This is a genomic window from Micromonospora profundi (genome assembly GCF_011927785.1).
GTDB lineage: Bacteria > Actinomycetota > Actinomycetes > Mycobacteriales > Micromonosporaceae > Micromonospora > Micromonospora profundi.
This window is the reverse complement of record NZ_JAATJK010000001.1, coordinates 343939-458188: the sequence shown is the minus strand read 5'-3', so window position 1 is coordinate 458188 and position 114250 is coordinate 343939. Positions and strand designations below refer to the sequence as shown.

At 69.7% G+C, this 114250-nt stretch carries 102 protein-coding genes, 2 tRNA genes and 3 rRNA genes (2 of these 107 running past the window's edge); 46 read left to right on the top strand and 61 right to left on the bottom strand.

Annotation, left to right across the window (positions count from 1 at the left end; all coding sequences use genetic code 11):
- A protein-coding gene (locus F4558_RS31355; protein ID WP_245241254.1) for a glycosyltransferase family 2 protein crosses the window boundary here: on the top strand, window positions 1-150 show its 3' end. Its footprint begins 363 nt before the window's first position; 150 of the gene's 513 nt are visible here — the last part of the coding sequence; its start codon lies off the left edge, out of view; the stop codon is at window positions 148-150.
- 206 nt (window positions 151-356) lie between these two features.
- Here F4558_RS31355 and F4558_RS02100 read toward each other — a convergent pair whose 3' ends face one another.
- The 3 genes from F4558_RS02100 to F4558_RS02090 are packed head-to-tail and all read right to left on the bottom strand — an operon-like array spanning window position 357 to window position 2399.
- Window positions 357-998, bottom strand: coding sequence for a DUF3618 domain-containing protein (locus tag F4558_RS02100; RefSeq protein WP_167943025.1), 642 nt, complete (start codon window positions 996-998; stop codon window positions 357-359).
- Window positions 995-1462, bottom strand: coding sequence for a phage holin family protein (locus F4558_RS02095; RefSeq protein WP_053656040.1), 468 nt, complete (start codon window positions 1460-1462; stop codon window positions 995-997). The genes F4558_RS02100 and F4558_RS02095 overlap by 4 nt, the downstream gene beginning before the upstream one ends.
- A gap of 31 nt (window positions 1463-1493) precedes the next feature.
- The gene (locus F4558_RS02090; RefSeq protein WP_167943024.1) at window positions 1494-2399 is read right to left on the bottom strand and encodes a hypothetical protein; all 906 of its coding nucleotides are present in this window, start codon (window positions 2397-2399) and stop codon (window positions 1494-1496) included.
- A gap of 228 nt (window positions 2400-2627) precedes the next feature.
- On the opposite strand from F4558_RS02090, the gene F4558_RS02085 reads away from it, so the two are divergent.
- Entirely contained in the window at window positions 2628-3119 is a 492-nt protein-coding gene (locus tag F4558_RS02085; RefSeq protein ID WP_167943023.1) for a DUF4383 domain-containing protein, read from the top strand.
- Between the two features lie 71 nt (window positions 3120-3190).
- Window positions 3191-3853, top strand: a complete 663-nt coding sequence (locus F4558_RS02080) for a DUF6766 family protein (protein WP_209273155.1) — start codon at window positions 3191-3193, stop codon at window positions 3851-3853.
- 13 nt (window positions 3854-3866) lie between these two features.
- Here the strand turns inward: F4558_RS02080 and F4558_RS02075 are convergent, their stop codons facing one another.
- The 8 genes from F4558_RS02075 to F4558_RS02040 form a co-directional block, all read right to left on the bottom strand.
- On the bottom strand, window positions 3867-4316 hold the full coding sequence (locus F4558_RS02075) for a GNAT family N-acetyltransferase (RefSeq protein WP_053656034.1): 450 nt from the start codon (window positions 4314-4316) through the stop codon (window positions 3867-3869).
- Window positions 4317-4386: 70 nt separating this feature from the next.
- Window positions 4387-5850 carry a GTPase ObgE gene (gene obgE / locus F4558_RS02070; protein ID WP_053656033.1) on the bottom strand — a complete coding sequence of 488 codons (1464 nt, stop codon included), beginning with the start codon at window positions 5848-5850 and terminating at the stop codon, window positions 4387-4389.
- 91 nt (window positions 5851-5941) lie between these two features.
- Window positions 5942-6196 (bottom strand): 50S ribosomal protein L27, encoded by a 255-nt coding sequence (gene rpmA, locus F4558_RS02065; RefSeq protein ID WP_043966727.1) that lies wholly within the window; start codon window positions 6194-6196, stop codon window positions 5942-5944.
- 11 nt (window positions 6197-6207) lie between these two features.
- A complete protein-coding gene (rplU, locus tag F4558_RS02060) occupies window positions 6208-6522 on the bottom strand; it encodes a 50S ribosomal protein L21 (RefSeq protein ID WP_007464063.1) in 315 nt (104 codons plus the stop codon).
- 166 nt (window positions 6523-6688) lie between these two features.
- On the bottom strand, window positions 6689-7165 hold the full coding sequence (locus F4558_RS02055; protein ID WP_167943022.1) for a hypothetical protein: 477 nt from the start codon (window positions 7163-7165) through the stop codon (window positions 6689-6691).
- 106 nt (window positions 7166-7271) lie between these two features.
- Complete coding sequence (locus F4558_RS02050; protein ID WP_167943021.1) at window positions 7272-10415, bottom strand: Rne/Rng family ribonuclease; 3144 nt, start codon at window positions 10413-10415, stop codon at window positions 7272-7274.
- A gap of 131 nt (window positions 10416-10546) precedes the next feature.
- Window positions 10547-11266 (bottom strand): TIGR03936 family radical SAM-associated protein, encoded by a 720-nt coding sequence (locus tag F4558_RS02045; protein WP_167947184.1) that lies wholly within the window; start codon window positions 11264-11266, stop codon window positions 10547-10549.
- Between the two features lie 173 nt (window positions 11267-11439).
- Entirely contained in the window at window positions 11440-13416 is a 1977-nt protein-coding gene (locus F4558_RS02040) for a TIGR03960 family B12-binding radical SAM protein (protein WP_053656143.1), read from the bottom strand.
- Window positions 13417-13601: 185 nt separating this feature from the next.
- On the opposite strand from F4558_RS02040, the gene F4558_RS31350 reads away from it, so the two are divergent.
- The gene (locus F4558_RS31350) at window positions 13602-14888 is read left to right on the top strand and encodes a hypothetical protein (RefSeq protein ID WP_245241253.1); all 1287 of its coding nucleotides are present in this window, start codon (window positions 13602-13604) and stop codon (window positions 14886-14888) included.
- Window positions 14889-15135: 247 nt separating this feature from the next.
- On the opposite strand, the gene F4558_RS02030 is transcribed toward F4558_RS31350, so the two are convergent.
- The 3 genes from F4558_RS02030 to F4558_RS02020 form a co-directional block, all read right to left on the bottom strand.
- On the bottom strand, window positions 15136-15825 hold the full coding sequence (locus tag F4558_RS02030; RefSeq protein WP_053656023.1) for a lysophospholipid acyltransferase family protein: 690 nt from the start codon (window positions 15823-15825) through the stop codon (window positions 15136-15138).
- A 154-nt stretch (window positions 15826-15979) separates the two neighbouring features.
- Window positions 15980-19126, bottom strand: a complete 3147-nt coding sequence (gene ileS, locus F4558_RS02025) for an isoleucine--tRNA ligase (protein ID WP_167943020.1) — start codon at window positions 19124-19126, stop codon at window positions 15980-15982.
- Between the two features lie 393 nt (window positions 19127-19519).
- Entirely contained in the window at window positions 19520-21088 is a 1569-nt protein-coding gene (locus tag F4558_RS02020) for an alkaline phosphatase D family protein (RefSeq protein WP_167943019.1), read from the bottom strand.
- A 187-nt stretch (window positions 21089-21275) separates the two neighbouring features.
- Between F4558_RS02020 and F4558_RS02015 the strand changes: the two genes are divergently transcribed.
- Together F4558_RS02015 and sigJ are read left to right on the top strand one after the other, a co-directional pair.
- Window positions 21276-21716 (top strand): carboxymuconolactone decarboxylase family protein, encoded by a 441-nt coding sequence (locus F4558_RS02015; protein WP_053656141.1) that lies wholly within the window; start codon window positions 21276-21278, stop codon window positions 21714-21716.
- A complete protein-coding gene (gene sigJ / locus F4558_RS02010) occupies window positions 21713-22585 on the top strand; it encodes an RNA polymerase sigma factor SigJ (protein WP_167943018.1) in 873 nt (290 codons plus the stop codon). The genes F4558_RS02015 and sigJ overlap by 4 nt, the downstream gene beginning before the upstream one ends.
- 120 nt (window positions 22586-22705) lie before the next feature.
- Here the strand turns inward: sigJ and ndk are convergent, their stop codons facing one another.
- Window positions 22706-23131, bottom strand: a complete 426-nt coding sequence (ndk, locus tag F4558_RS02005; RefSeq protein ID WP_053656016.1) for a nucleoside-diphosphate kinase — start codon at window positions 23129-23131, stop codon at window positions 22706-22708.
- 142 nt (window positions 23132-23273) lie between these two features.
- On the opposite strand from ndk, the gene F4558_RS02000 reads away from it, so the two are divergent.
- The gene (locus F4558_RS02000) at window positions 23274-24773 is read left to right on the top strand and encodes a VOC family protein (protein ID WP_167943017.1); all 1500 of its coding nucleotides are present in this window, start codon (window positions 23274-23276) and stop codon (window positions 24771-24773) included.
- Window positions 24774-24929: 156 nt separating this feature from the next.
- Here the strand turns inward: F4558_RS02000 and F4558_RS01995 are convergent, their stop codons facing one another.
- From F4558_RS01995 to F4558_RS01985, 3 genes are read right to left on the bottom strand one after another with little or no spacing between them, the layout of a single operon-like run.
- On the bottom strand, window positions 24930-25400 hold the full coding sequence (locus F4558_RS01995) for a DUF4233 domain-containing protein (RefSeq protein ID WP_167943016.1): 471 nt from the start codon (window positions 25398-25400) through the stop codon (window positions 24930-24932).
- Window positions 25397-26731, bottom strand: coding sequence for a bifunctional folylpolyglutamate synthase/dihydrofolate synthase (locus F4558_RS01990; protein WP_053656013.1), 1335 nt, complete (start codon window positions 26729-26731; stop codon window positions 25397-25399). Before F4558_RS01990 ends, F4558_RS01995 begins: the two co-directional genes overlap by 4 nt.
- A complete protein-coding gene (locus F4558_RS01985; protein WP_167943015.1) occupies window positions 26728-29346 on the bottom strand; it encodes a valine--tRNA ligase in 2619 nt (872 codons plus the stop codon). Before F4558_RS01985 ends, F4558_RS01990 begins: the two co-directional genes overlap by 4 nt.
- Before the next feature lie 69 nt (window positions 29347-29415).
- Between F4558_RS01985 and F4558_RS01980 the strand changes: the two genes are divergently transcribed.
- Window positions 29416-30102, top strand: a complete 687-nt coding sequence (locus F4558_RS01980; RefSeq protein WP_053656009.1) for a hypothetical protein — start codon at window positions 29416-29418, stop codon at window positions 30100-30102.
- 328 nt (window positions 30103-30430) lie between these two features.
- Here the strand turns inward: F4558_RS01980 and rrf are convergent.
- The 3 genes from rrf to F4558_RS01965 form a co-directional block, all read right to left on the bottom strand.
- Window positions 30431-30547: ribosomal RNA gene (gene rrf, locus F4558_RS01975) — 5S ribosomal RNA — on the bottom strand.
- 85 nt (window positions 30548-30632) lie between these two features.
- A 23S ribosomal RNA gene (locus F4558_RS01970) occupies window positions 30633-33743 on the bottom strand.
- Between the two features lie 382 nt (window positions 33744-34125).
- Window positions 34126-35640 (bottom strand): 16S ribosomal RNA (locus F4558_RS01965).
- Together the 16S, 23S and 5S rRNA genes form the textbook arrangement of a ribosomal RNA operon.
- Window positions 35641-36333: 693 nt before the next feature.
- Here F4558_RS01965 and F4558_RS01960 point away from each other — a divergent pair.
- On the top strand, window positions 36334-36558 hold the full coding sequence (locus F4558_RS01960; RefSeq protein ID WP_053652973.1) for a hypothetical protein: 225 nt from the start codon (window positions 36334-36336) through the stop codon (window positions 36556-36558).
- Window positions 36559-36562: 4 nt separating this feature from the next.
- Here F4558_RS01960 and F4558_RS01955 read toward each other — a convergent pair whose 3' ends face one another.
- Window positions 36563-37360, bottom strand: coding sequence for a carbon-nitrogen hydrolase family protein (locus tag F4558_RS01955; RefSeq protein WP_053652974.1), 798 nt, complete (start codon window positions 37358-37360; stop codon window positions 36563-36565).
- A 39-nt stretch (window positions 37361-37399) separates the two neighbouring features.
- The gene (locus tag F4558_RS01950; protein ID WP_053652975.1) at window positions 37400-38233 is read right to left on the bottom strand and encodes a DMT family transporter; all 834 of its coding nucleotides are present in this window, start codon (window positions 38231-38233) and stop codon (window positions 37400-37402) included.
- 41 nt (window positions 38234-38274) lie between these two features.
- On the opposite strand from F4558_RS01950, the gene F4558_RS01945 reads away from it, so the two are divergent.
- Window positions 38275-38898, top strand: coding sequence for a cupin domain-containing protein (locus F4558_RS01945; RefSeq protein ID WP_053652976.1), 624 nt, complete (start codon window positions 38275-38277; stop codon window positions 38896-38898).
- Between the two features lie 24 nt (window positions 38899-38922).
- Here F4558_RS01945 and clpX read toward each other — a convergent pair whose 3' ends face one another.
- From clpX to F4558_RS01920, 5 genes are all read right to left on the bottom strand, one after another.
- Window positions 38923-40218 (bottom strand): ATP-dependent Clp protease ATP-binding subunit ClpX, encoded by a 1296-nt coding sequence (gene clpX / locus F4558_RS01940; RefSeq protein WP_053652977.1) that lies wholly within the window; start codon window positions 40216-40218, stop codon window positions 38923-38925.
- Window positions 40219-40429: 211 nt separating this feature from the next.
- Window positions 40430-41092, bottom strand: coding sequence for an ATP-dependent Clp protease proteolytic subunit (locus F4558_RS01935; RefSeq protein ID WP_053652978.1), 663 nt, complete (start codon window positions 41090-41092; stop codon window positions 40430-40432).
- Between the two features lie 10 nt (window positions 41093-41102).
- Window positions 41103-41744: an ATP-dependent Clp protease proteolytic subunit gene (locus F4558_RS01930; RefSeq protein ID WP_053652979.1), complete on the bottom strand. Its 642-nt coding sequence runs from the start codon at window positions 41742-41744 to the stop codon at window positions 41103-41105.
- A 195-nt stretch (window positions 41745-41939) separates the two neighbouring features.
- On the bottom strand, window positions 41940-43286 hold the full coding sequence (gene tig / locus F4558_RS01925; RefSeq protein ID WP_053652980.1) for a trigger factor: 1347 nt from the start codon (window positions 43284-43286) through the stop codon (window positions 41940-41942).
- Window positions 43287-43404: 118 nt separating this feature from the next.
- A tRNA-Pro gene (locus F4558_RS01920) sits at window positions 43405-43478 on the bottom strand.
- A 334-nt stretch (window positions 43479-43812) separates the two neighbouring features.
- Between F4558_RS01920 and F4558_RS01915 the strand changes: the two genes are divergently transcribed.
- Window positions 43813-43886, top strand: a tRNA-Gly gene (locus F4558_RS01915).
- Window positions 43887-44021: 135 nt separating this feature from the next.
- Here the strand turns inward: F4558_RS01915 and F4558_RS01910 are convergent.
- Entirely contained in the window at window positions 44022-44957 is a 936-nt protein-coding gene (locus F4558_RS01910; protein ID WP_167943014.1) for a hypothetical protein, read from the bottom strand.
- A 143-nt stretch (window positions 44958-45100) separates the two neighbouring features.
- Here F4558_RS01910 and F4558_RS01905 point away from each other — a divergent pair, with 143 nt between their 5' ends.
- The gene (locus F4558_RS01905) at window positions 45101-45793 is read left to right on the top strand and encodes an SIMPL domain-containing protein (RefSeq protein WP_197281439.1); all 693 of its coding nucleotides are present in this window, start codon (window positions 45101-45103) and stop codon (window positions 45791-45793) included.
- Between the two features lie 191 nt (window positions 45794-45984).
- Window positions 45985-46428 (top strand): hypothetical protein, encoded by a 444-nt coding sequence (locus F4558_RS01900; protein WP_167943013.1) that lies wholly within the window; start codon window positions 45985-45987, stop codon window positions 46426-46428.
- On the opposite strand, the gene F4558_RS01895 is transcribed toward F4558_RS01900, so the two are convergent.
- The gene (locus F4558_RS01895; RefSeq protein WP_167943012.1) at window positions 46403-47977 is read right to left on the bottom strand and encodes a hypothetical protein; all 1575 of its coding nucleotides are present in this window, start codon (window positions 47975-47977) and stop codon (window positions 46403-46405) included. The two genes, F4558_RS01900 and F4558_RS01895, sit on opposite strands and share 26 nt — an antisense overlap.
- An 84-nt stretch (window positions 47978-48061) precedes the next feature.
- Here F4558_RS01895 and F4558_RS01890 point away from each other — a divergent pair, with 84 nt between their 5' ends.
- The 3 genes from F4558_RS01890 to F4558_RS01880 all read left to right on the top strand — a co-directional run bounded on the left by F4558_RS01890 (window position 48062) and on the right by F4558_RS01880 (window position 51257).
- Window positions 48062-48664, top strand: coding sequence for a hypothetical protein (locus tag F4558_RS01890; RefSeq protein WP_167943011.1), 603 nt, complete (start codon window positions 48062-48064; stop codon window positions 48662-48664).
- Window positions 48665-48753: 89 nt separating this feature from the next.
- A complete protein-coding gene (locus F4558_RS01885; protein WP_167943010.1) occupies window positions 48754-50895 on the top strand; it encodes a M14 family zinc carboxypeptidase in 2142 nt (713 codons plus the stop codon).
- Between the two features lie 95 nt (window positions 50896-50990).
- Window positions 50991-51257: a hypothetical protein gene (locus F4558_RS01880; protein WP_053652986.1), complete on the top strand. Its 267-nt coding sequence runs from the start codon at window positions 50991-50993 to the stop codon at window positions 51255-51257.
- Window positions 51258-51401: 144 nt separating this feature from the next.
- Here F4558_RS01880 and F4558_RS01875 read toward each other — a convergent pair whose 3' ends face one another.
- Complete coding sequence (locus tag F4558_RS01875; protein ID WP_053652987.1) at window positions 51402-51950, bottom strand: hypothetical protein; 549 nt, start codon at window positions 51948-51950, stop codon at window positions 51402-51404.
- Between the two features lie 138 nt (window positions 51951-52088).
- Between F4558_RS01875 and F4558_RS01870 the strand changes: the two genes are divergently transcribed.
- The gene (locus F4558_RS01870) at window positions 52089-52442 is read left to right on the top strand and encodes a hypothetical protein (RefSeq protein WP_167943009.1); all 354 of its coding nucleotides are present in this window, start codon (window positions 52089-52091) and stop codon (window positions 52440-52442) included.
- 52 nt (window positions 52443-52494) lie between these two features.
- On the opposite strand, the gene F4558_RS01865 is transcribed toward F4558_RS01870, so the two are convergent.
- The 4 genes from F4558_RS01865 to F4558_RS01850 all read right to left on the bottom strand — a co-directional run bounded on the left by F4558_RS01865 (window position 52495) and on the right by F4558_RS01850 (window position 55784).
- The gene (locus F4558_RS01865) at window positions 52495-52962 is read right to left on the bottom strand and encodes a ribose-5-phosphate isomerase (protein ID WP_053652989.1); all 468 of its coding nucleotides are present in this window, start codon (window positions 52960-52962) and stop codon (window positions 52495-52497) included.
- A gap of 86 nt (window positions 52963-53048) precedes the next feature.
- Window positions 53049-54248, bottom strand: coding sequence for a DUF1015 family protein (locus F4558_RS01860; protein ID WP_167943008.1), 1200 nt, complete (start codon window positions 54246-54248; stop codon window positions 53049-53051).
- A gap of 89 nt (window positions 54249-54337) precedes the next feature.
- Window positions 54338-54976, bottom strand: a complete 639-nt coding sequence (locus F4558_RS01855; RefSeq protein WP_167943007.1) for a hypothetical protein — start codon at window positions 54974-54976, stop codon at window positions 54338-54340.
- Window positions 54977-55157: 181 nt separating this feature from the next.
- Window positions 55158-55784 carry a mycothiol-dependent nitroreductase Rv2466c family protein gene (locus F4558_RS01850; RefSeq protein WP_167943006.1) on the bottom strand — a complete coding sequence of 209 codons (627 nt, stop codon included), beginning with the start codon at window positions 55782-55784 and terminating at the stop codon, window positions 55158-55160.
- Between the two features lie 223 nt (window positions 55785-56007).
- Between F4558_RS01850 and pepN the strand changes: the two genes are divergently transcribed.
- Complete coding sequence (pepN, locus tag F4558_RS01845; protein WP_167943005.1) at window positions 56008-58557, top strand: aminopeptidase N; 2550 nt, start codon at window positions 56008-56010, stop codon at window positions 58555-58557.
- 324 nt (window positions 58558-58881) lie between these two features.
- Here pepN and F4558_RS01835 read toward each other — a convergent pair whose 3' ends face one another.
- The 14 genes from F4558_RS01835 to F4558_RS01770 form a co-directional block, all read right to left on the bottom strand.
- Window positions 58882-59289, bottom strand: a complete 408-nt coding sequence (locus tag F4558_RS01835) for a DUF5130 family protein (RefSeq protein WP_167943004.1) — start codon at window positions 59287-59289, stop codon at window positions 58882-58884.
- Window positions 59276-59599, bottom strand: coding sequence for an aa3-type cytochrome oxidase subunit CtaJ (ctaJ, locus tag F4558_RS01830; protein ID WP_446685542.1), 324 nt, complete (start codon window positions 59597-59599; stop codon window positions 59276-59278). Before ctaJ ends, F4558_RS01835 begins: the two co-directional genes overlap by 14 nt.
- Before the next feature lie 48 nt (window positions 59600-59647).
- Window positions 59648-61114: an amidase gene (locus tag F4558_RS01825; protein WP_167943003.1), complete on the bottom strand. Its 1467-nt coding sequence runs from the start codon at window positions 61112-61114 to the stop codon at window positions 59648-59650.
- Between the two features lie 138 nt (window positions 61115-61252).
- Window positions 61253-62254, bottom strand: a complete 1002-nt coding sequence (locus tag F4558_RS01820; RefSeq protein ID WP_167943002.1) for an amidohydrolase family protein — start codon at window positions 62252-62254, stop codon at window positions 61253-61255.
- Window positions 62254-62778 (bottom strand): 3-hydroxyanthranilate 3,4-dioxygenase, encoded by a 525-nt coding sequence (locus tag F4558_RS01815; protein WP_053652999.1) that lies wholly within the window; start codon window positions 62776-62778, stop codon window positions 62254-62256. The genes F4558_RS01820 and F4558_RS01815 overlap by 1 nt, the downstream gene beginning before the upstream one ends.
- Entirely contained in the window at window positions 62775-63197 is a 423-nt protein-coding gene (locus F4558_RS01810; protein WP_167943001.1) for a RidA family protein, read from the bottom strand. The genes F4558_RS01815 and F4558_RS01810 overlap by 4 nt, the downstream gene beginning before the upstream one ends.
- Window positions 63194-63967, bottom strand: a complete 774-nt coding sequence (locus F4558_RS01805; protein ID WP_167943000.1) for a 2-keto-4-pentenoate hydratase — start codon at window positions 63965-63967, stop codon at window positions 63194-63196. The genes F4558_RS01810 and F4558_RS01805 overlap by 4 nt, the downstream gene beginning before the upstream one ends.
- Window positions 63964-65079 carry a 4-hydroxy-2-oxovalerate aldolase gene (gene dmpG / locus F4558_RS01800; protein WP_167942999.1) on the bottom strand — a complete coding sequence of 372 codons (1116 nt, stop codon included), beginning with the start codon at window positions 65077-65079 and terminating at the stop codon, window positions 63964-63966. Before dmpG ends, F4558_RS01805 begins: the two co-directional genes overlap by 4 nt.
- A complete protein-coding gene (locus tag F4558_RS01795; protein WP_167942998.1) occupies window positions 65076-66011 on the bottom strand; it encodes an acetaldehyde dehydrogenase (acetylating) in 936 nt (311 codons plus the stop codon). The genes dmpG and F4558_RS01795 overlap by 4 nt, the downstream gene beginning before the upstream one ends.
- Window positions 66008-66805 carry a 2-keto-4-pentenoate hydratase gene (locus tag F4558_RS01790; RefSeq protein WP_053653004.1) on the bottom strand — a complete coding sequence of 266 codons (798 nt, stop codon included), beginning with the start codon at window positions 66803-66805 and terminating at the stop codon, window positions 66008-66010. Before F4558_RS01790 ends, F4558_RS01795 begins: the two co-directional genes overlap by 4 nt.
- A gap of 22 nt (window positions 66806-66827) precedes the next feature.
- Window positions 66828-68309: a 2-hydroxymuconic semialdehyde dehydrogenase gene (locus F4558_RS01785; protein ID WP_053653005.1), complete on the bottom strand. Its 1482-nt coding sequence runs from the start codon at window positions 68307-68309 to the stop codon at window positions 66828-66830.
- A gap of 23 nt (window positions 68310-68332) precedes the next feature.
- Complete coding sequence (locus F4558_RS01780; protein WP_053653006.1) at window positions 68333-69670, bottom strand: FAD-dependent oxidoreductase; 1338 nt, start codon at window positions 69668-69670, stop codon at window positions 68333-68335.
- Window positions 69667-70968: a kynureninase gene (gene kynU, locus F4558_RS01775; RefSeq protein ID WP_167947180.1), complete on the bottom strand. Its 1302-nt coding sequence runs from the start codon at window positions 70966-70968 to the stop codon at window positions 69667-69669. Before kynU ends, F4558_RS01780 begins: the two co-directional genes overlap by 4 nt.
- Before the next feature lie 74 nt (window positions 70969-71042).
- Window positions 71043-71945, bottom strand: a complete 903-nt coding sequence (locus F4558_RS01770) for a tryptophan 2,3-dioxygenase (protein WP_053653007.1) — start codon at window positions 71943-71945, stop codon at window positions 71043-71045.
- Window positions 71946-72089: 144 nt separating this feature from the next.
- On the opposite strand from F4558_RS01770, the gene F4558_RS01765 reads away from it, so the two are divergent.
- The 3 genes from F4558_RS01765 (at window position 72090) to F4558_RS01755 (ending at window position 74043) form a co-directional block, all read left to right on the top strand.
- Window positions 72090-72554, top strand: a complete 465-nt coding sequence (locus tag F4558_RS01765) for an Lrp/AsnC family transcriptional regulator (protein ID WP_053653008.1) — start codon at window positions 72090-72092, stop codon at window positions 72552-72554.
- A 163-nt stretch (window positions 72555-72717) separates the two neighbouring features.
- Window positions 72718-73191 carry a hypothetical protein gene (locus tag F4558_RS01760; protein WP_167947178.1) on the top strand — a complete coding sequence of 158 codons (474 nt, stop codon included), beginning with the start codon at window positions 72718-72720 and terminating at the stop codon, window positions 73189-73191.
- Between the two features lie 12 nt (window positions 73192-73203).
- Complete coding sequence (locus F4558_RS01755) at window positions 73204-74043, top strand: class F sortase (protein WP_167942997.1); 840 nt, start codon at window positions 73204-73206, stop codon at window positions 74041-74043.
- 40 nt (window positions 74044-74083) lie between these two features.
- Here the strand turns inward: F4558_RS01755 and F4558_RS01750 are convergent, their stop codons facing one another.
- The gene (locus F4558_RS01750) at window positions 74084-74620 is read right to left on the bottom strand and encodes an HNH endonuclease (RefSeq protein ID WP_053653125.1); all 537 of its coding nucleotides are present in this window, start codon (window positions 74618-74620) and stop codon (window positions 74084-74086) included.
- 606 nt (window positions 74621-75226) lie between these two features.
- On the opposite strand from F4558_RS01750, the gene F4558_RS01745 reads away from it, so the two are divergent.
- The 3 genes from F4558_RS01745 (at window position 75227) to F4558_RS01735 (ending at window position 79995) form a co-directional block, all read left to right on the top strand.
- Window positions 75227-76882, top strand: coding sequence for a DUF262 domain-containing protein (locus F4558_RS01745; protein WP_167942996.1), 1656 nt, complete (start codon window positions 75227-75229; stop codon window positions 76880-76882).
- Between the two features lie 454 nt (window positions 76883-77336).
- Window positions 77337-78824, top strand: a complete 1488-nt coding sequence (locus tag F4558_RS32030) for an AAA family ATPase (RefSeq protein WP_167942995.1) — start codon at window positions 77337-77339, stop codon at window positions 78822-78824.
- Window positions 78825-79437: 613 nt separating this feature from the next.
- A complete protein-coding gene (locus F4558_RS01735; RefSeq protein WP_167942994.1) occupies window positions 79438-79995 on the top strand; it encodes an HD domain-containing protein in 558 nt (185 codons plus the stop codon).
- Here F4558_RS01735 and F4558_RS01730 read toward each other — a convergent pair.
- Both F4558_RS01730 and F4558_RS01725 read right to left on the bottom strand, forming a co-directional pair.
- Entirely contained in the window at window positions 79983-80453 is a 471-nt protein-coding gene (locus F4558_RS01730; RefSeq protein ID WP_167942993.1) for an NUDIX domain-containing protein, read from the bottom strand. The genes F4558_RS01735 and F4558_RS01730 overlap by 13 nt on opposite strands.
- A gap of 26 nt (window positions 80454-80479) precedes the next feature.
- Window positions 80480-81229, bottom strand: a complete 750-nt coding sequence (locus tag F4558_RS01725) for a helix-turn-helix domain-containing protein (RefSeq protein WP_167942992.1) — start codon at window positions 81227-81229, stop codon at window positions 80480-80482.
- A 190-nt stretch (window positions 81230-81419) separates the two neighbouring features.
- Here F4558_RS01725 and F4558_RS01720 point away from each other — a divergent pair, with 190 nt between their 5' ends.
- The 15 genes from F4558_RS01720 (at window position 81420) to F4558_RS01650 (ending at window position 93839) form a co-directional block, all read left to right on the top strand.
- Window positions 81420-81752: a hypothetical protein gene (locus tag F4558_RS01720; protein WP_167942991.1), complete on the top strand. Its 333-nt coding sequence runs from the start codon at window positions 81420-81422 to the stop codon at window positions 81750-81752.
- A 120-nt stretch (window positions 81753-81872) separates the two neighbouring features.
- On the top strand, window positions 81873-82802 hold the full coding sequence (locus tag F4558_RS01715) for a hypothetical protein (RefSeq protein WP_167942990.1): 930 nt from the start codon (window positions 81873-81875) through the stop codon (window positions 82800-82802).
- A 115-nt stretch (window positions 82803-82917) separates the two neighbouring features.
- Window positions 82918-83796: an FtsK/SpoIIIE domain-containing protein gene (locus F4558_RS01710; RefSeq protein WP_167942989.1), complete on the top strand. Its 879-nt coding sequence runs from the start codon at window positions 82918-82920 to the stop codon at window positions 83794-83796.
- Window positions 83793-83981 carry a hypothetical protein gene (locus F4558_RS01705; protein ID WP_167942988.1) on the top strand — a complete coding sequence of 63 codons (189 nt, stop codon included), beginning with the start codon at window positions 83793-83795 and terminating at the stop codon, window positions 83979-83981. Before F4558_RS01710 ends, F4558_RS01705 begins: the two co-directional genes overlap by 4 nt.
- 84 nt (window positions 83982-84065) lie before the next feature.
- A complete protein-coding gene (locus F4558_RS01700; RefSeq protein WP_167942987.1) occupies window positions 84066-84599 on the top strand; it encodes a DUF6197 family protein in 534 nt (177 codons plus the stop codon).
- Window positions 84596-85018, top strand: a complete 423-nt coding sequence (locus F4558_RS01695; protein WP_167942986.1) for a DUF6197 family protein — start codon at window positions 84596-84598, stop codon at window positions 85016-85018. The genes F4558_RS01700 and F4558_RS01695 overlap by 4 nt, the downstream gene beginning before the upstream one ends.
- 767 nt (window positions 85019-85785) lie before the next feature.
- The gene (locus tag F4558_RS01690; RefSeq protein ID WP_167947176.1) at window positions 85786-86133 is read left to right on the top strand and encodes an RRQRL motif-containing zinc-binding protein; all 348 of its coding nucleotides are present in this window, start codon (window positions 85786-85788) and stop codon (window positions 86131-86133) included.
- Window positions 86130-87020, top strand: a complete 891-nt coding sequence (locus F4558_RS01685) for a DUF2637 domain-containing protein (protein WP_167942985.1) — start codon at window positions 86130-86132, stop codon at window positions 87018-87020. Before F4558_RS01690 ends, F4558_RS01685 begins: the two co-directional genes overlap by 4 nt.
- Complete coding sequence (locus tag F4558_RS01680) at window positions 87017-88606, top strand: replication initiator (RefSeq protein ID WP_167942984.1); 1590 nt, start codon at window positions 87017-87019, stop codon at window positions 88604-88606. The genes F4558_RS01685 and F4558_RS01680 overlap by 4 nt, the downstream gene beginning before the upstream one ends.
- An 89-nt stretch (window positions 88607-88695) precedes the next feature.
- Complete coding sequence (locus tag F4558_RS01675; RefSeq protein ID WP_167942983.1) at window positions 88696-88899, top strand: hypothetical protein; 204 nt, start codon at window positions 88696-88698, stop codon at window positions 88897-88899.
- On the top strand, window positions 88896-89090 hold the full coding sequence (locus F4558_RS01670; protein ID WP_167942982.1) for a helix-turn-helix transcriptional regulator: 195 nt from the start codon (window positions 88896-88898) through the stop codon (window positions 89088-89090). Before F4558_RS01675 ends, F4558_RS01670 begins: the two co-directional genes overlap by 4 nt.
- A 1-nt stretch (window position 89091) precedes the next feature.
- Entirely contained in the window at window positions 89092-90333 is a 1242-nt protein-coding gene (locus F4558_RS01665) for a tyrosine-type recombinase/integrase (protein WP_167942981.1), read from the top strand.
- Between the two features lie 105 nt (window positions 90334-90438).
- Complete coding sequence (locus tag F4558_RS01660) at window positions 90439-91605, top strand: mechanosensitive ion channel family protein (RefSeq protein WP_157552297.1); 1167 nt, start codon at window positions 90439-90441, stop codon at window positions 91603-91605.
- 247 nt (window positions 91606-91852) lie between these two features.
- Window positions 91853-93316 (top strand): MFS transporter, encoded by a 1464-nt coding sequence (locus F4558_RS01655; protein WP_082377267.1) that lies wholly within the window; start codon window positions 91853-91855, stop codon window positions 93314-93316.
- 97 nt (window positions 93317-93413) lie between these two features.
- Window positions 93414-93839, top strand: coding sequence for a globin (locus F4558_RS01650; RefSeq protein WP_167942980.1), 426 nt, complete (start codon window positions 93414-93416; stop codon window positions 93837-93839).
- A gap of 34 nt (window positions 93840-93873) precedes the next feature.
- On the opposite strand, the gene F4558_RS01645 is transcribed toward F4558_RS01650, so the two are convergent.
- The 4 genes from F4558_RS01645 to ettA form a co-directional block, all read right to left on the bottom strand.
- Window positions 93874-94458, bottom strand: coding sequence for a type III secretion system chaperone family protein (locus F4558_RS01645; protein WP_053653011.1), 585 nt, complete (start codon window positions 94456-94458; stop codon window positions 93874-93876).
- A gap of 131 nt (window positions 94459-94589) precedes the next feature.
- The gene (locus F4558_RS01640; protein WP_167942979.1) at window positions 94590-95321 is read right to left on the bottom strand and encodes a DUF8185 domain-containing protein; all 732 of its coding nucleotides are present in this window, start codon (window positions 95319-95321) and stop codon (window positions 94590-94592) included.
- Window positions 95318-95764 carry an acyl-CoA thioesterase gene (locus tag F4558_RS01635; protein ID WP_053653013.1) on the bottom strand — a complete coding sequence of 149 codons (447 nt, stop codon included), beginning with the start codon at window positions 95762-95764 and terminating at the stop codon, window positions 95318-95320. The genes F4558_RS01640 and F4558_RS01635 overlap by 4 nt, the downstream gene beginning before the upstream one ends.
- 12 nt (window positions 95765-95776) lie before the next feature.
- Window positions 95777-97453: an energy-dependent translational throttle protein EttA gene (gene ettA, locus F4558_RS01630; RefSeq protein WP_053653014.1), complete on the bottom strand. Its 1677-nt coding sequence runs from the start codon at window positions 97451-97453 to the stop codon at window positions 95777-95779.
- A gap of 365 nt (window positions 97454-97818) precedes the next feature.
- On the opposite strand from ettA, the gene F4558_RS01625 reads away from it, so the two are divergent.
- From F4558_RS01625 to F4558_RS01610, 4 genes are all read left to right on the top strand, one after another.
- The gene (locus F4558_RS01625) at window positions 97819-99219 is read left to right on the top strand and encodes an alpha,alpha-trehalose-phosphate synthase (UDP-forming) (RefSeq protein WP_053653015.1); all 1401 of its coding nucleotides are present in this window, start codon (window positions 97819-97821) and stop codon (window positions 99217-99219) included.
- 41 nt (window positions 99220-99260) lie between these two features.
- The gene (gene otsB, locus F4558_RS01620) at window positions 99261-101822 is read left to right on the top strand and encodes a trehalose-phosphatase (protein WP_157552309.1); all 2562 of its coding nucleotides are present in this window, start codon (window positions 99261-99263) and stop codon (window positions 101820-101822) included.
- Between the two features lie 69 nt (window positions 101823-101891).
- Window positions 101892-102731, top strand: coding sequence for a helix-turn-helix domain-containing protein (locus F4558_RS01615; protein WP_312877261.1), 840 nt, complete (start codon window positions 101892-101894; stop codon window positions 102729-102731).
- 67 nt (window positions 102732-102798) lie between these two features.
- Window positions 102799-103380 carry a dihydrofolate reductase family protein gene (locus F4558_RS01610; RefSeq protein WP_167942978.1) on the top strand — a complete coding sequence of 194 codons (582 nt, stop codon included), beginning with the start codon at window positions 102799-102801 and terminating at the stop codon, window positions 103378-103380.
- Window positions 103381-103413: 33 nt separating this feature from the next.
- Here the strand turns inward: F4558_RS01610 and cobA are convergent, their stop codons facing one another.
- Genes cobA through cobC form a run of 3 tightly spaced genes read right to left on the bottom strand, consistent with a single transcriptional unit; the run spans window position 103414 to window position 106905 of the window.
- A complete protein-coding gene (cobA, locus tag F4558_RS01605; protein ID WP_167942977.1) occupies window positions 103414-104646 on the bottom strand; it encodes a uroporphyrinogen-III C-methyltransferase in 1233 nt (410 codons plus the stop codon).
- Between the two features lie 28 nt (window positions 104647-104674).
- Window positions 104675-105808, bottom strand: coding sequence for a nicotinate-nucleotide--dimethylbenzimidazole phosphoribosyltransferase (locus F4558_RS01600; protein WP_167947172.1), 1134 nt, complete (start codon window positions 105806-105808; stop codon window positions 104675-104677).
- Window positions 105808-106905: an Rv2231c family histidinol phosphate aminotransferase CobC gene (cobC, locus tag F4558_RS01595; protein WP_053653020.1), complete on the bottom strand. Its 1098-nt coding sequence runs from the start codon at window positions 106903-106905 to the stop codon at window positions 105808-105810. Before cobC ends, F4558_RS01600 begins: the two co-directional genes overlap by 1 nt.
- Before the next feature lie 122 nt (window positions 106906-107027).
- On the opposite strand from cobC, the gene F4558_RS01590 reads away from it, so the two are divergent.
- Window positions 107028-109160 carry a transglycosylase domain-containing protein gene (locus tag F4558_RS01590; protein ID WP_053653021.1) on the top strand — a complete coding sequence of 711 codons (2133 nt, stop codon included), beginning with the start codon at window positions 107028-107030 and terminating at the stop codon, window positions 109158-109160.
- 81 nt (window positions 109161-109241) lie between these two features.
- On the opposite strand, the gene F4558_RS01585 is transcribed toward F4558_RS01590, so the two are convergent.
- Complete coding sequence (locus F4558_RS01585) at window positions 109242-110645, bottom strand: cobyrinic acid a,c-diamide synthase CobB (protein ID WP_053653128.1); 1404 nt, start codon at window positions 110643-110645, stop codon at window positions 109242-109244.
- A gap of 172 nt (window positions 110646-110817) precedes the next feature.
- Between F4558_RS01585 and F4558_RS01580 the strand changes: the two genes are divergently transcribed.
- Both F4558_RS01580 and F4558_RS01575 read left to right on the top strand, forming a co-directional pair.
- A complete protein-coding gene (locus F4558_RS01580; protein ID WP_053653022.1) occupies window positions 110818-111639 on the top strand; it encodes an SURF1 family cytochrome oxidase biogenesis protein in 822 nt (273 codons plus the stop codon).
- Window positions 111640-111744: 105 nt separating this feature from the next.
- A complete protein-coding gene (locus tag F4558_RS01575; protein WP_167942976.1) occupies window positions 111745-112569 on the top strand; it encodes a hypothetical protein in 825 nt (274 codons plus the stop codon).
- A 93-nt stretch (window positions 112570-112662) separates the two neighbouring features.
- On the opposite strand, the gene F4558_RS01570 is transcribed toward F4558_RS01575, so the two are convergent.
- Window positions 112663-114250, bottom strand: the 3' portion of a protein-coding gene (locus F4558_RS01570) for an ATP-dependent DNA ligase (RefSeq protein ID WP_209273151.1). 5 nt of this gene lie beyond the right edge of the window; only the last 1588 of its 1593 coding nucleotides appear in the window; the start codon falls outside the window, past its right edge; it ends in the stop codon at window positions 112663-112665.

Genomic DNA, 114250 nt, shown 5'->3' with positions numbered 1-114250 from the left:
TTGGCGGCGCCGATCTGGCTGCTGGAGCGCGGGGTGTGCGGCTGGCTGGCGGTAGGCCAGCGACTCCTGTTCGGGGGCGTCCCCTACGCCGGCACCCGCATCCGGCACGCCGCCCACACCGTCCGAGCCCTACAAAAACACCTCCGCTAACCCGCTCCCCACCGGCCCTCGCGCGCGCTCCCCCTCCCCCGCGATCTTGCAGTTCCTGCCCGAACAAATCTGCCTCAAGCGCGCAAAAGCTAGACCGAAACTGCAAGATCGCGGGGGTACGCGGCGCGGTGCGCGCGAAAAGCTCGCGGTCACCGAGGTGCCGCGAGCTTTTCGGGGGTTGCGATGGTGCGGGTGAGGTCAAGGGCTTACCTGCTGGCGGCCTGCTGGGCGTGGTCCTTGACGTCGTGCGCGGCGGACCTGCCGTCGTCCTTGACCGTGTGCACGGCGTCCTGTGCGGTGGACCGCACCGAGTCCGCGGCGTGCTGGGCGGGCTCGCGCAGCTCGTTCTTGAGGTCGCTGGCCACCTCGCCCAGCTTCTCCTTCACCGCTCCGCTGTGCTCGCTGACCTTCTCCTTGACCTGCGTCGCGGCCTGCTGCTCGCGACGGGAGGCCGGGATCAGCGAGGAGGCCAGCCAGCCGACGCCGAACGCGATGAGGCCGGCGGCCAGCGGGTTGCCCTGGGACTTCTGCCGGATCACCCGGGGCGCGCTGTGCGCGGCGTCGCTGACCGAGGAGGCCGCCGAGTGCGCGGCGTCGCTGACGCTGGAGGCCGCCGACGAGGCGCGGTCGCCCACCGAGTGGGCGGCGTGGCCGGTGCCGTGGCCGAGGTCGGAAGCGGTTCCCATGACCTTGTCCCTCACATTCTGCAGAGCGGAGCGGGCCCGCTGCTTGCGGTCGTCGACGATGCGGCTGGGGCTGACCTTGTACGCGAGCGCGTCCACATCGGAGCTGAGGCTGTTGCGGGTGGCTTCGATCTCCCGGCGGATCTGGTCGGGGTCGGTGCTCATCGGGTGACTCCCTCCGGGTGGGGCTTGAGCGCGTCGGGAATCCGCTGCACGCTGTCGTTTGTCTGCTTGAGCCCGCGTACGTGCTGGGCGTTCTGCTTGGCCTTGGAGTACAGGACGGCGGCGACAACGGCCCAGATCACGGCCACGATCAGCGCGGCCAGTCCGGAGTCCATGACGTTGTCCAGGAACTGCCACACGGCGATGGACACGAAGAGCGCCACCATGTAGCCGCCGAAGCCCGCGCCACCGAAGAGCCCGGCGGCCTTGCCTGCCTTCTTGCCCTCCTGGCGGATCTCGGCCTTGGCCAGCTCGACCTCCTGGCGCATGAGGGTCGACAGGTCGGTGGTGACCTGACGCATCAGGTCACCGAGCGAGCTGCCCTTCACCTCCGCCGCTGTGTGCGGGGCACCCGCGTCGGGGCGGTAACCGGAGTCCAGTCCGGACCCCTGCGTCGGCATGGTCATGCCGTCGCCTCCCTTCGGAGATCTCGGTGGGTCACGGGCGAGGGCTGCCGCTCGACGGCACGCCCGGCAGCGGGTCGGTCTCGGTCACCGGCGGCAGCGGCTGCCCGGTGCTGGTCGGCTCCGAGTAGCTGCCGGCCCGGCCCGGGGCGGGGTCGGTGTAGCCGCCCGGCGTCGGGTCGCTGTAGCCACCCGGCGTGGGGTCGGTGTAGCCACCCGGCGTCGGGTCGGTGTAGCCACCCGGCGTGGGGTCGGTGTAGCCACCGGAGGTCGGCTCGCTGTACGTGCCCGGGGTCGGGTCGAGGTAGCCACCCGCCGGGGCGGCGTTCGGGGCGGGGCGAGGTGCCGGCGGCGGCGTCGGGATCACAGCGGTCTGCTCCGGGTCGTACGCCCCGGCGCCCCGGTAGGAGGCGGAGCCGTTGCCGGTGTCGTCATTACCCGCCGAGATGCCACGGGTCAGACGGCCGGCCAGCACACCGAGGACGGCCGCGCCGACCAGGAAGGTGCCCGGGTTGCGCCGCGCGTAGTCGCGTACCTCGTTGATCAGGTCGCCGGGCTCGCGCTCCTCGAGCCACCCGGCCACGCCGTGCACCCGGTCGGCGGCCTGGCGGGTCAGCTCGCTGACCGGGCCGGCCTGGCCACCCTGCTCGGCCATCGACCGCATCTCGTCGGCGATCGAGCGCAGCCCACCGGCGGCGCGCCGCTGCTGCTCGGCGGTCTGGCCGGCGAGCTGGGTACGCGCCTCGCCGTACAGGTTGCGGGCCTGCCGGGCCGCCTCGCGGCCGACCTCGGTGCCCTGCTCCTTGGCGGTCTGGGCGACCGCGCCACCGGCGTGCGCCGCCTCGGACCCGACCTGGCGGGCCTGCTCGCGAACGCCTCCGCCGTTGGTGGACTCCTGCGGGTACGTCGAAGAAGTGGTAGGTGAAAGATCGTAAGTCATGATTTCCCTTCCGCTCGGAAAGTCGTCGCGGTGTGCTGGGGGATGCGGCAGTCTCGCCGTGGCCGCCGACAATTGACCTACCCTGCGATTCCGCTTCCATACCTCTTCGCGCATTTCTCTGCGGAGAGGCCCCTGTCGACTTCAAAATGGAGGATCGTCGGGCTGCGTAACGTCGCCGACACGGACAGCGACATTCGCGGGGCCGGCGGATCCACGGAGGGGGCAGGGATGGCACGAGACGCGCGAGGTGGTCGACCTGCCGCGCCACGGCCCCGGGTACAGCAGGCTGCGCTTGTCGCGGCCGCGCTCTTCCTGCTGATCGGCGTCCTCGGCTTCATCCCCGGCATCACCACCGACTACGGCCAGTTGCGGTTCGCCGGCCACCACTCGGGGGCCAAGCTGCTCGGGCTGTTCCAGGTGTCGATCCTGCACAACGCAGTGCACCTGCTGTTCGGGCTGGTCGGCCTCGTGCTGGCCCGCAGCATCGCCGGCGCCCGGCTCTTCCTGGCCGGCGGCGGCGCCATCTACCTCGCCCTCTGGCTGTACGGGCTGGTGGTCGAAGGGCTCGACGAGGCCGGCGGCGCGAACTTCCTGCCTGTCAACAACGCCGACAACTGGCTGCACCTCGCGCTCGGCTTCGGCATGATCGCGCTCGGGCTGCTGCTGTCCAACCAGGTCGGCACGGGCGGGCGGCTGGACACCCCCTTCGATCGACCCTGACCTGCCCATTCGGGGTTTCGCGGGCATACCGTCGCGGGTACCAGCGCGGTGATGATCCGTGAAGGAGGTCGATGGTGCCTCGCTGGATACGTGACAACGCGCTGGCCGTCGCCATGCTGGGGGCGTTCCTGGTCTTCCTGCTGTTGCAGAGCATCTTCGGGTGGCAGACGCACAACGAGGAGTTGACCGAGTTCGGCGCCGCGCCGCTGAGCTGGCCGGCATACCTGACCACCGGGCACTTCGTCGAGGCGGTCTTCGAGAACTGGGAGTCGGAGTTCCTCCAGATGGGCGGGTACGTGCTGCTCACCGCGTACCTCGTGCAGCGCGGCTCGGCCGAGTCGAAGCCTGTGGACCAGACCGACCGGCCCGAGGACGACGAGCGCCGGGCCACCCCGCAGTCGCCCTGGCCGGCGCGCACCGGCGGCCTTCCGCTGGTGGTCTACCGCAACAGCCTCTCCATCGCCCTGCTGCTGATCTTCGCCGGTTCGTTCGTCGGCCACCTCCTCGGCGGCACCGCCGCCTACAACAAGGAGCAGGCGTTGCAGAGCGGGGCGCCACCCATCGGGGTGTGGGACTTCCTCGGCACCAGCGACTTCTGGTTCCAGTCGATGCAGAACTGGCAGAGCGAGTTCCTGGCGGTCGGCGCCCTCATCCTGCTGAGCATCGTCCTGCGCCAGCACGCCTCGCCCGAGTCGAAGCCGGTCACAGTGGCGCACGCCGAGACCGGGGCGTGAACCCCGTCCCTCGTCAGGCCGCGACCGGCAACCGCTTGGAGAAGCAGACGCTGTACGGGTTACCCACGTACTCCCCGTACACAGGGATGCGGTCGTATCCGCACGAGGCGTACAACCCGAGCGCCGCAGGCAGGTAGGTGCCGGTCTCCAGGCAGATCACCGAGTGCCCCTGCCGGAACGCCAACTCCTCCAGCGCGGCGAGCAACTGGCGGGCGATCCCCCGCCCCCGGTGCGCCGGCCGGACGTACATCCTCTTGATCTCACCCGTGGTGGCGTCGAGCGACTGGAGGCCGCCGCAGGCGACGGCCCGGCCGTTCGCCACCACCGCAAGGTAACGGATGTCGTCGTGGGTGACGGTGACCTGCCCGTCCAGCCCGCCGTCGGCCGCCCGCAGCTCACGCTGCTGGGCGAGGACCAGGGTGGCGATCTCGGGATCGGTGCAGGGCCGGGACTCGATCAGCATCACCCAACGTTAGGCGGGGCGGATTTCGCGGAGGTTTCCGGAAGTCAACCCCGTCACGGAGGGCCACGGACTACTCGGCGTCGTCCTCGAAGTCCTCGTCGTCGGACGCGTCCGCGCCCACCTCGTCGGCCGAACGCACCCGGCGGGCCTTGCGCGCGGCGAGCCGCTCCGCCGCCGAGGCCCGGTTCGACTTCTCCTCAAGCCGGACGTCGGTGCCCCGGTTGCCGGGCACGAAGTCCACGCCGGCGTAGAGCGTCGGCTGCCAGTCGAACTCGCGCTCGCCGATCCGCACCAGGTCACCGGGCTGGGCGCCGGCCTTGGCCAGCTTGTCCTCCACGCCGAGCCGGGCCAGCCGGTCCGCCAGGTATCCGACGGCCTCGTCGTTGTCGAAGTTCGTCTGCTTGACCCACCGCTCCGGCCGGACGCCACGGACGGTGAACGAACCGTCGGTTTCGGCCGTGATGGTGAAGCCGTCGTCGTCAACGGCCATCGGCCGGATCACGATCCGCGTCGGCTCGGCCGGCGGAGCGGCCTTACGCTCCGCGTCGACCAGGTCGGCCATCGCGTACGTCAGCTCCTTGAGCCCCTCACGGGTGGCCGCGGAGACCTCGAACACCCGGTAGCCGCGCTCCTCCAGATCGGGGCGCACGATCTCGGCGAGGTCCCGGCCGTCGGGCACGTCGACCTTGTTGACGGCCACCAGCCTCGGCCGGTCGGCCAGGCCGCCGTACTGGCTCAGCTCGGCCTCGATGGCGTCGATGTCGGCGACCGGGTCACGGCCCGGCTCCAGGGTCGCCGAGTCGATGACGTGCACAAGCACCGCGCAACGCTCGATGTGCCGGAGGAACTCCAGGCCCAGCCCCTTGCCGGTGGCCGCGCCCGGGATCAGACCCGGCACGTCGGCGACGGTGAAGGTGTGGTTGTCCACCCGGACCACGCCGAGGTTCGGCACCAGCGTGGTGAACGGGTAGTCGGCGATCTTCGGCTTCGCGGCGGAGATCACCGAGATCAGCGACGACTTACCGGCCGACGGGAAGCCCACGAGGCCCACGTCGGCGACGCTCTTGAGCTCCAGCACGATGTCCAGCTGGTCACCGGGCTCACCCAGCTCGGCGAAGCCCGGCGCCTTGCGCTTGGCGTTGGCCAGCGAGGCGTTGCCTCGCCCGCCACGCCCGCCGCGGGCCACCTCGAAGGTCGTGCCCGCACCGACCATGTCGGCAAGCACGGTGCCGTCGGTGGTCTGCACCACAGTGCCGTTTGGCACCTTGAGCACCAGGTTGCGGCCGTTGGCCCCGTCCCGGTTCGACCCCGCGCCGCCCTTGCCGTTGTCGGCCTTGACGTGCGGGTGGAAGTGGAAGTCGAGAAGCGTTGTCACCTGCGGGTCGACCACCAGCGACACGCTGCCGCCGTGCCCACCGTTGCCGCCGTCCGGGCCTCCGAACGGCTTGAACTTCTCACGGTGGATCGAGACACAACCGTGCCCCCCGTCACCGGCCTGCAGATGCAGAACGACCCGGTCAACGAACGTCGCCACGGCGTCAATCCTTCCAGCGAGGTCGACCCCGCACTTCGGAAAAGCGAAGCGGGCCGGGACCCGGAGGTCCGCGGCCCGCAAAGCCTGAAAGCTACTGCTGAGGAACGATGCTGACGGTCTTACGACCGCGCTTGGTGCCGAACAGGACCGAACCGGCGGCGAGCGCGAACAGCGTGTCGTCGCCGCCACGGCCGACCAGGTCACCGGGGTGGAACTTGGTGCCACGCTGCCGGATGAGGATCTCACCGGCGCTGACAACCTGACCACCGAAGCGCTTCACGCCGAGTCGCTGGGCCGCGGAATCGCGACCGTTACGCGAGCTGGACGCACCCTTTTTGTGAGCCATTGGAGGACGACCTACTTCCCGCTGGAGATGCCGGTCACCTTGACCTGGGTCAACGGCTGGCGGTGACCCTGGCGCTTGTGGTAGCCGGTCTTGTTCTTGAACTTGTGGATCCGGATCTTCGGGCCCTTGGTGTGCGCGGCGATCTCGCCGGACACCGCGACCTCGGCAAGCTTCGCCGCGTCGGTCACCAGGTCGTCACCGTCGACGAGGAGCACCGCGGTGAGCTTCACCGCGTCACCGGGGGCACCGGTGAGCTTCTCGACCTCGATCACGTCGCCCTCGGCGACCTTGTACTGCTTGCCGCCGGTCTTGACGATCGCGTACATCGGAGGCGGACTCCCTGTCGTTGAGGCTGCTGGCGGTCGTCCCCGCGGCGGCTCGCCGGGTAGCAGTGCACGGCGGCGCGGGCACACGGGAACTCAGCACACCAAAGGTGCGCCGCAGGCAAGAGTACGCCATGGCAGCCCCGGACCCCAAACCGGCCCGCCCTGGTCAGCGTACGCAGAGCTGGTCGAGGCGCTGCTGAAGCCTGTCGAGTTCGGTCTCGTCGATCGACTCACCGTCGACGCCGAGCGCGGCGACCTCGGTGCCCATGTCGTTGAGCAGGGTCCTGAGCTGCGGATCGGCTGCTCGGGCGGACTGCTCCCGCAGCGTGGTACGCCACTGCGCCAGCGCCGCCTCGGCCCGTACGCGGGCAGCCTCGGCAGTGGCGCTGTCTCCGGCACCCACCGCTGCCACCATCCGACCCAACTCCTCCACGTACATCCGTACGGCTGTCGTACCGGCCCGCTGCGACTCGGCACACACCTGCGCGTCGCCGGCCGAGGGCGTACCGGTCGGCCCGGCGGACGTGGCTCCGGGCCCGGCCGCCGTCGGAACTGCCGTGCCCTCGCCGGCCGCCCGGTCGGCGGAACAGGCCGATACGGCGAGCGCGGTCACCAGCACGGCTACGGCGAGCAGGCGGCGCATCTTCTCCTCCTGACCGGGAGCGGCCCGGGTGGCCCACGACGACGAGGTCCCTCCCCCGTCAGATTGCCGGGGAAGGGACCTCCTCAAACACTTCGCGGGTCAGGCGTCAGGGGCGGGTCCGCCGACGCGCGCCGCCCCGGCGGGAGCGGCGACGCCCAGCGCCGCCCTCGGTGCTCTCCTCGTCGGTGTCGCCGTCGGTGAGCGCGTCCGGGTCGTCCGCCGCGGCCAACCGGGCCGACTCGCCCTGCTGGGCGTCGGCGACCGCCGGCCCGGCAGCGGTGTCCGACTCGTAGCGGGACAGGTCGTAGCCCATGGTGTCCTGGTAGTCGACGTCCGACTCGGTGCTGGTGTCGGTGTCGACGACCTCGACCACTGCCCGCTCGGCCGAGGCGCCCTTGCGCCCCCGTCGGCGGGAGGATGCCGTGCCCTGCTCGGTGGCCGGAGCCGCCGAGACCGCCGCGGCCGCCGGGGCCGCCGGGGCCGCCGGGGCCGACGAGGCGACGGCCTTGACCTTCTCCCCCGCCCCAGCGGTACGCGGCTTCTCCGGCACCGGCTCGGTGTGGATGATGACGCCCCGACCCTTGCAGCACTCGCAGGTCTCGCTGAACGCCTCCAGCAGGCCCGCGCCGATCCGCTTACGGGTCATCTGCACCAGACCGAGCGAGGTGATCTCGGTGACCTGGTGCTTGGTGCGGTCCCGGCCCAGGCACTCGGTGAGCCGGCGCAGCACCAACTCGCGGTTCGACTCCAACACCATGTCGATGAAGTCGATCACCACGATGCCGCCGATGTCACGCAGCCGGAGCTGACGGACGATCTCCTCGGCCGCCTCCAGGTTGTTGCGGGTGACCGTCTCCTCCAGGTTGCCCCCGGAGCCGGTGTACTTGCCGGTGTTGACGTCGACGACCGTCATGGCCTCGGTCTTGTCGATCACCAGCGAGCCGCCCGAGGGCAGGAACACCTTGCGGTCCAGACCCTTGATGATCTGCTCGTCGATCCGGTACTCGGCGAAGATGTCGGTCGTGCCGACGTGCCGGCGTACCCGGTCGACCAGGTCCGGGGAGACGTGCGACAGGTACGACTCGACCATGCCGTACGACTGCTCGCCCTCGATCACCAGCTCGCGGAAGTCCTCGTTGAACAGGTCCCGGACCACGCGGATGACCAGGTCGGGCTCCTCGTAGAGCAGCACCGGCGCACCGCCCTCGGCGGCCTTGGCCTGGATGTCCTCCCACTGCGCCTGGAGCCGCTTGACGTCACGGGCAAGCTCGTCCTCGCTGGCGCCCTCGGCGGCCGTACGGACGATCACGCCTGCGCCGTCCGGCACGAGCTTCTTGAGGACGTCGCGCAGCCGCTTGCGCTCGGTGTCCGGCAGCTTGCGGCTGATCCCCGAGGCGTTGCCGTTGGGCACGTACACCAGGTGCCGGCCGGAGAGCGCGATGTGGCTGGTGAGCCGGGCGCCCTTGTGCCCGATCGGGTCCTTGGTGACCTGCACGAGCACCGAGTCACCGGAGCGCAGCGCCTGCTCGATCGAGCGGGCGCGCCCCTCCAGCCCGGAGGTGTCCCAGTTGACCTCGCCGGCGTACAGCACCGCGTTGCGGCCCCGACCGACGTCGACGAACGCCGCCTCCATACTGGGCAGCACGTTCTGCACCTTGCCCAGGTAGACGTTGCCGGCCATCGTGCCCGAGGAGTTGCGGGTGACGTAGTGCTCGACAAGCACCCCGTCCTCCAGGACGGCGATCTGGGTGCGGTCACCGCGCTGCCGGACCGCCATCACCCGGTCGACAGCCTCCCGGCGGGCCAGGAACTCCGACTCGCTGAGGATCGGTGGCCGGGTACGCCGCTGCTCCCGGCCGTCGCGGCGGCGCTGGCGCTTGGCCTCCAGCCGGGTCGAGCCGGACACGCCCTGGACCTCGTCGACGGTACGACGCGGCTCACGGATCTTGACCACGGTCGGTACGCCGTCGTCGGCGGCACCCTCGGTGTCACCAGCGCCCCGGCGACGGCGACGCCTGCGGCGACGGGTCAGCCCGTCCCCACCCTCGGACTCCTCGTCCTCGTCGCCCTCGGCTTCGGCGGTCTCTTCCTCGTCGGCCTGCGCGGCTTCCTCGGAGTCCTCGTCCTCGGCGTCGTCGGCCCCGCCCTTGCCACGGCCACGGCCACGGCGACCACGCCGGCGGCGGCGACGCGCGGCGGCGCTGTCCTCGTCGTCCTCGTCCGCCTCGGCGGCCCCGTCGGCCTCTTCGGTCGGCTCTTCCTCGGCCTCGAACGCCTCGACGGGCTCCACCGGCTCGACGTCGCGGCGACCGCGCCGCCGCCGACGGGACGGCTCGACCTCGGCGGCCGGCTCCTCGGCGATTGGGGCGGGTTCCGCCGGGCGGGTCACCGGCACGGCGTCGGGCTGCGGCGCCATGAACAGCACTGTGGGCGCGGAGAGCGCCGCCCGGCGACGACGGGTACGCGGCGGCTCCGGCTCGATGACGTCGACGGGCTCAATCGGCTCTTCCGCCACGTTGGCAACGGCCACTCCGGGCGGCACGTCCCCGGCGCTCTCTTCGGCGCCGCTGGACCGGGCCGGCTCGATCTCCGCCTCGTTCAGTTCGGCTTCCGCCTCGCGCAGGTCCGACTCCGCCGGCGGCTCGACGGGCTCCGCCTCGACGACGGGCTCCTCCACGACCGGCGGCTCCTCGACGGCTGCGGGCTCCACGACGGCGGGCGGCGCGGCCTTCTTGCGGCGCGTACGCGTCACCTTGACCGGCGGCACCACCTCGGCGGACGCCTCCTCGGCGGAGGCAGCGACGAGCGGCTCCTCGGCGGGAGCCTCGACAGGGGTGGCCTTGCGGCGGCGACGGGTGGTCTTCGGGGCGACGTCCTGGTCACCGGAGATCGGGGCGAAGACCTCCGCCTGCGGCGACTCGGCGCTGCCCGGCCCGCCGGTGGACGCCTCGACCGGCGCGTCGGTCTGCTCCGGCTGGGTGAGTGGTGCGGCCCGACGGCGGGTCGTCCGGGTACGCCGCACCGGAGCCGCAGGCTCGGCGCTCTGCGCGCTGGTCGGCTCGGCGCTCTGCGCGCTGGTCGGCTCGGCGCTCTGCGCGCTGGTCGGCTCGGCGCTCTGCGCACCATCTGGCTCCAGCGGAGCCGAACCGGCGGGCGTGGCGGAAGCGCCGTCGGTGGTGCTCTGGTCAGCGGTGTCACCGGCCGGCTGTGAGCCGGTCCGTTCGCCGCCCTCGGGCTCGTTCTCGAGCATGGACGTTCTCCAGTTCTGGCTGCCCCGGGCGCGGGTGAGCGCTGCCACGCAGGGTTGCCGCAAAAGTGTTTCCGCCGGGCGCGCGTGGTGCGCGACCGCCGAAGTCTGCCTGCCAGAGCACTGACCGTCGGTCAGTGCCCAACGATGGCTGCCCCGCCGCGGTCCGCATCCAACGGATCCACGATCGCACCCTGCGCGGTCAACGTGCCCTGAGCCAGCCGGGTCACCCTCGGCGAAACCGGCGGCTCCAGGTCGGCCACCACGCGGAGGCCGGAAAGGACGTCATCGGGCCGTACGGACGGGGTGACCTGCCGCACGACCAGTTCGAGTATCGCACACGGTACGGCCGGCACCCCGGAAGGCGTCTGCGTCGCCATCGGGACATCGATCGATATCACGGCCGCGCGGGCGTCGAACGTCCGTCGACCCTGCTTGGTCATCCGCTCGACCAGTACCTCGTGGGCGGCGCTGAAGGCGTCCACGGCGGCTCGGAGCACTGCGGGGTCAACCTCGGGCAGCTCGATGTGCCAGTGCGACGCCTCGATCCGGTCCGGCAGGCTGCCGCCGTCGGCGATCACCGCTTCCAGCACGTCCAGCCCTGGCGAGAGCGCGGCGTCCAGCGCGGCGCGCAGTGCCTCCGGGTCGACAGGCGCCTGAAGGCCGATCTCCAGGTACTCCGCCTCACTGGCCACCCCGGTGGGTGCCGCGCTGGCGTAGGAGATCTTCGGGTGCGGGGTGAAGCCCTGCGAGAAGGCGATCGGTACGGCGGCTCGACGCAGGGCGCGTTCGAAGGCCCGGGCGAAGTCCCGATGTGAGGTGAACCGGAGCGGCCCGCGCTTGGCGTACCGGATACGGACACGCTGAACGATCGGCGCCTGCCCGCCTTCCGGCTGTGGTTTCTTACTGATCGTCTCGCTCCTCGGAACTCAGTAACCATTGATCATGAAGTCATTGTCGGCGACACGCGGTGCCACAGGCAACAACTTCATGATCAACGCTGGCTGGGGCGGCGCCGGTCGGAGGTTCAGGCGGTGGGGGCCTGCAAGGCTTTCACCGGGGTCAGGGGCAGGAGCTTCTTGCCGGTGGGGCCGATCTGGATCTCGGTGTCCATCGACGGGCAGACCCCGCAATCGAAGCACGGCGTCCAGCGGCAGTCGTCCTGCTCGAAGCCGCTCACCGAGTCCTGCCAGTCCTGCCAGAGCCAGTCCTTGTCCAGCCCGGAGTCGAGGTGGTCCCACGGAAGGACCTCCAACTCCTCACGCTCACGGGTGGTGTACCAGTCGAGATCCACCCCGAACGTCGGCAGCGTCTCGGCCGCGGCGTCCACCCAGCGCTGGTACGAGAAGTGCTCGCTCCACCCGTCGAACCGGCCGCCGTTCTCCCACACCTTGCGGATCACGGAGCCGACCCGGCGGTCACCTCGGGACAGCAGGCCCTCGATCAGCGAAGGCTCGCCATCGTGGTAGCGGTAGCCGATGGCCCGGCCCAACGAGCGGTCCGAGTTGATCGCCTGCTTGAGGATCTTGAGCCGGTGGTCGATGACCTCCGGACGCACCATTGACGCCCACTGGAAGGGGGTGTGCGGCTTCGGCACGAAACCGCCGATGGAAACGGTGCAGCGGATGTCCTTGGAGCCGGTGGCGGCCCGACCCGCCCTGATCACCTCGTGGGCCATGTCCGCGATCTCGAGGACGTCCTCGTCGGTCTCGGTGGGCAGGCCGCACATGAAGTAGAGCTTCACCTGCCGCCACCCGTTGGTGTACGCGGTGACGACGGTGCGGATGAGGTCTTCCTTCGACACCATCTTGTTGATGACCTTGCGGATGCGCTCGGACCCGCCCTCCGGCGCGAAGGTCAGACCCGTACGCCGACCGTTGCGGGACAACTCCTGGGCAAGGTCGATGTTGAAGGCGTCCACGCGGGTCGACGGCAGCGACAGCGAGACGTTGGTGCCCGAGTACTGCTCGGCCAGGCCGGAGCACATGTCGCCGATCTCGGAGTGGTCGGCCGACGACAGCGACAGCAGGCCCACCTCGGAGAAGCCGGAGAACTCCAGCCCCTGCTGGACCATCTGCCCCACCGTGGTGATCGAGCGCTCCCGCACCGGGCGGGTGATCATGCCGGCCTGGCAGAACCGGCAACCCCGTGTGCAACCCCGGAAGATCTCCACCGCGTACCGCTCGTGGACCGTCTCGGCCAACGGCACGAGGGGCTTCTTCGGGTACGGCCACGCGTCCAGGTCCATCGTTGTGCGCTTGTGCACCCGGAACGGCACATCTGCCCGGTTTGGCACGACACGCTGGATCCGCCCGTCCGGGAGGTAGTCCACGTCGTAGAAGCGCGGCACGTACACGCTCTCGGTGCGTGCCAGCCGCAGCAGCAGCTCGTCGCGGCCACCCGGGGAGCCCTCGGCCTTCCACTCCCGGACGATCGCGGTGATCTCCAGGACGGCCTCCTCGCCGTCACCGAGCACTGCGGCGTCGATGAAGTCGGCGATCGGCTCCGGGTTGAACGCCGCGTGCCCGCCGGCCACGATCACCGGGTCGGCGTCGGTACGGTCGGCCGCCAGCATCGGGATGCCGGCCAGGTCGATCGCGGTGAGCAGGTTCGTGTAGCCCAGCTCTGTGGAGAACGAGATGCCGAACACGTCGAAGTCGCGCACCGGCCGGTGCGCGTCGACAGTGAACTGCGGCACGCCGTGGACGCGCATCAGGTTCTCCAGGTCCGGCCAGACCGCGTACGTCCGCTCGGCGAGGGTGTCGGGCAGCTCGTTGAGCACCTCGTAGAGGATCTGCACGCCCTGGTTGGGCAGGCCCACCTCGTACGCGTCGGGGTACATCAGCGCCCAGCGCACAGTCGCCGCGTCCCAGTCCTTGACCACCGCGCCCAGCTCACCGCCGACGTACTGGATGGGCTTGGAAACCTGAGGGAGCAGCGGCTCCAGCCGGGGCCAGACGGAATTGGTCGCGGCCGCACGCGGCGTCGTGGACGGGGCACTCATGATGCCCAAGGGTACGCGCCCGCCCGGCGGCGACCGCACGGACGCCGCCACGACGCACCACACACCGCGCCTTCACCTTTCTGCCTGGCGTATCGACCCGTGCCGCCGCTCTCGCCCAGCCGCCCGCTGAGCGGCGGTGGCGACGCGGTACTAACCTCGGACCGGCGCGAGAGGAGATAGCCGCGATGCCGGAGCCCCAGCCGGGAGCACGGCCGGCCGACGGGAGCACCCCGGGCGCGGAGCCGGACCAGGACCCGGCGGTCGCCGACGAGCCGACCTCCCCACCCGTACCGTCGAAGCAGCCGGAACCCTCGGACCAGCCCACACCCACGGACGAGCCCCAAGCCACTGACCAGCCGGGTCCCACCGACCAACCTCGATCCACCGATCAGCCGGGAACCCCGGAATCCGCCGCCGAGACCGAGGACGTTCCCGCGCCCCGGTGGAGCGGGTCCGCGCCGGTGCCTCCTCCGCTGCCGCGTCGGGCTGCCTGGGGCGCGTCGGTCGAGCCGACCCCGCCGCCGCCCGTGCCCCACGAGGCGCCCGAGCACCGGACGCCAGTCGACCCGTGGGCCGGCGTGGACACCGGCGGCTGGCACCTGCCGTCCGCCGAACTGCCCCCGCTCACTCCGACATTGGACTACCCGGTGCCGCCGGCGACCCGGCAGTGGCCCGAGCCGCCCGCACACCCGGTGTCGCCGCCGCCGGCTGCTCCCCTGCCGCGTCCCGCGCACCCCGCCGGCCCGGCCCGGCCCTCTGCCGCCCGGCCTACCACGCCGGTCCGGCCCGCGCCGCCGGTCCGGCCCGCGCCGCCGGTCCAGCCGGCCCCAGCGGTACCCAAGCAGCGCCGGGGCCGACGGACGGCACCACCGGCGCCACCGCCGGGCTGGGAGCCACCCAAGGGGTACGCGCGTCGGCGTCGCCGCCGACGTTGGCCCTGGTTGCTGCTGCTCACGCTTGCCTGCTGCTGCGGCTGCCCGGCCTACTACGGGTTTCCGATCTCGGCCCAGTACCCGGCTCGCGCGGCGTTGCCCGACCGGGTGGCCGACCTCAACCTGCGTCAGGACAACGGCAGCACCCAGACCGCCCGGCAGTTGGAGAACGAGGTACGCCAGGAACACTGGATGGCCGAGGACACCTTCGCTGGCGTCTACGCCACATCAGACGGCAAGCGGGTCACGGTCTTCGGGGGCACCGGCTTCCGGCTGACCCCGGAGGCGGACGCGGACGCGGAGATCACCCGGCTCACGAAGCGCTACGCGCTTGACGCCCCCGAGACGGTGAAGAGCGGCGTACGGGGACGGCACGAGCGCTGCGCGGTCGGCCGGTCCGCCGACACCGACGTGGTGGTCTGTACGTCGGTGGACCACGGCAGCATCGCCACCGGGGTGTTCACCCGGCTGTCCGTCTCCGACAGCGCCGACCTGCTGCACACCCTGCGCCGCGAGATCGTCCGACCCGAGCAGGGCTGAGCCGCAGCCGGCCTGAGCCCTCGCCGACGCGGGCCAGCAGGCGCGGCAAGCCGGAAGGCGCGGATCGTCAGGCGCGGCAGGCCGTCAGGCACCGCAGGCCGGCGGGCGTGGGCCGTCGGGCGTGGGCCGTCGGGCGTGGGCCGTCGGGCGTGGGCCGTCGGGCGTGGGCCGTCGGGCGTGGGCCGTCGGGCGTGGGCCGTCGGGCGTTGGCCGGTGGGCGCGGCAAGCCGCCGGGCGCTGTGGGCCGTCAGGCGTCGCGGGTCGGGTCCGGGTGGGCGCGCGGCGGGGCGTAGCGCGGCACGTACTCCTGGCCCGTGAGCTTCTGGATCTCGCTCATCAGCTCGTCGGTCATCTGCCGCAGCGAGGCGCGGTCGTCCGGGCGGCCAGTGAAGTCCAGCGGCTTGCCAAACCGGACAGTGATCTTGGCGGTGCCGGGGCGGGGCACCCGGGCGCCGATCGGTTGCGCCTTGTCCGTACCGATCATGCCGACCGGGATGATCGGCACTCCGGCGGAGAGCGCCAGGCGGGCCGCGCCGGTCCGCCCCCGGTAGAGCCTGCCGTCCGGCGATCGGGTGCCCTCCGGGTAGACCACCACCAGGTCACCGCCCCTGAGCGCCGGGATGGCGGCGTCGAACGCGGACAGTGCCGCCCGGCCGCCGGCCCGCTCGACCGGGATGGCACCCAGGCCGGTGAGGACGAACTTGGAGATCGCGCCCTTCACGCCGGCGCCCTTGAAATACTCCGACTTCGCCCAGAACGCCAGGTGGCGGGGCACCACAGTGCCGAGGAACAGCTCGTCGGCCACCGAGAGATGGTTGCCGGCGAAGACCGCGCCGCCGGTCTCCGGCACGTGCTCCAGCCCCTCCACGGTCGGGCGGAACGCCAACCGCAGCGTGGGCGCCACGGTGAGCTTGCCGATGGTGTAGAGCAGGGGCACTGGTCCTCCGGCAGATGAGGTGCGGACAGGCGGTGTCACGGTAGCGGACGCCTCCACACCTCCCGGACGGAGGTGGTGAGGCGCCCGCACCCTGACGATATTCCGTTAGGAAGGGTCCCTTCCTATACACCAGGCGTTAGGAAGGGGCCCTTCCTTACACCCGGCGGACGACCACCGTCACCCGGTCGCCCTCGCCGACCTCGCCCGCGAAGCCGTCGAGGCCCTCGGCGAAGTCGACCGAGTCGGCCAGCACCTCGCGGGCCACGAAGTCGCCGTACGCGGCCACCGCCGCGCGCACCTCCTCCGACGCCGACACCGACACCGCGATCCGGTCCGAGACGTTCAGGTCGGCGTCGCGGCGGGCCTGCTGCACCACCCGCACCACGTCGCGGGCCAGCCCTTCGGCGGCCAACTCCGGGGTGACCTCGGTGTCGAGCACCACCACGCCCTCACCGGCGGGCAGCGGCGCGGAGTGCTCGGCGTCGGCTGCGACGAGCCGCAACTCGTACTCGCCCTCGGCCAGGGTGATGCCGGCGGCCACCGGGGCGCCGTCGACAAGTTCCCAGTCGCCAGCCTTGACCGCCTTGATGACCTGCTGGACCTGCTTGCCGACGCGCGGGCCGAGCGCCCGGGGCACCACTGTCAGCACCTGCTGGCAGTACTCGGCCAGGTCCGCGCTGAACTCCACGACCTTGACGTTGACCTCGTCGGTGACCAGGTCGGCGAACGGACGCAGCTGCTCTGCCGCGGGCGTGGCCACTGTCAGCTTCGCCAGCGGCAGGCGCACCCGCAGACCCTTGGCCTTGCGCAGCGACAGCGCCGCCGAGGCGACAGCCCGGGTGGAGTCCATCGCGGCGACCAGTTCGTGGTCGGCCGGGAAGTCCTCCGCCGAGGGCCAGTCGGTCAGGTGCACCGACCGTTCCCCGGTCAGGCCACGCCAGATCTCCTCCGCGGTCAGCGGCGCCAGCGGCGCCACCACCCGGCAGAGCGTTTCCAGCACGGTCCACAGCGTGTCGAACGCCTCCGCGTCGCCGGACCAGAAACGGTCCCGGGAGCGGCGCACGTACCAGTTGGTGAGCGCGTCCAGGTAGGACCGGACGGTCGCGCACGCACCGGAGATGTCGTACGCGTCCATCTGCGCGCCGACCGTCGACACCAGCTCGTTGGTCTTGGCCAGCACGTACCTGTCGAGCAGGTGCGTCGAGTCGGTGCGACGGCGGGCGGTGTGCCCGTCGGCGTTGGCGTAGAGCGAGAAGAAGTACCAGACGTTCCACAACGGCAGCAGCACCTGCCGCACGGCGTCGCGGATGCCCGCCTCGGTGACCGCCATGTCCCCACCGCGCAGCACCGGCGACGACATCAGCATCCAGCGCATCGCGTCCGAGCCGTACGCGTCGAAGATGTGGTAGACGTCCGGGTAGTTGCGCAGGCTCTTGGACATCTTGCGCCCGTCCGAGCCGAGCAGGATGCCGTGGCTCAGGCAGTTGCGGAACGCCGGCCTGTCGAACAGCGCGGTGGCAAGCACGTGCATGGTGTAGAACCAGCCGCGGGTCTGCCCGATGTACTCGACGATGAAGTCACCCGGGTAGTGGTGCTCGAACCAGTCCGCGTTCTCGAACGGGTAGTGCACCTGCGCGAACGGCATCGACCCGGACTCGAACCAGCAGTCCAGCACCTCCGGCACCCGGCGCATCATCGACTTGCCCGTCGGGTCGTCCGGGTTGGGGCGGACCAGGTCGTCCACCGCCGGCCGGTGCAGGTCGGTCAGGCGTACGCCGAAGTCCCGCTCGATGTCGGCGAGCGAGCCGTAGACGTCCAGGCGCGGGTAGTTCGGGTCGTCGGACTTCCACACCGGGATGGGCGAGCCCCAGAACCGGTTGCGGCTGATCGACCAGTCGCGGGCGTTGGCCAGCCACTTGCCGAACGAGCCGTCCTTGATGTGGCCGGGCGTCCAGTTGATCTCCTGGTTCAGCTCGACCATCCGGTCGCGGAACTGGGTCACCGCGACGAACCACGACGACACCGCCTTGTAGACGAGCGGGGTGTCGCAGCGCCAGCAGTGCGGGTACGAGTGGGTGTAGGTGTCCTGCTTGAGCACCACCCCCCGCTCCTTCAGCTCCCGGATCACCGGCTTGTTGACGTCGAAGACCTGCTCCCCCTGGTACGGCGGGACCAGCGCCGTGAACCGGGTGTGGTCGTCGACCGTGACGATTGTGGGGATGCCGGCGGCGTTGCAGACGTTCTGGTCGTCCTCACCGAACGCCGGGGCGAGGTGCACGATCCCGGTGCCGTCCTCGGTGGTGACGAACTCCGCGCCGAGCACCTGGTAGGCGTTCTCGCCGGCCTGCTCGACGAGGAAGTCGAACAGCGGCGTGTAGCGGCGTCCGGCCAGGTCCCGGCCGTACACAGTGCCGACCTGCTCGTAGCCCTCCAATTCCTTGGCGTACGCGGCCACCCGCGCCGCGCCCACGACGTAGCGCTCGCCGTCGCGCTCCAGCACCGCGTACTCGATGTCGGGGCCCACGGCGAGCGCCAGGTTCGACGGCAGGGTCCACGGCGTGGTGGTCCAGACGCCCAGCTTGACCGGCCCGCGCACCAGCTCCGGCGCGGACTCGTCGGCGGTCAGCCCGAACCACACGGTAAGCGTCGGGTCGTGCCGGTCCCGGTAGACGTCGTCCATCCGCGTCTCGGTGTTGGACAGCGGCGTCTCGCAGCGCCAGCAGTACGCGAGCACACGGAAGCCCTCGTAGATCAGACCCTTCTCGTGCAGGGTCTTGAAGGCCCACATGACGCTTTCCATGTAGTCCAGGTCGAGGGTCTTGTAGTCGTTGGTGAAGTCGACCCAGCGGGCCTGCCGGTTGATGTACCGCTCCCAGTCCTGGGTGAACTCCAGCACCGACGTGCGGCAGGCCTCGTTGAACCGGGCCACGCCCAGGTCGAGGATCTCCGCCTTGCTGGTGATGCCGAGCTGCTTCTCGGCCACCACCTCGGCGGGCAGGCCGTGACAGTCCCAGCCGAAGCGCCGCTCGACGTGCCGCCCGCGCATGGTCTGGTAGCGCGGCACCACGTCCTTGACGTACCCGGTGAACAGGTGGCCGTAGTGCGGCAGGCCGTTGGCGAACGGCGGGCCGTCGTAGAAGACGTATTCGTTCTTGCCGTCGTCGCCGGCCGGGCGGGCTTCGACGGACGCCTCGAAGGTCTTGTCGGCCGTCCAGTGCTCCAGCACCCGGCGCTCGACCGCGGGCAGGTCCGGGCTCGCCGGGACACCGGCGGCGGTCGGGTCGTGCAACGGATACGCCATCGGGGGTCGCTCTCCTCGTGCAGCTCACTCAACGTGGTCTGCGAGGACGAACCTTCCGGGGTACGCCTGAGGCGGCGCTCCCGGGTGGTCCGCGGTACCACCCCGCTTGGCGGTCAGAATCGACCGCCCGCTCATTGTCGGCTGTGACGGGCCGCACCCGTCCGGTTCTACTGGGCCGGTCACCCGGCTGTTCTTCCGGAGGCTCACCGGTGATGGCCGGGTCATCGCCTTACGGTGCACAACGATACTCGACCCTCCCCCCGGTCCGCCTCCGAGTAATCCCCCACGCGCCTCACCCACCCCGTCGATCATGAGGTTGACGGGCGAGTGGATCACGGGATCGCCCGCCAACCTCATGATCATCGGGTTCAGTGGGTCAGCGGCTGCAGGGGGTCAGGGGCGGCGGGTGGGGGCTGGGAGGGTTTTGGTCCAGAGGGTCGCTCCGTCTCGGTCCTTTAGGTGGACTGTCAGGGCCTCGGACTCGCCGTTGATGGTTACCTCGCCGAAGTGCTGGAAGCCCTCCGCCGGGGACGTGTTGGCTCGCGGCGGGGCGTGCACGAAGACCGCCTGCGGGCCGAACGTGCCGTCCAGGGCGTTCGGGCCGAACGCGCCGGCGTGCGCCGGGCCGGAGACGAACTCCCAGAACGGGGTGAAGTCGCCGACCGCCGCGCGGGACGGGTCGTAGTGGTGCGCGGCCGTGTAGTGCACGTCGGCCGTGAGGAACACCATCCCGGTCACGCCGGCCCGGTGGGTGGCCCGCAGCACCTCGGCGAACTCCAGTTCACGCCCGGCCGGCGCGCCCGGGTCACCCTGCGCGACGCCCTCCTGCGCGTTCGGCCCGTCCGGCACCACCACGCCGATCGGCAGGTCGTTGGCGATCACCTTCCAGGTCGCCTTCGACCGCTTCAGCTCCCGGATCAGCCACTCCCGCTGCTCGCGGCCGAGCAGACCGCGCTTCGGGTCGGCGTACGTGTTGCCGTCGTTCGGGTCCTTGTGGGTCCGCATGTCGAGCACGAACACGTCAAGCGTCGGCCCGTACGGGATCCGCCGGTAGAGTGGCCCGTCGTCGGGCACGGGCAGCCACTCGTGGAACGCATGCCGAGCGCGGACGGCGAGCACGTCGACGCGCCGCTCGGTGTAGCGCGGGTCGTCCAGGATCTCGCCCGGGTACCAGTTGTTGGTGACCTCGTGGTCGTCCCACTGGTTGATCTGCGGCACGTCCGCGGCGAACTCGCGCAGGTGCCTGTCGAGCAGGTTGTAGGCGAACTGTCCCCGGTACTCGGCAAGCGTCTCGGCGACCTTGCTCTTCTCGGCGGTCACCAGGTTGCGCCAGATCCGCCCGTCGGGAAGCGTCACCGACTCGACGAGCGGCCCGTCGGCGTAGACGGTGTCGCCGCTGCACAGGAAGAAGTCCGGCCGGGTCTCCCGCATCGCCCGGAAGATCGACATGCCGCCGAAGTCCGGTGCGATGCCCCAGCCCTGCCCGACGATGTCCCCGGTCCAGACGAACTTCACGTCGCGCCGCCGGTGCCGGCCCGGCGCGGTGGTCAGCGTCCCGGTCAACGGCTCGCTGGCCAGCCCGTGCCGCTCCAGGCTCTCCACCCGGACCCGGTAGTGCAGCCGTTCGCCGTCCGGCAGGCCCCGCAGCCGGACCTTGCCGGTGAAGTCACAGTCGGCGCCGAGCACCGGGCCGCGCAGGTGCCGCGCGCCCCGGAAGTCGGGCCGCCGGCTCACCTCGACAAGCATCCGTCCCGGCCGGTCGGCGCGCGTCCAGACCAGCGCCGAGTCCGCGGTCACGTCACCGCTCTGCACGCCGTGGGTGAGCGTCGGGCGGCCCGCGGGGCGCCAGGCTGGTGCGGCGTTCGCGCCGGCACCGCCCAGCAGCGCGCCGCCGGCGACTCCGGCTCCGGCTCCGGCCACCAGGCCGGCCCGCAGCAGGGTACGTCGATCAAGCTCGGTCATTCTTCCTCCCGGTCATGGGTTGACCCCGTCGGTCTACCGGGCGGAGGTGACCACGAGCGGCGGCTCGGGTGACGCAGGCCGGAACGTCGGCTGTCCGCTCGGCATGACCGGAGTCACAGCCCGGACTGTCACGCGGCACCCTCGCTCCTCCGTCATGTCGGTGTCGGAACCGATCAGGGAGGTAGTCATGCAACGGATGAACGCACCCGAGGTGGTGCCGCAGGGATACCGGGCCGTGCTGGGCCTGGAGCAGTACGTCAAGTCGAATGTCGACCACACGGTCCTGGAGCTGGTCAAGCTGCGGGCGTCGATGTTGAACGGCTGCGCCTTCTGCGTGGACATGCACAGCCGCGACGCGCTCGGCGCCGGCGAGTCGAGCCGGCGGCTGTTCGCGGTGGCCACCTGGCGCGAGGCGCCGTTCTTCGACGAGCGGGAACGCACGGCGCTGGCCCTCACCGACGCGGTGACCCGGCTCGGCGACCACGGGGTGCCGGACGACGTCTGGGACGCGGCCGCGAAGGTGTGGTCGGAGAAGGAGCTCGCGGACCTGGTCCTCGCGATTGCCACAATCAACGTGTGGAACCGACTGGCGGTCACCATGCGCACGGAGCCTCCGGCGCAGGTGTGACGACCGAGGCTGCGCAGGCGGCCGGTGCGCTGCAGGCGCACCGGCCGATGCTGCTCGGCCTGGCCTACCGATTGCTCGGCAGCCGGCACGACGCCGAGGACGTGCTCCAGGAGGCGTACCTGCGCTGGCTCGGCGTGGACCGCTCGACGGTGGCCGAGCCTCGCCGCTACCTGTCCCGGGTCGTGACCCGGCTCGCCCTGGACCGGCTGCGGACTCGGCAGGCGAGCCGCGAGACGTACGTGGGGCCGTGGCTGCCCGAGCCGGTGCCGACCGAGCCCTCCCCGTTCGGTCCGTTGGACACCGCCGAGCTGCGCGACTCGCTGTCCGCCGCCCTGCTGCACGTGCTGGAACGGCTCAACCCGCCGGAGCGCGCGGTGTACGTCCTGCACACCGCCTTCGAGCTGCCGTACGCGGAGATCGCCGAGATCCTGGGCCGTACTCCCGAGGACTGCCGGCAGCTGCACCACCGCGCTACCGCCCGCGTACGCCAGGAACGGCGTCGTTTCACCGCCAGCCGGGCGGAGCGCGAGCGGCTGCTGGAGGCTTTCCTGGCTGCAGCCCGGGACGGGGACCTGCCCACGCTAACCGGCCTGGTCGCCGCGGACGCCACGGCGTGGAACGACGGCGGCGGCCGGGTGCAGGCCGCCCGCAACCCCATCGCGGGCGCCGACCGGATCGCCCGGTTCTTCGCCGGAATCTACGGGCCGGGCCGGATCTGGGCGGTGCGGCGGCTGGAGTTGAACGGCGAACCGGCAGCCCTGCTGACCGGCGCGAACGGCAACCGTTACTCGATGACGGTCGCCGCAGCGGACGGCCGTATCACCGGGATCTACGTGGTGGGCAACCCGGCGAAGCTACCGCCGCTCTGATCCCGCGCCGCGAGCCTTCGTCGGCCGCTCGGGATCAGCCCCGTTCGCGGCCGACGGCCGGATTCGGCTTTGTCCGGCCAGGCCCGTTCGCGGCCGACGGCCGGGTTCGGCGGGCTCTGGTCAGCCCAGCTCGGGGAACCAGAGCGCGATCTCGCGCTTGGCGCTGTCCGGCGAGTCGGAGGCGTGCACCAGGTTCTCCCGGTTGGACAGCGACAGGTCACCCCGGATCGTGCCGGCGGCGGCCTTACGACCGTCGGTCGCGCCGACCAGCCCACGGACCACGTCGATGACCTGGTCGCCGGAGAGCACCAGCGCCACGAGCGGGCCGCCGGTCATGAAGTCCTTCAGCGGCGGGTAGAACGGCTTGTCGACGTGCTCGGCGTAGTGCTCGTCGGCGAGCGCCGCGTCCATCGTCCGGTGTGTCATCGCGTCGATCCGCAGCCCTTTGCGCTCGAAGCGGGAGAGGACCTCGCCGACCAGGCCCCGGCGGACCGCGTCGGGCTTGATCAGAACGAGGCTGCGCTCATCCGGGCTGTTGCTGGACACGCTGGGTTCCTCCTGTACGCGCAGAACGCTCGGGCTCGGTACGGTCAGCCTAGCGACCCGGTCCCGGCGCCGGCGCGGCGGCCGGTCTTTCCCCCGGCGGCCGATCCGGCCTAGCCTGGCCCTGACCCCCGGGAGGTCCACTGTGGCGAATGGCGGGAACCGGCCCATCGCGCCGGTACGCAAGTTGATCGGCGCGGTGCTCGGCACCGTGGCCACGTTCGTCGTCCTCTTCGGGCTGGGCATGACCAGTTGGGCCATCGTGGCGCTCGGGGTCGCCCTGCTGGTGCTGGCGATCGCGCTGGCCACCGTACGTGGCGGCGGGCGTACCTGGGTGGTCGGCGTCGGTCACGTGCACAGCGCCTCCGAACCACCCACCCAGTACGCGTTCGGCCGCTGCGAGCTGCAGCTGGTCCTCGATGCGCCGGGCCTGCCGCCGCGGTCCAAGAAGATCATCGAGCCGCGGGTGCCGGTCTCCAAGTGGCCGTCGCTGGGTCAGACCCTGCCGGTCCGGGTCGCGCTGGACGACCAGCGGCACGTCAAGGTCCTGTGGGACGAGGTGCCGACCCACGCCGAGATGGCGACAGCCGTAGCCGACCTCCCGCCGGAGTTCGCCAACGTCGACGCCGTGGACGAGATGCTGATCCAGCAGGACTCCCCGCCGTGGGCCGACCGCGCGGCGGACGACGACTTCCGGGACGACTTCCGCGACCCGCGCGGTGACGACCCCTTCCGCGACCCGCGCGGTGACGACCCCTTCCGCGACCCGCGCGGTGACGACCCCTTCCGCGACCCGCGCGGTGACGATCCATTCCGCGACCCGCGTAGCGACGACCCGTTCCGCGCCCCGCGTGACCCCGACCCGCTGCTCGACGACGCCATCGTCCCAGCGGGTGAGCACGAGCCGGTGGTCATGAGCCACAGCCCGAGCGGCCGGGTGGTGCTGGAGGGCGTCGTGGTCGAGCAGCAGGCCGGCGGCCTGCCCCGGCGGGCCACCACGCCCGCGCCGCGCCCGCCGGAGGACGACCGGCCCGCGGCGGAGGAGGAACGCCTCGACCCCGCGCAGCGCCTCGACTCGCCCACAGTGCAACGCTTTGATCCGCCGCCCGGACAGCGCACCGGCCCGGGCATCGCGGATCCGCTGGACCCCTTGGACCTGCCGCTTGACGACCCGGGCCCGGCCGCAGCGGCGCCCGAGACCGTCACCGCCGAGGAACTTGACGAAGCGATCTTCGGGTACGACGACGCGGCCGTCGCCGATCCGGCCGGCCCGATCAGCGGGGTCGGCCTCACGCTGCTGGTCACCGACCTGTCCCGGTCGCTCACCTTCTACCGCGACCGGCTCGGCTTCACCGAGGTCGACAGGGGCACGGGCAACGCGGTGCTCGCCTCCGGCACGACCCGGCTGGTGCTGCGTGAGCTGACCGAGGCCGCGCCGATCAGCCGCCGGCTGGTGCACGTCAACCTCGAGGTGGACGACATCGAGGGCGCGTACGAGCGGATGCGCGACTCCGGCGTCCGTTTCACCTACGCGCCCCGGGTGGTCAGCCGGGGCAGCAAGCTGGAAGTGTGGGCAGCGGCCTTCCGGGACCCGGACGGCCACGGCATCGCCCTCACCCAGTGGCGCGAACGCGCCGACGCCTGACCCCGGCCTGCTCCCCCGCCGTGTGGACCATCCCAGGGCCGTCCCCCACCGCGGTCACCGCGCCGTCGCCCTGCGCCGGGCGCTGCGGGGAGGCGCTCGTCGGGGCAGCCGGCCCGAAGCCGCTGGCCCTGCGGTAGGCCCGAAGGGCGGCGCGTATCAGCCGAGAATGACCCGGCGGACGTGCAGCGCGTACGCCCAGACCAGGGCGAAGATGATGCCCAGCGCGAGCAGCGACCAGTGCAGCAGACCGGCAAGCATCAGCAGACCCTGGAAGACGGTGCCGGCGTGCCAGGCCCAGGGACGGCGCATGCTGCCTGCGAGCAGCACGGCGACCACAGCGAGGGCCACCACCACGCCGATCGCGGTGCCGCTGAGATCACCACCGACGACCCGGATCGGCTGGATCGCCAGCAACAGGACCAGCGCCTCCAGGCCGAGGGTCCCAGCGCCCAGGCCACGTACCGCCCCTTCCGGATTGCGCAACCCGGAACGGCGCGGCTGCCCGCCGGGTGGCTGGTTCGCTGATGACTGGTCCGTCCGTGGACGCTCCCCCAGCGGCTGGTCTGCCTGTGGTCGCTCCGCCGACGGCTGCTCTGCGGTCCGGGGGTCCCGCTCCGGGCCGGTCATCGCTTCAGCAGCCGACGGGCGTCCGCCACCGTGACCACGGAACCAGTGATCAGGACCCCGACCCCGCTCAGCTCACCGGGGACGTCCTCTTCGGTGAGCGCCACCGCCAGCTCGATCGCGTCCGGCATCTCCTCGGCCACCTCGACCCGGTCCTCGCCGAACACCTCGGCGGCCAGCGCGGCGAGTTCATTGGTCGGCATCGCACGGGGAGAGCTGTTCCGAGTCACGACGACAACGTCGGCCACCGGTTCCAGCAGCTCCAGCAGACTGGCGGCGTCCTTGTCGGCGAGCACCCCGACCACCGCCACCAGCTTGCTGAACGCGAACTCCTCCTGCAGTGCGGTGACTGTCGCGGCCATGCCGTGCGGGTTGTGCGCGCCGTCCAGCAGCACCGTGGGCGCGCTGCGGACCCGCTCCAGCCGACCGGGCGAGCTGGCCGTGGCGAAGCCCTCCCGTACGGCCTCGACGTCCAGCTGACGCCGCGCCCCGGCACCCAGGAACGCCTCGACGGCGGCGAGCGCCACCGCCGCGTTCTGCGCCTGGTGTGCCCCGTGGAGCGGAATGAACACGTCGTCGTAGACGCCGCCCAGACCCTGGAGGGTGAGCACCTGCCCGCCGACCGCGACCGCGCGGCTCAGCACACCGAACTCGGCACCCTCCCGGGCGATGGTGGCGCCCACCTCGGAGCAGCGTTCGAGGAGGGGACGCGCGGCCTCCTCCTCCTGCGCAGCCGCGATAACTGTGGCGCCTGGGTGGATGATGCCGGCCTTGGCCAGCGCGATGTCCTGGAGCGTGTCGCCGAGCCACTCGGTGTGGTCCAGGCCGATCGGGGTGATCACGCAGACGCCGGCCTGGATGACGTTTGTGGCGTCCTCGGCACCGCCGAGCCCGACCTCGACCACAGCGATGTCGACAGGCGCGTCGGCGAACGTCGCGAACGCCAGCGCGGTGGTCATGTCGAAGTACGTGAGCGGTTCGTCCGAGCGGGCGTCGACAAGCTCGGCCAGCGGCTTGACCTCCCCGTACACCGCCGCGAACCGTTCCTCGCTCACCGGCTCGCCGTCCAGGCTGATCCGCTCCCGGACGGTCTCCAGGTGCGGGCTGGTGTACCTGCCGGTGTGCAGCCCGAACGCCCGGAGCAGCGCGTCGATCATGCGCGCGGTGGAGGTCTTGCCGTTGGTGCCGGTCAGGTGGATCGCCGGGTACGCCCGCTGCGGGCTGCCGAGCAGGTCGAGCAGGGACTCGATCCGGTCCAGCTCGAAGACCATGCGGGTGAAACCGCGGGCGGCCAGCTCGGCTTCGGCAGTGGCGAATTCGGTACGGTCGGTCACGAGGGAAGCGTCTCCAGGGCAGCGTCGATCCGGATCAGGTCGGCCTCGGCGGTGGCCAGCCGGTCGCGGATCTTCGCGACGACCGGTTCGGGGGCCTTGCCGATGAAGGCCGGGTTGTCGAGCTTCGCCCGCGCCTGCGCGACCTCCTTCTGGGCGGCCGCGCGGTCCTTTGTCAGCCGGGCGCGCTCGGCGGCCACGTCGATAGTCCCCCGGGTGTCCAACGCGACTCCGACCGCGCCGGGCATGGCCAGCGTGGCGCTGGCCTGGAAGTCGTCGCCGGCCGGGTCCAGCCGGACCAGCGACCGGATCAGCGGCTCGTGGGCAGCGATGCCGGCCCCGGTCAGCCCGTCGAGGCGGGCAGCCACCCGCTGCGTCGGGCGCAGCCCCTGGTCGGAGCGGAACCGGCGGATCTCGGTGACCACCCGCTGCACGCTCGCCAGCTCGGCCTCGGCGGCGTCGTCGATGCGCGCCCGGTCGGCCACCGGCCAGGCCGCGTACTGCACCGTCTCGCCGCCGGTCAGCGCGAGCCACAGCTCCTCGGTGACGAACGGGATGATCGGGTGCAGCAGCCGCAGCAGCTGGTCCAGCACGTGCCCGAGCACCCGGCGGCTGGCCTCGGCCCGCTCGCCACCCTCGGCGAGCACCGGCTTGCTCAACTCGACGTACCAGTCGCAGACGTCGTCCCAGGCGAAGTGGTACAGCAGGTCGCACACCTTCGCGAACTCGTACGCCTCGAACTGCTCGTCGACCTCGGCGGTGACGTGCGCCAGCCGGGACAGGACCCACCTGTCGACGGTGGAGAGCTGCTCAGCGGGCGGCAGGTCACCGACGGTGTGCGCCCCGTTCATCAGCGCGAACCGGGTGGCGTTCCACAGCTTGTTGCAGAAGTTGCGCGAGCCCTGGCACCACTCCTCGCTGACCGGCACGTCCTGACCGGGGTTGCCGCCCCGGGCGAGCGTGAAGCGGGTGGCGTCGGCGCCGTACCGGTCGATCCAGTCCAGCGGATCGACCACGTTGCCGAACGACTTCGACATCTTCTTGCCGAACTGGTCGCGCACCATGCCGTGCAGGGCGACGACATCGAACGGCGGCCGGCCGTCCATCGCGTACAGGCCGAACATCATCATCCGGGCGACCCAGAAGAAGAGGATGTCGTAGCCGGTGACCAGGACGCTCGTCGGGTAGAACTTCGCAAGCTCCGGGGTCTGCTCGGGCCAGCCGAGCGTGGAGAACGGCCACAGGCCGCTGGAGAACCAGGTGTCGAGAACGTCCTCGTCCTGGTGCCAGCCCTCGCCGGTCGGCGGCTGCTCGTCCGGGCCCACGCACACGATCTCGCCCTGGGGGCCGTACCAGACCGGGATCCGATGCCCCCACCACAGCTGGCGCGAGATGCACCAGTCGTGCATGTTGTCGACCCAGGCGAAGTAGCGCTTGGACAGTTCGGCGGGCTCGATGCGGACCCGGCCGTCGCGGACCGCGTCCCCGGCGGCCTCGGCCAGCGGGGCGGTGTTGACGAACCACTGCAGCGACAGCCGCGGCTCGACAGTCGTCTTGCACCGCGAGCAGTGCCCGACCGCGTGGACGTACGGCCGCTTCTCGGCCACGATCCGGCCCTGCTCGCGCAGCGCCGCCACGATCGCGGGCCGCGCCTCGAACCGGTCCAGCCCTTCGAACGGGCCGGGCACGGTGATCACGCCGCGCTCGTCCATCACGGTCAGCGAGGGCAGGTCGTGGCGCTGGCCGATCTCGAAGTCGTTGGGGTCGTGTGCCGGGGTCACCTTCACCATGCCGGTGCCGAACGACGGGTCGACGTGCGCGTCCGCGACGATCGGGATCCGGCGACCGGTCAGCGGCAGCTCGACCTCGGTGCCGATCAGATGCTGGTACCGCTCGTCGTCCGGGTGCACGGCCACAGCGGTGTCACCGAGCATCGTCTCGGCCCGGGTGGTAGCGACCACCACCTCGTCGCTGTACCGGATGGAGATCAGCTCGCCGTCGTCGTCGGTGTGCTCCACCTCGATGTCGGAGAGCGCGGTCAAGCAGCGCGGACACCAGTTGATGATCCGGTTCGCCCGGTAGATGAGGCCGTCGTCGTACAACTTCTTGAAGATCGTCTGGACGGCCCGGGACAGGCCCTCGTCCATGGTGAAGCGCTCGCGGTCCCAGTCGACCGAGTCACCGAGGCGGCGCATCTGGCCGAGGATGGCCCCGCCGGACTCGGCCTTCCACTGCCAGACCCGCTCGACGAACTTCTCCCGACCCAGGTCATGGCGGGAGAGCCCCTGAGCGGCCAACTGTCGCTCGACGACGTTCTGGGTGGCGATGCCGGCGTGGTCCATGCCCGGCAGCCAGAGCGTCTCGAAGCCCTGCATCCGCTTACGCCGCACCAGCGCGTCCTGGACCGTGTGGTCCAGGGCGTGGCCCATGTGCAGGGAGCCGGTGACGTTCGGCGGCGGGATGACGATCGTGAAGGGCGGCTTGTCGCTGGCCGCCGAAGCCCGGAAGTGCCCAGCGGCTACCCACTGCTCGTACCGTCGCTGCTCTACCTCGCCAGGCAGGTACTGGCCGGCAAGGGTCGGGGCGTCGGGGCGTCGGGCATCCAGTCTCTCGGTCACCTGACAAGTCTACGGAGGGCTTTCACAGACCCGACGTGCGCCACCTGCCATTCGCGTACGGTGTCGGCTATGTCCGACGCACATCTCACTGAGCGCCCGCTCGACGGCGGTCGCGACCCTGTCGAGCTGACCGAGGAGCCGATCCAGCTGAGCACCCGGGACACCGGAGGTGCCCCCGAGGAGCGATCCGGTGGCTGGTCCCGGCGTCGCCGGATCGTCTGGGCGGCCGCGCTGGCGGTGGGCCTCGCTGGCGCGGGCGCGCTGGCCCTCGGTGGGTGGCGGGTAATGCAGCAGAAGGACACCCGGTTGGCTTCCCCCGACCAGGTGGCGGGGTTGACGCGGGACGACAGCGAGCGGGCGAAGAGCACAGCGGACTACCTGCGCAGCGGCCTGGCCGCCGACATCGAGTTGGACCGTAGCTTCGGCACTGTCTACCGCGATCCGGCGGACGACAAGCGCTCGGTGCTCATCTTCGGCGGCACCACACTGCTGTGGCAGCCGGAGCGCGACCTCACCAGCCTGTTCAGGCTGATGTCCGACGAGACTGGTGCGGTGACCGGCCTACGCGATGTCCCCGCGGGCGGGCTGGGCGGCGTGATGAAGTGCGGCAGCACCACGGGCGAGGGGGGCGACTTCGCGGTGTGCGGCTGGGCCGACCACGGCAGCGTGGTCATGGCCATGTTCCCCGGCCGGTCGGTCGACGACGCCGGCGCCCTGCTGCGCGATCTCCGCGCCGACATGCAGACCCGCAACTGATCCGGCCGCGGGGTCGGCGGTCGCCCTCTGCACGCAAGAGGTACGTCGAAAGCGACGACAGATCGGGGAGCCGGCCTCGGGACCACCCGTCTCTCAGGTCCACCTCAGCGTCGACCTCGCCGGGCCTCTCGTCGGATGGTTGATCGGCTCGGTTTCACGGAAACCGCGGTATCCCGGCCGTTCGACACCCCGCTTTCCGTGAAAGCGAGCCGATCAACGAATACGCCGGTGAACGCAGACAGGGCCACCCCCTGTGGGATGGCCCTGTCATGGTGCCGCGAAACGCAGGAAGGGCCACCCGTTACGGGTGACCCTTCCTGGAAAGATTGTCCGGCGGTGTCCTACTCTCCCACACCCTCACGAGTGCAGTACCATCGGCGCTGGAGGGCTTAGCTTCCGGGTTCGGAATGTAACCGGGCGTTTCCCCTCCGCCATGACCGCCGTAACTCTATAGACATATCAAACAACACCACACACTGGGGTTTGTTGTTCGTTTGTCTAGAGTTGCACAGTGGACGCGTAGCAGCTTAGTAGTCAAGTCCTCGGCCTATTAGTACCGGTCAACTGAACCCGTTACCGGGCTTACATTTCCGGCCTATCAACCCAGTCGTCTAGCTGGGGGCCTTACCCCACCAAAGGTGGGTGGGATACCTCATCTTGAAGCAGGCTTCCCGCTTAGATGCTTTCAGCGGTTATCCCTTCCGAACGTAGCTAACCAGCCGTGCCCCTGGCGGGACAACTGGCACACCAGAGGTTCGTCCGTCCCGGTCCTCTCGTACTAGGGACAGCCCTTCTCAAGTATCCTACGCGCACGGCGGATAGGGACCGAACTGTCTCACGACGTTCTAAACCCAGCTCGCGTACCGCTTTAATGGGCGAACAGCCCAACCCTTGGGACCTGCTACAGCCCCAGGATGCGACGAGCCGACATCGAGGTGCCAAACCATCCCGTCGATATGGACTCTTGGGGAAGATCAGCCTGTTATCCCCGGGGTACCTTTTATCCGTTGAGCGACACCGCTTCCACTCGCAAGTGCCGGATCACTAGTCCCGACTTTCGTCCCTGCTCGACCTGTCAGTCTCACAGTCAAGCTCCCTTGTGTACTTGCACTCAACACCTGATTGCCAACCAGGCTGAGGGAACCTTTGGGCGCCTCCGTTACCTTTTAGGAGGCAACCGCCCCAGTTAAACTACCCACCAGACACTGTCCCTGAACCGGATAACGGTCCGAAGTTAGATACCCAAATCAACCAGAGTGGTATTTCAAGATTGCCTCCACCCATACTGGCGTATGGACTTCACCGGCTCCCACCTATCCTACACAAGCTAATTCGAGTACCAATGTCAAGCTATAGTAAAGGTCCCGGGGTCTTTCCGTCCTGCCGCGCGTAACGAGCATCTTTACTCGTACTGCAATTTCGCCGGGCCTGTGGTTGAGACAGTGGGGAAGTCGTTACGCCATTCGTGCAGGTCGGAACTTACCCGACAAGGAATTTCGCTACCTTAGGATGGTTATAGTTACCACCGCCGTTTACTGGCGCTTAAGTTCTCCGCTTCGCCCCGAAGAGCTAACAGGTCCCCTTAACGTTCCAGCACCGGGCAGGCGTCAGTCCATATACATCGAATTACTTCTTCGCATGGACCTGTGTTTTTAGTAAACAGTCGCTTCCCCCTGCTCTCTGCGGCCATACAACGCTCCACCCGCGCGGGGCTTCACGTCTCCGGCCCCCCTTCTCCCTAAGTTACGGGGGCAATTTGCCGAGTTCCTTAACCACAGTTCGCCCGATCGCCTCGGTATTCTCTACCTGACCACCTGTGTCGGTTTGGGGTACGGGCCGCTAAGAACTCGCTAGAGGCTTTTCTCGGCAGCATAGGATCACTGACTTCACCTGAATCGGCTCGGCATCACGTCTCAGCCTTAAAGTGTCGCGGATTTGCCTACGACACGGCCTACACGCTTACCCCGGCACAACCACCGGCCGGGCTCAGCTACCTTCCTGCGTCACCCCATCGCTTGACTACTACCCGCCAGGTTCCCACGCTCCCCACCATCCGTCCGAAGACATCAGGCAGCTCGGGTGGTTAGCACAACGAGGTTCATCAGGGACGCTCTTTCGCGGGTACGGGAATATCAACCCGTTGTCCATCGACTACGCCTCTCGGCCTCGCCTTAGGTCCCGACTCACCCAGGGCGGATTAGCCTGGCCCTGGAACCCTTGGTCATCCGGCGGAAGGGTTTCTCACCCTTCTTTCGCTACTCATGCCTGCATTCTCACTCGTGCCGCGTCCACAACTGGGTCACCCCGCTGCTTCACTCGCGGCACGACGCTCCCCTACCCATCCACACACCTGCACAAGGAATCAAGTCCAAGCGAGGTTAAAATGTGAATGCCACAGCTTCGGCGGTGTGCTTGAGCCCCGCTACATTGTCGGCGCGGAACCACTTGACCAGTGAGCTATTACGCACTCTTTAAAGGGTGGCTGCTTCTAAGCCAACCTCCTGGTTGTCTATGCGACCCCACATCCTTTTCCACTTAGCACACGCTTAGGGGCCTTAGCTGGTGATCTGGGCTGTTTCCCTCTCGACTACGAAGCTTATCCCCCGCAGTCTCACTGCCGCGCTCTCACTTACCGGCATTCGGAGTTTGGCTGATTTCGGTAAGCTTGTGGGCCCCCTAGACCATCCAGTGCTCTACCTCCGGCAAGAAACACGCGACGCTGCACCTAAATGCATTTCGGGGAGAACCAGCTATCACGGAGTTTGATTGGCCTTTCACCCCTAACCACAGGTCATCCCCCAACTTTTCAACGTTGGTGGGTTCGGCCCTCCACGCGGTCTTACCCGCGCTTCAGCCTGCCCATGGCTAGATCACTCCGCTTCGGGTCTAGGACACGCGACTGAATCGCCCTATTCAGACTCGCTTTCGCTACGGCTCCCCCACACGGGTTAACCTCGCCACATGCCACTAACTCGCAGGCTCATTCTTCAAAAGGCACGCCGTCACCCCGCAAGGCTCCGACGGATTGTAGGCGAACGGTTTCAGGTACTATTTCACTCCCCTCCCGGGGTACTTTTCACCATTCCCTCACGGTACTCGTCCGCTATCGGTCACCAGGAAGTATTTAGGCTTACCAGGTGGTCCTGGCAGATTCACGGCAGATTTCAGGGGTCCGCCGCTACTCGGGAACACCCACAGAAGGTCAGCAACTTTCACCTACCGGACTTTCACCGTCTACGGTCAGCCATTCCAGACTGTTCGACTAGCCACTGACTTTGTAACTTCTCGAACAAGTGTCAGCTTGTTCAGCAGGGTCCCACAACCCCGACCACGCAACCCCTGACAGGTATCACACGCAGCCGGTTTAGCCTCGATCCGCTTTCGCTCGCCACTACTCACGGAATCACTAAATTGTTTTCTCTTCCTACGGGTACTGAGATGTTTCACTTCCCCGCGTTCCCTCCACACACCCTATGTGTTCAGGTGTGGGTGACACCACATGACTGGTGCCAGGTTTCCCCATTCGGACACCCTGGGATCACAGCTTGGTTGACAGCTCCCCCAGGCCTATCGCGGCCTCCCACGTCCTTCATCGGCTCCTGGTGCCAAGGCATTCACCGTTCGCCCTTGACAACTTGACCACAAAGATGCTCGCGTCCACTGTGCAATTCTCAACAAACGACCAACCCACAACCCAAAAGCCCCACACCAAACCCAGTCCTCAGACCAGCGGTATGTGGAACCAGGCCATGCCTGGCAGACCACCAGCCCCCACACGGAGGGCCAGACAAGTCTCCGAAAGAAACAACCAACGGTTGTTCTTTCAGGACCCAACAGGGTGCCTTACATCCTTCCTCAGCCGCACCAACCGCAACCGTTCCCACCACCCAAGAGTGGCTGTACTAGGCGCCGCCGGCCGTTGCCGAGGGAAAACTTGCCAGTGTCTCCGCCATCTGAGCACCCCGACCCGACATCCGCAGGCCGCGGGCTCCATGCCACCTTTCGGTGGATGGTGCTCCTTAGAAAGGAGGTGATCCAGCCGCACCTTCCGGTACGGCTACCTTGTTACGACTTCGTCCCAATCGCCAGCCCCACCTTCGACGGCTCCCTCCACAAGGGTTGGGCCACCGGCTTCGGGTGTTGCCGACTTTCGTGACGTGACGGGCGGTGTGTACAAGGCCCGGGAACGTATTCACCGCAGCGTTGCTGATCTGCGATTACTAGCGACTCCGACTTCACGGGGTCGAGTTGCAGACCCCGATCCGAACTGAGACCGGCTTTTTGGGATTCGCTCCACCTCACGGTATCGCAGCCCATTGTACCGGCCATTGTAGCATGCGTGAAGCCCTGGACATAAGGGGCATGATGACTTGACGTCATCCCCACCTTCCTCCGAGTTGACCCCGGCAGTCTTCGATGAGTCCCCGCCATAACGCGCTGGCAACATCGAACGAGGGTTGCGCTCGTTGCGGGACTTAACCCAACATCTCACGACACGAGCTGACGACAGCCATGCACCACCTGTGACCGCCCCCGAAGGACCTCACATCTCTGCGAGTTTTGCGGCCATGTCAAACCCAGGTAAGGTTCTTCGCGTTGCATCGAATTAATCCGCATGCTCCGCCGCTTGTGCGGGCCCCCGTCAATTCCTTTGAGTTTTAGCCTTGCGGCCGTACTCCCCAGGCGGGGCGCTTAATGCGTTAGCTGCGGCACAGAGAACCGGAGAGGCTCCCCACACCTAGCGCCCAACGTTTACAGCGTGGACTACCAGGGTATCTAATCCTGTTCGCTCCCCACGCTTTCGCTCCTCAGCGTCAGTATCGGCCCAGAGACCCGCCTTCGCCACCGGTGTTCCTCCTGATATCTGCGCATTTCACCGCTACACCAGGAATTCCAGTCTCCCCTACCGAACTCTAGCCTGCCCGTATCGACCGCAGGCTTGGAGTTGAGCCCCAAGTTTTCACGGTCGACGCGACAAGCCGCCTACGAGCTCTTTACGCCCAATAAATCCGGACAACGCTCGCACCCTACGTCTTACCGCGGCTGCTGGCACGTAGTTGGCCGGTGCTTCTTCTGCAGGTACCGTCACTCTCGCTTCGTCCCTGCTGAAAGAGGTTTACAACCCGAAGGCCGTCATCCCTCACGCGGCGTCGCTGCATCAGGCTTCCGCCCATTGTGCAATATTCCCCACTGCTGCCTCCCGTAGGAGTCTGGGCCGTGTCTCAGTCCCAGTGTGGCCGGTCGCCCTCTCAGGCCGGCTACCCGTCGTCGCCTTGGTAGGCCATCACCCCACCAACAAGCTGATAGGCCGCGAGCCCATCCCAAGCCGAAAAACTTTCCACCACCAGCCATGCGACCAGCAGTAATATTCGGTATTAGCCCCCGTTTCCGAGGGTTATCCCAAAGCTTGGGGCAGGTTGCTCACGTGTTACTCACCCGTTCGCCGCTCGAGTACCCCGAAGGGCCTTTCCGCTCGACTTGCATGTGTTAAGCACGCCGCCAGCGTTCGTCCTGAGCCAGGATCAAACTCTCCAACAAAAAATTAGTTGAACAGCATCCTGACAACAAACAAATGTTGCCAAAGGAATCCCAACCAGCCAAACCATAAAGGCCCGACCAGTCCGGGGTATAAATCATAATTGGCACTGGCTTTACAAAGCACCCTGTTGAGTTCTCAAAGAACAACCACACACCGACCAGAAACCCGAAGGATCCCGTTTCGGGGCAACCGCTCAAACTTACTTGGTCGAACTTTCATTGTCAACCTCGTGTCCGAGGCGATCAATTGTGGTTCGTCCGGGACCCACGATGACGCACACCGTACCCGGTGGTCGTTACTGTCGTGGGAAGCCGCAGACCGGCCGATCACCGCTTCGCGGCTCTCCGCCCGGCTCCTGCCGGCTTCAGAACTCTACCCGGTCGGCTTCGCGTCCGCAACCCCGTTTCCGGAGTGTTCCGCACCGCCCGAATCTCCAGCCTCGCTCGGCGTTGCCGCCCCGAGCCTGGTGCCCGGTCTTGGCCCGTTTGTCCGGCCTCCCCCGTGCAGAGAGAAAGTTACGCGGACCGCCCCGAGAAGGCAAATCAGGTTTCATCACTGGCTGATCGCAAGACCCCCGCGGCGTCCGGCGCGAGCTCTGCTCCATTGGACGGCGTACTGCCTGGTGCGGGTTCTGGCCCACGGGACCGAGTGGTGCCCGACGCGGAGTGCAACGGCGTGCCAGAGTGTCAGGCATGGATGAACCCGGGCCGGACGCCACGGTGCTCGCCGAGGAAGCCCTGCTCGGCCTCCTTCTGCCGTTCTGGCAGGTGGTGATCGGCGCCGTCGTGCTCGTCGTCCTGGTGCTCTCGGTACGACAGCTGGCCCGGCGCGGCAGGTCCCGGATGACCACCGCCCTGCTGGTGACCGGCGGGGTCATCGTCGGTCTCGCGGCGATCGGCGTCCTGCTGGAGGGCTGACCGCTCAGAGTCGGCGGTTGGCCAGGCTGGGCAGTTCGGCGCGGATCGTGGCGAGCCTGTCGAGATCGAGGTCGGCGAAGGCGACTCCGGACCCGTCCGGCAGCTGGGTGAGGACCGTCCCCCACGGGTCGATCATCATGCTGCGTCCGAAGCAGGTGCGGCCGGGGTCGTGGTCGCCGGTCTGACCGGCCGCCGCCACGTAGCACTGGTTTTCGATCGCCCGCGCCCGCAGCAGCACCTCCCAGTGGTCGCGGCCGGTGTGCAGCATGAACGCCGCCGGGACCACGAGCAGATGGGCGCCGCCCTCGCTGGTGAGCTGCCGGTAGAGCTCGGGAAAGCGCAGGTCGTAGCAGATCGACAGCCCGACCCGGAGCCCTTCGACGTCCACCACGACGGGTTGGACCCCGGGCGCGACACTCGCGGATTCCAGATAGGACACCCGGCCGGGGATCTCCACGTCGTACAGATGGATCTTTCGGTAGCTCGCGGCCAGGCTGCCCGTCCGGTCGAAGACCAGCGAGGTGTTGAAGGTGTGCGCCGGATCCGGGCCGACCTCGTGGAACGAGCCGGCCACCACCCAGATGCCGAGCCGCCGCGCGACCCCGGCGAAGAAGCTGCCCACCTCGCCGTCGACCGGCTCCGGCTCGGGCATCCCCGCGGCGGGGCCGAGATAGTCGACGTACTCCGGGAGGATGGCCAGGTCCGCGCCGCCGGCGGCGGCGCGTTCCAGCAGAACCTCGGCGGCGGCCAGGTTTGCCTTGCGGTCGTCCCGGGCGTTCAGCTGGCAGACTGCGACGCGCATGATCCCAGAGTACGGCCGGGACGGCCGGTACGGACAGCGTCAGATGCTGGCGAGCACCAGGGCCCCGGCGGCGAACCCGAGGCCGGCGACCTGGATCGGCCGCAGGCGCTCCCGGTCGACGGCTAGTGCGAGGAGCACAGTGCTGGCCGGGTAGAGCGCGGCGATCGCCGCCACGATGCTGAGGTGCCCCCGGGCGGCGGCGGCCAGGAAGAGCGCGTTGGCGGCGCTGTCGAGCACACCGGCGACCGCCGCCCAGACCAGCACCCGTCGCCCGAGGCGCAACCGCACGCCGGTGCCGACGGCCAGCGCGAGGCCGAAGGCGATCGAGCTGACCCGTACCGCCGCCACCGGCCACATGCCGGCGCTCTCGTCGGCCTGACCCAGGAGCGTGTAGAAGACGCCGAACAGCGCACCGGCGGCGAGCGCGAGGCCGACCTGGCGCGCCGGCACGCTGGCCCGGCCGCCGCTCGCACCCAGGCTGACCAGCGCGATCGCCAGCACCGCGAGGCCGGCGCCGGTGAGCGCCAAGGCACCCGGGAAGGACGCGGTGAACAGGCCGGCGACGATCGGCACCACAGCGGCGGTGATCGCGGTGACCGGCGCCACGACGGCCATCATCCCGCCGGCCAGCGCTCGGTACAGCAGCATGACGCCGCTGGCGCCGGCCAACCCGGCGAGCAGCCCCCAGGCGGTGTCCCGGACGGTCAGCGTGCCAGGCACGACCAGCACCAGCACGACCAGCAGCGGGACGCTCAGCAGTTGGGAGACGACGGTCACGGCGATCGGGTGAGCCCGGCGGGACGCCTTTCCGCCGGAAAAGTCGGCCGTGCCGAACGCGACTGCGGAAATCGCTGCGAGGACAATGGGGAGCATGCGTCAGTCGTACCATAATAGTGACCGTGAAGGATAGTTTGATGACCGAGGCCGCAGGCCGGGTGGGCGCGGTGACCGCTGCTGTGGCCCGGCAGGTACGTGAGCTACGCGCTGCCCGGGGCTGGTCCTTCGAGGAGTTGGCCGGCCGCTCCGGGGTGAGCAAGGCGATGCTCGTGCAGATCGAGAACTCCCGCACCAACCCGAGCATCGGCACGCTGTGCCGGGTCGCTGACGCGTTCGGCGTCAACATCGCGCGACTGCTGGAGCCCGACGAGGAACGCGCCGTGAAGATCACCACCGCGGCGGAGGCACCAGTGCTCTGGCAGGGCGAGCACGGCGGCACCGCCCACCTGCTCAGCGGGCTCGGCGAACCGGACCTTGTCGAGCTGTGGGACTGGCGGCTGGAACCCGGCGAGGCGCACCGCTCCGCCGACCACTCCCGCGGCACCCGCGAGGTCGTGCACGTGCTGACCGGCACGGTTGTCGTCCTGGTCGACGGGCAGGACCACACAGTCCAGGCCGGCGAGACGATCGAGTTCCACGCCGACCGGGAGCACGGCTACCGCAACGACACCGACGAGCCGGCGAAACTGATGATGGTGGTGGTCATCCCGTCGGGCGAGTGGGACCGCCGAACGCGATCACGCCGGCCGCGTCAGGACTGAGCGACCGGCGTGACGCGGGGAGGATCAGGCCGACTTCTCCTCGCGGTCCCGCCGGGCACGGCGCCCGGTGAACTCGCGCGGAACGATCGTCGGGTTGACGTTCTCCAGGACGACCTCGCGGGTGATCAGCACCCGGGCGGCGTCGGGGTTGCTCGGCACCTCGTACATCGCGGAGAGCAGCACTTCCTCGATGATGGCCCGTAGACCGCGGGCGCCCGTGCCCCGCAGCATGGCCTGGTCGGCAATCGCCTCCAGGGCCGGCTCGTCGAACTCCAGCTCGACGCCGTCCAACTCGAAGAGGCGCTGATATTGCCGCACCAGGGCGTTACGGGGCTCGGTGAGGATCCGCACCAGGGCGCTGCGGTCCAGGCTCCGGACGTTGGTGATCACCGGCAGGCGGCCGACGAACTCCGGGATCAGCCCGAACTTGAGCATATCTTCCGGCATGACCTGGCTGAAGATATCGTCGGTCGACCGCTCGGACACCGACCGGAGCCGGGCACCGAAGCCGGTGCCACCCTGCCCGGTGCGGGACTCGATGATCTGGTCGAGGCCCGCGAACGCGCCACCGCAGATGAACAGCACGTTCGTGGTGTCGATCTGGATGAACTCCTGGTGCGGGTGCTTACGACCGCCCTGCGGCGGGACGTTCGCCACAGTGCCTTCGAGCATCTTGAGCAGTGCCTGCTGCACGCCCTCGCCGGAGACGTCACGAGTGATCGACGGGTTCTCCGACTTGCGGGCGATCTTGTCGACCTCGTCGATGTAGATGATGCCGGTCTCGGCGCGCTTGATGTCGTAGTCGGCGGCCTGGATCAGCTTGAGGAGGATGTTCTCCACGTCCTCGCCGACGTAACCCGCCTCGGTCAGCGCTGTGGCGTCGGCGATGGCGAACGGGACGTTCAACATCCGCGCGAGCGTCTGCGCCAGGTGGGTCTTGCCGCAACCCGTCGGGCCGAGCAGCAGGATGTTGGACTTGGCCAGCTCGACGGCGTCATTGCCGGAGCCCGGCGCACCGGCCGCCTCAGCCTGGATCCGCTTGTAGTGGTTGTAGACCGCGACGGCGAGCGCCTTCTTGGCCTGGTCCTGCCCCACGACGTAGTTGTCGAGGAACTGGCAGATCTCCATCGGCTTGGGAAGCTCTTCCCACTTCACCTCGCCGGACTCGGCCAGCTCCTCTTCGATGATCTCGTTACAGAGATCGATGCACTCGTCGCAGATGTAGACCCCTGGGCCCGCGATGAGCTTCTTCACCTGCTTCTGCGACTTGCCGCAGAAGGAGCATTTAAGTAGGTCGCCGCCGTCACCGATCCGTGCCACCTACGTTCTCCCTGCACTCATCGGCCGGAGACCCGGCCCTGACCTGCGGACGCTGCGCGCCGCCCGGCTTGGTTCACCTCACCGGCCGAACCGGCGAAGCGGTACGGACCCGACGTTACCCGCTGACGGGGCATTCTCCGACCCCCAAAACGGGTGTGTCAGAGGTCGGCCGGGAACGGGTGCCCCGGCCAACCTCTGACCCGGTGCTGACTCAGCTGGCCGCGTTGGCAGCCAGCAGGCCCTTCTTACGACTGGTCAGGATGGTGTCGACCAGCCCGTACTCCTTGGACTCCTCGGCCGTCATGATCTTGTCACGGTCGATGTCCTTGCGAACCTGCTCGATCGGGCGGTTGCAGTGGCGGGACAGCATGTCCTCCAGCTGCGTCCGCATCCGCAGGATCTCCCGCGCCTGGATCTCGATGTCCGAGCCCTGCCCGTAGCCGCCCTCGGTGGCCGGCTGGTGGATGATGATCCGCGAGTTCGGAAGAGCCATCCGCTTACCCGCGGTGCCCGCCGACAGCAGCACCGCAGCCGCGCTGGCCGCCTGTCCGAGGCACACAGTGGAGATGTCCGGACGGACGTACTGCATGGTGTCGTAGATCGCCGTCATGGCCGTGAACGAGCCACCCGGCGAGTTGATGTACATGATGATGTCGCGGTCCGGGTCGGTGCCCTCCAGCGTGAGCAGCTGGGCCATCACGTCGTTCGCCGACGCGTCGTCCACCTGCACACCGAGGAAGATGATCCGGTCCTCGAAGAGCTTGTTGTACGGGTTGGACTCCTTGACCCCGTACGACGTGCGCTCGACGAACGACGGGAGGACGTAACGGTTGTGCACGGCCGCGAACTGGGGCGGCAAGCTCAGATCGGTCATCGTCAGCTCCTCAGCTCAGGGTCCCGGCGCCATCCGGAACCTGAGCGGCCCCGATGATCACCTTGTCGATGAAGCCGTAGTCCATGGCCTCCTGGGCGGTGAACCAACGGTCCCGGTCCGAGTCCGCCTCGATCTGCGACTGGCTCTGGCCGGTGTGGTGCGCGACCCGCTCCTGGAACATGCGCTTCGTGTAGAGCATCTGCTCCGCCTGGATGGCGATGTCGGACGCCGTGCCGCCCAGACCACCGGACGGCTGGTGCATCATGATCCGGGCGTGCGGCAGCGCGTACCGCTTGCCCTTGGTGCCCGCGCAGAGCAGCAGCTGGCCCATCGAGGCAGCCATGCCCATCGCCACTGTCGACACGTCGTTGTCGATGAACTGCATGGTGTCGTAGATGGCCATGCCGGAGTAGACCGAGCCACCCGGCGAGTTGATCCACAGGTTGATGTCGCGGTCCGGGTCCTCCGCGGCGAGCAGCAGCAGCTGCGCGCAGATGCGGTTGGCGACCTGGTCGGTCACCTCGCTGCCCAGGAAGATGATGCGTTCCTTGAGCAACCGGTTGTAGACCGAGTCGTCGAGGTTGCCAATCGAGTCGCCACCGCGGGCATCGATCGCCCGGCGCGACGTCGTTGGGATGTGCATGTCGGTCATGGCAGCCCTTCGCTCTCCGTACCGTCTTTCCCGACACTAACCGCTACCCGAGGCGGCAGAGTCCCGGTCGGGGCACTGTTCGCTCTCAGCGCAGTTGGGTCGGGCGCACCCGCGGCGCGGGCTTCCGGGCGTACCCGGGAATGGGTGTGGCCGCCGTGCGCCGCGCAAGCGGCGGACGGCGGCCGCACCCGACGATCAGTGCTCGTGGTTGTGCTCCGCCTCGTTGGCTGCGCGCAGCGCGTCCAGGGTGACCTCGTTGCCGGCCGAGTCCTTGATCGTGATCCGCTCCATGACGGCGGCGAGCGCCTTGCCCCGGCGCACGTCACCGAAGACCGCGGCAGCAGCGCCCGAGCGCACCAGCTGGTCGTAGTACTGCTGCGGAGCCATCCCGGCGCGCTGCGCCCGGTGCACGATCTCGTGACCGAACTCGTCGTCGGAGACCTGCACGTCCTCGGCGTCGGCAAGCGTGTCCAGCAGGAGCTGCACCTTGACGCCCTCGGTCGCCGCCTCGGTCAGCTCGGCGTCGATCTGCTCCTCGGTCTTCTCCTCGGCAGCGAGGTACTCCTCCAGGGAGGCGCCGATCCGCTCCAGCTGGTCGACCATGGCCTGCTTGCGGCTGGCGACCTCCTCGCGGATGACACCCTCCGGCGCCGGCACCTCGGCGGCCTCGACAAGCTGCGCCAGCGCCTTGTCCCGCGCGGCGTAGATCTGCTCGACCTGCTTGCCCTGCGTGACCCGGGCCCGCAGGTCGCCGCGCAGCTCCTCGATGGTGTCGAACTCGCTCGCCATCTGGGCGAAGTCGTCGTTCAGCTCCGGCAGCTCCTTCTCCTTGACCGTGCGCACGGTCACCGCCACGTCGGCGTCCCGGCCGGCGAAGTCGCCGCCGACCAACTGGGTGGTGAAGGTGGTGTTGTCGCCGGCGGCGAGGCCGACCACTGCCTCGTCCAGGCCCGGCAGGAGCTGCTTGCTGCCCACCTCGTGGGAGATGTTGCTGGCCTGACCGCCGGGCACGTCCTCGCCGTCGACAGTCGCGTTCAGGTCGATCTGCACGTAGTCGCCCTCGGCGGCGGCCCGCTCGACCGTCTTGAGGGTGGCGAACCGCTCACGCAGGTTCTTCACCTGCTCGTCGATCTCGCTCTCGTCGATCTGCAGCTCGTCAACGGTCACCTCGATGGTGCTCGCGTCGGGCAGGGTGATCTCCGGGCGGACGTCGACCTCGGCCGTGAAGTTCAGCGAGTCACCGTCGTTGAACTCGGTGATCTCGACCTCCGGACGACCAAGCGTCTTCAGGTCGTGCTCCCGCACGGCGGCGAGGATGTTCTCCGGGATGGCGTCCTGGACCGCCTCGTTGAGGACGGTGCCCCGGCCCACCCGCTGGTCGATCACCGCGGTCGGCACCTTGCCCCGGCGGAAGCCCGGAACCTGGACCTGCGAACCGATCTCCCGGTACGCCTTCTTGAGGCTCGGCTCGAGCTCGACGAACGGCACCTCGATGGCGAGCCGCACGCGCGTCGGGCTCAGAGTCTCGACGGTGCTCTTCACAGGCGTACTCCTTGACGGATCTTGGTTTTTAGTCTGGGCCTTCGATTGGCCCATCGAGTGTAGGCGAGCCGGCACGGCCGGCCACTAGCGCCCGGGGCGACCCGGACGCTGACGACAGTCGGGGTGGCGGGATTTGAACCCACGGCCCCTCGCTCCCAAAGCGAGTGCGCTACCAAGCTGCGCCACACCCCGTGGCGACGTGCAGTCTATGCCGTCGCCGCCCCGCGAGCGGTGCCGGGGCGTCCCCACCGGGACAGATTCCCCGAAAGCGGGCGCGGCCCGCGCGTGGGCACCTGCAAGATCCGCACAACATCAAGGAAATCGTGGCCTGCGCGCGTGGCTGCCCGCAAGGTCCGCACAACATCAGGGATGTAGTGGTATCCGCGCGCCGTGAGGCACCACTTTCCCTGAAGTTGCGCAGATCTTGGACGGAATGCGCGGCGGTGGAGGAGCGACGCAAGGCGGTGGCGCGGGGGCCAGGGGCATTGGGTACGCTGTCGGCGCGTCCCGTTTCGGCGGGGTGTGCGCGGGCGTAGCTCAATGGTAGAGCTTCAGTCTTCCAAACTGACGGTGCGGGTTCGATTCCCGTCGCCCGCTCCAACAACACGCGCAGGCCAGCACCTTGATCATCGATCACCGACTCAACCGTGGTCGTTGGCGATCGGCCTTCGTGCCACTGATCTATCACACACGGTGTCACATCACGCCGGCCACGCGCTTGCTGCGGCGCCGGGATCAGGTCTCGCCCCGCCCAGGCTTTCGTGGCCGGCGGCGGCGCTTCCGCAGCGATAAACCGGCCTCCCGCCCGCCCCCGGCATCGCCCGACCCCTGCTCGGCGGCACGCTTGCCAGCTCGCTCCTGCCGCGCACGCCGATACGTCAGATAGGCGACGATCGTGGCGCCCAGCGCGGCCATCCCCGACCCGGCACCAACCACGAAGCGGTTCAGCGCGGCCACGATCACGCTGGTGCGGTTCTGAACCGTGTCCGTCACCTCCACGTCAAGGTCGAAGTAGCGGGTGGGGAACAGCGGTACGTTGCTGTCGCCCCTCAGGCTTGTCACGCTGATCTGGAAAATCAGCCGCCCCGGGTTCGCGCCGACCTGCACCGACCAGCGCCACTCGGCAACATCACCGGGCGCGGCTATGACCTGCTCCGGTGGGCTGCTGGCTCTGATTGTTGCGTCACTGCCGTACCAGGACAGTTCCGCCTGCACTCGGCCGCCGACCGGCACGTTGCCCAATTCCTCCGCCTCAGCTGGACGGGTGGGGTTCTTGGGCAGTTGCTGTGGTGGTTCGGATGGGTTGACGGTGCATGGGATGTTGCCGGGGGCGCACACGGCGAGAGCGACGGGGAAAGATTCACCGACTTCGACCTGCTGTCGCAGGCGGGCGCTGGCGTTGCCGCTGTAGAGGGCGGCCCGGTCGGTGAGGAGGGCGTTCAGGTATTCGCTCTGCTTTTGCTCCGGCGTAGGTTTCGCCGTTGGTGCCCCTGGGTCCAGGCCCTCAGGTCGTTCCGGCGGCACCGGAGCCCCTGGCTCAGGAGAGTCGGCACCCGACAGGGGTATCAGCAGGGTTCCCACCCCGCAGCCGACCATTACGGTGCCGACGATGGCGGCGACGGTGGCGAGGCGTTTCACGACGTTGACGTCCTGGGTGTTGAACTCCCCCACGCGGGCCTCCTCGTCGCCGTCGAGTCACGTCAAGTGTGAGGTGTCGGGGCGACATCCGCGGCCCGCGCGAACCCCGTATCGCGTAAGGCCGACATTCCCTGAGGGACGTCTTGTACCTGGCATCCGCGCAGTCGGTCAGGTGGTTGGCGTACCGGGAGCACGGGGCGGAAGACAGTCTGGTTGGATCGGCGTTCATGCAAATGGTGGAACGCCCCTGGGGCATCACCGCGTTCGGTGCAGCGAGCGTGAAGGCCCTACCGAATCTTGTACGCGTAAGGTTCAAGATCGTACGGCTGGAGCAGACCCCGGCCGCCGCGTTCGAGGCGGCCCGCACAGCCGTGCGGGCCGTGCGCGGCGCACTGCGCGAGCACGGGATAGCCGACGCGGCGGTCGAGGGTTCGCGCCTGGACCTGAAGACAGCCACCGAATACGCGGACGGGTCACGCAGGTTCATCGGCTACCAGTGCCAGGCGGCCTTTGCGGTCCAGTCCGGCGTACTGGACGACGTCGAACCACTGCTGATCGACATCGTCTCGGCGGGTGCCAACGAGATCGAGGGCGTCGACTTCGACGTCACAGGCAAGCGCGAACTGCGGGCCGAGGCTCGGCGCCAGGCAGTGGCCGCGGCCCGGGCAAAGGCCGAGCTGTACGCCGAGGCCGCCAGCGTACGCATCGGTGCGGTCCTGCACATTGAGGACATCGACCCGGAACAGCCGGGCGCTGCCCGCTACCGCGGCCACGCCGAGGCCGCCGCGACGAGCGCCCAGGACCTCGCCCCAGGCCACGTCGTCGTGTCCGCCGCCGTGGTCCTTGGCTATGCCGTAGCCGGTGCCTGACCAAACCCGCAAGCGCGGACGCTCAACATCATGTGCGTGCAGCTGCCGCGAGGCGCGAGGTCATCAGGGCTCGGGTTACCTGCCGGCCCGTTTACTTCTCCCCCGCTGCGGATCTTGCCGTGGCGAGCGCGAGGCCGGCAGTCGTACAGACCCGTCCCGTCGGATGAGCTGGCGTGTGCGACGCTGCGGCCGTGCGTACCGTCTTCGTCTTTCCGGAATTGGGGCAGGCTTCCGTCGTCGCTCTGCTGGACCGGTTGTCTCCGGGCCAGAGGAATCCGTGGCTCGTGGACGGGTGCCTGTACGGGGAGCTGACCGGTGCGGGCGAAGACCTGTACGCGGATTGGGAGCCGGAGGCCGTGCGAGGGCTGACCAGGGCGTGCGGCCGGCTACCCGGTTGGGCGCTTCAGGTCGACGTCTCCGGCCGGGTCGACGGGACGGTTGAGGTACGCCGTCTGACGTTGGCGCTGCTCGTACGGGGCGGTGTCGCCGTGGACGACTACTCCGACCATCCGTGGACGGCAGAAGAGATCGCCGACGACGTGACGGTTGACGGTCTGCGCTTCTTCGACTTCGCCACCTACCACGAACGGACCAGGCAGCGGTCGGACCTCAGCCCGCCTGCACAGACTTCATGAGCCACGCGGCGAGCTGTGCGCTGACCTGCTCGCCGACGGCGGGCGCCGCGCGTTGGGCAAGTGCGCCGAGGTCGGCGCGTTGCGCGGGCGTGATGTCGAGTGTGGGCAGTCGGGTACGCCGCCAGGTGGTGTGGTCGGCGTCCCGCACGAGCCGGGTGAGGTCGGCGCGGCCGCGTCGGGCCAGCCCGGGATCCGGGTCGACGGCCAGGAGAAGGGCGGCGCGCAACCGCTCGGGTACGTCCCGGGTGCCGAGCAGCCGGTAGCCCGCGCGCCGCAACTCCACCCGCGGTCCGGCGAGCAACTGCCAGGGCAGCTCCGCCGCAAGGGTTGCCGCGACTGGTCGTAGCGCGTTGACGGCCTCGCGGACGACCGACGGTGACGGGTCCGTCAGCAGTGGCGTGACCTGGTGGGCGTCCACGGCGCCGAGGTGGCGGAGGCCGCGTACGGCCGCAGCGCGGATCTTCGCGGCCGGGTGGCTGAGAAGTCCGTCGAGCAGGTGCGCGTCGGACTCCGAGGCGGTTTCGCTGAACCCGGCGATCGCGCCCGGCGTGGGCTCCGGGCCACCGATCGACGCCCGGTAGTGCGCCCTGGCGTCGATGCCGGCGCGGCGCGCGGCCTCCCGGGCGATGGCCCGCACCAGCGACGCGGTGTCGTCGAGGCGCGTGGCCACCTCGGCCTGCTCCCCGAGGCGCAGCAGGCCGGTGAGGGCGACGGAGCGTACGTCCGGCCGACGGTCGCGGGCCAACCGCCGCAGGATCGGGAGCCGGCCGGTCCACACCGCTTCCCGGCAGGCGGCTTCGGCCGCGAGCGAACGGAGGCGTACATCGGTCTCGGACTCGGCGACGGCGACCAGGTCGTCGATGCGCAGCCGGCGTTGCGTCATCTCCAGTTCGAAGACGAGCCGCCGCTGGGCCGGCGAGCCTGCGGCGCCGACCACTCGGCGTACGGCTGGCGGTGCGCTGAGCAGCGCGGCCGTGACCTGGTTGACGGCGAAGCCGCCGCGCGTGCGTGCGTCCATCAGGAGTGCCATCGGCAGCGCCACCGGAAGGTACCTGGCCGGGTCGTCGGCGAGCAGCAACGCGAGACCCGCGCGGGCCGGCTCCCGGACCTGCGCGACCCAGTCCCCGGTGCGCAGCGCCAGGAACGGCAGCAGGTCGGGGCTTCGATCGGTGAGCATGACCCGCACCGCGCGTTCACGGACGTGGCCGTCGGAGTTGGTGCTCGCCAACGCCGCGACGAGCGGGGCCACTGTGGGCTGGTGCAGCCGCTTGATCAACTGGTTCAGTTGCGAAGACCGGCTGGGCCGGTGCCACACCGTCTGCCGGGCGGAGTTGTCGAGCCAGGCGGTGAGCCTCGGGGACTCTGCGATCACGGCGAGCGCCGCCCGACCCAGGTCGCTGTCGTCTGTGGCGGCGACGTCGGTCAGCAGGGAGGCGAGGTCGTCCAATGGCTCCCTGCCACCACCGACGGCACGGCGGGCAGCGGCGACGATTGCCGCCAACGCCACGTCCGCGCTGGGTCTGTCCCCGTGCCCCGGTGTCCACCTCACACGATCATGCTGCCGTACGCGATGCTCGGCGCGGACGCCAGCACACCCCTGGCGCCGCGCCCGATCCCAGTCCATGATCTCGCCATGACTCCCTCTCCGGTCGTCAGCCCCGTGGAAACGCGGCCCCGTCGTAACTGGTTCTTCCTTGTGTCACTGATCCCCATTGCTGTCGCGCTGGCCGGCTCCGTGATGTTGCTGTTCGTCCTCCGCTCCGAAGGTGACCTGGGACAGCCCCTCCCGCTGGGCCAGGCGGTCACCGTGCAGCTCTCGGACGAAAAGCTGGTGTGGTACAGGACGACCGATGGAGGCCCTCCTGACGTCACGTGCGCGGCGTCGCCAAAGGACGGCATCGAGATTGTCGAGTTCAGGCAGGAAGGCGCGCTCCTCAAGGGCATCACGCTCGACGACGGACAGTGGCGCGGCCTGCTCACGCTTCACGCCAGGCCAGCCGCCAGCTACGAGGTGACCTGCACGGCAGCGAATACCGGTCCGCAGGCGGCCCTGTCGATCGGTGATCCGCCACGCTTCTACGGCCCCAAGGAGACCGCACTGGGCAGCCTTGCGGCGTTGGGTGTGGCAGCCGTCGGCGCGGTCACCGGCCTGTTGCTGGCGGTGGCCCGGATGGTTCGACGCGGTGTACGCAGGGCCCGCCTCCAGCGGGAGCGCACCTCCGCACAAGGTGGGTGACCTGCTGCGGGCGCCCCAGATCTCTTGACAGGTGTCGATCCGTGCACTGGTGTGGGCAGCAGTGACATCGACGTCCGTCAGGAGGGCACATGATCGTCCGACGACGGTGGACAGCTGCCGCCACCACAGCGATCCTGATCAGCGCGGCACTGTCCCACCCCGGTCCGGCCACCGCGGCACCCACCGCGCCCGCACCCATCACCCTGACCACCACCGAAACCGCTCTGGTACGGGTGCAGCTGCGCGACCAGGCGCAGCTCGACCGTCTGGTCGCCAGCGGCGCGGACCTCGCCAACCGGCCCAGGGCCCGCGACGGACGGATCCTCGCCGACCTGGTGCTCACCGGCGCACAGCTCGCGGACCTGACCGCAGAGGGCGCGACAGCTGTGCAGATCGTGCAGCGCGCCGGGGACGGCAGCCGGCACTTCGCCGAGAGCGTCCGCGCGGCCCAGGCCCGCACCGCTGCCGGGCTGCGCGCGCCGTCGGCCAACGCTGGCGAGCGGACCACCACCGCTGCCGCCGTCGACACCCTCCAGGTGCAGCAGGCGTACTGGTGGACGACCGGCGGTCAGACGTTCCTCCAGGCCCAGGTGGCCACCACCGCCACCGACGACCCGGACGTGGAGATCACCGTCAGTTGGCGGACGGCCGACGGCGCCACCGGCTCGTTCCCGCTGTACCGGTTCGAGGATTCGGGTGAGTATCAGTACCACTACAACCTCCCCCAGCCGGTGCCGAGCCGGCCGGTCCAGTTGACCGCCACCTCCAGCCTCGGCGGGGTCAGCCGGGTGGTCACTCCGGCGCTCTGGCCGAACGCCACCCCGCCGCCGCTGCCCGCCGGCTACCAGAAGGACTTCATCGACGCGTACCTGACGCCTGTGGACATCCAGGCGCGGATCAAGCGGCTGGCCCGCCAGTACCGGGACCTGGTGGACGTCATCGACCTGCCGAACAAGACCCAGGGGTACCGGCGCACCGCCGCCGCGTACCTCGGTGACCCGGCGGTCGCCGCCGTGGTCGTCGAGTCGGTCCGCTTCGGCGACCAGAACATGAACGGCGTGCAGGTGCGCACTGTCGACCCGGGCCGGCGGAACCGACCGCTGACAGTCGGCTACCGCGACCGGGTGCTCACCGTCTCGCTGGCCACCGACACCGCCGGCAAGACGGTGAGCACCACCGACGAGGTCGCGGCGGCCATCAACGCCCGGCAACCGAACCGGTTCCGAGCCACCGTCGAGGACGGCTCGGCCGGGCTGCCCATGCCGGTCGCCGGCCCCGCCCGGCTCGACGACGGCCTCCAGGGCACCGAGGTGCCGGCGAAGCCGTGGACGGTGCAGGCGCTGCGCCTCGGCGTACACCGGGACGGCTCCCGGGTCGGTGTGCTCGCGTACTCCCAGGAGCACGCCCGGGAGTGGGCCACGCCGCTGGTGACGCTTGAGTTCGCCGAGCGGATGCTCGCCAACTACCGCACCGACGCGGCAACCCGTGAGCTGCTGGAACAGGTGGACATCTTCGTCATCCCGACGGTCAACCCGGATGGCGCGAACTACTCGTTCAACGACTACAACTTCCAGCGCAAGAACCTTGTGAACCACTGCACCGGGCCGGCCCGCGACCCGAAGAACCGCAACTCGTGGGGCGTCGACGTCAACCGCAACTACACGGTCGGGTCGTACTTCGACGGGTACGTGGGCGCCAGCGCCAACTGCCTGTCCGGCAACTACGCGGGCACGGCCGAGCTGTCCGAGGCCGAGAGCAGCAACGTCATCGCGCTTGCCCGGGCCCACACCAACATCAAGTTCGCGATGAACGTGCACTCCTACGGCGGGTACTTCATGTGGCCGCCGGGGGCGTACCGGGCCGACGGGCGGATCACGCTGCCCCGGCCGTCGATCGACGAGTCGACGCTGTTCCTCAACAGCGCCCGGCGGATCGTCGGCGCCATCGCGCAGGAACGCGGCACCGTGACCTGGCCGTCGCAGACCGGCCCGGTCGCCGACGTGCTCTACTCCGCCGCCGGCAACTCCGCCGACCAGCTCTACTACGAGCTGGGCATCTTCGCCTGGGACTTCGAGGTCGGCAACGACAGGTGGAACCCGACGACGGGCGAGTGGGAGGGCGTCGGCTTCCAGCCGCCGTTCGACGAGGCACACGGCGAATCTCAGGAGTACGCCGGCGGGCTGGTCGAGCTGGTCCGGGTGGCCCGCGACTACGCAGCCGCCCAGGGCTGACCCTCAGGCGGTGCCGCACCCGATCGTGGGCGCGGCACCGCCTGGTGGCATTTCGGCTGTTTCCGGCCGGTTGCCGTCGGGTACGGCTTCTCTTCATGGAGACGAAGAGCACCGCACATTTGATCGGCGGCCCCCGGGACGGCAGCACCCACGACACCGGTGGAGACGCCCTCGTAGAGATCGAAATCGACGGCATGATGCACCGCTACATCCGGACCACCAAGCACCACGACGACGGCGGGCCGCTCTACAACTACGACGGGATGGTCGCCCCCGACGGCGGCGAGCCCGGCGTCGAGGACCCGGCCGCCCGGGTCGTCTCACCGCGCGCCGACGCCGAGGGGCACGGCGGAAGCCACTGACCCGCACAACGACGGCACCAATCGGACCGGCCGGCCACGGATGAACCGTGGTCGGCCGGGTAAGCAGCGGCACTGCCTGGTGGGGAGACGACCGGTGTCGCGCGGGCGGGCGGCGAGAGCCCGCCCGCCCGGGCGTACGCCGGATCAGGTGTTCGTGGAGATCCAGTTCCAGGCGGAGACGACCCACTCGGTCTGCTGGAGCCACGCCACGCCGAGGCCGACGAGGAAGACAGCGGTCGCCAGATGGGCACCCCGAGCGGTACGCCGGACCCGTCCGAGCTGCCGCTCCAGCACCATTCGGCCGATCAACCGGGACAGCGCGAACAGGCCGACCGCCACCAGCAGGCTCAACACCAGCACCAGCAGCGGGCCCGACAGGTCACCCTGACCGGAGAGCGCCCAGATCCCCCAGCAGACGAACGCGAACAGGCCACCCGCCGCGCTCCACTCGCCGCCGCGCCGTAGCTGCGCCAGCCGCCAGCTCAACGGCCGGCGCGGCGCCTGCTCGCCCGGCCAGCCCGTCCCGGTCGGCTCCTGCCCGACAACCGGGAACGGCACGGTACGCGGGTTGGCCGACTGACCCACCGGCGCCACACCACGGCGGAAACCGTCCCGCTGTGGCGGCACACCGACGCCGGCCTGCGGTGGCACCTCCACGGTTCGCTCCGCCCACGGCTGCGTCTGGTCTGCCATCTTGTCCTCCCCCTGACCGGCGGCACCAACACCGCCTGAACCCGAGGGTAGCCAGCCGGCAAATCGGTCGCCGAATCCCGTACGTCGCGGACCCGCACCAGGTGTCGGATACGACACCGGCCGGGGTACGGTCGACTGATGGGTGACCCGGACCGACGCAGGCGACGGCTGCGGCACCAGATCGCCCCCGACCCGGCCGGGCCGGGCGTCGACGGGTCGACGGTCAGCACGGCCGGTGTGCACGACGGCGTGGAGTCGCCACCGCCGCCGCGCCGCCGCAACGGCAGCGCCAACGGCGACGAGCGTGACGGCGAGCGGGGCCTGCGCGGGCTGGTCGGCTCCGGCTCGTCGCAGGTGGGGCTGAGCGCCGCGCTGCGGGCCCGGGACGCGGCACGGCCCACCGACGCCGACCTCGCCGAGGCGGAAGCCCGGGTGGTCGTCGTCCGGCGCAACTGGGTGCCCCGCGAGGACCTCCCCCGCGCGCCACGCTGACCGCGCCGAACACGGTCAGCGCAGGCACGGTCAGCGGTAGCCCGCGAGTAGGTCAGGGCAGGTCGGGCAGCTGGCGGGTCCGCTCGTACTCGGCGACCTGGTCGATACGCCGTGCGTGCCGCTCGTTGCCGGAGAACGGGGTGTTCAGGAACGCCTCGACGATGGCGGTGGCCTCGTCCAGGGTGTGCTGGCGGGCACCTACAGCGACCACGTTCGCGTTGTTGTGCTGGCGTGCCAACTCCGCGGTCTCGACGCTCCAGGCCAGTGCGGCGCGTACGCCCGCGATCTTGTTCGCGGCGATCTGCTCACCGTTGCCGGACCCGCCGATGACAATGCCGAGAGCGTTCTCGTCGGCCACCACCCGGTCGCCGGTGTGCAGGCAGAAGGCCGGGTAGTCGTCGTCCGGGTCGAAGTTGTGCGGGCCGACGTCGACCACGTCGTACCCCTGCTTGGCCAGATAGTTGGCCAGGTGCACCTTCAACTCGAAACCGGCGTGATCGGATCCCAGGTAGACGCGCATACGCGCAGTCTCTCAGGCCGCTGTCGGGGACGCCGCAGGGGCGGCGTCCCCGAGCCGGGTATGTCACACAGGTGCGCGGGGCACCGTCAGTGCGGCAGCTCCGCGACCACCAGACCCCCGCGCGCCTTCGGGGTGAACCAGGTGCTCTTGCGGGGCATCTTCTCCCGGGCCAGGTTCACCGCGACGAAGTCCTCCACCGTCACCGGCGCGATCAGGATGGCCAGCTCGGCCCGGCCGGCGTCGACTTCACCGGTGAGCCAGCTCGCCGGGTAGTCACCGCCGACGTAGGTGATCCGCTTGTCGCCCGGCTCCAGTCCCAGCGCGTCGCGCAGCAGCAGTCGCTCGACCTGGGCGTGGTCCAGGTTCTCCAGCCGGTCGGCGGCGGTGGCGGGCAGCCGCACCGCGTACCCCTGGCCCGCGAGCCAGAGATGGACGGTGCCGCCGGCCGCCGGAACCTCGACCGGGCCGTCGATCGGCTCGACCTCCGCGCCGGACGCGCGCAACCGGTCGAGCAGCTCGGCGGGGGTGGTGGTCAGCTCGCTGACCAGCCGGTTGTAGGGCTGAATGGCCACCGACGCGGGGGTGGTCACCACGGCCAGGAAGCGCGGCAGCCCACCGGTCTGGGCGGCCAGGCTGCGGTGGTTGCCGTCGGCGACGACCAGTTCGCCGCCGCTGGCGAGGGCGGTGAGCGTGTCCTGCTCCGGCCCGGGGCCGATCAGCCAGATGGCGTGGGTGCGCCCCGCCTGGTCGGTGTCCGTCGCGGCGGGCACGCCGGCCGTCTCGGTCGCCGCCGCGAGCGCGGCGTGCAGCTCGTCGCCACTGCCGGTCTGCAACAGGAGTACGGGTGAGAGCAGGTGACCGAGCGCCTCGGCCAGCGCCACCCGCTCACGCACCTTCGCGATGAAGACGTCCTCGTTGCGGATGACCAGGCCCGGCTCGTCGGCCCGGGTGGAGATCTGGTCGGTGTCCACCATCGCGAACAGCCCGTACGCCGGGGACTCGTCGGGGGCGCTGATCCGGTACAGCACCACCACCTGCTCGGCCGGGGTGTAGCTGCCGTCGGCCTTTGCCTCGGCGAGGCGGGCCACCGAGTCCGGCAGCGCGTCGAGGAAGGACTTGCCCAGGCTGTCTGGCGCCCGGTGCGGCATTTCGATGCCGAGGGCACTGTGCGGGTTCGCCTCGATGATCGAGGTGATCTCCGCGTCGTCAGCGAACTCGTCATAGTTCTGCGCGCCGGTGCCGCCAGTGGTGATCCAGGCCCGGGCGATCGGATGCACGACCGTCATGCCCACTGACGCTACCGGCGCTGGCGGTACCACCGGCGGGGACCCGCGCGGCGTCCACCAGATGAAAGTGCTGTAGCAGGGTTCCGAGGTCAGCCGGCGCGACCGGATGCGCCGTTGTGCCGGCGGTGCCGGCCGGCGACCACCGGACCGCCGTTGTTGCCCCGCCGGCCGGTCCCGACCGGGCCGCTTATCGCGTTGCGGCGGGGCGAGGCGGGCGGCCCCGGCACGGGACGCTCGGGCGGCGGCGCCGGAACCGGCCGCGGGCTCAGCGGCGGCGTCGGCACGGGACGCGGAGCGGTGGGCGCCGGCGGGGGCGGGGCCGGCTCAGCCGGAGCTGCCGCCGTTACGGGCACCGGCGCGGCCGCGACGGCCGGCACAGCCGCAGGCACGGGCGCGACGGACGGCACGGGCACGACGGACGCAGGCGCGGGCACGGCTGTCGGCACGGGCTCGGCGGCCGACGTGGTCGACACCACCGGTGCGCTCCCGGCCGGCGCGGCGGGCACGCCCCCGGCCGGCGAGGTGGGCGGGGTCAGGCGGGAGGTGACAGGCACCCGGGCCACGCCGACCACGATGGGCGGCGCGAGCATGTCCACGAGGTGTGCCGGTAGGTCGGGTCGGACCGTAGGCCAGCGGGAGTCGTCGACCGACCAGTACGCCGGGTCGGGAGTCTCGATCACCCCCTGTCGGGTCAACTGATCGTCACCGGACGCACGGTGCTTCGCCATCGGGATTGCCTCCACGAGCTGCGGGGTGCGGCCCTGCGGGTCGCTGCGGCGGACACCGAGGGAAACGACGCCGCCCGCCTACCGGTGACGCCGTGACCGCAAGGCGTACCCGTCGTCCGGCGCGGCGCGCCCCCGCCAGGGCAACCGAGGATGACCGGACGGGGGCGCGGGTATGCGTGGATCAGTCGAAGATCGGGCCCTGCTCGCGGGTGCGCTTGAGCTCGTAGAAGCCGGGGGTGCCGGCCACCAGTAGCACGCCGTCCCAGAGCCGGCCGGCCGCCTCGCCCTTCGGCGCTGGCGTGATCACCGGGCCGAAGAACGCGACAGGGCTGCCGTCCGGGCCGGGCGCGTGGACGACAGGGGTGCCCACGTCCTGGCCGACCGGACGCATACCGGCCTCGTGGCTGGCCCGCAGCGCCTCGTCGTACTCGGTGCTGTCGGCTGCCGCGGCCAGCGCCGGGTCCAGGCCGGCGTCGGTAAGCGCGGCGACGTACAGCTCGTGGCCCCGCTCCTCCCGGCCGAGGTGGATCCGGGTGCCGAGCGCGGTGTAGAGCGGGCGCAGGGCGTCGTTGCCGTACCGCTGCTCGGCGGCGATGCAGACCCGCACCGGCCCCCACGCGGTCTTCAGGAATTCCCTGTACTCCTCGGGCAGCTCGTCCCGGCCGTCGTTGAGCACGGCCAGGCTCATCACGTGGAAACGAATGTCCACGTCACGGACCTGCTCGACTTCGAGCAGCCAGCGGGACGTGATCCACGCCCACGGGCAGGCCGGGTCGAACCACATGTCGGCGGTGACACGATCGGTCACTGTGAGGTCCCTTCATGGCGGTGGTGGCGTCAGGTGTGCGACGCCGCACCTTTGATCCTCACCCCGCAGCCCATCGACCGGCACCTGGACGAGAGCGTGACCTCGGCCACCGCGGGCTGCCCGTCCGTGGAAGACTCGGGGCCGGGCCGGCGCCAGGAGTGGTCGGCAGACGGCGCCGCCGGGCGTACGGCGAAATGTGGGATGGAGACGAACAGTGCCGGGAGTGCGCAACCTGACGCAGGTCGAGGCGACCGAGCGGGCCAGCCTGCTCGACGTGATCGGGTACGACATCAGTCTGGACCTGTCAACCGCCGTGCTGGCGGCCGAGGGCCGCACGTTCCGGTCGACAACCGAGGTCCGGTTCGGTTGTACCGAGCCGGGTGCGAGCACGTTCATCGAGCTGGCCGCCGAGTCGGTGCGATCAGCAACCCTGAACGGCGCTCCCGTCGACCTGTCCGACTGGTCGGCCGAGAAGGGCCTGACGCTCACCGGCCTGGCCAGCGAGAACGTCCTGGTCGTCGACGCGGACTTCGCGTACTCCAACAGCGGCCAGGGGCTGCACCGCACCGTCGACCCGGTCGACGGCGAGACGTACCTCTACAGCCAGTTCGAGACGGCCGACGCGCAGAAGGTGTTCGCCTGCTTCGACCAGCCCGACCTGAAGAGCGTCTACACCTGGCACGCCACGGTCCCGGCGCACTGGCGGGCCGTGTCCAACATGCCCGTGCAGCGCGAGGAGCCCGCGGGTGAAGGGCTCAAGACGCTGCACTTCACCGAGTCGCCCCGGATGAGCACCTACATCACGGCGATGTGCGCCGGGCCGTACCACGAGGTGCGTGACACCCACGACGGCATCGACCTGGGTGCGTTCTGCCGGGCGTCGATGGCGCAGCACATGGACACCGACGACCTGTTCCTCGTCACCAAGCAGGGCTTCGACTTCTTCCACGAGAAGTTCGGTGTGCGCTACCCGCTGCCGAAGTACGACCAGCTGTGGGTGCCCGACTTCAACGCCGGCGCGATGGAGAACTTCGGCTGCGTGACGCACGCCGAGTCGCACTACCTGTTCCGCTCGCAGGTCACCGACTTCGAGTACGAGCAGCGGGCCAACACGATCCTGCACGAGATGGCCCACATGTGGTTCGGTGACCTGGTCACCATGCGCTGGTGGAACGACCTGTGGCTCAACGAGTCGTTCGCCGAGTGGGCCAGCCACTGGTGCAACACCCACGCCACCCGGTTCACCGAGGCGTGGACGACGTTCCTGTCCATCCGGAAGAACTGGGGCTACCGGCAGGACCAGCTCTCCTCCACCCACCCGGTCTACACCGAGATGCCGGACATGGAGGCCGTCGAGGTCAACTTCGACGGCATCACCTACGCCAAGGGCGCGAGCGTGCTCAAGCAGCTCGTCGCGTACGTGGGTGAGGAGCCGTTCGTGGCCGGGCTGCGGGCGTACTTCGCGAAGTACGCGTGGGGCAACGCCACCTTCGACGACCTGCTCACCGAGCTGGAGGCGGCCTCGGGGCGGGAGCTGCGCAAGTTCGCGGCGCAGTGGCTGGAGACCGCGCAGGTAAACACGCTGCGGCCGGAGCTGACGATCGGCGCGGACGGCACGTACGAGCAGGTGGTGGTGCGGCAGGAGGCGCCGGCGGCGTACCCGACGCTGCGTACGCACCGGATCGGCGTGGGCCTCTACGACCTTGTCGACGACCGGCTGGTGCGCCGCGAACGGTACGAGGTCGACGTGACCGGCGAGCGGACCGACATCGCCGAGCTGCGCGGTGTGCGGGCGGCCGACGTGCTGCTGCTCAACGACGACGACCTGAGCTACACCAAGCTGCGCCTGGACGACCGGTCGATGTCGACTGTGGTGCAGCACATCGGCGGCTTCGACTCGTCGCTGGCCCGCGCGCTGTGCTGGACCGCCGCGTGGGACATGACCCGCGACGCCGAGCTGGCCGCCCGTGACTACGTGGCGCTGGTGCTGGCCGGGCTGCCCGCGGAGACCGACATCAACCTTGTCACCGCCACCCTGCGTCAGGCCACCACCGCACTCACCCTGTACGCCGACCCGGCGTGGGCACCGACCGGCTGGGCCGACCTGGCCCGTACCGCAAAGGACGCGCTCGCCGCGGCCGAGGCCGGCAGCGGCTTCCAGCTGGCCTGGGCTCGGGGGTACGCGTCGGCGGCACGCTCCGACGAGGACCTGGCGACGCTGCGCGGCTGGCTGGACGGCACCGGCGCGCCCGAAGGGCTGACAGTGGACACCGAGCTGCGCTGGGCGGTTCTCGGCGCACTCGTGGCCAACGGCGCGGCCGGCCCCGCCGAGATCGAGGCGGAGCTGGCCGGTGACCGCACCGCGAGTGGCGAGCGGGAGGCCGCGTACGTGCACGCACTGGTGCCCACCACCGCCAACAAGGCGGCCGTCTGGGATCTGCTGACCGGCCCGGAGGCGCTGCCGAACTGGCGGCACCGGGCACTGTTGCAGGGCTTCGCCCACCCGACGCAGGTGGAGCTGATCACCCCGTACCGGGAGCGGTACTTCGCGGCGGTCGGCGCGGTGTGGGCGACCCGGGACAGCGAGCCGGCGCAGGAGTTCGCCCAGTTGGCGTACCCGGCCTACCTGGTGGACGACGACACTGTGGCGGCCACCGACGCGTGGCTGGCCGAGGACGGGCATCCGGCTCCGCTGCGCCGCCTTGTCGCCGAGGGCCGCGACGGTGTGGTGCGGGCGCTCAAGGCCCGCGCGAAGGACGCCCAGCGCGCCTGACCGCTACCACCGCCGGGGGTCGGCGTGGGTGTGAACCCGCGCCGGCCCCCGGCGTTATCGTGACGAAAGGAGGTGGACGTGATGGCACATCCGATCTACCAGTGGCAACCACCGGATCGGGGCTGGCAGGAGCAGGACCTGTTCGACCTGCCCACCGACGGCAACCGCTACGAGATCATCGATGGGAGCCTGACCCGGTGACCGATGACGAGCCGTGGGAGATGCGACTCGACCCGTCCGCCTGGCCGCGCTGACCGACAGCCCTGGACAGACCGAAGCCCGGCCCGCCGAGAGCGGGACCGGGCTTCGTCGTACGAGGTGGGCTCAGCCCTTGCCGGCGTGGCTGGCCAGCTGGTCGAGGCCGTTGATGATGCCGCCGGCCAGGTCACCGCCGCTGAACGCGCCGACCATGGAGAGCGCGGCCAGCTTGGCGTACGTGTCGGGGATGCGCTTACGGGCGTGCCGCCCTGTGACGATCTCCAACTGGCGCTGGTTGGGCGACACCGCGATCAGCACGGACCGGTCGGGGTCGGCGAGCTGGCGGTGCAGCCGCTGGGCGTGCTCACGGACCGGCTCGTCGAGACCGCCGACGAAGATCGAGAAGACCAGGCCGGTGCCCTGGTCGGCCAGGCGCAGGGCCTCGTCGATGCGCAGCAGCTGGCGGGTCGAGAACGGCCCGTCCAGCACCTCCGGCGGGTTTTCCGTACCGGTCTGCTTCTCACCAACGGTCACTTGCGCCTCCGGTTCCACCGGCCGGCGCCTCGACGCTGGCCTGCTCAAGCTTGTGGCTGGTCAGGGCGGGTGCCTGCGCGCCCGCCGCCAGCGCGGTGCCGGCCGAGTCGGCCAGCTGCCCCGGGCGGCCCAGGAACCAGACCGGGGTGAAGTCGAAGGGCCGGCCGGGCCGGTAGCGCTTGGCGCCACCGCCGCCGCCGCCGGTGCCACCACCGCGGCTTCCGGCGTACGCCAGGCCGGCGATCACCAACACCGCAGCCACGGGGATGCCGACGAAGACCAGCAACGTCTCGGTAACAGACAATCCCAACGCCCCCAGGCGGAAGAAGGACCTCGAACAACCGGGCCGGATGGACGGTCACAATGGTGGCCGGCCGATTCCGTCGCTATTCACGTTAGCGGAGTCGACAGCCCGCCAGATTGCGGGGTGGCGATCCCACCAGTCACTGGAGTATTCCAGTTGCGCAGCCGTCTCGAGAAGCCGCGCGTCGTCGCCGTACCGGCCGGTGAGCAGCACACCGACGGGCAGCCCGTCGGCGGCTGTGGTGCCGACCGGCAGGGACACCGAGGGGTCGCCGGTGACGTTGAAAATGGCACAGTAGGGCGAGAATCGGCGTTGCCTGTCGAAGTCGGCTGCCGGGTCACCGTCGGCAGTGAACCATCCGATGGGCGCCTGCGGCGCGGCGAGCGTGGGGCAGAGCAGCATGTCGCATCCGGCGGTACGGCGGGCGCCGAGGCGGACCTGGGCCTGCAACTCGCCGAGGGTGGCTGCCAACGTGCCGGCGGAGATCTCGGCGCCCCGGGCACGTAGCAGCCGGGTCAGGGGCAGCAGCTCCGCCTCCCGCTGCGGGTCCACCGGGGAGAGCGCCAGCACGTACCAGATGGTCTCGAACAGCGGCCACGCCTCGGGGCCGAGCGGCGGTGGCACCTCGACCACTTCGTGGCCTGCGGCGGTGAGCAGCGCGGCGGCCCGGTCGACGGCGGCCACGCAGTCGGGGTGCACCGGCTCGTCGGCGAGCATCGGCGTGGTGAAACGGCCGATCCGCAGCCGGCCGGGGTCGGCCCGGCGGGCCGCGGCCAGGTATCCCCCGGGCGGGGCCGGCGGCGCCAGGTAGGGCTCACCGGGCACCGGCACTGCCATTACGTCGAGCAGCGCGGCGACGTCGGCGACGGTCCGTCCGAGCGGGCCGCTTGTGGGCAGGCCGAACGCGCCGGAGCCGAGCGGCCCGCCGGACACCACGCCGCGACTGGGCTTGTAGCCGACCAGGCCGCAGAGCGACGCCGGGATGCGCAGCGAGCCGCCACCGTCGGAGCCCTGGGCGACCGGGACCAGCCCGGCCGCCACGGCCGCCGCCGCGCCACCACTGGAACCCCCTGCGGTGTACGCCAACTGCCACGGGTTGCGGGCCGGCGGCGCGACGCGGCCCTCGGAGTAGAGCGAGCAGCCCAGCTCGGACGTGGTCGTCTTGCCGAGGCTGACCAGGCCGGCGGCCTTGATGAACCGGACCACGTCGGCGTCGACGGGCGGGACGTAGTCGGCGAAGGCAGCCGAGCCGAAGGTGGTGCGGACCCCGGCGGTGAGGGTGAGGTCCTTGATCGCTGTGGGTACGCCGTGCAGTGGCCCGCGCGCCTCGGCCGGCACGGCGTCGGCGGCCCTGGCGGCCTCCCGGGCGAGTTCCGGGGTGACGGTGACGAACGCGCCAACGGTGTCGCCGAGGGCTGCCACCCGGTGCAGGTAGTGCTCGACGAGGTCGACGCTTGACAACTCACCTCGGGCCATGGCGGCTGCCTGCTCCAACGCGGTCAGGTCGTGCGGCTCAACCATCCCGTCATCCTGCCGCCCAGCCGGTTCCGACGAGCGCCGCCACGCAGATCTTGGACAGTTTCCGTCCGCCCGGAACGGAAACTGTCCAAGATCTGCTCGCGCCCCGGCGGGGCGGCGGCGCCCCGGCGGGGCGGACGCTCAGCCGTGCAGGAAGCGCAGGGCGTTCGCGGACAGCAGCTTGTGGCGCTCGTCGTCGGTCAGGAAGTCGGCGGCCCGGACCACCGCACCGGCCGGCCGCTCGCCCAACGGGTACGGGTAGTCGCTGCCCACGAGCACCCGGTCGGACCCCATCGTGTCGACGAGCAGCCGCAGCGCCGGAGCCGCGAAGACCACCGAGTCGACGTGGAAGCGGTCGAGGTAGCTGCTGGGCGGGCCGGCGGACGCGCCACGGACCAGGTCACCCCGCCGGTGCCAGGCGTTGTCGGCGCGACCGAGCCAGAACGGGAAGCTGCCGCCGCCGTGCGCGAAGCAGATCCGCAGCGTCTCCGGCACCTTGTCGAAGACGCCACCCAGGATCATCGCCAGCACCGACAGGTGCGTCTCGGCGGGCATTCCGGTGAGCCAGCGGGCCATCCACCTGTCCAGCCGAGGGCTGTTCGGCATGTCCCACGGGTGGACGAAGACCGGAGCGCCCACCTCGGCGCAGTGCTGCAGGAAGGTGACCACACCGGCGTCGTCCAGGTCGCGGTCACCGACGTGGTTGCCGATCTCCACGCCGACGTGCCCGGCTGCCAGGCAGCGGTCCAGTTCGGCGCAGGCGGCGTCCGGGTCCTGCAACGGCACCTGGCAGAACGGCACCAGCCGGTCGCCGCCGGCAGCGGTGAGCTCCAGTGTCAGGTCGTTGAAGATCCGAGCCACCTTCACCGCCTGGTCGGCGGGGCGGTCGTAGCTGAAGAACACCGGGGTCGGCGAGACCACCTGCACGTCCACGCCGTCGGCGTCCATGTCGGCAAGCCGCCTTGACGCGTCCCAGCACTCGGCGCCGATCGGGCGGAACTCCGTCTCCCCCACCATGATCATCGCAGCGCGTTCGGAGTCCACACGCAGCCACGGCCAGCCGGACCCGCCGCACGCCGCGCCGAGATCCGGCCAACCCTTCGGTACGACGTGCGTGTGCACGTCGACGACACCTGTCGTCATCAGCCCTTACCCGGGTGCAGGGTGCCGCAGTTGGCGCAGGTACGCGCCTGCTCGTCGGCGTAGAACGACTGGAACACCGGCGGCAGGTCGGCGGCGATGTCGCGGACCTGCAGCTCCACCTCGTGCACCTTGTTGCCGCACTCGGGGCAGTACCACTGGAACTTCTCCAGGGTGCCCTCCTCGCGGACCCGCTCGACGACCACACCGATCGAGCCGGCCTCGGGGCGCTGCGGCGAGTGCGGGGTGTTCCGCGGCAGCATCCACATCTGCCCCTCGCGCACGTGCACCGTACGCGGACCCTCCGGGGTCATGAGGTTGATGTGCATGTTGCCCTTGACCTGGTAGAAGAACTCCTCGTACGGGTCGACGTGGAAGTCGGTCCGCTGGTTGGGGCCGCCCACCACCATCACGATGAAGTCGTCGCCGCCGGGGAACATCTCCTTGTTGCCCACTGGCGGCTTCAGCAGGTGCTGGTTGTCCGCGATCCAGCCCGGAAAGCTGAACGGTTCGGCGATTTCACTCACGACTGACCTCCCGAGGGAAGAAGGGCCACGGCCTGGATCTCGATGAGCAGGTGCGGGTGCGGCAACTGGTGCACCGCCACCGTGGTGCGGGTAGGCCCCGATGCGTCGAAGAACTCCGCCCACACCTCGTTGTAGCCACCGAAGTCATTCATGTTGACCAGGTACGACGTCACCTGCACCAGGTCGGTGAGGTCCGCGCCTACCGACCGCAGCAGGTCCCGGATGTTCTCGATGACCGCGCGCGTCTGTGCACGGATGTCGAGGTTCGTGGTGCCGAGTTCGTCGACCTCGACACCGGCGAACGTGTTGTCCGGCCGGCGTGACGACGTACCGGAGACGAAGACGAACCCGCCCGCGACCTTGACGTGTGGGAACGCGCCGCGTGGCACGGCCTTGCCGGCCACGATCCGCGCGGTCATGACGCCGCCTTCAGGGACGCTGTGCCCAGCTTCTCCACCACGGCGCGGACGTGGGCGCCTGGGCGCAGCGGGACGGCCGCGGTGGCAGCGCCGGCCAGGAAGACCCAGCCGGACTCCAGACGTACGCCGTGCCGGCCGGCCAGCCGGATGCCCTCGTCGAGTGCCCGACGCGGGTCGCCGAGGATCGCCGCCGTCGAGCCGACCTGCGCCACCCGGCCGTCGACCTCCAGCAGCACGCCGAGGTTGTCCAGCCCTGCCGGAACCGGCGACCACGGCCCGATCACGAAAGCGGCGGCCGAGGTGTTGTCGGCGATCACGTCCGGCAGCGAGAAGCGGAAGTCGGCGTACCGGGAGTCGATCAGTTCGATGGCCGGGGCGACAGCGCGGACCGCGCTGGTGAAGTCGCCCACCGGCTCGCCCGGCTCGGGCAGCCGGTCCAGCAGGAAGGCCACCTCCGGCTCGACCCGGGGATGGATGTACGCGGCCGGGTCCACGACGCCACCGTCGGGCACCCGCATCGCGTCGGTGAGCCGCCCCCAGATCACCTCGTCCACACCGACCTGGGCCATCTTCGCCCTGCTTGTCAGCCCCATCTTCAGCCCGATGAGCCGCTCGCCGCGATCCAGCCGACGCTGCACGAGCGCGGCCTGCACGCCGTACGCGGTAGGCACGTCGAGCCCCACCTCGGCGGCGAGCTGCGGGATCGCCGTGGCGGTGTCGGCGGCCTCGCCGAGCTTCGCCGCGACGCCCAGGGTGTCCACGCCGATCATGCTGCATCATCCTTCGTTCGCGACTGCCCGGCTCGCAGACCCGGCTCGCTCCTCGCGCTCACGGGCTCCTTAGCGGCCAGGTCGAGTGCCACGTCCACGATCATGTCCTCCTGGCCGCCGACCATCCGACGGCGACCCAACTCGACCAGGATCGACCGGACGTCGACGCCGTAGCGCTCCGAAGCCCGCTCCGCGTGCCGCAGGAAGCTGGAGTAGACCCCCGCATACCCAAGGGAGAGCGTCTCGCGGTCGACCTGGACCGGCCGATCCTGAATAGGGCGGACGAGGTCGTCCGCAGCGTCCATCAACGCGAACACGTCGCAGCCGTGCTTCCAGCCGTGCAGCTCGGCGACCGCCACGAAGACTTCGAGCGGCGCGTTGCCGGCGCCCGCGCCCATGCCGGCGAGGGAGGCGTCGACGCGGACGATCCGCCCGGACGGGGAGCCGAGCGGCCCGGCGCCGAGGATCCGGCCGTGCTCGACGGCGAGCACGCTGTTTGCCACGCCGAGGGACAGGTTGTGGTGGGCGTGGATGCCGATCTGCGTCTCCGGCTCCAGCACCTGCCGGTACGCGTCGACCCGCTGCGCCACGTCGGACATCAGCAGCCGGCCGCCGGAGTCGGTGACGTAGACGCAGTGCGCCCCGTACGACTCCATGAGCTTGGCCTGCCCGGCCAGCCCGGCCGGATCGTTCATGTGCGACATCATCAGGAACCCGGACACGTCCATGCCGTTCTCCCGCGCCCAGGAGATGTGCTGGGCGGAGATGTCGGCCTCGGTGCAGTGGGTGGCGATCCGCACGCTTGTCACGCCGAGGGCCTTCGCGGCCTTCAGGTCGGCGATGGTGCCGATGCCCGGCAGCAGCAGGGTGGTGAGCTTCGCCGTGGTGAGCACCTCGGCGGCTGCCGAGATCCACTCGGCGTCGCTTGCCGCGCCGTGGCCGTAGTTGACGCTCGACCCGGCGAGCCCGTCGCCGTGCGCCACCTCGATCGCGGCCACCCCGGCGGCGTCCAGCGCGGCGGCGATCGTCCGCACCTGGTCGACCGTGTACTGGTGGGCGACGGCGTGCATGCCGTCGCGCAGCGTCACGTCCTGGATGTACAGGTCGGTCATCGCGCAGCCACCTCCGAGGAGCGCAGGGCCACCAGCCGCTCGGCGGTGCGCAGCGCGGCGGAGGTCATGATGTCCAGGTTTCCGGCGTACGCCGGCAGGTAGTGCCCGGCACCGGAGACCTCAAGGAAGACCGACACCTGTAGGGCGGTGAGCTGCCGCCCGAGCGTCGGCACGTACGTCCGCACCCGCTCGAACTGCACGTCCTGCTTGAGCCGGTAGCCGGGGACGTACTCCTGGACCGTCGCCACCATCTGCGCCACCGAGGCGGCGATGGCTGTGGTGTCGGCGTCGGCGTCCGGGCAGAGGCAGTAGACGGTGTCGCGCATCAGCAGCGGCGGGTCCGCCGGGTTCAGCACGATGATCGCCTTGCCCCGCTCGGCGCCGCCGACGACCTCGATGGCTCGCGCCGTGGTCTCGGTGAACTCGTCGATGTTGGCCCGGGTGCCCGGCCCTGCCGACTTCGAGGCGATCGACGCGACGATCTCGCCGTACACCACAGGCGTGACCCGCCCGACGGCGGCGACGATCGGCACTGTCGCCTGCCCGCCGCAGGTCACCATGTTGACGTTCGGCTCGTGCAGGTGCTCGTCGAGGTTGACCGGCGGCACCACGTACGGGCCGATGGCGGCCGGGGTCAGGTCGACGACGGTGCGGCCGTGGGCGCGCAGCACCTCGTCGTGGTGCCGGTGCGCGCCGGCCGAGGTGGCGTCGAAGACCAGCTCGACGTCCGCGAACTCGGGCATCGCGACGAGTCCGTCGACGCCCTCGGCGGTGGTGGCGACGCCGAGCCGGCGGGCACGGGCCAGGCCGTCGGAGGCCGGGTCGATGCCGGCCATCGCCACCATCCGCAGGCTGTCACTCAGCCGCAACACCTTGATCATCAGGTCGGTGCCGATGTTTCCGGAACCGAGCACCGCCACGCCGCCACTCATGCTGACTCTCCTCGCGAGAAGCAGGCCCGCACCGAGCCGAGCCCCGAGATCCGTGCCTCGTACGCGGCACCGGGGGTGACCGACACCATCGGCCCGAGCGCCCCGGAGAGCACCACGTCGCCGGCCCGCAACGGGTCACCGGCGCGCGCGAGCGTGCCGGCCAGCCAGTGCAGGGCGAGCAACGGGTTGCCCAGGCAGGCCGCGCCCGCGCCCACCGAGACCGGCTCACCGGCGTGCTCCAGCACCATCCCGCACAGCCGCAGGTCGACGTCGGCGAGCCGGCGCGGCGAGGTGCCGAGCACGAAGAGCCCGCTGGAGGCGTTGTCGGCGACGGTGTCCACGATGGAGATGTCCCAGGCGGCGATGCGCGAGTCGACGATCTCGATGGCCGGCAGCACGTGGTCGACAGCGCGGATCAGGTCGACGGTCGTGATCTGCGGATCGTCGAGGTCCCTGTCGAGCACGAACGCGATCTCCGCCTCGACCCGAGGCTGGAGCAGCCGGTCGATGTCCACCTCGACGCCGTCGCCGACAGCCATGACGTCGGTGAGCACGCCGAAGTCCGGTTGGAACACGCCGAAGGCTTCCTGCACGACCCGGGAGGTCAGCCCGATCTTCGCGCCGACCCGGCGCTCGCCGCGGTCCTGCCAGGCCCGCGCCTGGAGCTGCTGCACGCGGTACGCCGACTCGACGTCCCCCTCGGGCAGCAGCCGCCCACGCAGCGGTGGACACGGTTTGCCGGTGCTGCGGGCCTCGGCCAGCTCCCGGTTCGCGCCCTCGATGTCAGCTTTCATGCCCGCTCCTCGCTGCGCCGGGTCACGACAGATCCACGCAGACGTTTGTGAGTTCGGAATAGAAGTTCAGTGAGTGCACGCCGCCCTCGCGGCCGATGCCGGACGCCTTCACGCCGCCGAACGGGGTCCGCAGATCCCGCAGGAACCACGTGTTGACCCAGACGATGCCGGCGTCCAGCCGGGCGCCGGCCCGGTGCGCGACGCCGACGTCCCGGGTCCACACGGTCGCCGCCAGGCCGTACTCGGTGCCGTTGGCCAGCGCGTACGCCTCGTCCTCGGTGTCGAACGGCGCGACGTGCACCACCGGGCCGAAGATCTCCTCGCGGTTGGTGCGGGCGTCCGGTCCGAGGCCGGTGAGCACTGTCGGCTGCACGTACGACCCGCCGTCGCGGGTGTCACCGAAGGTGGGCACACCCCCGCCGGCCAGCACCTCGGCGCCCTCGGCGCGGGCCAGGTCGTAGTGACTCAGCACCTTGGCCCGGTGCTGCCGGGAGATCAGCGGCATGGTGGCGGTGGCCTCGTCGGTGGGCCAGCCGTACGCCAGTTCGCCGGCCCGCTTGGCGAGCCGGGCCGTGAACTCCTCGAAGACCGGTCGCTGCACGTAGATGCGTTCGGTGCACAGGCACACCTGCCCGCCGTTCGTGAAGCTGGACCGCACCGATCCGGCCACCGCGGCGTCCAGGTCGGCGTCGGCGAAGACCAGGCCGGCGTTCTTGCCGCCCAGCTCGAAGCTCACCGCCTTCACGCCGTCGGCGGCGGCCCGCATGATCGCCCCGCCGGTGGCCGACTCGCCGGTGAAGGTGATCGCGTCCACCCCCGGGTGGCGGGTGAGGAACTCGCCCGCCGAGTCCGGTCCGAAGCCGTGCACCAGGTTGAACACACCGGCCGGTACGCCGGCTGCGGCCATCACCTCGGCGAGCACAGTGGCCGAGGCGGGCGTCTCCTCGCTGGGCTTCACGATCACCGCGTTGCCGCAGGCGAGCGCCGGGGCAACCTTCCAGGTGAGCAGCAGCAGCGGAAGGTTCCACGGCACGATGACAGCGACCACACCGACCGGCTTGCGGACCGCGTAGTTGAGAGCCCGACCGCCGGTCGGTGTGACAGTGGTGAACGACTCGGTGGGTGCGGTCGCCACGATCTCCGCGAACGCCCGGAAGTTCGCCGCGCCGCGCGGGATGTCCAGGGTGCGGGCCTGGGAGATGGACTTGCCGGTGTCGGCGACCTCTGCGGTGACCAGGTCGTCGAAGCGCCGCTCCAACTCGTCGGCGACCCGGCGCAGCACCTCGGCGCGTTCCCGCTCCCCCATCCGGCCCCACGGGCCGCGCAGTGCCGCCCGGGCGGCGGCCACCGCGTCATCGACTGTGGACCGCGATGCCTCGTCCACCTCGAAGACCTGCTCACCCGTCACCGGGCTGACCTTGGCGAACGTCGACCCGCCGTCGACGAACTCGCCGCCGACGAAGTTGCGCAGCCGCTGTGGCTTGGCCGGCGCCCGACCGGTCATCAGCTCGGGGTCCCAGTGGCCGGTCATCCGCGCCGCCCTCGGCTGAGCGCCGTGCCGACCGCGCCGGCCAGCAGCAACGCGACACCACCGGCGATCGCGCCGAGCACCCGGTGCTGCCGCCGGACCCGACGGCGAACCTCGGCGTACGGGGTGGTGGAGAAGGACACCAGCTCGTACTGGGAGACGTACCGGCCGGGCAGTGCCCGCTCCAGAGCGTGCTCCACCCGTCGGCTGAGCTGGAAGACCGGCGAGGCGACCTTGTCGCGCATCTCCACGAAGTTGGTGAGCGCCATGGTCGCGATGGCCTCGGCGTTCTCCTGTCGCCGCTGCTGGTACAGCGGCAGCGCCTCCGACCACTCGTCGGCGCACTCGTCGAGGCAACGGTCCAGTTCGACGACGTCCTCGAAGGCGCAGTTGGCGCCCTGCCCGTAGAACGGCACGATGGCGTGCGCCGCGTCGCCCAGCAGACCGACGGTGCCGTTCACCTGCCAGGGAGCGCAGTGGACGGTGCCGAGCACACCCACCGGGTTGTTCTCGTAGTCGTCCACCAGGTTCGGGGCCAGCGGCACCACGTCCGGGTAGTGCCTCGCGAAGTAGTGCTCGATGGCCGCCGGGTTGTCCAACGCCGCGAAGCTGCCGGTGCCCTCGTTGGGCCAGAACAGCGTGCAGGTGAACGAGCGGTCCGGATTCGGCAGGGCGATCATCATCGAGGTGCCGCGCGGCCAGATGTGCAGCGCGTCCGGGTCCAACGCGAAGTCCCCACCCAGCGGCGGCAGGGTCAGCTCCTTGTACCCGTAGTCGAGCAGGTCCACGTTCTCGGTCAGCAGGCCGTCGGCGAGCAACTGTCCACGTACTGCGGAACCCGCGCCGTCGGCGCCCAGCACCACGGACGCCTTGGCGGCGACCTGGCCCTGCGGGGTCTCGAAGGTAAGGCTGCCGTTCGTCGGGTCGAGCCCGACGAGACGGTGGTCGAAGACGACGCGTACGCCGGGCAGCGCGGCGGCGGCGTCCAGCAGGGCGTTGTTCAGCGCGCCCCGGCTGATCGAGTTGATCGCCCGGTCACCGGCGGCGCTGTACGACTGGAACTGCGGCTCCCCCTCGACCGGGTGGATCATCCGGCCGCGCATCGGCAGGGCGTCGGCCATCACCTGCTCGTCGAGGCCGACGCGGCGCAACGCGTCGAGGCCACGCTCGGAGAGCGCGAGGTTGATCGAGCGTCCACGCTCGGCCGTGCCGGCACGCGGGTCGGGCCGACGCTCGTACAGGACCACCGGGTAGCCGCGTCGCGCGAGGAAGCAGGCGGCAAGGCTACCGGCCAGCCCGGCGCCGATGATCGCGATCTCGTCGCGCCGGGAGGTCATCGCGGTTGCCCCTTCGTTGAGTACTGCCCGACCGTCGCGGCGAGCGCGGCGGCGGCCCGCCAGCAGTCGTGGTAGGTGGAGTAGAGCGGAACCGGGGCGAAGCGGACGATGTCCGGTTCCCTGGCGTCGGCGACCACGCCGTGCTCGTGCCGCAGCCTCTTGGTCAGCTCGGCGGCGTTGCCGGCACCGACCCGGACGGAGAGTTGGCAGCCCCGACGGACCGGGTCACGGGGTGTGACGACCTGCAACGGCCGGTCGGCGGTGACCTCGTCTAGCAGGCGCTCCAGCCAGCGGGTGAGCCGCAGGCTGCGCTCGCGCAGCGCCGGCATGCCGATCGAGTCGAACAGCTCCAGCGAGGTGCGTACCGGCCCCATCGCGAAGATCGGCGGATTGGAGATCTGCCAGGCGTCGGCGGTGGCCGGTGGACGCGACTCCGGGGTCATCTCGAAGCGGGTGGCCGCCTCGGTGCTCCACCAGCCCTCGAAGCGGGGCAGGTCAGGGTTGCCGAGGTGGCGCTCGTGCACGAAGACGCCACCGAGCGCACCCGGACCGGAGTTCAGGTACTTGTAGGAGCACCAGGCGGCGAAGTCGACGTCCCAGTCGTGCAGGGACAGCGGCACGTTGCCGGCGGCGTGCGCCAGGTCCCAGCCGACCACCGCGCCGGCGGCCCGCCCGGCTGCCGTGATCGCCGGGATGTCCATCAGCTCGCCGGTGAGGTAGTTGACGCCGCCGAGCATCAGCAACGCCACCGTGTGGCCCTCCCGGGCCAGGAAGTCCAGGACGTCCTCGGTGCCGAGCGTGTCGGTGCCGGGTCGGGGCTTGAGCCGCACGACCGTGGCGTCCGGGTCCAGACCGTGGAAGCGGGCCTGGCTGCGCACCGCGTAGCTGTCCGAGGGGAACGCCGTGTCCTCGATGACGATGCGGGTGCGCTCCCCCGCCGGGCGGTAGAAGCTGACCATCAGCAGGTGCAGGTTGACGGTGAGCGAGTTCATCACCACGGTCTCCGCGGGCCGGGCGCCGACAAGTCGGGCGGCCGGAGCGGTCAACAACTCGTGGTACGGCAGCCAGGGCCGCCCCGCCTCCACATGCCCCTCGACGCCGAGCCGACGCCAGTCGTCCAGGTCGGCGAGGAGTTCGTCACGGGTCGCACGTGGTTGCAGGCCGAGCGAGTTGCCCGCCAGGTACGCCGACTCGGGGTGCTCGCCGCCGTCGGCGGGCGGCACGTGGAAGAGGTGCCGGTGACCGGGGTCGGCCTCGTCGAGACGCAGCGCCTGCGCCTCGGCGGTGGCGACGTCCAGTGAGTCGGCTTCGCCCGCGGCGAAGGCCAGGGGGTCGGTTGCAGGGGTGTCCACAGGGGTGTCTCGCTCTCGATTCACATCGCCGTACGTGCCGACCACAGCTCCGGGAAGACCACCCGGGCCATGCTCCGTTGCAGCCACGCCAGGCCGGCCGAGCCGCCGCTGCCGACCTTCGCGCCCATTGTCCGCTGGACCGCCTTCACGTGGTTCCAGCGCCAGTCGCCGAACTCCTCGGCCACGCCGCTGAGCGCCTCGCCCAGCAGCCGCAGCTGGTTGTCCGGACCACCGTCGACGTAGATCCGCACCCAGGCCTCCTCGACCGCCGGGTTCGGGTCGTGCTCGACCGCCACGTCCCGGTCGAGCAGGTCGGCGGGAAGGTCGAAGCCCTGCCGGGCGAGCAGCGCCACCACGTCGTCCCAGAGGCTCGGGGCGGCAAGCGCGGCGGTCAGCGCGGCGTGCACCTCGGTCTGCCTGCGGAACGGTCGGATCAGCGCCGGATCACGCAGACCGAGCAGGAACTCCAGCTGCCGGTACATCGCCGACTGGAACCCGGAGCCCTCACCCAGCAGGTTGCGGAACCTGTTGAAGTCGGCAGGGGTCATCCAGCGCAGACCCTTCCAGGAGGCGTTGAGCCCCTCCAGGTGCAGGGTGGCGCGGCGCAGCGGGGCCAGGGCATCCGCGATCCGGTCCTCGCGCAGCAGACGTTGGGCGTCACGCAGCTCGTGGCAGGTCAGCCCGAAGTACAGCTCCATGATCTGGCTGACCACCAGGAACGACATCTCGCCGGGGTCGTCGCTCAATGGCTGCTGCAACTGGTGCAGTGCGCTCGCCCGCACGTACGCGTCGTAGGGCACCAGCTCGGCGAACTCCAGCGTCGGCTCGCCGCCGTTGCGTGCGGCCCGCGCGGCCCGCTGACGCGGGGTCACCGGTCGTACCGTGACGCCGCGTTCGGGTGCCCGCCGCTCCGTCTGATCCACCAGTCGTCTCCCTCCGGATGTGCCGACAACATGATCCCGCGGTTGGATCGGCAGATGGAATGCCTGATCAACGGCACTTCCCGGCCTGAGATGGCGAACGAAAGGCAGGTGGGCGAATCGGCTTCACGAAAGTAAGGTCGCAGCGTGGACCACATGGACTGGGCGCTACTGCGCGAGTTGCAGGCCGACGCGAGGCTCTCCTTCAGCGAGCTGTCGCGACGGGTGCACCTGTCCCCACCAGCGGTTGCGGAGCGGGTCCGCCGGCTGGAGGAGACCGGAGTGATCGTCGGCTACCACGCCCACGTCGACCTGACCCGGGCCGGTCGTACGGTGGTCGCGCTGATCCGAATGTCCTGTTATGGCGCGCGCTGCATCCTGCACGACCCGGAGGTGGCCGGCTGGCCCGAGATCCTGGAGATCCACCGGATCACCGGAGACGCGTGCAGCATGCTCAAGGTGGCCGCCGGCTCGATCGACGACTTCGAAGGGGTCATCGACCGGCTCGCCCCGTACGGGCAGCCGTCGAGCACGATGGTCCTCTCGTCACCGCTGCACTGGCAGCCGATCCACCCACTCCCGCCCGCCGACCCGGCCGTCCCCCGCCGCTGACCCTGCCGTCCCCGCCGCTGACCCTGCACGTTCGCGGGTTTGCCCCCGGGCCAGCGGGAACTCAGCGGCGTACCCAGGGGAGGGTTCCGGCGGTCGACGCCGGGAGGGGGAAATCATGCAGGGGCTTCGCACGATCAACCGCGCACTCTCGTCCGCACTGACGCTGTTGGGGCTGGTCGGGGCGTTCGTCCTGTTGTCGGTGGCACCGGCACGAGCCGGTGAGAACACCTTCATCGAGGTGACGCCCAACAGCGTCCAGGCCGGCAGCCGGGTGAGCATCAAGGCGAGTTGCGACAACAACAACGACCGGCAGGCAAACGTGCACTCCGACGCGTTCGGGCACGTGATGCTCAGGCCGGACAACGGCTTCCTCAAGGGGGAGGTCACCGTGCCGGCCAACAAGCAGCCCGGTGACTACCCGGCCGACCTGAAGTGCCAGAACAACCAGACGGCCTCCACCATGCTGACGGTGCTGAACATGGCATCGCCCAGCAAGGGGCCCGCGACCGGTGGTGGCGGCACCGCCGGCGGCCGGGGCACCGGCTCGATGCTCGTGCTCGGCGGCGTGGCAGTGGTGGGCGTCGCAGTCGCGCTTGGCATGGCGGGCAGCCGGCGTCGGACCGGAGCCGGCTCCTGAGCCGGGCACGCCATGACCCGCAGATCCGCGCGTACGCGGCCGGAGCGCCGTGCCCGACAGCGGGCCGGGACGGCGCTGCGCGCCTCCGGTCGGCTGGTGGCCGGCGCCTCGCGCCGACTGCGCCGGGTCGCCGGCCAGGCGGTGGCAGCGAGCGTCGCCACCACCGACCCGGATGCCCGCCCGCTGCCGCCGCGCCGTCGTCCCGTCGGGTCGCCGCTGGTGGGCCGGCGGTTCGGCCCGGGGCCGGGGCTGCCGGTGCTGGCCGTCGCCGCAGTGATGGTGCTGATCGTCGCGATGCTCGGCATCGAGCAGGTCACCGGGATCAACGTCCTGCCGGACAGTCTCAGCGCCGGCCTGCGGCCACCACCGAAGAAGTTCCCGGTGCTGCCTGCCAGTCGACCAACCGATCTGGCCATCAGCAAGATCGACGTACGGGCTCCGGTGCATGACGTGGGCATCGCCGCCGACGGCACCATCGCCGTGCCGGACGCCGCCCGCGCCCAGGAGGCCGGCTGGTACGACCAGGGCCCCACCCCCGGCCAGTACGGCCCGGCGGTGATCGTCGGACACGTGGACACCACGAGCGGGCCTGCGGTCTTCCACCAGCTCGGCGAACTGCGCTCCGGCGACGAGATCGAGGTGACCCGCTCCGACCGCAGCGTGGCGGTCTTCGAGGTGGATTCGGTGGACCACTTCGACAAGGGGCGACTGCCCGTCGACGAGGTGTACGGCGACTTCAGCCGCCCCGGCCTGCGACTGATCACCTGCGGCGGCCGATGGGTCGGCGGTGAGACCGGCTACTCGGACAACGTGGTGGTCTTCGCGTCGCTGGTCAAGGCCCGTGGTGCTTGACGGCGGGCCGCGCAGGCCCTGCCGCGACCGGGTCCGGGGCTCAGGCGGCGGCTTCGGGCTCCCGCAGGTCGAGCCAGTCCGCCCAGCGGGGGTCCGGTGCGCGATGCCCGAGGACCCGCCAGGCGGTGCCTTTCGGAGCAGCCGGGAGCGCGTGCAACCGCCAACCCAACTCCGCGGGCGTCTTGTCACCCTTCGTGTGGTTGCACCGGGCACACGCGGCAACCACGTTCTCCCAGGCGTGCCTGCCGCCCCGGCTACGGGGGAACACGTGGTCGATGGTCTCGGCCGGCCCACGGCAGTAGGCGCAACGCCAGCCGTCCCGGGCGAAGATCGCCCGCCGGGACAGCCCCACATGAGTGCGGTACGGCACCCGGACGAAGCGGGTCAACCGGACCACCGACGGCACCGGGAGCGCGTCGCGGGCGCTGTGCAGGATGCCGTCACCGTCGGCCACGCAGACCGCCTTTGCGGTCAGCACGAGGATCGCGGCACGACGCACCGACACGACACACAGGGGCTCGTAGGTGGCGTTGAGGACAAGCGCGCCGGAGCCCACAGTGGGTCGTATGTCAGGCATCGCGGTCACCCTCCCGGTTCAGCGGCTCCTGCGGAGGACCGCCGACCGACGTCGGGCATGACGGCCCGAACGGTCGACGCCCGTCCGATCACCGACGTCCGTTGCGCCAATCGTCCCTGATCGGACCCCGGATTGCACGTACTAATCCCTCATGGGGTATGAGGATCATCCGCATCGGGGCGGATCGTCGTCCCGGCCTGGGAGAACCCTGCCGTTGCCTGACACTGATTGACACCCCTTGCCGGCCTCAGTTGTGCCGGATCTGTGCCCGATGATCTTCGGCCGCACCCTCCCCGGCTGCGCCCTCAGCCATCCCGTCAGCCTTCGTCCGCACACCGTGGAGTGGGTGGGGCCTGCCCGGTCAAGGTGGAGCACCCCACCGTCTGAACGACCTTGACCGGGCAGGCCCCACCCACTCGGCTCTGCCCGGACGGAGGCTGTCGGGATGGCGCCAACCATCCCAGAGCGCCCGAGCTCCCCGCCGGAGGCTCGTCGCTTTGGTCAAAACAATTGAGCGTTGCGCGCCGGCAACGCGAGCCCGTCCGGTGAGTGCACCTCGACCCCAATGTCGCTACGGTGAGGAGGAGCCACTCGGACGGAGGATCAATGGCAGACCCCACGAACTTCGGTCACGACCGGCTGGCACACTTGCTCTCGGACCGCTTGCTGAAAGTCCCAAGATTCCAGCGTAGCTATTCCTGGGATGATGCGAATGTGCGCGAGTTCCTCGATGACCTCGAAAACGCTCGGTCTAGTAAACAGCCGTATTTCATGGGGACCGTAGTCCTAGCCTTCGACACCGAGGACTCAAGTCGGCAGCTTATCGTTGACGGCCAGCAGAGGCTGACGACAACAGCGATCCTCTTGGTCGCGATCAGGGACCGGCTGGCACAGCTTGGGAAGCAGGATCACGCAAACTCGGTGGACGAAACATACCTTCGTCGCTTCGAACTGCTTCAGGAACAGCGAGTCACTCGCCTGATCCTGAATCCTGTTGACTCACCCACCTATGAACAAATGCTCGCCGGCGAGCCGACGCTACCCAGCTATCCCTTAGGGCGCTGTTACGCAGCATGCGCGAAGCACCTAGCGGATCTTACTCCCGACGGAACTGACTACAAGATATTGGTCGACATGGTCGATCAACTTGAGAGGCGTGTCCAAGTACTACTTGCCCTTGCCAGCGAACTCTCTGAGGCGTACGTGATCTTCGAGACGCTGAACGACAGGGGCGCCGAGCTCACCACGGCCGACCTACTGAAGAACTATCTCTTTAGCCAGGCAGGGCGCGACTACCTGGGACTCGTAGAGCGTACTTGGACCTCAATTTCTTCCAGGTTCGACAAAGCTGACGACTTAGTCAAATTCATACGCTACGAGTACATGTCGAGGCATGGCAAGGTGACCATGCGGAACCTTTATAAAGCACTCCAGGCATCAATCGAAAAGACGCCAGCCGGCATCCGGGAGTACCTACTCAGGCTTGACCACGCCCTAAAGTTCTACACGGCTCTGCGCGAACCGGACAACATCCTCTGGTCGGGCGTTAATACCGACGTCCGAGACTCTCTGCTGGCAAATCGGCGATTCGGTTTCGAATCTAGCAACCCGCTCATACTCGCGGCCTTCCGTTCCTGGGATACCGAGAGAGCCGCCAGGCTTGTAAACAAAGTAACTGGGTGGTCAATCCGCTCAGTGGTCGGTGGAAAAATCGGCGGCGGGCAGTCAGAGGAAGCTTTTTGCGCCGCTGCGATCGCGGTGGCTAGCGAAAGGGCCACCAACCAAGACCAAGTACGAACACAACTCAGCCACATCGTTCCGAACGATGATGATTTCATTCAAGCCATACAGGCGTATGGGCCACTTTCTTTGGGGCGCGCAAAATACCTACTCGCGCGGCTGGAAAGGCAGATGGTTCTCTCTCGCGGCGGAAATGCCGAGGGCTTGCCAGACTGGAGCAGTACCGCCGTCTCGGTGGAACACATTCTTGCCGATTCGATGACGCGCTCAGATTTCGCCTCCGAGGATGACTTCAGCGATTTTTCCACGATGCGCGACAGGATCCACAATTTAACCCTTCTCGAAAAGACTCTCAACAGGGGTCTGTCGAACAAGCCATTTGAAGAGAAGCGTGAAACTTATGGGAAATCAAAGTTCACGATGACACGTGACGCTGGAGAGGCTGAGGCTATGCATATCAGCGACATACGGGAGCGAGGGAGACGGCTCGCACGGTATGCGCCGGCCGCCTGGCCCCTGTGACCCCGTAGAAGCTTCTGGCGCGCCCGCCGGCATTCCGAGTTTTCCTGATCCCTACCAATGATCGACCACCTAACTACGTCTGCTGGCGTACTAGCTGAGACCGCTCTAGCCCTCAACCTCCAGCCCCGGATCCGCCAACGCTCATGGCGGCCCGGGGCTTTGTGGCATGTCGCGCCGTCGGCGGGCTGCAACCGACGCGCTGGCGGCCGAAGGCCAGAGGCGCGGCGGCGGGCCTCCGGCCCGGCCCTGGTTCGACGGCGCGAGCGGCCTGCGAAGCGGGCCGCCTTGATCTCGTACAGAAAGTCCTCACACTTCAGCGGCACCGCATTTTGTGCGTCAGCCTCCGCACTACACGTGCCGTCCGCGATCCACAGACGACGCAGTCAGTCAACTGGCTACAAGTGCTGCCGAAAGTGGCCTCTTGGTTGGACCATTCGTGGCGTAAGCTGTCAGCGTGCCAGCGCAAATCAAGGTCCGGAACTTTGCCAACGTGCGCTCCGCAGACGTATCGCTTGGTGACTTAGCAGTCTTTCTCGGCCCCAACAACTCTGGCAAGTCCACCCTTGCAACCGTCATCTACGCGGCGTGCCGCGTCAAGCCGACTGGCGGCATCGGTCTCGGACAGGGACGTCGACTCCAAGACCCGAGGGCAATTCGCCTGCTAGCCAACTATGGAATGCCACCCGACTTCGACGGCAGATCATTGGACAAGCTGGCTCGTCAGCTGCGAGAGGCGCTCTTGAGCTGGGAGCGCCATGATAAGGGGCAAGGTCGAAGCGGGTCGAGCGTGTCGCTACCAACACGTATGGGCCATTTATTGACACGTCCCATGATCGCCACTTTACGGAACTATTGCCAAGTTTTCGTTACGGAGTTAGAGCGCTGCTTCGGCGACACGCTTGACGAGTTCCTGGCTGACGGTAAACGAGAAACAATTATAACGCTGGCACATGATGACGACTGGCATGCGTCCATCACGATACGCAAAGGCAAGCCCTCGTTTGAAATAGACGTTTCCGAACCGAGTGAAGCAGACCTGAATGCAATCATCGACGGCTTCTTTAGGTCTCGCCGATCGGATCATGGGCTTTGGCGACAAGTCACCCAAAGGCACCCGTACGGGCTTCTTCAAGAAGTCTACTCTGAGATTCTCCGCTACTATTTTCGCAACTTTCCTAATCTCGCATACTATCTTCCGGCAGCCCGTTCCGGCATGTTGCATAGCCATCGGGCGCTGGCCGCCGCCCTAATCAGGCAATCGGCGTTCGTCGGCATTCAAGATTTCGCGGTGCCAAAACTGCCTGGCGTTGTCACGGACTTTCTGAGTCAACTCCTGGAACTCAGCCCTCGGCGCACCACTACATACGAAGAAACCGCACGGTTCCTCGAAGGCGAAATTCTGCACGGTCGGATAAATTTGGCGCCACAAGCGCCCACAGCTCCAGAGATTATGTTTGCAGAGGGTGCCTCTGTCTACGCTTTGCATCGCACCTCGTCGATGGTATCGGAGCTGGCTCCGGTGATTCTATTCCTACGCCACGTACTCAGACGAGGTGACCTGCTCATCATCGAAGAGCCAGAGAGTCACCTGCACCCCGCCTCGCAGGTCAAGTTCGCTCAGGCGATTGCTTTGATGATCAACCAGGGCGCAAAGGTTATCATCACGACCCACAGCGATTACTTCCTAAATCAGCTCAATAACCTTATCAAACTACACACCCTTGCCACAGCAAGAGACGAGCAACCTTCGAATTCACCCTCCATTGACCCCCATTCAGTCGAGGCATACTTAGTGAACCCAGGACCCGACGGAAGCAACATTGAACACTTGACCGTGGACCCCTCGAGCGGCATATCAGACGCCGAGTTCGCCGAAGTGGCAGATTGGCTGTACAACGAATCCGCCGCGATTGCGCGAGACCTTAATGACGCGAAATCGTAGTCGCCTCGCTTCCATCGTTAGACAAACGTGCTCCTGCTGCTGGGTGAACCGCTGCCACGATGCCGGGTGCAGTGTGTCAATGCCGCGAGGGGGAGAACCCAGAGCCATTTTGTCTGGGACGCTTCGCCAGCGCAACCACTCTCACACCGGCGCATTGTGCGACTTCATTGTGTTCTACTCGCCGTCTCACGTTGAAAAGGTATTCGCCTTAGAGCTGAAGAGTGGCGCGGTTGATGTTTCGCAGATACTGAGGCAAATCCAAGCGGGCGCAAAACTCGCCGAGGAGCTTACCGCCGATGCAGTTGTTTCTTTCCTGCCTGTTTTGGTCCATGGTGGACGAATCCCTGCGCCTGAACGCAAGGTTCTAGCGCAAAAGCGGATCACCTTCAGAGGGAATAAGTATGAGATATTCAGCATTAGATGCGGCAGCCCCATCCCCGCCTAGTGGTAAGCGCTAGCCTTCTCCAGCTTGGAACCTTAACCAAGGATCCAACGGGCGCAGTTATTAACCGCAGCATGCATGTGGTTCTGTGGGTTTGCGGCAGCACGGGGATCATGGAGGAAACGGGATGCAGGGGTGGCCGCGCGACAGGCTTGGCCGTAGGCTCGCCCTGTGCAATCAAGTGCCGAACGTGCAGCCTTGGCAGCGGAGCAACAGCTAGCGGTGGCGCTACCACGGAGGTGGCGTCACGTCCAAGCCGTGGGAAGCAAGGCCCGCATGCTAGAGCAACTGGTGCCCGAAGAGGACCGTGGCACCTTGGTTGCTGCCGCTTGGCTGCACGACATCGGATACGCCCCTGGCATCGTTACTACAGGATTCCATGCCTTAGACGGCGCACGATGGCTGCTGCGCCACGGGTACCCGCGTAGGCTGGCTGGTCTTGTCGCGAATCATTCATGCGCTCTGTACGAGGCTCAAGAGCGAGGCCTGGCGGATGTGCTCGCAGCCGAGTTTCCGCTGGAAGAGTCACCGGCATCCGACGTCCTCTGGTACGCGGACATGACCACGGGTCCCGACGGACAAGATTTGAGTGTCGAGGAGAGGCTTGCGGAGATCCGTCTACGCTACGGCCCAGATGATCTCGTGACACGGTTCTGGAGCAAGGCAGAAAGACCTCTACTGATGGTAGTGGAGAGGGTTCGCAAATTGATGGCGGCTCAACCAATGTAGGGGTCGGAATGCCGTTCGAACCCGTGGTCAATTCGTAGTCGCATCGACGTGTGGATCGGAAGGGCCTCCAGCTGGTCCTGCGTAACCCACCTGACCGCCGATGATTCGTCGCTCGTCGTCAGCTCGCCACCTAGGTAGCGTCCTCGGAAGCAGATCGAAAACTGCTGTCGTACCTCGCCGTCGCTGTACTCCACGACGTGGCTCGGATTGGTGTAAATCCCAACCAGCTCGGTCACCGCGATGTCCACCCCGGTCTCCTCGCGCGTCTCCCGTACTGCCGTGTCGGCGATGTATTCGCCGAAGTCCTGGGCGCCGCCGGGTAACGCCCACAAGCCGTTGTCGGTCCGCTGGATGAGCAACACGCGTCCCTGCTCGTCCTGAACGAAGACGGTGACGGCTACGACGATGCTGTTCGGCTTCGGGGCCTTAGGGTTGTTGAAGTGCTCGATCCGGGCCATGGTCCCAGCCTCTCACCGCCAGCGGCTCAGTGCTCCGGCCAGACGGCCCGCTTCTTCCCGAGGACTCGGTTGAAACTGGCAACGTAGCTGTCGAACAGCTCCCCGCCGCCGAGGCGTCGCAGGTGCAGCACCGGCGCGTACGCAGCTGGCGTGCCGTAGAGGTGGGTGTTAACCAGCATCTCGTCGTCGAAGCGGTAGATGGAGTTGTAGAGGATCGTGTCGTGGTAGTAGATCCCGACGGTGTCCAGGTCCCGTAGGTCTTTGTAGAAGGCCAACGCGTTCAGGATCTTGTTGGACATGGCTGGGCCGATGCCCTCGTCGTCGCCACGCTCGGCGATGTGCCCACCCTCCGGGTCGCCGAATAGCAACTCCACCTGGACCCCGGCCAACGCCTTCTCGCGGAGCGTCGGAACCCAACGGTGGTTGAACTCAGGCAGGAACAACCCCCCGTAAACCAGGACGCCGACCTGTCGGGTGGCCTGCTCCAGGAGCCGCTGCCAAAGGTCGGTGGGGACGGCTCCGCGGCGCGGGTAGATGTGGACGACCTCTGACTGGCTGACCTGCACCGCTCGTTGCGTCGGCAGGGCGTCCGGCCAGAGGTACGACTCGCTCTCGTCCAGCAACTCGGCGATGGTGTGGCGATAGCGCGGGTACGGGTTGCGGGTCTGCGTGATCCACCGCTCAACGGTCTTCGGATCAACACCCAGCCTGTCGGCGAGCATCGCCGACGTCAGGCCCTTCTTGAGCAGCCCGTTGCGAAGGCGATCGTTCGGCATCGCGTCTCCTGCCATTGGATGGGACAACTCGGGGACGACTTAGCCTAACAAGGACGTCCCTACTCGTCCATGTCTGGTGGTGAACTCGTCACTACCGATCGACGGAACCTGATTCCACAAGAGCTGCCGTCCAGAAAGGACGCGAATGGCCCACCGTAAGGGCTCAGCTCACGAGATGAAGGAGTCAGTCATGGGACGTCTGCTGCTGGACACCTCGCGGGTGTCGTACGAGGTCGCGGTGAACCCGGTTCCGAAGCTGGACCAGACGGGTCAGCAGAAGTTCGACCGGGAGACGAAGCAGCCGATGTGGGCGGTGCAGCTCTACGCCCTGTCGGAGGGAAGCGCGGAGGTCATCAACGTGACGGTGGTCAGCCCGGTAATGCCGGCGGTGGCTGTTCGTCAGCCGGTGGTGCCGATGGACCTGGAGGCGCTGCCCTGGGTCAACGACCGGGACGGCAAGGTCCGCTCCGGTGTCGCGTTCCGGGCGTCGGCGCTGACCGCGCTGGAGACCGCCGCCGTCTAGCGGCCGGGGTTCCTGTTCGGCTCCACAAGAAGGAGAGGTGGACACGGGGTCGCCGTTGATTGGCGTCGTCTGCGACCCCGCGTCCTGTCCAACAAGGTCCCTAGGTAGGGAGGACTTGTCGTGTCCAAGTCTAGCCAGAGGTCCCCGTTCGGCTGGTCGAACCGTGGGGGTCAAGTCACTGTCATCGAAGCGCCGGTTGCCCGCTCGTACCGTCGTCGGGCCGTCATCGCGTTCTGGGTCACCCTCGGCGTGGTCGGCCTTTTGGCCGCCACCGTGGCCTCGCACTACCTGCACCCCATCGTGGGTGGTCTGCTCGGCGTCGTCCTCGGCGCGCTGCTTGGCGCGGTGGTGTTCGCGCTGATCGTGGCGTGGCCGGTGCTGCGCGTCTTCTGGCACTGGCTGCCGGAAATCGTGCTCGGCCTGGCCGTCGTTTACGGCTGGACCACGGTGATGCAGTCGACCCCGCTGTGGGGCTCGCTGCTCATCGTCGCCCTGGTCGTCGGCGTGCCGGCCGCGATCGGTCCGACCCGCCGCCGGGTCATGGCCTGGATCTGGTGCCTGACCGTGCGGCATCGGCTGCGGATGTGTTTCGCGGCGTTCATCGCCACCAACCGGCACGGCTCGCTGCCGCTGATCCTGCCCGCCACGCCGACCCCGGCCGGCGAGCGGGTCTGGGTGTGGCTGCGCCCTGGTCTGTCCCTGCGGGATCTGGAGCAGGACGGCCAGATGCAGAAGCTCGCTGTGGCGTGCTGGGCCAACGAGGTCCGCGTCATGCGCGCCGGCCGCAAGTACGCGGCACTGATCCGCATCGACATCACCCGCCGCGAACCCCTCGCGGGCAAGGTCGTGTCGCCGCTGCCGGACTACGTCCCCACGGACATCCCGGCCAACGCTCCCACCTCGCCGGGCATGCCGCCTGTCGGCCTGGACCTGCCCGACGTACCCGACCAGCCGGTCACCGCACCGGCTGACACTCCCCGCCAGCGCAAGCCGCGCAACCCCACCACTACCGCGAGCCCGTCCGGGTTCGACCCCTCCGACTACGCCTAACCAACCTCCGGGACGGCGCGGACCAAGCACCCGACGACGGGTCGAGCGTCCGCGCCCCTCCCATCCCCCACCCGCCTGTGACACGTACGTGTCAACCGACCCCGGGAGCCCTGCCATGGACCTCACGGACACCATCGAACTGCCCCCGCCCCCGGACGCGCCGCAGACGGTGCCGGTCGGCGCGGGCCTGTCCATCTTCGACCCGGTCTTCCTCGGCATCGACGAGTTCGGCCACCCGGCCTACCTGCCGATGATCTACCGCAACATCCTCATCGGCGGTGAGCCCGGCGCGGGCAAGTCGTCGCTGTTGAACACGATCGTTGGGCACGCCGCGTTGTGCCCGGACGTCAGGTTGTGCCTGCTCGACGGCAAGCAGGTCGAACTCGGGCTGTGGAAGGACGCCGCCGACGTGTTCGTCGGCCCGGACATCGACCACGCCATCCGCACCCTGCGCCGCGTCCAGACGGTGATGGACAACCGGTATGCGTTCCTGCTGTCGCACCGCCGCCGCAAGATCGGACCCAACGACCTGTTCGGTCAGATCCTCGTGGCCTGCGACGAGATCGCCTACTTCTCCGCCACCGCCGGAGACAAGAAAGACCAGGACCTGTTCGCCGCGCTGCTGCGCGACATCGTCGCCCGGGGCCGCGCCGTCGGCATCATCGTCGCCGCCGCCACTCAGCGACCCTCGTCGGACATCATTCCGCCGTCGCTGCGGGACCTGTTCGCGTGGCGGTTCGCTGGCCGCTGCACCAACGACGTGTCCTCCGACATCGTCCTCGGACACGGCTGGTACGCCCGCGGCTTCTCCTCCAACAGCATCGACCCGAACAACCAGGGCGAGGGCTACCTCATCGCCGAAGGCGGCATCCCCAACCGCGTCAAGGCCGCCTACATGACCGACGCCGACATCATCCGCGTCGCCGACTACGCCACCTGGACCCGCCGCCGTAGCGGCCTCGCCGCCCCCGCCGACCTGCGGACAGCGGCATGAGCACCACTGCTACGCCGACTCGCGTCCTGGACCTCGTGCTCATCGGTGACGGCGAGGACATCGCCGCACTGACCGCCATCGCCCGGCACGCGGGCGCCCTGGTCTTCCGCACCGCACCCACCCCCGCCGGTGAGAACGACGACCGGCAGCGGGTGTTCCTGAGGCTCCACCTGCACCACCGATAGAAGCGGCCGACAGACCGGCCAAGGCCCTGAGAAAGCTGCCCGGTCTGCCGACCCAACCACCGCCCACGAAAGGACGTGGCCGCCATGAACCCTACCCAAAAACAGCCCCACACCCCCGCCGCGCTGGCCGACCTGACTCCGGCCGACACCCTGCGCTGCGCCGCCCGCTACCTGGAGATCCGAGGCTGGACCCAGGGCGATCCGTACAAGTTGAGCGAGCACGATTCGTTCCCGCCGGCCTGCACCCTCGGTGCCATCGCCATGGCCGTCTACGGCCACCCCGTCGCCATCGAGGACCGCTACTGCGGCGACGGTGCCGCCGCCGACCTCTGGGACACCACCGTCACCTGCCTGGCCGACTTCCTCCGGCACGACGGCCGCACGCCCAACTTCGACGACAACACGCCCTCGACCTCGGCAACGGAGACCGTCGCCGACTGGAATGACGACGCCACCCAAACCCTGCCCGGCGTCCTGGACGTCCTGCGCGACTGCGCCGAGGACTACGACTGGACCCACGCCACCGAAGACCAGCTCGAAACCTACGCCGACCACGAGTACAGCCAAGAGCGGCTGCCGACCCGCGCCGGGTTCCTCGTCTGGCGGGCTGCTCGATGAGCACCGTCTCGGCTCTGCCGACCGGCAACGTTCACGCCGTCCTTGACCGCGCCGCCCTCTACCTGGGCCGCTACGGCTGGACCCCCACTGGCCTCTACGACGCCCACGACGCCTGCCCGGCCAAGTGCGCCTGTCACCGCACCGGCACCTACCCCGCGTCGATCCTCGGCGCGATCCGGGCCGCCGTGTTCGGCCGACCCCGCTGGTACCTGACCGGCATCACCGACGCCGACCAGCGCGCCTACAGCGCCGCCGTCGAGTGGTTCAACACCTACCTCATCGCGGTCGGCCACGCCGGCCTTCACGCCCCGGTCTTCGCCTGGGAGAGCACCCCTGGCCGCAAGGCGGCCGACGTCATCGAGGCGCTGTGCGCCGCCGCCATCGCCTACCGCCGACACACCATCCGGAGGGCCGCATGAGCACCGCCGCCCACACCCCCGACCTGACACGTACGTGTCAAAACGACATCTCCACCGCCGCACTCGTCGGCGCGCTCGAAGCGGCCTGGTCCGCGATCCGCGACCAGCACGCCGAAGTCCCGGCCGCTGTCCTCGTGGTCGGCTCCGGCTCCCCCAGCAAGCCCAATCAGGGCATGAAGTGGGGTCACTTCGCTGCCCTGCGCTGGCAAGCCGGCGAGACCCAGTTGCCCGAAATCCTCATCTCCGGTGAGGGCCTGTCCCGCGAGCCGGAAGCCGTTTTCACCACGCTCCTGCATGAGGCAACCCACGCTCTCGCTGACGTGCGAGGCGTCCAGGACACGTCCCGGCAGGGCCGTTGGCACAACAAGAAGTTCGCCACCCTCGCGGCTGAACTCGGCCTGTCCACGACCAAGGACGACAAGCTCGGCTACTCGCCCTGCACCCTGACCGATCTCACCCGCGCCCGCTACAAGGCCGCCATCGCCGGCCTGGCCGTGGCGCTGCGCTTCTACCGCCACCCCGAACCGACCGGGGAAGGCAAAACCCGCACGAACAACAACAACGGCGTCTCCTGCGAGTGCGAATGCCCCCGCAAGCTGCGCATCTCCACCACCGCCTTCGAAGAGGGCCCGATCGTCTGCGCGGTCTGCTCGGCGGCGTTCCTGCCCGAGGACATCGACCGCGACACCTACGAACACCCCACCTTCACCACCGGCAGCGCCGGCAACGACTACCAGGACCAGGCCGACGACGACGCGGAGGACCCGATGGTGTTCTACGACCCGACCGGCGAGCGCTACGGCCTGCCGACCTACCCGTTCAAGTTCGCCCCCGACGGGCTCCTGACCCGCCGGCAACTGCGTACCCGCAACCTGCGCCCCGGCGGCCAAGAACCCGCCGCGCAGATCCTCTGGCGTCGCGGTAAGCGCGTCGCCTACCTGTTCCGCCTCGACCTCGCGATGCCCAAGCGCACCGCCACCCCCGCCCAGATGGCGGCCATCGCCAAGGCGCTCACCGCCCGGCGCACCTGCCCCGACTGCCGGCAGGTCAAGCCCTACTACATCCCCCGCCGCACCGGCTCATGCCTCGACTGCACCCCTGAGGTGACCCCATGACCACGACGAACCTCCGCCCCACCCGCTGGGCCTACCTCGGCCTCGTCCTCGGCGGACTCGTCTCCGTCGCCGCGAACATCGCCCACTCCTTCATCGCCCCCAAGGGCGCACCCGAGAACTGGACCCCGGAGCCCGGCGCGGTTGTCTCCGCGATCGTCTGGCCGCTGTTCCTGTTCATCGCCATCGAAATCCTTGCCCGCACCCCCTGGCCTTCGGGCTGGGGCTGGGACGTCCTGCGCTGGGTCGGAATGCCGCCCGTCGCCCTGGTCGCCGCGTTCGTGTCCTACCAACACCTGTCCGGACTCCTACGTCACTACGACGAAGGAACCCTCGTCATCTGGTTCGGTCCCATCGCCGTCGACGGCCTGATGCTCATGGCCACCGCCGCCCTACTCGCCGCCAAACACACCAACACCCGGCCCACCGAACTCGTCCCGGCACCCGCGCCGGCCACCCTCGCCGAGGCGTCGTCACCCGACATCCCCGCCTCGCCGACGGTCCGCCCGGCCGCCGCGACCCCGGCCACCAACCCCACACCCGAGATCACCGCACCTGACCACGAATCCGCAACCCTGCCCAACTCTGGCGAGGACACCGACACCCCGACGACGGTCGAGCTCACCCCGGATACCACCGACAAGGACCCGACCCCGGCACCCGCCGCGCCTGCGGTAACCGCTGGACCTGCGCCCGCGCTGCTCTCTGGAGCGCGGATCGTCGCCACGGCCCACGAGAAAGCCCACGGTGAGCCCATCACCCCCGGCCAACTCGCTGTGCGGCTGCGCGTCCCCACCGCAACGGCCGCCGACATCCTGATGGCCCTGACCACTCAACCGAGCATCAACAACCGACCCCACAACGGCACCGCTGTGGGAGCCACCGCGTGACGTCCTCGACGTTGCCTCTCGCGCCCGAAACCACCACGGTTTCGGGCACGGGAGCCTCCGCTGAGTCCGCCGGCTACTGGCCCTGGGCTACCCCCACCCGCACCACCCCTGATCCCGCCGCCGATGGGTGGGTACGCGGGCATGACCCCCGCACCGTCGCGTCCGGCCGCGCCCGCGCTCAAGACCCCGACTACCCGGAATGGCTCGGCCACGTCCGGGCGGCTTCGGCGTGCAAGCACCCGATCCGCCTCGCTGGGCAGATCCACGTCAACGACGCTGACGGCAACCGGATGGCCACCGTCGACACCGAGGACATGCCCGACGGCGCGATCTACACGCCGTGCGGCAACCGCCGCGCTGCGGTCTGCCCGTCCTGCGCCGAGCTGTACCGCCGCGACACCTACCACCTGATAAAGGCTGGCTTGCAGGGCGACCGGTGGGGACTACCACCCCTGCATGAGCACATCGCCATCTTCCTGACCGCCACCGCTCCGTCGTTCGGGCCGGTGCACCACCGGGTGGTGAAAGTCCACGCGGCGGACTGCCGCAAGAAAGACGGCTGCACCTGCCGGGCCTCGGTCTGCCACCCCTTCGGCCGCACCTGCCCCCACGGTGTGGAGCTGCGCTGCGGCCAACGCCACAAGGCCGCCGACGCCCACCTCGGTCAGCCGTTGTGCCTGGACTGCTACGACCACGCCGGCCAAGTCGTCTGGAATCACGAGGCACCCGAGCTGTGGCGCCGCACCATCCAACAAGCCGACCGGGAACTACGCCGCCTCGGCCGCACTTATGGCGTGGACCTGCGCCGCCGCTACATCAAGGTCTACGAATTCCAGGTACGCGGAGTCATCCACTACCACGCCCTGATCCGCCTCGACGGCTACAACCCCGACTGCCCTGAGGCGATCGTGCCGCCGCCCCGGGTCATCACCCGGGACATGTTCGAGGCTGCCGTCCGAACGGCGTTCGTCAAGACCGCCTACACCTCCGCGTCACATCCGGCCAACGGCAACCAGGGTTGGCACATCGCGTGGGGCGACAAGGGCTTGGACCTCAAGCACGTCAACGCCCCCGGCCACGAGGTCAACCTCGCCCAGATCACCGGCTACATCGCCAAGTACGTCACCAAGAGCACCGAAGTAACCGGGCTGAGCCTGCGCCGCGTCGACGACCTCTCCGTCCAGATCCACGGCGACCCAGGCACCCACCTCGGGCGACTCATCCGCGCGTGCTGGGACATCGGCGAGCACCCCGACTACGCCCGGCTTCGGCGGTGGGCGCACCAGTTCGGCTACGGCGGACACATCGCCACCAAGAGCCGCGCGTTCTCCGTCACCCTCGGCTTCCTGCGCCTCCAGCGCACCATCTGGCGGCGCACCGAAGGCCACCCGCACACCTGGGACGACGAGCAGACCGAGCGGGTCATCTACGAACTCGGCTACCAAGCCACCGGCTGGATCACCACCGGCGACGCGCTACTCGCCAACACCGCCGCCGCCATGGCCCGCGCACAACACCTCGCCGGCATCGACGCCTTGGCCGACGAACTCACCGCCGCTCGCGCGGTCCAACCCATGGCCGCTTGACACGTACGTGTCAACGACCTGTGAAGCCGTTCCTTGACAACTCCACAGCGCACGCAACACCCCACCCCACCGACACCGGAAGGAGCGGCATGCCCACACGTCCGCGCCCGCTGGTCGCGGTCCGGCTCATCGGGCCGACCGCCACCGTCACCGCCCACGCCGCCACCATCGCGGCCCAACTCACCGCCCACTACGGCCGCGAACGGGTCACCTGCCGCACCAGCACCCGCCACGCCGGCTACAGCGGCGAGAGCCGCACCTACATCACCATCACCCGAAAGGAGCCACGATGACCGCACCCACCCCCCTCCCGCTGCCGGACCTCTGGTCCATCAGCGACACCGCCGCCTTCCTGCGGGTGCCCGTCGGCACCCTCTACCAATGGCGGCACCGCCGCACCGGCCCCCGCGCCTTCAAGGTCGGCCGACACCTGCGCTACGACCCGGCCGACGTCCGGGCCTGGCTGGAAGACCAGGCGGCCTGACATGCCCATCGATGACCTGTGGTACCTCAAGAAACGCGACCCGGACACGAAAAAGTTCATCCCGTCGAAACGGCACGGTCGGGGGAAGCGCTGGCGCGTGCGTTACACCGACGCCGACAGCAATGACCGAGACAAGCTGTTCGATCTCAAGCGCGACGCGGAAACCTTCGACCTCAATTGCCGCTCGGGCGTCGCCGCAGAGGTCAAGGTTGGCCGCGAGATGGAACAGCTCACCTTTGCCGAATACGCGCAGCGATGGAAGGAATCCCGCGAGTCCGGGTGGAGCGTCGAAACACGGCGACGCGTCCCGCAGAATCTTCGCAAGCGTCTTGTGCCGGCCTTTGGCGAGCAGTCCATCCGGTCGATCACCCTCACCGACGTGATGGCCTGGCTCGGTCGGCTGCTGGACGATGGCACCGCGAAGTCGTCCATTGGCCTCTACTTCGGTGTTCTCAAGACCATCCTGAACGCTGCCGTCATCGATAAGGTGCTTGACGACAACCCCTGCGACGGCGTGAACCTCGCGCAAGTGCTACGGGGGATGTCACGAGCACCGAGATGGGTACCGACTGAGGACCAGGTGCTCAAGCTCACCGAGGTCGTACCCCGACGATTCCGCGCGGCCATCTGGCTGGGAGCCGGTGAAGGCTTGCGCATCGGTGAAGTCCTGGGCATGGAAGACAGCTCACGGTGCCTGGATGTTGCTCACGAAGAGCTTCATGTCGTCCAGCAGTTGCGGCACTCCCGGGAGCACTTCGGCGGCTTCTACCTCGCCGCGCCAAAGAGCGGATCGACAGGGACAGTCGACCTGGACGCCGTGGTCGCCGAGGAAGTGGCGACCCACATCAAAGAGGTCGGCCCCGTCGAATTCGAGCTGCCGGACATCACCAGCGAAAGACGGGTTTCTCGTCCCGCAGCTCTCCTGTTCACCACTACAAGCGGAAAGCTGATAACCGACCGCTACTGGTCTGAGCTGTGGGAGGGCTGGCGTTCCGCCGCAGGCTGGCCCAAGTCGGGAACCTTCCACTCCCTGCGCCACTTCTTCGCCACCACGCTGATGAGCAACGGCGTCGAGCCCCAGGAGGTGCAGCACGCACTGCGGCATGCCAGCCTCCGGATCACGCTGGAAACCTACGTGCACTGGCTGCCGAAGAAGGACCGGCCGCGCGGCCTGATCGGGCAGATCCTCCGCCCGACCAAGGGCAGCCACACCGGCGCTCCCGCCGCCCAAGATCGGAACTAATTTGTGCCCTGGTTGTGCCGGATGATCTTCGATCGGCGTTCTTGCAGGTCAACAGCGGTCCGGGCCGCCAAATCAGGGATTGCACGTACTAATCCGGGGTCGGACATGAAGCTCCTTACCGCACCTGTCACGATGGCCGGTTCACGCCGGTCCGATCCGGCCCTCGGCGGGATCTCACCCGGCCGGTGGGTCGCCGGTGGGCGGCCGGGCCCCTTGCGGTACGAAGGCAGTGTGAGTGCCGCCAGCGTGACCCCCCTCGCCCTGCCCACCGTCGGATCGGTGAACTGCCAGGGCAGTACCTCCTGCGAATTCCTCTACCGCATGACCAGGTCGGAATGGTTCGCGGAAGGCAGCTACTGGATCCTGCTCAAACCACTGCGGGTGCTGCTGATCCTGGTGCTGGCGATGGTGGCCCGCTGGGCGCTGCACCGGACGATCAACCGCCTGGTCCGGACCACAGCCGAGGGCGCTGTGCCGACGATGCTGCGACCGCTGCGCGAGCGGGTGCCCACCGCCGCTGTCGACCCGGCCGAGTTCGTACCCGAACGGCGTCGGCAGCGGGCCGAGGCGATCGGCTCGGTGCTGCGCAGCCTGACCACCGCGTTCGTGTTCGGCATCGCGCTGCTGATGATCCTGCGCGAGTTCAGTTTCGACCTCGCGCCACTGCTGGCCAGCGCCGGCATCGCCGGCGTCGCGCTGGGCTTCGGCGCTCAGAGCCTTGTCAAGGACCTGCTGGCCGGGCTGTTCATGCTCATCGAGGACCAGTACGGCGTGGGCGACAACGTCGACCTGGGCGAGGCGACAGGTGTCGTCGAGGCGGTCGGGCTCCGTGTCACCACGGTCCGCGACGGCCGGGGCGTGCTCTGGTACATCCGCAACGGCGAGATCATCCGGGTGGGCAACAAGAGCCAGGGCTGGGCGCTTGTGGTCGTGGACCTGCCGATCGGGTTCAGCGGCACCGAGGAGGCGAGCGCCGTGCTGCGGACGGCGGCCGCCTCGGTGGCGCTCGACCCGGAACTGTCGCTGGAGATCGTGGAGGCGCCCGAGGTGCTGGGTGTCGAGCAGATGACAGTGGATGGTGCGGTGATCCGTACGGTGGTGAAGACGACGGCCGACGGTCAGTTCGCGGTAGGCCGGGAGCTGCGCCGCAGGCTGGCGGAGGCACTGGAAAACTCCGGGATCACCGCGCAGATCGCCGCCTCCCGCATCTATCAGGGTGCGCCGAGCCGACCGTTGCCCGAAGGTGAGACGGGTCAGGGTGGTGCCACCTGACCTCGGCGATCTGGCCTGGCAGCGCTGGCCGCCGATGTGGGGGTCGCGAGCCGCCCGGCCCCTCAGGTATCGTCCGTTCGTTCAGTCGGGGATGCGACGAACGAGCCGTTCGCCCTAGCTAGTTGTCAGACGATCGGGCAGAATCCGAAACACGCGTTCCCGCCGGAACGTGGTCACATCCTCGCTGATCCGTAGATCTGACGAGTGTTCCCGGCCAGGCTGCCACGAGCGGCTGTTCCGGGGGCCGATGGAGGCGACGGTGCCCGACGAGCGACCTTCCGCGGAGGGCCCGGCCACTTTTCGCGAAGTGTTCGCCCAGCGCGAGTTCCGAGCTGTCTTCGCAGCCGGGGCCCTCTCCTGGATCGGCGACTACGTCGCCAAGGCCGCCGTCACCCTCCTCGTCTACCGGCAGACCGAGTCGGTCGCGCTCTCCGCCGCCGCGTTCGCCATCAGCTACCTGCCGTGGCTGGTCGGTGGCCCGCTGCTCGCCGCGTTGGCCGAGCGCTACCCGTACCGGCGGGTGATGGTGCTGTGTGACCTGATCCGGATGGCGCTGATGTTGCTCATCGCCCTTCCGAACCTGCCGGTCCCGGCGCTGCTGGTGCTCATCTTCGCCACGACGCTTGCCAACCCACCGAGCCAGGCCGCGAAGTCCGCGCTGATGCCGCAGATCCTCGCCGGGGACCGGCTGGTGGTCGGGTTGTCGCTGAACAGCAGCATCGGGCAGGCCGCCCAGGTCGTCGGCTATCTGTTCGGCGCGGCCATCGCCTCGATCGACCCGAGGGCCGCGCTGCTGTTCAACGCGGTCACGTTCGGTGTCTCCGCGCTGCTGGTCCGCTTCGGCGTACGCAACCGACCGGCGCTGATGACCAGCGCGCACCGCAGCCACCTGCTCCGGGAGACCGCGCAGGGGTTCCAGATCGTGTTCGGCACACCGGTGCTGCGGGCCATCGCGGTGCTGGTGTTCAGCGCGATGCTCTTCTCGATCGTTCCGGAAGGGCTGGCTGCCGCCTGGGCCAACGAGCACCCGAACGTCAACATGAACCCCGGGACGGCGCAAGCGGTGATCATGGTCGCCAATCCGTTGGGCTTCATCCTCGGCGGGCTGCTGGTGAGCAGGCTGTTCGGCCCGGCCCGCCGGCTGGCCCTGATGCGTCCGCTCGCCGTGCTCTCACCGCTGGTGCTGGTGCCGGCACTGCTGAATCCGTCTCCGCTGGTGGTGGCGCTGCTGGCCGCCCTGTGCGGGTTCGCGGTCGCCGGCATGCTGCCGATGGCCAACGGGCTGTTCGTCCAGGCGCTGCCCGCCGGGTTCCGGGCGCGCGCCTTCGGTGTGATGGCGACCGGCGTCCAGGTCATCCAGGGCCTCGCGGTGCTGATCACCGGAATGCTCGCCGAGCGGTTCTCCATTCCGATGGTGGTCGGGGTGTGGAGCGCCGTCGGGGTGGTGTTGATGACGATCGCCGCGCTGCGCTGGCCGGACAAGCAGACCATCGATGCGACGATCGCGGCAGCCACCGCGGCCAATGCCACGCCCGCCCCCGACCCAGCCACCTCCGCGCCAGGCACCCCGGAGCCAGGCACCCCAGCGACAGGCACCCCGGCACCGGGCGCCTCGGCCGGCGCCGCGCCCGCACCTGGCCCCCGTGGCCCCGCAGCCGGCGACATGGCGCGGGGCACCGGTGACGACCGTCACCGGCAGGCGGTCACCTGACCATCGGGCCAGCCCAGGGGCCGGCGCTTGGCCGCCGTGACCCGACGCACGGCGTACGGGTCCGGCCGGGCCGGGCCGCACCTGGCAGGATGGAACGGTGAACCCCGCAGGTGAATCCGACCGTCCCGGTGCGTCGATGACCCTCTTCGAGGCGGTCGGCGGCGAGCCCACCTTCCGCCGGCTGGTGGACGAGTTCTACGTCGGCGTGGCAGGCGATCCTCTGCTGCGGCCGATGTATCCGGAGGACCTGGGCCCGGCTGCCGACCGGATGACCCTGTTCCTGATGCAGTACTGGGGTGGACCGAACACCTACTCGGCCCAGCGCGGGCACCCACGGCTGCGGATGCGGCACGCCCCGTTCCGGATCGGCGCGGCCGAACGGGACGCCTGGCTGCGGCACATGCGCAACGCGGTGAACAAGCTCGATCTGGAGCCGCAGGTCGCCAGCGCCCTCTGGGACTACCTGGAGCGGGCCGCGTACTTCATGGTCAACGCCATGGAGGACCCGGCCGAGCCCGCCTGACGGCCCGCACCGGGCTCCCGGCAGGCGCGATGCTTCAGAGCAGCGCGCCCTCGTCGTGCAGCCAGTCCACGAAGCTGGTGGCCACCGCCGCGCCGCAGTCGAGCATCTCGACAAGCAGCGCGTCGTGGGTACCAGCGCCGAGCGGCACCTGAAGCTCGGCGTAGATCGGCAGTTGCCCGCGCTCGGTCGGGTCACCGATGTACGCCTTGCAGAACCGACGGGTGTGGTTCCACTCGTTGACCACCCGGTAGGCCCGGTCAGCCCAGTCCGGCGGGACCGTGGCGTGCGGGCGGGCCCGCATGACCAGGATCTCGTCCTCCGGGCCTTCGAGGGTCACCAGCACGGCGTGCCGCTCCCACATGGCCAGGAGGTTGCCGTCGCCGTCTGCCAGGTAACGCACGTCGAGTAGATCGAGCGCGTCACAGACCCGACCCAGGCTCACCGGCTCGACGGTGGCCGACATGTCGGCCAGCGCGGGCCTGTCGTTGCCCGGGCAGTCGTCCCCCGGCTGGCGAGGGCTGGGCGGCCCGACCCGGACCGCGCTGTCGACTGTGATCCCGCTTCCGGTTTCCGGATCCCCGCCGTCGGCGGGACCGGGGCGCCATGACCACCACGGCATCGCTCGCGCACCTCACTCCCCAGCGGATCCAGTCGCCTACGGTGCGTTGGATCCGAGGATGGACGGTACCCGGACAGCCGAGTTGAAGCACCCCCCCAACGACCGCACCGACCCAGAAGAATGAGCCAGGGTCATCCGTTCGTACGAGTGTTCAGGGGGGTCAGGCCAAGATCCGTGGCCTTCTGCAACCAGGCGGCTCCATATGGTCCCACCAGGCCGACCCAACGGCCGGCGACCCGCACCTGCACCTGCGGCCGCGCGGTGCCGTCGGCCGGGCCGAGGAAGCCCATCCGGACCAACCCCTGCACCAACCGCTGCGACACCTCCACCGGCGGGCCCGGCGGGTCGTCCGGAGTGACGAGCACTGCCACGTGGTCGAGAAGCGCGTCACGCAGGGCCCGCTGACCCACTGCACGACCTGCGACACCCTGCTCGCTCGCGGTGCGCAGAGTGCCCGCCGCCGCGTCCGCGATCCGCCGCAGCTCCGCGGTGGGCAACACCTCCACCGGCCGGCTGCGTGCCGGCGGCAACGGCCACTGCCACTGCGCGTCCCTGGAGACCGGCAACGTCGCGCCGCCACGTTCCAACTCCGCCAGCAGTTGGGCGGCGCTCACAGTGACGTCCACGGCGGTGCCGTCGGTCGGACCGCCGGCCACCGTCCGGACCACGAGCGCCTGCCACGGCAGCCGGGCCCAGAGGGCGACCCGGCCGGGCGCGCCACCCGGCCGCAGCCGAACCAGCGCACCCGGATCCAAGCGGACCAGGCGGGCCAGGAACGCGCCCGCGTCGGCCACCCCGGTCAGGCCGTGACCGGGCTGCGACGCCGCCGACCGGTCCGGCCCCGCCGTGTCCGGCCGGGTCACCCGTCGCCGCCCTGCGGGGCGTACGTGAGCAGGAACGCCCGCTCCTCGGCGGTGATCCGCCGGGGCACCTGGCGGGTCAGGTCGAACGGCACCAGCACCGAGCGGGCACGGCTGGCCAGCACGTCGCCGTCGTACAGCTCGTAGGCGACGGTGAACCGCGAGGGCCTGATCTCCTCCACCCACAGCTCGATCCGGACCGTGGGTGCGGCCTCCGCGGTGGCCCGACCCAGCGCGTAGTCGACGGGGCGCAGGTAGTCGACCTCGTGCCGACGGATCACGACGCCGTCGGCGAACGAGCCCACTCCCCAGGCCCGGCCGCCGGCGAACATCAACGCCACCCGCGCCTCCTCGTACAGGGTGAGGAAGCGCGAGTTGTTGACGTGGCCGTACGCGTCCAGGTCGGACCAGCGCAGTGTGCAGTGGTAGACGAACCGGTCAGACACCTTCTCGGCCGGTCAGTCGCGGGTCAGCTTGCGGTAGGTCACCCGGTGCGGACGGGCGGCCTCCGCGCCGAGGCGGTCAATCTTGTTTTTCTCGTACGCCTCGAAGTTGCCCTCGAACCAGAACCACTTCGCCGGGTTCTGGTCGTCGCCCTCCCAGGCCAGGATGTGCGTGGCGACCCGGTCGAGGAACATCCGGTCGTGGGAGATGACCACGGCGCAGCCGGGGAACTCCAGCAGGGCGTTCTCCAGGCTGGACAGCGTCTCCACGTCCAGGTCGTTCGTCGGCTCGTCGAGCAGGATGACGTTGCCGCCGATCTTGAGGGTCAGCGCCAGGTTGAGCCGGTTGCGCTCGCCGCCGGAGAGCACCTTCGTGGGCTTCTGCTGGTCCGGCCCCTTGAAGCCGAACGCGGCGATGTACGCCCGCGACGGCATCTCGACCTTGCCCACCATGAGGTAGTCAAGCCCGTCGGAGACGACCTCCCAGACGGTCTTGTCGCCGTCGAGGCCCTGCCGGTTCTGGTCGACGTACGACAGCGAGACCGTGGGGCCGACGCGGACCTCGCCGCTTGTCGGCTCCTCCAACCCGACGATGGTCTTGAAGAGGGTGGTCTTGCCGACGCCGTTCGGGCCGATGATGCCGACGATGCCGTTGCGGGGCAGCGAGAACGACAGGTCGTCGATGAGCAGCCGGTCGCCGAAGCCCTTGCTGAGGTGGGACGCCTCGATCACCGTGCTGCCCAGGCGCGGGCCCGGCGGGATCTGGATCTCCTCGAAGTCCAGCTTGCGGGTCTTCTCCGCCTCGGTGGCCATCTCGTCGTACCGGTCCAGGCGGGCCTTGGACTTGGTCTGCCGGGCCTTGGCGTTGGAGCGGACCCACTCCAGTTCCTCGGTGAGGCGCTTCTTCATCTTGGCGTCGCGGCGGCCCTCGACGGCCAGGCGTGCGGCCTTCTTCTCCAGGTAGGTGGAGTAGTTGCCCTCGTAGCCGATGGCCCGGCCCCGGTCCAGCTCCAGGATCCAGCCGGCCACCTTGTCCAGGAAGTACCGGTCGTGGGTGATCGCCATGACCGTGCCGGCGTACTTGGCGAGGTGCTGCTCCAACCAGGAGACGCTCTCCGCGTCCAGGTGGTTGGTGGGCTCGTCGAGCAGCAGCAGGTCGGGGGCCTCCAGGAGCAGCTTGCACAGCGCGACGCGGCGGCGCTCACCACCGGAGAGCTGGGTCACGTCGGCGTCCGGCGGCGGGCAGCGCAGCGCGTCCATGGCGAGTTCGAGCTTGGAGTCGATGTCCCACGCGTCGAGGTGGTCCAGCTCCTCCTGGAGCTTGCCCATCTCCTCCATCAACTCGTCGGAGTAGTCGGTCGCCATCTGCTCGGCGATCTTGTTGAACCGCTCCAGCTTGGCCTTGGTCTCGGCGACCGCCTCCTCGACGTTGCCGAGCACGGTCTTGGCGTCGTTGAGCGGGGGCTCCTGGGCGAGCATGCCGACGGTGTAACCGGGCATGAGCCGGGCCTCGCCGTTGCTCGGCTTGTCCAGCCCTGCCATGATCTTGAGGAGGCTGGACTTACCGGCGCCGTTCGGGCCGACCACACCGATCTTGGCCCCCGGCAGGAAGCTCAGCGTCACGTTGTCGAGCACGACCTTGTCGCCGTGCGCCTTGCGCGCCTTTTCCAGGACGTAGATGTACTGGGCCACGGTGCGGGCTACCTCCGTCGGTTTGCTGTCGCCTGATGGGCGGCGCGGCGCGGGCTCGAATCTCCACCCGCCGCCGCCGGCCGGGAGCCGGCCACGCGCACGCCACCCTCAATCCTGACAGGTACGGCGCGCTTCGCCCACATCACCCCGCCTCCGGGGTACGCGGCGCGCCGCCGACCGGACCTGCTGCCGACTGCCGCGAGCCGCTCGTCAGGCCTCTGGACCTGCCTGTTGTCGACAAGATCACCTTGAGGATTCGGCGAAGCGTGAGCGGGTAGGAGACTCCGGCACGGGGGCCCAGACACCGCAGCTACGCTCAGTACTCTCATCGCGGTGGACCCGTCAGTACCCGGAGGTGGCCGATCGTGACCGTCCGTAGCTCCTTTGTCGTAGTGGCGAACCGTCTGCCGGTCGACGAGGTGAGCACACCCGAGGGACGGCAGTGGCGACGCAGCCCCGGCGGGCTGGTCACCGCGCTGCATCCCGTGCTCGCCGAACACCAGGGCACCTGGGTCGGGTGGGCCGGTGGCACCGGCGCCGCCCCCGAGCCGTTCGACCTGGAGGGCATCCGACTGCACCCGGTGCCGCTGAGCGCCGAGGAGTTGGAGCGCTACTACGAGGGCCAGTCCAACGCGACGATCTGGCCGCTCTACCACGACGCTGTCGAGACACCCGCTTACAAGCGTCGCTGGCGGGAGGCGTACCGCCTGGTAAACGCCCGGTTCGCGGAGGCCGCGGCGGACGTGGCGGCCGAGGGTGCGACGGTCTGGGTGCAGGACTACCAGCTCCAGCTGGTCCCGGCGATGCTGCGTGAGCTGCGACCGGACCTGCGGATCGGCTTCTTCCTGCACATCCCGTTCCCGCCGATCGAGCTGTTCATGCAGATGCCGTTCCGTACGGAGATCCTGCGCGGCCTGCTCGGCTCCGACCTGGTCGGCTTCCAGCAGCGGCTGGCCGCGCAGAACTTCGTCCGGCTGGCCCGGCACCTGCTCGGCCTGCGCTACGAGGGCCAGATGATCCAGGTCGACGGCCGGCAGGTGAAGGCGGGCGCGTTCCCCATCTCGATCGACACCAAGGAGATGGAGCGGCTTGCCGAGGACCCGGCGATCCAGGCCCGGGCCAAGCAGATCCGCGCCGAACTGGGCGACCCGAAGACGATCATCCTGGGTGTGGACCGGCTCGACTACACCAAGGGCATCGAGTTGCGCCTGAAGGCCTTCCGCGAACTGCTTGCTGACGGAAAGTTGACAGTTCCGGATGCGGTTATGGTGCAGGTGGCCACGCCGAGCCGCGAGCGCGTCGAGCACTACCAGGCACTTCGAGTCAAGGTTGAGCGCGAGGTTGGTCGGATTAATGGCGAATTCGGCCGGGTCGGCGTGCCGGCGGTGCATTATCTGCATCAGTCGTACAGTCGCAGTGAACTGGCCGCGATGTACGTCGCTGCCGACGTGATGATGGTGACCCCGCTGCGAGACGGAATGAATCTGGTGGCCAAGGAGTACGTCGCATCGCGCGCCGACCAGGGTGGCGCGCTCGTGCTCAGTGAATTCGCCGGCGCCGCAACAGAGCTGCGTCAGGCCTTTTTGTGTAACCCGCACGACCCGGACGCGGTCAAGGACGCCCTGCTCCGGGCAGTGCACGTGGAGAAAACCGAGGCACGCCGCCGGATGCGGACAATGCAACGCCACCTGCGCACCCACGACGTGGGGCACTGGGCCAAGTCTTTCCTCTCCGAACTCGGAGTGTCCGAGGCGGAGGCCGCGTGAACACGTCCGTCACCGACGGAGCGGCGATCGCCGCCGCAGTGATGGACCCGGAACTGCGATCCGCCATCGGCCGGATCGCCCGGGTTCCCCAACTCCTCATCGCCTGCGACTACGACGGCACGATCGCGCCGATCGTCGAGGATCCGAGCACCGCCGTACCGCTGCCCGAGGCCGTGGCCGCGATCCGCGCGCTCGCCGCGCTGCCGCAGACCACAGTGGCGGTGGTCTCGGGCCGGGCGCTGCGCGATCTGGCCGCGCTCTCCCGGCTGCCCAGCGAGGTGCACCTCGTCGGCAGCCACGGCTCCGAGTTCGACATCGGCTTCGTCGAGCGGCTCTCCCCCGAGCTGGTGGCGGTCCGCCAACAGGTGCGCAACGCGCTGCGGGAGATCGCCGCCGAGCACCCCGGCATCCGGCTGGAACGCAAGCCGGCAAGCGTCGCCATGCACACCCGGGGAGTCGACCCGCAGGTCGCCGCCTCGGCAATCGAAGCGGCCCTGAACGGCCCGGCGACCTTCGACGGCGTCACGGTCACGCAAGGCAAGGAGGTCATCGAGCTGTCCGTGGTGGCCACCCACAAGGGCACCGCGATCGACCAGCTCCGGACCCAGCTCGCGGCAAGCGCGGTGCTCTTCATCGGCGACGACGTCACCGACGAGAACGCGTTCAGCAACCTGCACGGGCCGGACCTCGGCATCAAGATCGGTCCCGGCGAGACGCAGGCCGACTACCGGGTGGCCGAGCCGATCGAGGCGGCCCGCGCGCTCGGGCTGCTGCTGGAGACCCGCAGGCACTGGCTGTTCGGCGAGCGGGCGGTGCCCATCGAACGGCACTCCATGCTGGCCAACGGCCGTACCGTCGCGCTGCTCACCCCCGAGGCCAAGGTCAGCTGGCTCTGCCACCCCAAGCCGGACTCGGCGGCGATCTTCGCCGACCTGGTCGGCGGCAGCCCCGCCGGCCACTTCAGCGTCGCCCCGGAACGCGGCGGTATTCCGCTGGGCCAGCGCTACCGCTCCGGCACGATGACAGTGGAGACCCGGTGGTCCGGGCTCACCGTCACCGACTGGCTGGACAAGCCGACCAGGGAGACCATCCCGGACGGCGCCGCGGTGATCACCGGTGACTCGACACTCGTCCGGGTGTTGACCGGCAGCGGCCGGGTCCGGCTGGACTTCGCGCCGCGACCCGAATTCGGTCAGGTCGCCGTGCAGTTGCAACCGCTCGGCGACGGCCTCCTGGTGCTCGGCTCGAACGAGCCGATCGCCCTCTACTCCCCCGGGGTGGAGTGGGACGTCACGAACGACGGCGGCTACGAGACCGCCAAGGCGGTCGTCGACCTCTCCGCCGCTGGCGGGCAGATCGTGCTGGAGCTTCGCTTCGGCACGAACAGCCTGGACCACCACCGGGTGCCGGTCCACGAGCGGCAGGCCGCCGCCGAGCAGCCGTGGAAGGACTGGGTGGCCTCGCTGCGGCTGCCGTCCACCGCCCGCGACCTGGTCGCCCGCAGCGCCCTCACGCTGCGAGGGCTCTGCCACGAGGCGACCGGCTCGATCCTGGCCGCGGCCACCACCTCGCTCCCCGAGGAGCTGGGCGGCGTCCGCAACTGGGACTACCGCTACTGCTGGCTGCGGGACGCGGCGCTCACCGCCCGCGCGCTTGTCGACCTCGGCTCCATCGAGGAGGCCGAAGCGCTGCTGCGCTGGGTCGACGGCTGCATCGAACGCACCGGCGGTCACCCGGAGCGGCTGCACCCGCTCTACACGATCGACGGCTACGAGCTGGGTGCCGAGGCGGTCATCGACACGCTGCCCGGGTACGCCGGCTCCAGGCCGGTCCGGGTCGGCAACCTCGCCAACCACCAGCTGCAACTGGACGTCTTCGGCCCGATCGCCGACCTCATCGCGGCCGTCGCCGACGCCCGCGGTTCGGTGCGTGACGACGAGTGGCGGGTCCTGGAGAACATGGTCGAGGCGGTCCGCCGCCGCTGGCACGAGCCCGACCACGGCATCTGGGAGGCTCGGCTCCCACCCCGGCACCACGTCTTCTCCAAGGTGATGTGCTGGATGACAGTCGACCGGGCGCTGCACGTGATGCGCCAGCACGGCGGCGAGGACCGGCCGGAGTGGACGGACCTGCGCGACCGGATCGGCGCCAACGTGCTGGAGCACGGCTGGCACTCCGACGTGGAGGCGTACAGCGTCGCCTACGGCGACGAGGACATGGACGCCTCGTCGCTCTGGATCGGGCTCTCCGGCCTGCTCCCGGGTGACGACCCGCGTTTCCTGTCCACAGTCCTGCGGATCGAGGCGGACCTGCGCAGCGGTCCGGTCGTCTACCGCTACCACTGGGACGACGGCCTGCCCGGCCGTGAGGGTGGCTTCCACATCTGCACGGCGTGGCTGATCGAGGCGTACCTGCGCACCGGTCGCCGCACCGACGCCGAGGAACTGTTCGCGCAGATGGTGCTCACGGCCGGCCCGACAGGGCTGCTCCCCGAGCAGTACGACCCGCTCGCCGAGCGGGGCCTGGGCAACCACCCGCAGGCGTACAGCCACCTGGGGCTGATCCGCTGCGCCCTGCTGCTGGACAACATGCTCAAGCAGTAGCCGAATAGTCAGTTCGTCGACGGGCCGGAGCAGCGTTGCTCCGGCCCGTTCGTCTGCGATGCTGTGGCCGTGGAGTACGTGTCCCGAGTGCCGCGACCGCCGCTGGACGGGCTGATCGACGACCTGTACTACCTGGAGGGCGCGTCGCCGTACGCCCGGCTGACGCTGCCGGCGATGCCTGCGGCGTTGCTCATCGTCAACCTCGGGGCGCCGTTCCGCATCCGCGCCGGCACCGACATCGAGACCGCCGAGTACGCCGACGGCTGCGTGGTCACCACGCCCACCCGCGCGCTGGAGTTCGGCTACCCACCCCGGACCCGGTCCGTCGGCGTACACATCAAGCCGTGGGGGTTGGCGCCGTTCCTGCCGATGCCGGCTGCCGAGCTGTGTGACCGGCCGGTGACGGTTGAGCAGGTCTGGGGCCGGCCCGCCGTTGCAGAGCTGCGGGACCGGCTGGCCACGGCGGCCGGACCGCACGAGATGCTGACGCTGCTTGAGGAGGAGCTGATGCGACGGCTGTGCGAGACCACCGGCCTGGGGCTGGTCCGCCGCACCAGCAGCGTCATCGCGGCGGCCAGCGGTGGGGTGGTGATCGGCGACCTGAGCGCGGCAGCCGGCATCAGCAGCAGTCATCTGGCACAGCGGTTCAAGGAGCTCATCGGCGTCACGCCGAAGCGGCTGGCCCGCACCTACCGCTTCGCCGCCGCCGTGTTCACGATCGACCCCGCCGAGCCTGTCGACTGGGGCGGCCTCGCCGGTGGCGCTGGCTATTTCGACCAGGCCCACTTCGGCCACGAGTTCCGGGCGTTCACCGGGCTCACGCCGACCCGGTACCTCGAAGTCCGGCGGCGGTTCCTGCGCGAACATCCCGGCCACGTGCTGGATGGTTGGCCGTTGCCGCTCGATTGATTTCTTACAAGAGGCTGGAGCCCACGGCCCGCTAATTTGGGGGAAACCGAAGGCAGAGGAGAGCGGCGTGGGCAGTGTGGTCCTGTACAGCTCGGTGTCGGTGGACGGCTTCGTCGCGGACGAGAATGACCAGCCCGGGCCGCTGTTCGACTGGTTGACCAGCGGTGACGTCCCGTTGGACTCCAGCGGCGAGCTGAAGGTGTCGCAGACGTCCTACGACTACACACGGCCGTACTGGGACCAGATCGGGGTGACAGTCGTCGGCCGCCACGTCTTCGACATGACCGACGGCTGGGACGGGAAGCCGCCGGGCGGGATCGACCATGTGGTCGTCGTGACGCACCGGCCCGCGCCCGAGGGCTGGGACCCCGAGGCGCCGTTCCACTTCGTCGACGGTGTCGAGGCAGCAGTGGCCAAGGCACAGGAGCTTGCGGGTGACCGCATTGTCGAGGTCGCCGCTGGCGACGTCGGTGGCCAGGTGCTCGCCGCAGGCCTGGCCGACGAGGTGCGCATGGACGTCGTACCCGTCGTGTTCGGGGCCGGGAAGCGCTACTTCGGGTCGGTCGACGCGCAGCGCCTGTTGGAGGATCCCGACGTGGTGATCCAGGGCAACCGGGTGCTTCACCTGCGCTATCAGGTGCGCCGTTAACAATTCGCAGTGGAACGCGAAGAGGTCCCTGCGTCACCCGTCCAGGGCGCCCACCACGTCGCCGACCACCACGACGGCTGGCGGGCGGAGGTCGGCCGCCACCGCGTCGGCGGCCACCGCGTCGAGCGTCGAGCGCAGCACCCGCTGAGCGCCCGTGGTGGCCTCCTGGACGACGGCTGCCGGCGTCTGCGGCGGTCGGCCGTGGGCGATGAGGGTTGCAGTGATGGCAGCGAGGTTCTTCAGCCCCATCAGGATCACCAAGGTGCCGCGCAGGCCCGCCAGGGCGTCCCACCGCACAAGCGACGCCGGCGAGTCGGGTGCCAGGTGGCCGGAGACCACAGTGAACTCGTGCGCCACCCCCCGGTGGGTGACCGGAATCCCGGCCGCCGCAGGGGCGGCGATCGAGCTGGTCACTCCCGGCACGACGGTCACCGGCACGCCGGCCGCCGCGCAGGCAAGCAGCTCTTCGCCGCCCCGGCCGAAGACGTACGGGTCGCCGCCCTTGAGCCGCACCACGAAGGCGCCAGCCAGGGCACGGTCGACCAGGATCTGGTTGATCTCCTCCTGTGCCCGGGACGGGCCGTAGGGGATCTTCGAGGCGTCCACCAGCTCGACATCGGGGCGTAGCTCGTCCAGGAGCAGCCCGGGCACCAGCCGGTCGGCGACGACCACGTCGGCCTCGGTGAGCAGCCGCCAGCCCTTTACGGTGATCAGCTCTGGGTCACCGGGGCCGGCCCCGACCAGTGCCACCCGTCCGCCGCCCGCGTTAGGAAGGGCCCCTTCCTCTACCGCAGGCGTTAACAGGGGGCCCTTCCTTGCACCGAGGAGGTTGCGGATCGCGTCTCGGACACTCATTGCCCGTCGCGGGTCGCCGCCGCCGAGCACCGCCACGGTGACCGGGCCGTGCCGGGTCACCGCCGGGGTCCAGGCGGTGGCCGCCGTGCGGTCGTCGGCCCGGACGCAGAAGATCCGCCGCTCGGCGGCGGCGGCGCTCACCGACGCCGCGGCGAGGGGGTCGTCGATCGCTACCTGGACCAGCCACGCCCCGTCCAGGTCGTCGGGCGCGAACCGGCGCGGCACCCAGCGCAGCCGCCCCGCGTCGACGTGCGCGCGCAGCGCCGGGGTCAGCTCCGGTGCCACGAGCAGGACGTCCGCACCGGCGTCCAGCAGCGCCGGGACGCGCCGGGTGGCGACCGCGCCGCCGCCCACCACTACCACCCGCCGCCCGTCGAGCCGCAGACCGAGGGGGTACGGGCTGGCGCTCACAGCGCACCTCCGAGCCGGACGCGCGTTGTCACTTCTCGGCCACCCCTGCGGAGTCGAAGGTGGCCACCTCGTGCAGCACCCGCACCGCGCCGGTGACCACCGGCAGCGCCAGCAGCGCCCCGGTGCCCTCGCCGAGACGCAGCCCCAGGTCGATGAGCGGGTCGAGGCCCAGGCTGCGCAGTGCCACCGTGGCGCCCGGCTCGGCCGAGCGGTGCCCGGCGACCATGGCGAATACCGCGTTCGGCGCGAACGCGGCGGCAGCGAGGGCGGCGGAAACCGCGATCACGCCGTCCAGGAGCACAGGTGTACGGCGCGCCGCCGCACCCAGGATCAGCCCGGTCAGTGCCGCGTGCTCCAGGCCACCGACGGCGGCCAGCACGCCCAGCGGGTCAGCCGCGTCGGGCTCGTGCAGGGCAAGCGCGGCACGCACCACAGCCACCTTGCGGGCGTACGTCGGGTCGTCGACGCCGGTGCCCCGACCGGTGGAGTCGGCCGGGTCGACACCTGTGAACGCGGCGATCAGCGCGGCCGCCGGGGTGGTGTTGCCGATGCCCATGTCGCCGGTGAGCAGGATGCCGGCACCGGCGTCGATCAACTCGTCGGCGATCCGGATGCCGGTGCACACCGCAGCCAGCGCCTCGTCTCGGGTGAGCGCGGCGGTCACCGTGAAGTCCCGGGTGCCCCGGCGCACCGACGCGGCGACAAGCCGGGGCGTGGCCGGATCGTGCACGGCCGGGTCCTGCACGGGCAGGCCGGATGTCGCTGGGTCGTTCGCGGCCGGGTCGGGGACCTCATCCGGGGTGGCAAGCGGGTTGGCGACCCCTACGTCGACAACTGTGACCGAGGCGCCGGCCTGCCGGGCGAACGCGTTGACGACCGCACCGCCGGCCAGGAAGTTGCCGATCATCTGCCCGGTGACCTCCTGCGGCCACGGGGTCACCCCCTGGGCGTGCACCCCGTGGTCCCCCGCGAAGATCGCCACCGCGGCCGGCTCGGGCAACGGCGGTGGGCAGACCCCGGCGAGCCCTGCGAGGCGTACCGACAGGTCTTCCAGCGCACCCAGCGAGCCCGGCGGCTTGGTCAGGCGGCCGTGCATCTCCCGGGCGGCGGCCATTGCCGACTCGTCCAGTGGCGCGATGGCCGCGATCGTGGTCTCCAACATCATGCCTCCATGATCTCGCGCAGCACCTCGACGAACGCGTCGGTGGTGTTTCGGTCACGTACCGCCAGGCGCAGCCAGTCCGGGCCGAGACCCGGGAACGTGTCACCGCGACGGACCGCCCAGCCCCGGTCCCGCAGCGCCGCGCGGACGCGCGTCGCGCCGGGCAGGTGCACGAGCACGAACGCGCTGGCGGGGCGGCCTGCGACGCGTACACCGGGGATGCTGGCGAGGCGGGCCACCAGGTGGTCGCGGTCGGCGGCGAGGTCGACGGCGATCGCGCGCTCGGCCTGGACGGCGACGGGCGTGGCGCACGCCGCGGCGGCGGCCAGCGCGGGCGTGGAGACGGCCCAGAGCGGCTGGACGGCGGCCAGCCGGGACAGCAGCTCCGGGGCGCCGAGCAAATAGCCGATCCGCAGGCCGGCGAGCCCCCAGGTCTTGGTGAGGCTGCGCACCACGAGCAGGCCGGGCAGGTCACGCCGCTCGGCGAGTGACTCCGGTTCGCCGCTGTGCCCGCCTGTGGTGTCGGCGAACGCCTCGTCGACAACGAGCACCCGACCCGGGCGGGCCAGCGCGGCCACCGTCTCGGCGGGGTGCAGCACCGACGTGGGATTGGTCGGGTTGCCGATCATCACCAGGTCGGCGTCGGCGGGCACCCGGGAGGCGTCGAGCCGGAAGCCGTCGGCCGGGTCGAGCAGCACCCGCTCGACCGTGTGACCGGCGGCCCGCAGCGCCGCCTCCGGTTCGGTGAACTGGGGGTGCACGACCACCGGTCGCCGGATGCCGCGCAGCGCCTGGGCGATGAGCACGAAGCCCTCGGCGGCCCCGGCGGTGAGCAGTACCTCGTTCGGGGGACGCCGGTGCCGGGCGGCGACGGCGCCCCGGGCCGCCGACGGGTCCGGGTAGCGGGCCAGGTCGGTGAGGGTGGCAGCGATCGGCTCGGCCAACCAGGCAGGCGGTGGCGCCTGGCGGACGTTGACGGCGAGGTCGATGAGGCCGACGCCGACCTCCGCGTCCCCGTGGTGTGCCAGATCCGGCTCGGGCGCCACAGCCGGATCGGCCGCAGCGACCGGCGGTACGTCGCTCGGCTGATCACGCATGCCCGCGATCCTGCCGGGAAGGCTGCCGGCGGGACAATCGATCCCGGCGTAAGGCACATCACCACCCCGCTGGTTTATGAGTTTTTCTCATGTTCGATTCTGAAATGTCATAACTTGGCCATGTGAGCAACCGACCCCTTGCTGCCGCTGGTCGACTCGTTCCTCTCCTGCGCGCCGGGCTCATCGCCGGCATCGTGATCGCCGCCGCCGCGTACCCGCTCGTCGCCCTGACCGGGCTCGGCGCGAAGGCCACCGCACACGCCGTGGAGCACAAGACCAAGCTGCTGGCCACCGCCCTGCCCGCCGAGACCTCCTACCTCTACGCCCCGGACGGCAAGACCGTACTGACCATGTTCTACGAGGAGTACCGGCAGTACACGAAGCTGTCGGACATGTCGCCGAACATCCAGCAGGCGATCGTCGCCGCCGAGGACTCCCGCTTCTACCAGCACCACGGCGTCGACCCGAAGGGCGTGGCCCGCGCCTTCGTGTCCAACGCCCGCTCCAGCGGAGTCTCCCAGGGTGCCTCCACGCTCACCATGCAGTACGTCCGGATGGCCCTGCGGGACAGCGCGACAACGCCCAAGGAGGTCCAGGAAGCCACCCAGCAGACCAGCCTGCGCAAGGTCAAGGAGATGCGGATGGCGCTGGACCTGGAGAAGGAGCTGAGCAAAGAACAGATCATGGAGCGCTACCTGAACTCGGCGTACTTCGGTCACCGGGCGTACGGCATCTACGCGGCAAGCGAGATCTTCTTCTCCAAGACCCCGAAGGACCTCACCCCCGTCGAGGCGGCCACCCTCGCCGGCCTGGTCAAGTCCCCATCCGAGTACGACCCCGCCGACTCCGACCAGAAGGAGGCCACCGGGCGGCGCAACTACGTGCTGGACAGGATGAGCCAACTCGGCTACCTCTCCCCCGACTCGGCCGCCGCCGCCAAGTCCGAGCCGATCCGACTGAAGCTGACCACCCCGCCGCACGACTGCGCGGCGATCCCGGAGAAGTACAACAGTTGGGGCTTCGCCTGCGACTACCTGAAGAACTGGTGGAGTTCCCAGCCCGCGTTCGGCGCCAGCCGCCTGGAGCGGATGGACAACCTGCGCCGGGGCGGCTACCGGATCGTGCTCAGCCTCGACCCGAAGGTCCAGGAGGCGGCGGAGAAGAACGTCGGTGCCACGACCGCCACCGGCAGCCCGTTCGCCAACGGCATCGTGGTCTCCGAGCCGGGCACCGGGCGGGTCAAGGCAATGGCGGTGAACCGGACGTACTCGCTGGACCTGAACGAGAACCCACAGAGCTCGAACCCCGAGGCCGGGCCGAAGGTGAAGGCCAACTACCCGAACACCGTGGCACCACTGCTCGGTGGCGGTGACCTGGCGGGCTACCAGGCCGGGTCGACGTTCAAGATGTTCCCGATGCTTGCCGCGCTGGACTCGGGAATGACCCTGTCCACCTCATTCAACGCGCCCTACCGCTACCGGTCGGAGGTCTACGACGGCTGGTCGCCCTCCAACGCCAGCGGCGCCATGACCGGCCAGCAGACCATGTGGTCCGGCTTCGGCAAGTCCGTCAACACGTACTTCGTGTGGCTGGAGGAGAAGGTCGGCGCGGACCGGGCGGTCCGGTTGGCGGAGCAACTCGGGCTGCGCTGGCGCACCGACGTCGACAGGGACCACGCGTCCCCCGAGAAGGCGAAGTCCTGGGGCGCGTTCACCCTGGGCGTCTCCGACGCCACCCCGCTGGAGATGGCGAACGCGTACGCCGCCATCGCCGCCGACGGCCGCTACTGCGAGGCGATCCCCGTACAGGCGATCATGAACCGGGACGGGACACCGGCGACGTACGCGACCCCCGGCGGTATCCATCGCGAGGTGGCCAAGCCACGCTGCCGGCAGGTCGTCAGCGCGGACGCCGCCCGGGCCGCCACCGACGCCGCCCGCTGCCCCACCGGTGACACCCCGGCACGCGGCAGCTGCGGCGGCTGGTCCACCGCCGACAGCGTCCGGGGTACGGTCGGCCGCCCGGTCGCCGGCAAGACCGGCACCACCGACAGCACCCGGTCGGCCTGGTTCGTCGGCTACACGCCGGAACTGGCTGCGGCGAGCTTCATCTCCGACCCGGACAATCCATTCAACGCCGTCGGTGACGGGCAGTCCCAGATCCCGATCAAGGCGGTGTCGGAAACCCTGCGCGACGGGTTGAAGGGCACACCGACCCGCCAGTTCACCCCACCATCGGACGCCATAGTCGGCTGACCGGCGTGATAGTCGGCTGACCCGCGCGGATCCGGGCGGGTCAGCCGGCTGCCCGGCACCGGCGGGTGCCGGAACCCGGCGTTACGCGGGCACGCCGTCCGGGGTGGCGGGCACCGCCTCAGCCGTCGGCTCGCTCGCGGCAGCGGCGACCAGCCGGGCAGCGGTCGCCGGATGCGCGGCCCAGTGCAGGGTGAGCTGTGAGGCGTGCACGTTGCGCCAGACGAACCCCTCCGGCGTGCCACCGTCCCAGCTCCACGCCGGCCGCTGACCAGCGCGCGGGGTGAGCACCGCGCGGTGCTCCTTGTGGCCGACAACCACCGTGCCCTTCGCCGCGACCACACTATCGGTCTGGGCGGTCGCCTCCCGGTAGCCCACCACGAGACCGTCCCGGCTGACACCGACAGCGTCCAACACGCCGCACATCGGCAGCCCGTCCAACTCCCGGGCCAACCAGAGCAGGCCAGCGCCCTCGGCGACCACCGGCCGCCCGGTACGCGCCAACTCGGCCACCGCGATGCAGAGCCTCCGGTTGGCTGACAACTGCTCGGCGTACGCCTCGGGCAGCGCGCCGCCGACGACAAGCGCGCGGGTGCCGACCGGCAGCGTCTCGTCGCGCAGCGGATCGACAACGACGACCTCGGCACCGGCGGCCCGCAGCAGCTCGGCCGTCTCCGGATGGCTGAAACTGCCGCCCGGCCCACCCGCGACCGCCACCAGCGGACGCTGCGCCGGGACGACCAGTTCGCCGAGCGCCTCCTGCGGCGACCACGCCGTTGCCGGCAGCGGCGGCGCCGAACGGGCCAGCCCGAGCAGCCGTTCCAGGTCGACAGTTGCGGCGACCGCCTCGCCGAGACGACGGACCGCACGGGTGGCGTCGGCCGACCCGTCGACGACCGGGGCCACCCCGTGCCGCCGCGACGGCAGCACCGACGGCAGGTCATGGCGGCGCAGCGCCCCGTAGACGGGCACCCCCACGTCCTCCAGCGCCTCGCGCAGCATCCCCTCGTGCCGCGACGACGCCACCCGGTTGAGGATCACCCCACCGAGCCACAACTGCTCGTCGTACGAGCGGAAACCGTGCACGAGGGCGGCAACCGACTGCCCCATCGCGGCCACGTCGACAACCAGGACCACAGGGCTGCGCAGAGCGGCGGCCGCAGCGGCGGTGGACTCCTGCTCGGGGCGGCCACCCACCGAGTCGTACAGGCCCATGCTGCCCTGCACCACGGCTAGCCCGGCGCCCGCTGCGCCGTGCGCGACGAGCGGGGCGAGCCGGTCGGCACCGACAAGCCGGGGGTCGATCACCCGGCCCGGCCGACCGGCGGCGAGGCCCAGGTACGCGGCGTCGACCTGGTCCGGGCCGAGCTTGAACCCGGCGACGTCGACACCCCGCTCGGCCAGGGCGGCGAGCAGCCCGATCGCCAGCGCGTTCTTTCCGTGGCCGGAGGACGGCGCGCTGAGCACCAGGCGCGGCACGACGGTCATCATCGACTCCTCGCGGGCGGCGGCGGGTACGCGACGACCGGCCGGGGTGCCGAGCCGTCCGCGTGACGATACCCGCCCGGTCTTCCGCGCGAGCACCCCCGATCCGGGCTGATCGACGGTCTCCGGCCCGGTGCAGGTCAGTGGCCCCGGTCATACGGGTAGCCTCGGTGCCGTGTACCGGTTCCTGCTGAGCCCACGCTGGCTGGGCGCCCTCGCGTTGACAGTGGTCGCCTCCGCCGTCATGGTCTGGCTGGGCAACTGGCAGCTGGACCGCTACCAGGGGCGTACCGAGGTCAACGAGCGGATCGACGCCGGCCTGCGGATGGCACCGGTGCCCCTGACCGAGGCGTTCCGCGCTCCCACCGGCGGCCCGGGAACCGCCGGCCCGCCGCCCGCGGAGGACAAGGTCTGGTCCCGGATCACCGCCACCGGCCGGTACGACCCGTCCAACACCATCCTGGTCCGGGGCCGGACGGCCGACAGCCGCGTCGGTTTCGAGGTGCTCACCCCGCTGGTGCTCGCCGACGGCACCGCACTGCTCGTCGACAGGGGCTGGATCCCGCCGGCTCCGGGCGGGGCGACAGCACAGCCGTCGGTGCCCGCCACGCCCACCGGCGACGTGACGGTGGTCGGCCGGGTGCACGAGACCGAGAGCGGCGCCGGCACTGTGGCCCGCCGCAACGGGATGCTTGAGACCCGCCGCGTCGGCGTGCCCGGCCTCGCCCGCGAGCTGCCCTACCCGGTCTACGGCGGCTACCTGCTGCTGGACGAGCAGACCCCGCCCGCCGACCCGGTGTTCAAGGCCGTGCCGGTGGGGCACGCCAACAACTGGCAGAACTTCGGCTACGTCGTGCAGTGGTGGCTGTTCGCCGTGATGGCCCTCTTCGGCTACGGCTGGGTGGCCCGTCGTGAGGCCCGCCGGGCCGCCGGAATCGACACGAAGACCGCCCCGCTGGACCGGGCGGCAGAGCCCACGCCGAGCGCGTCCGCCTGAGCCCCGGTGACCGTACCGGCGTCGCAATCGGACGCTCGGGGGAACACGGGGCACCACGGCAGCCGGTAGTCTCCGCCGGGTGATCAATTCGTGTGGGGCGCGCTGATGACCGTGGATCCCGCAGCGCCGCGACCCGAGTCGGAGCCGGCGACGCAGGCACATCCGCCCACCGATCCGTGGGCCTCCGAGCCGCCGACCGCCGCGTTGGCCTCCGAGCCGCCGACCGCCGCGTTGGCCTCCGAGCCGCCGACCGCCGCGTTGGCTGCCATGCCGCCGACCGCGCCGTTCCCGCCCGCACCGCAGCTGGCCGCACCGCACCCGGCCGACGCGATCTTCGGTACGCCGCCGGTCGCCCCGGCACCGACCGCGCAGTTCCCCGCCGCGCCGGCGCAGTCGCCCACATCACCGGCCATCTCGCCCGCGACTGCCGCGCCCTACTCCGCACCGCCCGCGTCGTACTCCGGACCGCCGGCCTCTTTCTCCGGGCCGCCGGCGCAGACCTCTGGTGCGTGGCCGGCGGTCGGGCCGTACCCGCCGGTGGCGGCGTACCCGGTCGCGGCGGCCGGCTTCGCCGGGCCGGAGGTGGTCGCCGTGCAGATCGCCGAGATCACGGTGAGCCCGCCGGTCATCCGTACACCGGCCGGGGTGCTGCCGCTGGCCGGGGCGAGCTGGCACGTGGCCGACTACTGGCAGCGCGAGGAGAAGATCGCCACCTGGGCGCTGGTCTGCGCCATCGTCGGCTTCTTCTGCGTGGCCATCTTCAGCCTGCTCTTCCTACTGGTCAAGGAAACCCGGCACCGCGGCACCGTCCAGGTGACTGTCACCAACGGTGCCCAGCAGTACGTGGCCCGGATCCCGGTGAGCGACCAGGGTCAGGTGCAGCACATCAACAACCAGGTCAACTACGCCCGATCGCTGTCCAGCCAGTGAGCCGCGCTGGCGGGTCGATCTTTGGAGCGACCCGTCGGTGACCGGGCCGCCGCCGGTCCGGCCAACTGGATCAACCGCCTGGTGCGACGACGGTCAACCGGTGGAACGGCCGGCGTGGATGGCCCGGACCGCGTCGATGGTGTCCGCCTCGGCGGCGGACTTGTCGTCGCGATAGCGCACCACCCGGGCGAACCGCAGCGCCATCCCGCCCGGGTAGCGCGAACTCGTCTGCACCCCGTCGAAGGCGATCTCCACCACCTGCTCGGGACGGACCCGGACCACCCAGTCGCCGCGCTCCACGGCGAGGCCGAGGAACCGCTCGGTCTGCCAGCGCAGCAGCTCGTCGGTGAGCCCCTTGAACGTCTTGCCGAGCATCACGAAGTCGCCGGAGCGGGGGTCGCGGGCACCCAGATGCAGGTTGGACAGCCAGCCCTCGCGCCGGCCGCTGCCCCACTCGACGGCCAGCACCACCAGATCGAGGGTGTGCCGTGGTTTGACCTTGACCCAGGCCGCGCCCCGCCGGCCGGCGTCGTACGGCGCGTCCGGCGCCTTGACCACCACGCCCTCCTGGCCGGCGTCGATCGCGGCGGCGAACGCGGCCCCGGCCTGCTCCGGGCCGTCGACCTCCATTCGCCCGACCAGCAGCGACGAATCGACAGCGCCGGCTAGCGCGGCCCACCGCTCCCGGCCGGGCAGGTCGATCAGGTCCTGGCCGTCGAGGTGCAGCAGATCGAAGAAGTACGGGGTCAGCACCGTTGCGCCGGTGGTGGCGGCCGCGGCGAGCACCGCCGGTGCGACAGGCGTGCCCCCGGTGGTGCTGGGCGTGGTGCGCCGTGCGGCCCTGCTTGAGGTCTGCTGGAACGGCAGTGGGCGGCCCGTGTCGTCCAGGCCTATCGCCTCGCCGTCGAGGACCATTTCCCGGCCGGGCAGGGCGCGGACGGCGGCCACCACCTCGGGCATCCGGCCGGTGATCTCGTCGAGGCTGCGGGTGAACACCGCGATGTCGGCGCCGGAGCGGTGTACCTGGATGCGGATGCCGTCGAGCTTCACGTCGACCACTGCGGGCGTGCCGGTCGCGGCGAGCGCCTCATCGACCGAGGGTGCGCTCTGCGCCAGCATCGGCGCGAGCGGTCGGCCGACCCGCAGGCCGAACCCGGCCAACTCGGCAGCGCCTCCGGCCAGCGCGGCAACCGCCACCGCGCGGAGATCACCGGCGAGCAGCAGAGCCCGGCGGACCGTCGCGACGGGCACCTCGGCGGCCCGAGCCACGGCGTCGGCCAACAGCCCCGCCTGGGCGCCCTGGCGCAACTCGCCACCGAACAGGGCGGTGAGCAGCCGTTGCTCGTCGGCGGTCGCCGCCGAATAGAGCGCGCCCAGCAACGTCCGGCGGCGGGCTTGCGAACCCGCGCCCTGCACCGCGGCGATCTGCTCGATGGCCGCGTCGACGGCGGCCACTGTCAGCGTCGGCTCGGCGGCGGGCGGCGGAAGGTCACGCAGACTGGCGTAGCCCACGCCGGTCTGCCGCTGCCGCAGCTCACCGGCGAGATATCCGGCGCCGGGCTCCACCTCGGGCGGGTCGAGCCGGCGCAGCGCGTCAGCCAGCAGCTCCACCTTGGCCCGCCGGCCGCTGGTGGCGCTCACGGCGGCGGAGGTGGCCGCCAGATCGATGAACCGCACGAAC

What these genes read in the sequence shown, in the direction of transcription:
- F4558_RS02020 (WP_167943019.1), bottom strand. Translation starts at nt 21,088, where the DNA reads ATGACCGAGCTTGATCGACGTACCCTGCTGCGGGCCGGCCTGGTGGCC.
- F4558_RS01960 (WP_053652973.1), top strand. Translation starts at nt 36,334, where the DNA reads ATGGATGAACCCGGGCCGGACGCCACGGTGCTCGCCGAGGAAGCCCTG.
- F4558_RS01600 (WP_167947172.1), bottom strand. Translation starts at nt 105,808, where the DNA reads ATGTTGGAGACCACGATCGCGGCCATCGCGCCACTGGACGAGTCGGCA.
- F4558_RS02015 (WP_053656141.1), top strand. Translation starts at nt 21,276, where the DNA reads ATGCAACGGATGAACGCACCCGAGGTGGTGCCGCAGGGATACCGGGCC.
- F4558_RS02075 (WP_053656034.1), bottom strand. Translation starts at nt 4,316, where the DNA reads ATGCTGATCGAGTCCCGGCCCTGCACCGATCCCGAGATCGCCACCCTG.
- F4558_RS01875 (WP_053652987.1), bottom strand. Translation starts at nt 51,950, where the DNA reads ATGGCAGACCAGACGCAGCCGTGGGCGGAGCGAACCGTGGAGGTGCCA.
- F4558_RS01700 (WP_167942987.1), top strand. Translation starts at nt 84,066, where the DNA reads ATGAACCCTACCCAAAAACAGCCCCACACCCCCGCCGCGCTGGCCGAC.
- rpmA (WP_043966727.1), bottom strand. Translation starts at nt 6,196, where the DNA reads ATGGCTCACAAAAAGGGTGCGTCCAGCTCGCGTAACGGTCGCGATTCC.
- F4558_RS01880 (WP_053652986.1), top strand. Translation starts at nt 50,991, where the DNA reads ATGGAGACGAAGAGCACCGCACATTTGATCGGCGGCCCCCGGGACGGC.
- dmpG (WP_167942999.1), bottom strand. Translation starts at nt 65,079, where the DNA reads ATGACCGACCTGTACATCCAGGACGTGACGCTGCGCGACGGCATGCAC.
- F4558_RS02085 (WP_167943023.1), top strand. Translation starts at nt 2,628, where the DNA reads ATGGCACGAGACGCGCGAGGTGGTCGACCTGCCGCGCCACGGCCCCGG.
- F4558_RS01790 (WP_053653004.1), bottom strand. Translation starts at nt 66,805, where the DNA reads ATGAAAGCTGACATCGAGGGCGCGAACCGGGAGCTGGCCGAGGCCCGC.
- F4558_RS01860 (WP_167943008.1), bottom strand. Translation starts at nt 54,248, where the DNA reads ATGACGGTCGTGCATCCGATCGCCCGGGCCTGGATCACCACTGGCGGC.
- F4558_RS01795 (WP_167942998.1), bottom strand. Translation starts at nt 66,011, where the DNA reads ATGAGTGGCGGCGTGGCGGTGCTCGGTTCCGGAAACATCGGCACCGAC.
- F4558_RS01935 (WP_053652978.1), bottom strand. Translation starts at nt 41,092, where the DNA reads ATGACCGATCTGAGCTTGCCGCCCCAGTTCGCGGCCGTGCACAACCGT.
- F4558_RS01745 (WP_167942996.1), top strand. Translation starts at nt 75,227, where the DNA reads ATGGCAGACCCCACGAACTTCGGTCACGACCGGCTGGCACACTTGCTC.
- F4558_RS02040 (WP_053656143.1), bottom strand. Translation starts at nt 13,416, where the DNA reads ATGAGTGCCCCGTCCACGACGCCGCGTGCGGCCGCGACCAATTCCGTC.
- F4558_RS01710 (WP_167942989.1), top strand. Translation starts at nt 82,918, where the DNA reads ATGGACCTCACGGACACCATCGAACTGCCCCCGCCCCCGGACGCGCCG.
- F4558_RS02090 (WP_167943024.1), bottom strand. Translation starts at nt 2,399, where the DNA reads ATGACTTACGATCTTTCACCTACCACTTCTTCGACGTACCCGCAGGAG.
- otsB (WP_157552309.1), top strand. Translation starts at nt 99,261, where the DNA reads ATGGACCCGGAACTGCGATCCGCCATCGGCCGGATCGCCCGGGTTCCC.
- F4558_RS01930 (WP_053652979.1), bottom strand. Translation starts at nt 41,744, where the DNA reads ATGACCGACATGCACATCCCAACGACGTCGCGCCGGGCGATCGATGCC.
- F4558_RS01730 (WP_167942993.1), bottom strand. Translation starts at nt 80,453, where the DNA reads ATGGCCCGGATCGAGCACTTCAACAACCCTAAGGCCCCGAAGCCGAAC.
- F4558_RS02050 (WP_167943021.1), bottom strand. Translation starts at nt 10,415, where the DNA reads ATGCTCGAGAACGAGCCCGAGGGCGGCGAACGGACCGGCTCACAGCCG.
- F4558_RS01705 (WP_167942988.1), top strand. Translation starts at nt 83,793, where the DNA reads ATGAGCACCACTGCTACGCCGACTCGCGTCCTGGACCTCGTGCTCATC.
- F4558_RS01690 (WP_167947176.1), top strand. Translation starts at nt 85,786, where the DNA reads ATGGTGTTCTACGACCCGACCGGCGAGCGCTACGGCCTGCCGACCTAC.
- F4558_RS01655 (WP_082377267.1), top strand. Translation starts at nt 91,853, where the DNA reads ATGGAGGCGACGGTGCCCGACGAGCGACCTTCCGCGGAGGGCCCGGCC.
- F4558_RS01720 (WP_167942991.1), top strand. Translation starts at nt 81,420, where the DNA reads ATGGGACGTCTGCTGCTGGACACCTCGCGGGTGTCGTACGAGGTCGCG.
- F4558_RS01685 (WP_167942985.1), top strand. Translation starts at nt 86,130, where the DNA reads ATGACCACGACGAACCTCCGCCCCACCCGCTGGGCCTACCTCGGCCTC.
- rplU (WP_007464063.1), bottom strand. Translation starts at nt 6,522, where the DNA reads ATGTACGCGATCGTCAAGACCGGCGGCAAGCAGTACAAGGTCGCCGAG.
- F4558_RS01660 (WP_157552297.1), top strand. Translation starts at nt 90,439, where the DNA reads ATGAAGCTCCTTACCGCACCTGTCACGATGGCCGGTTCACGCCGGTCC.
- F4558_RS01785 (WP_053653005.1), bottom strand. Translation starts at nt 68,309, where the DNA reads ATGACCGGTCGGGCGCCGGCCAAGCCACAGCGGCTGCGCAACTTCGTC.
- F4558_RS01675 (WP_167942983.1), top strand. Translation starts at nt 88,696, where the DNA reads ATGCCCACACGTCCGCGCCCGCTGGTCGCGGTCCGGCTCATCGGGCCG.
- F4558_RS02080 (WP_209273155.1), top strand. Translation starts at nt 3,191, where the DNA reads ATGGTGCCTCGCTGGATACGTGACAACGCGCTGGCCGTCGCCATGCTG.
- F4558_RS01945 (WP_053652976.1), top strand. Translation starts at nt 38,275, where the DNA reads ATGACCGAGGCCGCAGGCCGGGTGGGCGCGGTGACCGCTGCTGTGGCC.
- F4558_RS01825 (WP_167943003.1), bottom strand. Translation starts at nt 61,114, where the DNA reads ATGGTTGAGCCGCACGACCTGACCGCGTTGGAGCAGGCAGCCGCCATG.
- F4558_RS01645 (WP_053653011.1), bottom strand. Translation starts at nt 94,458, where the DNA reads ATGCCGTGGTGGTCATGGCGCCCCGGTCCCGCCGACGGCGGGGATCCG.
- F4558_RS01980 (WP_053656009.1), top strand. Translation starts at nt 29,416, where the DNA reads ATGTCCGACGCACATCTCACTGAGCGCCCGCTCGACGGCGGTCGCGAC.
- F4558_RS01950 (WP_053652975.1), bottom strand. Translation starts at nt 38,233, where the DNA reads ATGCTCCCCATTGTCCTCGCAGCGATTTCCGCAGTCGCGTTCGGCACG.
- F4558_RS01585 (WP_053653128.1), bottom strand. Translation starts at nt 110,645, where the DNA reads ATGACCGTCGTGCCGCGCCTGGTGCTCAGCGCGCCGTCCTCCGGCCAC.
- cobC (WP_053653020.1), bottom strand. Translation starts at nt 106,905, where the DNA reads ATGCGTGATCAGCCGAGCGACGTACCGCCGGTCGCTGCGGCCGATCCG.
- F4558_RS01755 (WP_167942997.1), top strand. Translation starts at nt 73,204, where the DNA reads ATGACCCGCAGATCCGCGCGTACGCGGCCGGAGCGCCGTGCCCGACAG.
- F4558_RS01575 (WP_167942976.1), top strand. Translation starts at nt 111,745, where the DNA reads ATGACCGTGGATCCCGCAGCGCCGCGACCCGAGTCGGAGCCGGCGACG.
- F4558_RS01865 (WP_053652989.1), bottom strand. Translation starts at nt 52,962, where the DNA reads ATGCGCGTCTACCTGGGATCCGATCACGCCGGTTTCGAGTTGAAGGTG.
- F4558_RS02055 (WP_167943022.1), bottom strand. Translation starts at nt 7,165, where the DNA reads ATGCGCCGCCTGCTCGCCGTAGCCGTGCTGGTGACCGCGCTCGCCGTA.
- F4558_RS01810 (WP_167943001.1), bottom strand. Translation starts at nt 63,197, where the DNA reads ATGACCGCGCGGATCGTGGCCGGCAAGGCCGTGCCACGCGGCGCGTTC.
- F4558_RS01890 (WP_167943011.1), top strand. Translation starts at nt 48,062, where the DNA reads ATGACTCCCTCTCCGGTCGTCAGCCCCGTGGAAACGCGGCCCCGTCGT.
- F4558_RS01855 (WP_167943007.1), bottom strand. Translation starts at nt 54,976, where the DNA reads ATGGCGAAGCACCGTGCGTCCGGTGACGATCAGTTGACCCGACAGGGG.
- F4558_RS01750 (WP_053653125.1), bottom strand. Translation starts at nt 74,620, where the DNA reads ATGCCTGACATACGACCCACTGTGGGCTCCGGCGCGCTTGTCCTCAAC.
- F4558_RS01805 (WP_167943000.1), bottom strand. Translation starts at nt 63,967, where the DNA reads ATGATCGGCGTGGACACCCTGGGCGTCGCGGCGAAGCTCGGCGAGGCC.
- F4558_RS02095 (WP_053656040.1), bottom strand. Translation starts at nt 1,462, where the DNA reads ATGACCATGCCGACGCAGGGGTCCGGACTGGACTCCGGTTACCGCCCC.
- ileS (WP_167943020.1), bottom strand. Translation starts at nt 19,126, where the DNA reads ATGGCGTATCCGTTGCACGACCCGACCGCCGCCGGTGTCCCGGCGAGC.
- F4558_RS01955 (WP_053652974.1), bottom strand. Translation starts at nt 37,360, where the DNA reads ATGCGCGTCGCAGTCTGCCAGCTGAACGCCCGGGACGACCGCAAGGCA.
- F4558_RS01665 (WP_167942981.1), top strand. Translation starts at nt 89,092, where the DNA reads ATGCCCATCGATGACCTGTGGTACCTCAAGAAACGCGACCCGGACACG.
- F4558_RS01725 (WP_167942992.1), bottom strand. Translation starts at nt 81,229, where the DNA reads ATGCCGAACGATCGCCTTCGCAACGGGCTGCTCAAGAAGGGCCTGACG.
- F4558_RS01870 (WP_167943009.1), top strand. Translation starts at nt 52,089, where the DNA reads ATGGGTGACCCGGACCGACGCAGGCGACGGCTGCGGCACCAGATCGCC.
- F4558_RS01780 (WP_053653006.1), bottom strand. Translation starts at nt 69,670, where the DNA reads ATGACCTCCCGGCGCGACGAGATCGCGATCATCGGCGCCGGGCTGGCC.
- F4558_RS01820 (WP_167943002.1), bottom strand. Translation starts at nt 62,254, where the DNA reads ATGACGACAGGTGTCGTCGACGTGCACACGCACGTCGTACCGAAGGGT.
- F4558_RS01995 (WP_167943016.1), bottom strand. Translation starts at nt 25,400, where the DNA reads ATGACCGGCCCGGAGCGGGACCCCCGGACCGCAGAGCAGCCGTCGGCG.
- F4558_RS01695 (WP_167942986.1), top strand. Translation starts at nt 84,596, where the DNA reads ATGAGCACCGTCTCGGCTCTGCCGACCGGCAACGTTCACGCCGTCCTT.
- F4558_RS31350 (WP_245241253.1), top strand. Translation starts at nt 13,602, where the DNA reads ATGCCGGAGCCCCAGCCGGGAGCACGGCCGGCCGACGGGAGCACCCCG.
- F4558_RS01885 (WP_167943010.1), top strand. Translation starts at nt 48,754, where the DNA reads ATGATCGTCCGACGACGGTGGACAGCTGCCGCCACCACAGCGATCCTG.
- F4558_RS02100 (WP_167943025.1), bottom strand. Translation starts at nt 998, where the DNA reads ATGAGCACCGACCCCGACCAGATCCGCCGGGAGATCGAAGCCACCCGC.
- F4558_RS01670 (WP_167942982.1), top strand. Translation starts at nt 88,896, where the DNA reads ATGACCGCACCCACCCCCCTCCCGCTGCCGGACCTCTGGTCCATCAGC.